We start from the raw sequence: 115,343 nt of genomic DNA, 5'->3' as shown, positions 1-115,343 counted from the left end.
CATCTTTTCGTGTTTGTTTGATAGGTGTTTCAAAATCACCTTCAATTAGTCTTTCAGTTGCTTGCTTTAACTTTTGCACAGGACGAATAATTGAGTACGTTGAAGCGATTACTAAGGAAATTGAGATGAACAATAATAATATCAATAATACAGCTAAGAAAGTTCTAAATTCACTAAACGTCTCACCAATATCTGGACGCATGAATACAGCTAATGATCCTTCTTTTGTTTTAAAATGCACACCAACTGTATTATCCGTCTCATTATCAAAGAATCCAGTCACAAATAATTCAAAGGGTTTATTTTTAATACCATGATAGTCTTTGTAGTTTAATACATTGTTAATTGCTTCTTTAGATAGCGTATCTTTTCTAAAGGGCTCACCATAAAACGTTTTATGACCTTTTTGATCAATCGTCATGATTTGATAGTTCATTTGTCCTAAATGTTTAAAGTATTTTTGAATATCTGCTGGTTCGGATTCTTGTTCATATTGTCTGGCTTCTTTAAGAGTCCTCATGATTTTAGCATCATTCGTAGCTTTCAAATTAAAATGGTAGTACACATTGGTTAATACAAAGCTTATTATTGCGCTAAATAAAATGACTGTAATGGAATAAATGGCAATTCTAGCATAGAGTGTTTTAAACATGGTTCTCCACCTTATAGCCTTGTCCTCTTACTGTTTCAATAGTAAGTGTGGCATTTAATTTTTTTAATCTTTGGCGTAGTCGCTTAATATGTACGTCAACAGTTCGCTCATCTCCTTCATAATCATATCCCCATATTTTTTCAATAATATGTTCGCGTGAAAAAATTTGTTTAGGATGGGAAACAAGCATATATAACAATTGAAACTCTTTATTTGGTAATGTCATCGTTTTATTATCGACTTGGAGCTCCATATATGACTGATTTAAAGTTATATTACCAATGGTCATTTCCGTATTTGTGTTGATATCATAACGACGTAATACAGCGCGAATCCTGAAAATGAGTTCTTTAACTTCAAAAGGTTTTGTTACATAATCATCTGTTCCACTTATAAATGCACGTTCTTTATCACTAAGTGCATCACGAGCAGTCAGCATAATTACGGGAATATCATAATCATTTTTTAATGTAGTACATAATTGAAAACCATCCATACCATCCATCATAATGTCCACAACTGCAATATCAATTGTTTGATGTTCCAATAATTGTAAAGCTGCTTCACCGCTTGATTGCGTGTATGCATTGATATGTTCAGATTGTAAATGATGAGCGACATAATTTAGGATTTGAGGATCGTCATCGACAACAAGACATTGCACCATAGTTATATGCTCCTTATCTTTTTCATTTATTATACATGTAAAATAATTTTGCGTAAAAAACCAATTGTTCATATTGAGTTCACATTTCAATCCTATACTAACTTTAAATTAGAAATAGGGAGAAGTGAATTAAAGTGAAATTAGCGATTAAAGAGATTATGTTTTATAAGTTTCGTTATATTTTAATCACTGTAATCATTATGTTATTAAGTATTATGGTGTTATTTATTAGCGGTCTAGCACAAGGACTAGGTAGGGAAAATATTTCTTTGTTTGAGCATTTTAATAATGATCAATATATTGTTCAAAAAATGAAAGAACCACAAATTGAAAAATCTCAACTTAATGCTGAACAACAACAGCAAATAAAAAATGTAATTCATCAAGAACCACTTAAAATGAATGTTCAAACATTGAAAATGTCAGATAAAGATCAAGATGTTATTACGATGAATGATGTTAAACAACAGCGTTTAAAATTAATAAAAGGGGAGTATCCGAAAAATGAACATGAAGTAGCTATTAACGATAAGTTAGCTGCTGATAACATTAGAGTCGGGGACAGAGTTCATTTTAAAAATAATTCAACAAGTTATAGAGTGTCAGGCATCTTAAGTGACACAATGTATGCACATAGTTCTATCGTGTTATTGAATAATCAAGGATTCAATGAAATGAACAAAGTAAGTACATCATTTTATCCAGTGAAAAATATGACAAAACAACAGCGTGATGATATTAACAAAATTAACGGTGTTCAAATTGTTGATGAAAATGATTTAACGAGCAACATTGCGAGTTACCAAGCAGAACAAGCACCGTTGAATATGATGATTGTTAGTTTGTTTGTCATTACAGCAATTGTTTTAAGTGCCTTTTTCTATGTCATGACGATTCAAAAGATTTCACAAATCGGTATTTTAAAAGCAATTGGTATTAAAACAAGACATTTACTAAGTGCCTTAGTTATACAAATTTTAACATTAACAATCATTGGTGTAGGTATCGCTGTAGGGATTATTGTAGGTCTATCATATATTATGCCTGTGACTATGCCGTTTTACTTAACTGCTCAAAATATTGTATTAATGGTAGGACTATTTATCGTAGTAGCCATCATAGGTGCGACATTATCATTTATCAAATTATTTAAAGTTGACCCTATAGAAGCAATCGGAGGTGCGGAATAATGACTTTGATAGTGAAAGATATTGTTAAAAATTTTGGAGAAGGTTTGTCAGAGACAAAAGTGTTGAAAGGCATTAATTTTGAGGTGAAGCAAGGAGAGTTTGTAATCTTAAATGGTGCTTCTGGTTCTGGTAAAACAACGTTACTTACAATTTTAGGTGGACTATTGAGTCAAACGAGTGGAGAAGTATTTTATAATGATGCACCATTATTTGATAAACAGCATCGACCAAGTGATTTAAGATTGAATGAAATTGGGTTTATCTTTCAATCATCACATTTAGTACCTTATTTAAAAGTAATTGAACAATTAACATTAGTAGGTCAAGAAGCAGGGATGTCTAAACAAGAAAGTCTAGCAAGAGCTACAGAGTTACTGCAAAATATTGGTTTAGGACATCGTTTGAATGTATATCCCCATCAATTATCTGGCGGAGAAAAACAACGTGTTGCGATTATGAGAGCATTTATGAATCATCCTAAAATTATTTTAGCTGATGAACCAACTGCAAGTCTTGACGCGGATAGAGCTACTGAAGTAGTAGAAATGATAAGTCGTCAAATTAAAGAACATCATATGGTCGGGATTATGATTACTCATGATAGAAGATTGTTTGAGTATGCAGATCGAGTTATTGAGTTAGAAGATGGGAAAATAACTGATTAGTTATATGAATCAAACTATAATTAACAATCAGACAAAGAATTTTTATTAAAATATCATTAATAGAATTTGATGTAGAAATTCGGCAAAGATATTTTGTAATTGCGAGAATTGATGACAAAGTAAAAAGGGCAATTCCTACCAGAATTATAGGTGGAAATTGCCTTTTTCATTTTAGGCTTTATGATACATATAATAATAACGGTTTTAAAATGTAGTAGCTATTAAGAATGATTGACGCAATGTTGGAAACAACATATAATGATAGTTTGCTTGTCGACTTATTGACTATATATAAATGCACAATAAAAACTTATGAACCAACTACTTGCACAAAAAAGTGTGAGTAATAATTTATATTGATACATGACACCTAGATAATCTTTAATAAGGGCATGTAAGAAAAAATGATACGGTGTATGACTACCGACGCCATCGACAGTTAGATTGAGTTTTTGAGCTAATCGTAGTGCTCGTAAGATATGGAATTGACTTGTTACACAAACGATTTTAACTTTCTTTTGGAAAAAATTTGTGATGATTTGTTTAGAATATAAAAAGTTTGTGTATGTATTTATTGAGTGGGATTCCATTAAAATATCTGCTTCATCTACGCCTTGAGCAATCAAATAGCGTTGCATAGCTAAGGCTTCGGGAATTGGCTCATCAGGTCCTTGACCGCCGGAAACTAATATTTTAGTTGGTGACGTTTGGTGTTGATAAATAGTAAGTGCACGATTTAAACGTGCGGCGAGCATAGGTGTTACAGATTCAGTAAAAATGCCAGCGCCTAACACAATAATGACATCAACTTCATTATCATAGGATCGATGACCATAAGATGCTGTCCAAACAAGATAACAGATAAATGTTAGTAATAAGGATATGCATAATATTGCAAGCCACATAGTGAAACCTTTTACAATAGGTTGTTGATTCGTGCTTATAAATAGAAGTGCTGATGTGTAGAGTACGAATTTATATGAAAAAGATAATAATTTTTTAATAAATAAGTGGCTAGAAGTATGAGAAAATAAGTATCTATGTTTGAATAGCATGATAATACTGACTATTAAAAATGTTACAAACATAGACCAGGGGAAAGTGTAGGTCATGATGCTATAGATGAGTGACAAAAATATGGCTATGACAACGGAAATGTAGCATGTTAAATTCAACGTTAACGTATTGTTAAAAAGTAACGGACAAATAACGCTGAGTATAAATATTGATAATAATAAATTCAATAACATACTAACACCTCGTTCTTAAGAAATATAACTATAAATTTAGATGATTTATTTCATTAAAGCAAGAAGAACGACGCTACATGTGAGTCTTACTTTGTTGTACTAAATATAAGCCGATATTTTTGTAAATTTTAGATGTGCGATACAATGATTGCTGAGGATACTTTATAAAAATAGTAATTAGGGAGAAATCATTATGGTAAAACATTTACAAGACCATATTCAATTTTTAGAGCAGTTTATAAATAACGTTAATGCATTAACTGCAAAAATGTTAAAAGATTTACAAAATGAATATGAAATTTCATTAGAGCAATCCAACGTACTAGGTATGTTGAATAAAGAGCCTTTGACAATTAGTGAAATCACGCAAAGACAGGGTGTAAATAAAGCAGCGGTAAGTAGACGCATTAAAAAGCTGATAGATGCAAAATTAGTTAAGTTAGATAAACCAAACTTAAACATAGATCAGCGATTAAAGTTCATAACGCTAACAGATAAGGGTAGAGCGTATTTGAAAGAACGTAATGCAATTATGACTGATATTGCGCAAGATATCACAAATGACTTAAAATCAGAAGACATTGAAAATGTCAGACAAGTATTAGAAGTCATCAATCATCGTATAAAAACATATAGCAATCATAAATAGATTTTTGAAGGTGTTCAAATATAAGACTAAATATGTATGTATTGAACGCCTTCTTTTTAGTTATAATTGAGAGAGTACTTTCATTAATAATGTAATAAGGTACAATTCTAAAGTAAAGTTAATCATTTCTTGAATTGTATTCTTGTGATAATATTTGTAAAATAATAATGGTAAAATAATAAAATAATTTTTGGAATATACATATAACAATTGAAGCGGAATGGAATTGAGGTGAAAATATGAAATCTTGCCCGAAATGTGGACGTCAAGTGAAAGAGGATGCAGAAATGTGTTCTCATTGTGGACATCAATTTGATCGTGGTCAAGCATTATATAGAAAGTCAACTGATGAAGACATGCAAACGAATAACATCAAGATTAGAAAAATGGTGCCGTGGGCAATTGGTTTCTTCATAATAATCTTAATCATTATATTGTTCTTTTTATTACGGAATTTTAATTCACCTGAAGCACAAACTAAAATTTTAGTAAATGCGATTGAAAATAATGATAAACAAAAAGTAGCAACCTTATTAAGTACTAAAGACAATAAAGTCGATTCTGAAGAGGCAAAAGTATATATACGGTATATCAAAGATGAAGTTGGTCTTAAACAATTTGTAACAGATCTTGAAAACACAGTGCATAAATTGAATAAAAGTAAGACAAGTGTTGCTTCTTATATTCAAACAAGATCAGGACAAAATATTTTACGCGTTAGTAAAAATGGCAGACGTTATATCTTCTTCGATAATATGAGCTTCACAGCGCCTACCAAACAACCAATTATAAAACCTAAAGAAAGAACTAAATATGAATTTAAAGCGGGTGGAAAGAAAAAGGTTGTTGTTGCTGAAGCAAATAAAGTTACACCGTTAGGTAACTTCATACCAGGTAATTATAGAATTGCTGCCATGAAAGCAACCGAAAATGGTGAGTTTCCAGGGCATTTAAAATTTGATTTCCGACAAAGTAATTCTGAAACCGTAGATGTTACAGAAGATTTTGAAGAAGCGAATATTTCAGTAACTTTAAAAGGTGACACAAAATTAAAAGATAGCTCTAAAAAAGTAACGATTAATGATAAAGAAATGGCATTTTCAAGTTCAAAAACATATGGACCATATCCTCAAAATAAAGATATTACCATTTCGGCTTCAGGTAAAGCGAAAGATAAGACATTCACAACACAAACTAAAACCATTAAAGCAAGTGATTTAAAATATAACACAGAAGTAACATTAAACTTCGACAGCGAAGATATTGATGATTATGTAGAAAAGAAAGAAAAAGAAGAAAATAGTTTGAAAAATAAATTGATTGAATTCTTTGCAGGATATTCTTTAGCAAATAATGCAGCGTTTAATCAATCTAACTTTGATTTTATATCATCATATATTAAAAAAGGATCTTCATATTATGATGATATAAAAAAGAGTTTATCTAAAGGAAGATTAATGACGATTAGTTCACCACAAATTTTGGATGCAGAGCAACATGGTGATAAAATTACTGCAACCGTTCGATTAGTAAATGAAAATGGTAAACAAGTAGATAAAGAATATGAACTTGAACAAGGTTCGCAAGATCGTTTGCAATTAATCAAGACATCAGATAAATAAAGTGCAGAACTTAAATAAGAGGCCTGTGTCTCATTGAATACAAACAACATCCTTTCAAAGTATTTACAATTAGTGTGAATTACTTCGAAAGGATTGTTTTTTTGTGAAATAATTTATAGAGAGCTGAGATTTATAACATTTTATACCTTTAATAAGTTGTAATGATGTTCATGAATCTTGCGACTAATGCTAATATATAAAAGAGCATATTTAAATATATTTTGGGATTGTTATATTTATGAAAAGAGCAATATAAAGGAGATAGTAATATGAATGATTTAAAGCATTTTAATAAGCGCTCACCTTTATTTATTATTATATTAGGATCGTTGACTGCCATTGGCGCTTTATCAATAGATATGTTTTTGCCTGGATTGCCAGATATAAGACATGACTTTCAAACTACGACATCAAATGCACAGTTAACATTATCTATGTTTATGATTGGCTTGGCATTTGGTAACTTATTTGCTGGTCCCATTTCGGATTCGACAGGACGCAGAAAGCCACTCATTATAGCGATGATTATATTTACTTTGGCGAGTTTAGGAATTGTTTTCGTTCATAATATTTGGATAATGATTATCTTAAGATTTATTCAAGGTGTGACGGGTGGAGCAGCGGCTGTTATTTCAAGAGCTATTGCTAGTGATATGTATAGTGGTAATGAACTAACTAAGTTTATGGCATTATTGATGCTTGTGAACGGTATTGCACCAGTCATTGCGCCGACTTTAGGAGGCATTATTTTAAATTATTCTATATGGCGAATGGTCTTTGTCATTTTAACTATTTTTGGTTTCGTCATGGTCATAGGTTCGTTATTAAAAGTACCTGAATCTTTAGCTGTGACAAGTCGTGAATCTCATGGCGGTCTGAAATCAATGTTTAAAAATTTCAAAGTACTATTGAAAACACCACGTTTTGTATTGCCAATGCTCATCCAAGGTATGACCTTTGTAATATTATTTACTTACATATCTGCGTCACCATTTATTATTCAAAAAATTTATGGCATGTCAGCCTTACAATTTAGCTGGATGTTTGCAGGTATAGGTATAACATTAATTATTTCTAGTCAGCTTACAGGTTTTTTGGTTGATTATATGAATCCTCAAAAATTAATGAGGGTAATGACGATGATTCAAATCATTGGGGTATTATTAGTCACATTGACTTTGCTTAATCATTGGAATTTTTGGATACTTGCAATCAGTTTTGTGATCTTAATTGCACCAGTGACAGGGGTTGCTACGCTTGGATTTACAATCGCTATGGATGAAAGCAGTAGTGGTCGAGGAAGTTCATCAAGTTTGTTGGGATTAGTTCAATTTTTATTTGGCGGTATTGCTTCTCCATTAGTAGGAATTAAGGGAGAAGAAAACCCTATGCCATATATTTTCATTATAGTAATTGCAGCTATGTTACTTATCATTTTACAAATATATAATATGAAAGTATTTAAAACAGATAAATCAACAATGTAGCGTTTGTATAATATTGAAAGACAAAATCAAAAAAGTGAATCATGTATTCGTATTATAAATACAACTTAATTAATAAAAAATGCCGAGATCTTATTTATGAGAATCTCGGCATTTTTGTAGTTAAAAGTGGAACTATGAAGTTCTATATATCGTGTCATATAGCTTATGTTGTATTGACTTGCATAATGGATTTTCTATTTATGGGTTTTGAAGTTTAATCGTATTAGCCAATAAAATAGTAGCGACTTCCTCAGGTGATTCTTGGCATCCACTTGAAAGCCAATTAATGAATACACCCGCTTGACCCCCAATGATGTATGTGACATAAAGCTGTTTATTCGTAACGGTTGTACTATAATCGCTAACAATTTGTTGATAATAATCTCTCGCTAAATTCACATAATCTATGAATAATGTTTTCATAGGATAAGTGACTAATATGTCCTTGAAAAATTGTTCGTTGCGTTTGATATATTTTGCAATAATAATGAAGAATTTATAAAGTTTAAGTTTGTCTTGTTTAATATTATCAAAATTATGATGCAGTGCACGGAGAAGAAAATGGAATTTTTCTTTATGCTTTGAATTGATGGTTTCCAATAAATCATATTTATCTTTATAGTAATCATAAAACGTAGAACGATTAATATTGCTGTACGCACAAATCATTTTAGTGGATATTTCTTGGAAAGGGTATTCAGCCATCAAATCAACAAGTGCATTTTGAATTTCTATTTTGGCTTGTCGTTTCATATTGTTACACCTTTGTGAATTTTAACCAACACTCTTATAAAAATTGTTGGTGTTTTTTTAGTTGTCATGTCTCTATAATAAATAAAGTGAATTTTAAAAGCAAATAGGAGGAAATGTTTCATGAAGAAGATGATATTAATTAATGTCATTACAGTTGTTGTGTTATTAGCAATTGGGATTGCTGGCTTTTATTTCTGGAATAAAACAACAAGCTATGTAACAACTGATAATGCAAAAGTAAATGGCGATCAAATTAAAATAGCAAGTCCTGCATCTGGACAAATTAAATCACTTAATGTTAAACAAGGTGACAAACTTGATAAAGGTGATAAAGTAGCAACTGTTACTGTACAAGGCCAAGATGGCGAAACAAAAGATATGGATCTTAAAATGCCTCAAAAAGGGACAATTGCTAAATTAGATGGTATGGAAGGTTCTATGGTGCAAGCTGGTAACCCAATCGCTTACGCATACAATTTAGATGATTTATATGTAACTGCAAATATTGACGAAAAAGATATTAAAGATGTTGAAGTAGGTAAAGATGTTGATGTGACTATTGACGGTCAAAAAGCTTCTATTAAAGGTAAAGTTGATAGTATTGGAAAAGCAACTGCTGCAAGCTTTTCATTAATGCCATCATCAAATAGTGATGGTAATTACACTAAAGTTTCTCAAGTAATACCTGTTAAAATTACTCTAGAATCAGAACCGTCTAAACAAGTTGTTCCTGGAATGAACGCTGAAGTAAAAATCCATAAAAATTAAGGGGGTCATTAAATGACTACGACCTTCATTATTAGCTACATTATTTTAGCGCTCATTATTGTTGGGGTTATCAATTTATTTTTAATAAGATCAAGAAAAAAAGTCAAACGCCAACAAAAGGAACAACAATTTACGACACGTCAATCAAATCAATCTAAATTTAAAGCTAGTGATTTAGACAAAACATCTAATCAATCGACTCAACGTATGACGCATAAAGAGATGCGCGTTGATAATCAAGATGATTATAAACAAGTTAGTCTAAACGGTCATTCAAAGGGGTCTGAGAAAGATCAAGAAGCATTCACTACTAATAATGATGATGAGGAAGCAGTTGCTGCTAAAAATCCTAATTCAGAAGAATTCAAAGTGAATGAAAAAATTAAAAAAGAACATAAAAACTTTATTTTTGGTGAAGGTGTTTCACGCGGTAAAATATTAGCAGCATTATTGTTCGGTATGTTTATTGCGATATTAAACCAAACATTATTAAATGTTGCTTTGCCAAAAATTAATACAGAGTTTAATATTTCTGCTTCAACAGGGCAATGGTTGATGACAGGATTTATGTTAGTAAATGGTATTTTAATACCAATAACGGCGTACCTATTTAATAAATACTCATATCGAAAATTATTTTTAGTTGCGTTAGTACTCTTTACAATTGGTTCATTAATCTGTGCGATTTCAATGAATTTCCCAATTATGATGGTTGGGCGTGTATTACAGGCCGTTGGTGCAGGTGTATTAATGCCATTAGGGTCTATTGTTATTATTACAATTTATCCACCTGAAAAACGTGGTGCTGCAATGGGGACAATGGGCATCGCAATGATTTTAGCACCAGCTATTGGTCCAACATTATCTGGTTATATCGTACAAAATTATCATTGGAATGTGATGTTTTACGGTATGTTCATTATCGGTATTATCGCAATTTTAGTTGGTTTTGTATGGTTTAAATTATATCAATATACTACAAATCCTAAAGCTGACATTCCAGGTATTATCTTCAGTACAATTGGTTTCGGCGCTTTGTTATATGGTTTCTCAGAAGCCGGAAACAAAGGTTGGGGTTCATTAGAGATAGAAACAATGTTTGCTATCGGTATTATCTTTATCATTCTATTCGTTATTAGAGAACTAAGAATGAAATCACCAATGCTGAATTTAGAAGTATTAAAATTCCCAACATTTACATTAACAACAATTATTAATATGGTTGTTATGTTAAGTTTATATGGCGGTATGATTTTATTACCAATGTATTTACAAAATTTACGTGGATTCTCAGCATTAGACTCTGGTTTGTTACTCTTACCAGGCTCTCTAGTTATGGGATTACTTGGACCATTTGCAGGTAAATTGTTAGATACTATTGGTTTAAAACCATTAGCTATCTTCGGTATAGCTGTAATGACTTATGCAACGTGGGAATTAACTAAATTAAATATGGATACACCATACATGACAATCATGGGTATCTATGTACTTCGTTCATTTGGTATGGCATTTATAATGATGCCAATGGTAACTGCAGCTATTAATGCGTTACCGGGACGACTTGCCTCTCATGGTAATGCTTTCTTAAATACGATGCGTCAATTAGCAGGCTCTATAGGTACAGCAATCTTAGTTACTGTTATGACAACACAAACAACACAACATTTATCAGCTTTTGGGGAAGAGTTAGATAAAACGAATCCGATGGTTCAAGATCATATGCGTGAATTAGCATCACAATATGGCGGACAAGAAGGCGCAATGAAAGTGTTACTACAATTTGTAAATAAACTAGCAACGGTTGAAGGGATTAATGATGCATTTATAGTTGCAACGATATTTAGCATCATCGCTTTAATTTTATGTTTATTTTTACAAAGTAATAAAAAAGCAAAAGCTACGGCTCAAAAGTTAGAAGCAAGCTCAAATAACAATCATGAATAAATTGAATTAAATTAATTGAAGTGTGACTAATCAAAAATTATGTTGTGGGGACATGATTTTTAAAGTATCGGTGCCAAATATGGTTATCGATACTTTTTTTATTTGTTGATTTGTAGAATGTTAGGTGAGTTATTAAATTAAAATTTGTCATTGACGTAGTAGGCCATTAATACAAAACCTAGCTCTCGTTTAACTTTATTTTTTCCTCGAACTGACATTCGAGTGAAACCCCAAATAGCCTTCATAAATCCAAAAACAGGTTCTACACCAATTTTTCTTTAACTATAGATTTTTTCGTTTCTGGTTCAGAAAGCTTTTGATTAATTTGGGCTTTAAAGTATTCCCAATTATAATTCTTCATAATTTTCTTATTGGATTTCGAATTTGGCTTCATGCATTGATTTCTCATAGAACATGCTGAACAGTCGTCACATTCATATAGTTTGAAGTCACGTTTAAAACCATATCTATCATTACAGTATGCATATCTTTTAAAACCTATTCTTTTGTTATTAGGACATATAAATTCATCATTAAGTTCGTCATATTTCCAATTTTGAGTGTTAAAAATGTCACTTTTAAACTTTCTAGTTTTATCTTTAATAAACATGCCATACGTAATAAGTGGTGTTTTATTAAAATCATCTATAATAGCCATATAGTTTTGCTCACTACCATAACCTGCATCAGCTACAATATACTCTGGTAAATAACCGAAGGTATTTTGAATCATTGTTAAAAATGGAATTATCATCAATAAGATTTTGCTTTAAACATTGACTATGGAACTGAATAAATAAAGATTCAATTAACGCATCAGTATTAGGATTCACTTTAAAACGATTAATAGTTTTATAAGAAGGTGTTTGATCTTGAGCTAACCACATCATTCGAATACTGTCATGAAGTAATTTCTCTATTCTACGACCAGAAAATACAGATTGAGTATATGCATATAAGATGATTTTTAACATCATTTTTGGATGATAGGATGTTGCACCACGATGATGTCTGAATTCATAGAATTCGCTATCAGGTATCGTTTCAACAATTTCATTAACATATCGCGAAATATCATTTTGAGGAATTCAAACAGAAGTTTCTATTGGTAGTGCAAGTTGAGTCGTATTATAATTTTTATACATAAAGCACCTCGTTAATTTAGTTTAGTGGTATTTATTAAATTATACGAAGGGGCCCAACACAGAAAATTCATGTTATTGAATTTTACATTTATGTGCAAGTTGGGCAAAGTGTCTTATTTTTTAAAAGTATTTCAAAGTAAAATTACATGTTAATACGTAGTATTAATGGCGAGACTCCTGAGGGAGCAGTGCCAGTCGAAGACCGAGGCTGAGACGGCACCCTAGGAAAGCGAAGCCATTCAATACGAAGTATTGTATAAATAGAGAACAGCAGTAAGATATTTTCTAATTGAAAATTATCTTACTGCTGTTTTTTTAGGGATTTATGTCCCAGCTTGTACTGTATATCATTATTTTAAACGGGCCATGCGATTACGGAAGAATAAGCTTATAACAAGTAAACCGATGCTACAACCTAGTAAAATGATACCGTTATGAATAGCGTCAGCTTCTGTAATCACTTGATCTGGTGGTACATTTAAATAATATTTTTTTAAAGCATCTGCAATTTCTTGTGCGAGAGCTTTAATAATATAACTGAAATACAATGTAATGACTAACATAATTGCTAACACTAAAATATTTACTACTTTTAGAACCGTGCGATTAAATACAATTGTCAGTATTGTTATGACTAGGCTAACGATACATAAAATAAAGAAACCGTTAAAAACTAAAATTAAGCGATCGATTCCTTGTTGTAAATCATTGATATTACCCAAGTTAATATTCAATTGATGCATTTTTCCAATTGTCTCGTTAAAATTTTTAATGCCATCAAAATTTACAGATTCTTTGGTGAAGACAATATTAAAAATAGGTTGTTTCCACATGCTGTATCCAGCGATTGCGGTTAATATAACAACAATGATTTGAATAATCATACTTACCAATGAACGTTTTTTCTTACCATATCGCTTACCGCGATGAATATTCGGTTGTTGAAATGTCTCATCAAATGGTTCTAATCGTTGATTTGGATTTGTCATGCAAGGCACCTCCGTATAAAGTTCTTTTCTTTACTTATCAATATGTCTAGTTGTCTGTTATAATGATGAAAAATCACTGTTCAATTGTAGTCTTAAATTTGAAAGTGAAAAAGAAAATATCTTCTACATTATATACTTTTTTTGGTAAAGAATGTAGGGGATAGACAATCATTGGATACATAAAATATATAAAGGTAGGTAAAGACATTGATTAGAAACCGTGTTATGAATAGCGTTGTGAATAAATATTTGCTTCACAATCGTTCTATTATGTTTAAAAATGATCAAGATGTTGAAAGATTTTTTTATAAACGAGAAATTGAAAATCGAAAAAAACATAAGCAACCATCGACATTAAATGTTAAAGCAAATTTAGAAAAATTATCTTTAGATGATATGCAGGTCTTTCGCTTTAATTTTAGACATCAAGTTGATAAAAAAATTCTATACATTCACGGTGGATTCAATGCATTACAACCATCACCGTTCCATTGGAGATTGTTGGATAAAATTACATTAAGTACTTTATATGAAGTAGTACTACCTATCTATCCAAAGACGCCAGAATATCACATTGAGGACACTTTCCAAGCAATACAACGTGTTTATGATCAATTGGTATCGGAAGTAGGTCATCAAAACATTGTAGTTATGGGTGATGGATCAGGTGGTGCACTAGCATTATCATTTGTACAATCACTGTTAGATGCGCATAAGCCATTACCTAATAAAGTGTATTTAATTTCACCAATTTTAGATGCTACATTATCTAATAAAGATATTTCTGAAACATTAATTGAGCAAGATGCAGTTTTAAGTCAATTTGGAGTTAATGAGATTATGAAAAAGTGGGCAAATGGCATTCCTCTAACAGATAAGCGTGTTTCACCTATAAATGGTACAATCGTTGGATTACCACCAGTTTATATGTTTGGTGGTGGCCGTGAAATCGCATATCCTGATATGAAATTGTTTGAACAAATGATGTTACAGCACCATCAATATATAGAGTTTTATGATTATCCTAAAATGGTTCACGATTTCCCTGTATATCCAATCCGTCAATCGCATAAAGCTATTAAACAAATTGCTAAATCGATAGACGAGGATGTAATCCAAAATAACCAATAATAAAAATGAAACCCAGTTATATTAAATTCAAGTTGGAAGATATTTAACTTGAAAGTATGACTGGGTTTTGTTGATTCTTAAATTGATAGAGATTTGATTTTGTTGTAATGATGATTTTATTTTGAATGAAAATCACCAATGAGCGTGTTTATATGCGTAATAATAAAGTATTGTCCTTTAAGTTGATAAAATTGATCTAAAAAACTATCAAATTGACGTGGAATATCATTCAATTCTGCAAAATTAAATGTTTCTTCATGATTGCGATGTGTGATTTTATTTTGGAATTTATCATAAAGTTCTAAGAATTGCTGATCTTCATACTGTTTCTCTACAATTGTCATGATATTATCAATGGCTTGTTTTTGCCCTTGGACATAAGCCATATGTGTGCCACGCTTAAGTAGCTGATTTGCTGGTCCATTAATGAACAAACCTTTTTGTGCATTTAGTTCTGTGAGCTCATATTTTACATCATCTAATAAATCTAATAATTCTATATGAATTTTTTGTTGTAACGCATCTGTCATCATAATGCTCCTTTATGTGGGATTGCTATTTTATGACCCAATTGTTTGGGCCAAGTGATAGTAGGTTGATTTTTATAGTACTGTTCGATTTGTGAAAAAAATGATTGTGGGAATGCGTCAGAACGACGTGTTTGTTGGTTTATTCCCATCATCATGACTTCATTTGTTGATGCTAGTGTATCATCTTCTTTAGTTAATGTTAAAAATAAATGCAAACGTTTATAATCATAGTCGTATATGTACAGCGTAACAGTAAATATATCGTCAAGAGATAATTCTGAAAGATAAGTTGTATGCTCTTCTAAGGTAAATAAAGTAAATTTTAAATGATCACGTTCTTCTAAGGACATGCCATGACTGTAGTTAAATAGATTAACAACATGACTGAAAATGATATTATAATTTGCATCATGCATATGGTTGTTGTGATCAATTAAATCAGTTGTTACAGTTTGGGTATGCGTAAAAAGTTGTTTGATAATAACCAGCTCCTTAGTGTCTATCATACTAAAATAAATTGTGACATACACGTTATTTAATTCGTGATAAAATAATAATGAATTCGTTGTTTAGGGGGAGTATGGATGGCTTTAACAATACGGTATCAAACAGCACATCAAACATTAAGAGTTGTTGATCGTGTAGAAGATGTACCAAAAGATGCAACAATCATTTGGTATGACTTTGATGTACCGAATGAAAAAGAAAATGAATGGTTTAAAGCACACTTTAATTTTAATGATTTAGAAGTGGATGATGCAATCAATGGCATGCCACGTGCTAAGTATAAATCTTACAAAGATTATCAGTATGTTGTATTTCATAGTATTATTGGTGCAGACTATTCACCAATCGCGTTAAATATTTTTATACAAGACAATATATTAGTTACATATCATCATCAAACGTTAGAATCATTAAACAAAGTTGTCTATAAATATATGAATACATTAGATCCAGAATTGGATTGTGCAGATATAGTTATTTTAATCTTAGATATGATGGTGGATAAATATTTCAACTTTGTATACTCACTCGAAGATAGTGTGTACAATTTTGAAGACCGTCATGTTGATGATCGATTCAATAAAATGGTCATGGATAGTGTATTTAAATTACGCTCTGACTTGATTAAAGTAAAACGTGTCTTGTTTCCTATGCAAGAACTTATTGATACAATGAAACAAAATGGCGACTTGATTATAGATGATAAACATTCGTTATATATACAGCACATCGATGATCACTTGATTAAACAACGTAATATCATTAGAACAGCACAAGAAATGACTAATGAGATTCGAGAGAATTTTGAGTCATACACTTCATTTAGAATGAATAATATTATGCAAGTATTAACATTAGTATCAGTTATTTTTTCACCATTAACATTCATTGCAGGAATTTATGGTATGAACTTTGTAAATATGCCAGCCTTGCGTTTACATTACGGTTACTATATTTGCTTAGCTGTAATGTTCGTCATAGCTGTTGTATTAGTAATCTTTTTCAAACGTAAAAAATGGTTTTAATTTAGAAATGATGAAAAGGTAGGTATGATCATGAGTGATTTTCAAAGAGAACAGAGAAAAAATGAGCACGTTGAAATAGCAATGGCACAATCTGATGCACTACATTCAGATTTTGATAAGATGCGCTTTGTACACCATTCAATTCCGTCAATCAATGTGGAAGATATCAATTTGACGTCACAAACACCTGATTTAACGATGGCATATCCGATATACATCAATGCAATGACGGGTGGTAGTGAGTGGACGAAAAATATCAATGAGAAATTAGCGGTTGTTGCGAGAGAAACTGGTTTGGCTATGGCAGTAGGATCTACTCATGCGGCATTAAGAAATCCACGCATGGCTGAAACATTTACAATAGCAAGAGAAACAAACCCAAATGGCACAATATTTAGTAATGTTGGTGCAGATGTGCCTGTAGATAAAGCGTTAGAAGCGGTAGAATTGCTAGAAGCACAAGCGTTACAGATTCATGTGAATTCGCCTCAAGAACTCGTCATGCCAGAAGGAAACCGCGAATTTGCGACTTGGCTAGATAATATAGCTGAGATTGTAGCACGTGTATCTGTTCCAGTTATAGTAAAAGAAGTTGGTTTTGGTATGAGTAAAGAGTTAATGCATGATCTACAACAAATTGGTGTTAAGTATGTTGATGTTAGTGGTAAAGGCGGTACTAATTTTGTAGATATTGAAAATGAACGTCGTGCTAATAAAGATATGGATTATTTATCTTCATGGGGACAATCTACAGTTGAATCATTACTTGAAACAACTGCTTACCAAGGTGAAATATCAGTATTAGCTAGCGGTGGTTTACGTACGCCACTTGACGCAATTAAAAGTTTAGCACTTGGTGCTAAAGCGGTAGGGATGTCACGTCCATTTTTAAATCAAGTTGAAAAGAATGGAATCACACATACAGTAGAGTATGTAGAATCGTTTATAGACCATATGAAAGCAATTATGACGATGTTAAATGCCAAAACCATAGATGATTTAACACAAAAACAGCTCGTGTTTAGTCCTGAATTAATGTCGTGGATTGAACAACGTGGTTTAAATATACATCGAGGATAGCACAAAAAAGAGGAGGCGAGCGCCTCCTCTTTTTATAATATTTAACTAAACCATTGAATGAATCCCATGATGACTATAACGCCAATTAAATCGATTAGGAATGCTCCTACTATAGGCACTACTAAATATGCTTTAGGGGAGTTACCATATTTTTTAGTAATAACATCTAAATTTGCCATGGCATTTGGTGTAGCTCCTAGTCCATGTCCAATAAAACCGCCAACCATAACTGCAGCGTCATAGTCTTTTCCTAAACCTCTAAATAAAATTAAGACAGCAAATAAAATCATAACGATTACTTGAACTAAAACGATAATAATAAGAGGTATAGCGAGTTTGTAAATTTCAGTAAGTTGAATGCTCATTAATGCAAGAGATAAGAAAATACCTAATGCGACATCACCAATTTGATTAGTGATTTTTAAATCAACAATATTAAAGTTGAAACTTTCGGAAATATTTCTAACAATAACAGCGACAAATAATGAGCCAACATAAATAGGAACATTAATACCAGTTTGATCTGTAAATAAATGACTAAAATAGCTTCCTACTGCCATACAGAAAACTACGATTGTAAATTGGATGAAGAATACTTCAGTTCCATTATATTTACTATGTAAATGTTCGTTATAAGTTACTTGGCTATAATCTTTAAATGTATCATCACTATGTTGTGGCTTTAGGTTATAACGTTTAATTAAAAACTTAACAACTGGTCCACCTATAAGACCACCGAATACAAGACCTAAAGTTGCAGCCGCAAGTGCCGCTGTTAATGCTGAATCTATACCAAGTTCTTGAATAGTTTTACCATAAGCAGCTGCATTGCCATGTCCACCTTCCATTGACATGGAACCGGCAGTTAATCCCAGTAAGGGCTTAATATTCAATACTTTAGCCAGTGATACACCAACTAAATTTTGGATGACAGAAATGATGGCACAAAACATAAAATAAAGCAGTAAAACTTTGCCACCAAGTTTGAACAATTTTAAAGATGCACCAAGTCCGATTGTAGTAAAGAATGCTAACATGAAGAAATCTTGAATGAATGAAGCATCTAATTTAATCTTAACCATGCCAAATGAATCTAAAGCCGCAACTAAAATAGCAAAGATTAAACCACCAATCACTGGTGCGGGTATACAAATACGTTTTAAAAAATTAACGTGATTAACGATAGCCTTACCAAGTAAGTAAAGTATACAGGCTAAACATAATGTTGTAATTGCATTTAGTTCTATCATTTTCAAATCCCCCTTGTTGAATATCCCTTGCCCTAAAGTTAAAGTGCTTGAAATTGTAAGCGCTATAAATGGGCACTTTTAACATTATACATGCAACAAATCAATATTTCTAGTTTTTGAAAACAATAGAATTAATATTAATGCATAGAAGTTTAATAATTATAAATGATTATATTTATATATTTTACAATTTAGAGCAAGTTCAAAAAGGTGAGATAAATCAAAAATATGATGGACAAAAAGAAAACAATCAACCCATCCGTATGCTGACGGCACGATTGATTGATTTATAAGGAGATAGATTTCATTTTCATGATAGTAATCAATGAAAGACGGCATTTACTTCCACGTATCTTCGGGAAACATACAATCTGATTTACGCATGCGAGACACAAATGGGTTTCCTTTTACTGTGTAACGTAATGCTTTATGAGTCCAGTCTCCCTTATTTGGAATACCAACTCGTGGACTAGCAACAATATCTTTGGGGTATTTACGATTCTTTGTATCAATAGATAATCTACAATCATTTAGCGTTGCACCGTCAATAGAACGTGGGATGTTAAATGCCTTAGTCCATTTTCCTGGGCCATTCGTTACCTCGTAGCCTTTCTTACCTCTGTTACGGAACATAGCGGATAAACCGTCTTCTGGTTCAATAGCACGGATGAGTACACCTTCTGGTATGCCTTCAGATTTAGTTACAAAATTAATGAGTAAATGTGTATGCATGACATGTGCATAAATTGTACCGCCACGCTTATATAGAGATGTCACTTTTGGTGTTACTTTACCACTAAAACCATGAGCTGCAAGATCATCAAATCCTAAGTATGCTTCCGTTTCCACGATGTAGCCTGTATAAGTTTGTGCCTCATCTTGATAAATTACTTTAACACCTAAAAGGTTTTTGGCAATTTTTCTCGTATCATTATTAACAAAATCCATATTATTCTCCTTGGCAATTATATGATTAATTTAAATAAAAATGAAAAACATATTTTTATTGTGGTAATTGTTTGTTAAACTAGTATTGTTAAGAATTATAAAAATATTAAGTATTTACTTTGATGCTGATATTAAAACAACAAATATAATGTCAAATTTCAATGTATCTAGTTAATCATAGTTTGTTATTAGTATAAATAACCTTGTATTTACTTTCAAATAGGGTAAAACAGAGATTGACACAATTAGTGAATTTGTTTTTTGAAATAGTGATATAAAAGACTCAGCTTTAACTATGTGCTTTGTGTATGTTGGAGGTTGTTGAAGAGAATTGGCTAGTTAATGAATCAAACACTTCATAACAGGAATAATGATTAAAAATATAAATATGATTAATGAAAGGGAGAAAACGCAATGGAACAATTACCTCAAGTAGGTTTTATGAAATCATTTGTATTATTTTGGAAAAATTATGTTAATTTTACGGGAAGATCAAGACGAAGTGAATATTGGTATATGACGCTGTGGCATTTAATATTTTTACTTCCTGCTTTCTTCGTGATGCTTATGGGAATAGTATTTGTGGGTATAGGTGAGGAAACAAATGCTGAAGTATTATCTATGTTTGGTGTGATGATATTAATACTTACAGTTATATATATGTTTGCCTATTTATTAGCAACGATTATTCCAAATTTGGCATTAAGCGTTCGAAGATTTCATGATATATCAAGAACAATGGTATTACCAATTATAATGTTTGCATATGGTATTGTATTCTCTATAGTAGTGCAGTGTATCGATTCATATTATGATAATGATTTAATGTATATGCCAATTGGAATTTTAATTTTGTTAGTACTTCTTTATCTTGTTTGTTTTGGACTTTCAGTTACAATGATAGTGTTCCTATGCTTTGACAGTAAGCCGGCAAATAAATATGGCGAAAGCCCAAAATACCCATCTACAATTAAAAAACAACCAGAAGTAGCTGGAACATTAGAAACACCGAAAACACCGGAAGAAACAGATAATCAATTTTAATGATATAAATATCTCAGCAGATTGTTGCTGGGATATTTTTTTGCAAATGAAGCATTAGAACAATGAAAAGAGTTTTCCAAACATTAATGACTCTAAATATGCCATGAAGTAAATATGAGTCATTTTCCAACCTTGAAAATTTAAAAAATATTGCATGTAAAGTGTATAGAAATGTTATATTAAGATAAATAGATATTATTTGAGGAGGCAAAAGATGGGACTTGTAATTGAACATGTTACAAAACGTTTTGGTAAGATGACGGCAGTAAATGATATTTCATTAGAGTTAGAATCAGGCAAAATGTTAGGCTTTCTAGGAAGAAATGGTGCAGGTAAAACAACGACATTTCGTATGATTTTAGGCTTAAGTGAACCAACAGAAGGACACATTACATATAATGGTAAAAAATTAGATAAAACGATGTATAATCGTATCGGTTATTTACCGGAAGAACGTGGCTTACATGCTAAAATGACAGTCGAAGATGAATTAAAATATTTAGCAACTTTGAAAGGGATGTCAAAGAAAGATATTCAAAGTCAAATGACTTATTGGCTTGACCGATTTGACATAACTGAAAATCGCAAAAAGCGTATCGATAGTTTGTCGAAAGGAAATCAACAAAAGATTCAACTTTTAGCAAGTATGTTACATAAACCAGAATTACTCATTTTAGATGAACCATTTAGTGGTTTAGATCCCGTCAATGTTGAACTGTTAAAAGAAGCAGTTAAAGATTTAAATGATTGGGGAAGTACGATTGTTTATAGTTCACATCGTATGGAACATGTTGAAGAATTATGTGATGACGTATGTATTTTAGATAAAGGTAAATTAATTGTGTCAGGTGATATTCAGCATGTACGTTCATCGAATGGATACCAAAAAGTTGTAATTGAATCAGAAGCACCTATACCAGATTTATCGCAAATAGATGGCATCATTCAAAGTGAAAGTATTAAGCAAGGCATACGTTTAACAATTGAAGATGAAGCGGTGGCAAAAAATATTTATCAAGTTGTAACACAACAAGGTTATGTTAAACGATTCCAAGTTGTAGAACCATCATTGCAAGATATATTCATTGCGAAAGTAGGTGGCAAGGATGAATAAGTTTTGGGCGACATTCAGTTTGACTTACATTAATAAAATTAAAGCAAAATCATTTATTATTTTTATGATTATCATTGCAGTATTAATGATTGGTCTTTCAAATATCGATAAGATTATAAATATGTTTGATGATGGACCAGATAAAATTGGTGTGGCAGCACCGAATGAACAAATTTATAACGCATTTAAGCAGCAGGGAAAAGCGTTTCAAAGTGATGCTAAATATACGAAAGTCTCTAAAGATGATGCTGAAAAACAAGTGAAAAATCATAAACTCGATAAAGCTTATGTAATCAATCTGAATAAAGATAACACATTGCAAGCGACCATTATAAGTGAGAAACGTGTAAGTAAAGAGGATACGCAAAAAGTGACTGCTTTATTAACAACAATTCAAACGAACTTTGTTGCTACAGAATTAAATATTAATAAGCAAGACTTACAAAAATTACAAGCACAAAGTAAAGTTAACAATAAAATTGTTTCTAAAGATGAAGTTGATAAAGTTTCTGAAGGACAAAAGATTTTTAACTATGCATTGGCATATGGCATTATCTTTTTAATGTTCTTTATTATTTTGAATTATGCATCTCAAATAGCAATGGAAATTGCTAGTGAGAAGACATCACGCGTGATTGAAATGATTATTACTAGTATTTCTCCAGTTCGGCATATCTTTGCTAAAATTTTAGGTGTGATTGCAGTCGCAGTGACTCAGATTATTTTAATTGTATTAATGGCAGTTATATGTATTTATGCATTTGATTTAAAAGACTTACTTAAAGGTTTTAACGTTGAAATGAATCAATTATCTTGGCAAATTATTATTGTCGGAATTATAAGTAGTATCGTTGGAATCATGGCGTTTGTCTTATTAGCAGCAATTCTTGGGTCATTGACATCTAGAATTGAAGACCTGAATCAATCTTTAATGCCAATGACATTAATAGGAATGATTGCATTTTATATTGCGTTATTTACAATTAATGATCCTGATGGGAAACTTGCTATAATCACTAGTTATATTCCATTCTTTGCGCCGTTTCAATTAGTTGTACGTGCCCAAACGTCAGCGCTTCAAATAAATGAAGTAATTATAAGTTCTTTAATCTCAATTGCAATGGTAGTAGTCTTATTGTGGATGGCAATTAAAACATATAAAGATTCAGTGCTGACATTTGAACGTGGACTATTCAAAACATTTAGACGTGTATTCAAACAATAAAAGATAGTAAGAGTGACACATATTTTTCGTATTATTCGATGATGTAAGCGTGTTACTCTTATTTTTTGTATTTATCTATAGAATAATGCCTAAAAAAGTGTACAATATGTATGTGAAAACGAACTTTTTAAATGGGAATGTGAAGTAATAATTTTTATTAATGAATAAAATACAATTGATTGAATGTCTTTTGGAACAACATGATGGAGTGATGTAATGTTATATCCGATTTTTATATTTTTATTAGCAGGAATATGTGAAATAGGTGGGGGATACCTTATTTGGCTGTGGCTTAGGGAAGGACAGTCATCACTGTTTGGTCTAATAGGTGGCGTGATTTTAATGTTATATGGCGTTATTGCAACATTTCAATCATATCCGACATTCGGTAGAGTCTATGCTGCATATGGTGGCGTGTTTATTATTATGAGTTTAATTTTCGCAATGATTGTTGATAAACAAATGCCAGATAAGTATGACATTATAGGTGCAATCATTTGTATTGTAGGTGTTTTAGTAATGTTGCTACCCAGCAGAGCTTAAACACGTGTGGTTAGAAGGGAGAAGTAAAAATGATAGTTGAAGTTGAACATCAAAGACATGGTGTAGATTTAATCAAAATTGATAATGATGAAACTAAAATTATTTTTACGAATTATGGAGCGAGAGTAGTATCTTGGAAATATCATGATAATAATATTGTTTTGGGGAATGTTGTTGAAGCAGATGAATTCTATCACAATAATCCATTTAAATTTGGTGCTTCAATTGGTAGATATAGCGGGAGAATTGACAATGCTAAATTCCAGTTGAATAGTAAAGAATATCATTTAGAGCAAAACAACGGCGTACATCATTTGCATGGTGGACGTCATGGTTTGGACAATAAGTTGTTTGATTATGAAATTAGAAATGAAATTGCTCAAATTAAAGTGATTTTTAAAACTGTGTTGAAATCAGCAGATGATCATTTCCCAGGTGATGTAAATGTAACGATTACACATATTTATGATGCCGATCATCAATGGTCTATTGAATATGAAGCAGTAGCTACAGAAGATACGTTATTTAGTCCAACAAATCATGTGTATTTTAATTTGAATAGAGATAATAATGTCGTTGATAATCATCGTATTTCTAGTAAGCAGTTGGATATGTATTTATTAGATAACAGAAACATTGTTACTGGTGAAGTTCTCGATTTACACGAGGTATTTGAACATAATAAAATCAAGTTAAGTGATATTTTTACGTCGCAACACCCACAACTAAGTGAACAGATGACAAATTTTGGTGGGTTAGATCATCCATTTACAGTTGGTGAACATAAGATGTTTGTTGAAAATCATGAATTTTCATTAGAAGTAGATACAGATATGCCACATGTTGTATTTTTTACTTTTAATCAACCTGATGAATGGGAAAGTTCATTTAATATTTATAAACCACACTCTGGCTTTACGTTGGAAACACAATTTTTACCAAATGATATTAATTTATATGGTGACACGGCCCCATCCATTTTAAAAGCTGGCGTAGTATTTAATTCGACAACTAGTTTCCGCATCCAAGAAAAAGTTGATAATGAATAAAAAGTGCTTGTTGGGTGTCTGATAGCTTCAATTGAAGTTTGAACTAGTCGTTTGCAACATAGTTATTTGAAGTCTAACGGCAGTGAAATTTTTAGGTGCGTTCATATAAATGGAATACTTTATATAGAAATAGGAATCAACGCAACGACATGGTGATATTTAAAATGGCAGCATTGCTAATGAACTATCATTTAATGTCGATGTTGATTCCTTTTTTTCATGTTTATTTGACTGTAAAACAATTTTATAACTAGTTATTTTAATGTTCTATCATACATTTTTTGAAGCTTTTCGCGGCGTGCAGGTGATAAATAAGGATTATTGAGCGCTTGTAAAAGTAGTGTTTCGTTTTGTCTGTCGTTATAGTATAAGTGATTCAGTTGTTTAATTGACATACGATGTTCAATTGGTGCCTCTTTAATTAAATGTAGTTGATCATTTGGTGCAACATAACCTTGCTTTAAGACACGAAAATAGAAGCCTGTTTTTCCAGAAGTAGACATGCGCTTCACTAAATCAGGGATATTATACTTTGCTTGTATTTTCCAACAAGGTTCTCGAATTTCGGAAACTTCGATGACTGCTTCTCCTAATTGGTATTGATTGCCGAAGAAAACATCAGCTTCGTCTAAATTTTCAAATGTTAAATTTTCTCCAAACATAGCATGTGTAGGTAATTCAATAATGTCATCAAGGTACATATTATAGTTATGCTTACTAAATCCACAAACAGCTTTATGAGGACCTCCATGGTCTTTATATGCTTGCTCATCACCTGCAAAACCTATTGTTGATAACCAAGTTCGTTCTTTAATTGCGGTTTTATCTAAAGCTGAGCGCATGGGTCTTTTAGTGCTATAGGGTAAATCTTGTATTTTCCCAGTCGATATTGCACGAATTGCTATCATGTCATTCTCCTTAGAGTAAAGTTTAAAATATATTGTACTATAAAATCTTTGTTTTTATACGAATGTTGATTGAATTGTTTTAAAAAATGTTAGAAATAAGGGTATGTTAATTTATACTGGTCATGTAAAATATTAATTGAATAGATTACAGAATTATGGGAGGCTACCCGCATGAAAGATGTCAAAGCACTTAAGTTGATGACGTTGGAAGATGTTTTAAGCCAAATCAATGGTGATATGGTACTTGGAATTGGTACAGGAAGTACGATGGAATTACTTTTGCCGAAAATAGCAGAACTAATTAAAAATCGAGGTTATAATATTACTGGTGTTTGTACTTCAAATAAAATTGCATTTTTAGCTAAAGAATTAGGTATTAAGATATGTGAAATTAATGATGTAGATCATATTGATTTAGCAATTGATGGCGCTGATGAAGTGGATCCGTCTTTAAATATTATTAAAGGTGGCGGTGGTGCTTTGTTTAGAGAAAAAGTTATCGATGAAATGGCGTCACGCTTTGTTGTTGTTGTTGATGAAACTAAAATAGTAAGATATTTAGGAGAAACTTTTAAGTTGCCAGTAGAAGTTGACAAATTTAATTGGTATCATATTTTGCGTAAAATTGAATCATATGCTGATATTAGAGTAGAACGTCGTGTAAATGAAGATGTCGCTTTTATAACAGATAATGGCAACTATATTTTAGACTGCCAACTTCCAGAAGGTATTGACCCATATCAATTCCATGAATATTTAATTCATCTGACTGGTGTATTTGAGACAGGTTATTTCTTAGATATGGCAGATCAAGTTATTGTAGGTACTCAAGATGGTGTAAAAATTTTAGAAAAATAATATATAAAAAGCGCTTGCTAGCATCTATTTTAGTGATGATTTAGCAAGCGCTTTGTTATTATTTGTTTGTGTCTGATGATTGTTCTTCAGTCTTTTCGATATGTTTTTCTGCATCGATTACAACTGATGAACGTCGATCATCTTTATAAGTTGAAGGTTCTTTCAATGATTGATTTTTATCATCATTTGCATTGTTTGTATCAACTTCAGTTTGGATATTTGGGTCTTGATCTGTAGATTCAGTTGCTTCTGGAACGATTACACTTTCCGCATCTTGAGTTGCTACAGATTGATTTTCTGACTGATCTACTTCTGATGTTGGATTATTCTCTTGATGCACATTTGCTTCTTCGTCTGATGTAGTTACATTATCGTGTTTAGCAATGCCAGCTGTTGTTGCAGTTACTGCACCCGCAGTTGCTGCTTTTTCTGCTTTGTGATCTTGAGTAGTAGCTTTGTCGTCTTTTGCGTCTTCTGATTCTGAGTCATCATTGACGTGGTCTAAATAATTATTAGGTTCAACTTCATCAAGACTTCGTTTCGTTGTTAAGTATGCAATGCCTCGGATAATTAAACTTAATCCAATATATGCTACCGCAACGATTGCTGTTGAAATTGCAATGACTTTGATTGAAAATAAATCGCCAATTTCTTCACTAAACAAGAAAACAAGTCCAAATGTCATAGAAGCATGGAATGTAGTTGCAATGTAAATTGTACGTCCTTTTGTAGCTCTTATTAATTCACCAAGTATCATTGAGAATGAAAACGTATATAGGAAATTATAGGCTGCAAATTCTGTACCATATGTTGTGTTTGCTGAGAAAACAGAATAAATTAAACCAACAACGATACTTGCAAAGAATGTGTTCATTTTCGTTTCAACAATATTTTGTAAGTATGAACGGAAACCAAATTCTACTACAAAGGCCATCAATATATGACCGATTAGTATATGTGTAATAGGCACCGATAAATCTGTTGACTGTAATAAGATAAAGCTATCAGCAAATGTATTAAAGCTATACATTCCAATAATCAAAATAATTAAAGGTAGAATTAAAGCTAATAAAATACGCTCAATAACTTTTAAACTTATTGTGAACTTTAAACCAGCAAGTTGAACTTTTTTATATTTGAAAACGAGTATACAAATGATTGCAGCAATCAAAGGTGCTAAATCAGTAACTTCAAATATAAAGTGTTTGACACCAATTCTAGACTGGAAATCTCTAAGCATAATGGATAGAGCCATTGTAATGACAAAGAAGACGAAAATCGTCATTGCCCATTGAAAACCAGAAATTTTATTGTTTTTCATTATATGTAACCTCCATTAGGTAACAAGCAAAATATCTTTTAGTAACAATTATACATATTACAAGCCAAGAGATAAATTGTCTATGTCAATATTAATGAAAATGTAATAGTCTTGACGTATTTTATTAATATTAATCGGGAAAGTATCCGTTAATGTGTGGAAAATAGGGGTAAAGATTATTTAGATAGGTAAATAAACATTTGAATTTGACTATGAATTGAATTCAAAATTTAAATTACGTTATACTTGAACTATTAAAATGCCACTTGAATAAGAGGGGGAAACGCTGTGTACAAGCTAGGTGAACCAAATTTATGGACTGGAAGATTAGATAGTGAATCAGACCCGAAAAAATTTAGACATTTTCAAACAGTAACGTTTCAAGATTTGTCAGTAGTGGAAAAAAAGACATCGCCATCTGGTGTAGGAATGTTAGGTTATGCCGTTGATGAAGGTGTTGCTTTGAATAAGGGGCGTATTGGTGCAAAAGAAGGACCGGATGCGATTAAACATGCATTTGCTGGATTGCCAGATTTGAATCAATGTGAAACTTTAGTCGATTATGGAAATGTTTATCATGATCACGACGCGCTCATTGATACACAAAAGGAATTTGCGACACTTGCAGCAAAATCAATTGTTAATCATAGGCAAACATTTTTATTAGGTGGTGGACATGATATTGCTTATGCACAATATTTAGCTACGCGTAAAGTTTATCCAACACAGTCAATCGGTGTGATTAATATTGATGCGCATTTTGATACTCGTGCTGAACAAGAATCAACATCTGGTACGAGTTTTAGACAAATTTTAGAAGAAGACGACAATACTGATTATTTAGTTCTTGGTATAGCTCAAGGTGGTAATACACAAAGTTTATTTGATTACGCTAAAGAGAAGAAGATTGATTATGTCTTTGCTGATGAATTATTAAATCATGTGTCGCCACCTATTAAAGATATGATTGAGCGTTTTGTGCATGAACATGACGTCATTATGTTTACAATTTGTATGGATGTCATTGATAGTGCATTTGCACCAGGGGTAAGTGCTCCGGCAGTGTTAGGTTTATACCCGCATACGGTCTTTGAATTGGCAAAACGAATTATTCCTAGTGAGAAGGTGAGTTCTATTAGTATTGCAGAAATGAATCCGACATATGATGCAGACAATAGAACTGCAAAGCTTGTTGCTAATTTAGTGCATCACTTTTTAAAATAATTAAAAATATTTATATGTGACGAAATTTGCATTGCAGTGCAGAATGTGAGGATTTCGTAATAGAAAGAAAATAATCATTATTATATTTGAAAAATTATAGCAGTAAGAAGACTCTTAAGTTGAAGTCATCTTACTGCTGATTTTTGTTGTTTGAAATAGCAAAAATAACAAACTGTATTGTTGAAAAGTTCTCTTATTATATAATAATTAATTAAAATTTTGACGGAATTCAAGAGGGCTTTTTATAATGACGACTTATTTGTAAAATGTCATATGTGGTTTAGCCTCTTTATAATAATTTAATCTGTTCTCAAGTGTGCCAGTATGTAATTCTAGCTTATGACCATCAGGGTCAGTAAAGTAAATTGATTGTCTATCTCTAATATCTCTAACTCTTCCTTCTAAAATATTCACGTTATTATCTTTTAACCTCTGATGCCAATAATTAAATTCGCTGTCATCTATAGTGAAAGCTATATGTGTATATGAAAAGTGAATTTCATTACGTGGTATATCTTTTTCTTCATTTAAAGCAATCCATAGGCCTGCAAGTTTAAAATAAGCAGTTTTTTTACCAGTCAATAGCAATTTCCCAAGTAAAACATCTTCATAAAAATGTATTGAATCGTTTAAATTTCTGACTGAAAAGCATATATGATTAATAGATTTTAACATCTGGTTCACTTCTTTCTTAGAATTTTTATAATAAATTATTTTTGTATCGATTTTAAAATGACGTCATTAATTTTTATATGATGATCTGCGCAACTGCATAAGAGGCTCTAATAACTTAAGTTAAAGAGCCTCTAAAAGGCCTCCTAAATATTCTTGGCACTGTTGAACGAAAGTATGGACTTGTTCGGAGTGTTTGCGCTTTTTATGGTAATTAATATATATTTTCCGTCCTAAATTAGGGCGGATTTTTTTGTATTCTAAATTAGAGGTGTTAAATGATTGGTAATAAAATCTTGGTATGATTGCGTAACCTAAGCCAAGATGAACAAATCCTACTGCTGATTCGAATCGATCTGTCTCTACAACGACATTTGGTCGAATATTTCTTCTGTTAAAATAATCATCTAAGTGTTTTCGTACTTGTGAATTTTTATTTGGCAAAATGAGTGGCAGGTCTTCAACATCAACCCAACTTTGATTATTGAATGTCTCTCTAGGTGCTAAAACAATATAAGACTCTTCATATAATGGAATTGATGTTATATCTTCATGGGTAACTTTTTCATTTGTTAAAGCCAAATGTATATCGAAGTTTAATAAACATTCAATAGATTGATATTTATCATGTATTTCATATAAGCGGTACTGTTGTTCTGGATAATCTGAGTGATGTTTGCGGATTAAATTAGCAATCCATTGATTGGTAGATTCTAGAGTTCCAATCTTAATTCTTGGTTCTGACGTAACGCTTAAATCGTACATTTTTTCCATTGTAGAACGATATTGTTGAACCAATTCGCTTGCATAGCGGTAAAATTGAATGCCTTTTTCAGTAATTTTGATATCTTTGGTTGACCGCGTAAATAAGTCATAACCTAAATCTGCTTCCATCTTTTTAATTGTTGCAGTTAAAGATGGTTGGCTAATATGTAAAAATTGAGCAGCTTTTGTAAAACTGTTGTATTTTACGATAGCTAAGAAGTATTCTAATTGAATAATTTTCATGTGATTATGCCCCTTTATTTATAGATTTAAGCTATGAATAATTAGTTTATTTATATTTGTTGGTTATATTTTAACATAATATAATGGATATTGAGGATAAATATGTAAGCGCTTTATTCTGATGAGCAAACTTCTAAAATGAACAGGAGCGAATTTTATGAGAAAAATTCAAGCAAAAAAAGGTTTGAGTATTGAATGTAAAGGTTGGGAACAAGAAGCAGTTCTTCGAATGTTATATAACAATTTAGATCCAGAAGTTGCTGAAAGACCTGAAGATTTAGTGGTTTATGGCGGCATTGGTAAAGCTGCACGTAACTGGGAATCATTTGAAGCAATTGAAAAAACGTTACGTGAACTAGAAGCTGATGAAACGATGTTAGTACAATCTGGGAAACCAGTTGCTGTATTTAAAACGCATGAAGAGGCACCGCGTGTGCTAATTTCAAACTCAGTATTAGTACCAGAATGGGCAAACTGGGATCACTTTAATGAATTAGATAAAAAGGGCTTAATCATGTATGGACAAATGACAGCTGGTAGTTGGATTTATATTGGTTCTCAAGGAATTGTGCAAGGTACTTATGAGACATTTGCAGAGTTAGGTAATCAACATTTTAATGGAGATTTAGCAGGTACAGTAACATTGACAGCTGGTTTAGGTGGTATGGGTGGTGCACAACCACTTGCAATTACAATGAATCATGGTGTTGCAATTTGTGTTGATGTTGATGAAACACGTGTTGATAAACGAATTGATACGAAGTACTGTGATGTTAAAACAGCAGATTTAGATGAAGCATTAAAATTAGCGCAAGAAGCGAAAGAACGTGGCGAAGGACTATCCATTGGATTGGTTGGCAATGCAGTAGATATTCATCAAGCGATTTTAGATAAAGGATTCAAAATTGATATTATTACAGACCAAACAAGTGCTCACGACCCATTAAATGGATATGTGCCACAAGGTTACTCTGTAGCAGAAGCGAAAGAATTACGTGAAAAAGACCCTAAAAAATACGTGGAACTTTCTCAAGCATCAATGGCAAAACATGTTGAATTAATGCTAGAATTCCAAAAACGAGGAGCTGTAGCATTTGATTATGGAAATAATATTCGTCAAGTGGCATACAATAATGGTGTAGAAAATGCTTTTGATTTCCCAGGATTTGTACCAGCTTACATTAGACCATTATTCTGTGAAGGTAAAGGGCCATTCCGATTTGCTGCGTTAAGTGGTGATCCAAAAGATATTGAACGTGCCGATGAAGAAATGCGTAAACTTTTCCCAGAAAATGAAAAACTATTAAGATGGTTAGATTTGGCTGAAGAAAAAATTGCATATCAAGGTCTACCATCTCGTATAGCTTGGTTAGGCTATGGTGAAAGAGCGAAAATGGGTTTAGCATTAAATAGACTTGTACGTGACGGTGAAATTTCAGCACCAATTGTTATTGGACGAGATCATTTGGATGCAGGGTCAGTTGCGAGTCCAAACCGTGAAACTGAAAGCATGAAAGATGGCAGTGATGCAGTTGGGGATTGGGCAGTATTGAATGCTTTAATCAACACAGCAGCAGGTGGTTCATGGATTTCATTCCATCATGGTGGTGGTGTTGGAATGGGTTATTCATTACATGCCGGTATGGTTGTTGTTGCTGATGGTACAGAACGTGCTGAAAGAAGGCTAGGACGTGTACTTACTACTGATCCAGGTATGGGTGTTGCTCGACATGTTGATGCAGGTTATGATATTGCGATTCAAACAGCTAAGGAAAAAGGTATTCATATTCCAATGATTGATGAAGCAGGTGATAAATAATGAATGATTTAATAATAAATCATATAGCAGAATTGGTTTTGCCAAAATCAACAGATAAACCATTGAAGGGTAAAGAATTAAATGATTTAAACGTTGTAAAAAATGGCACAGTTGTTATTAAAAATGGAAAGATTGTTTATGCGGGACCACATACAAATGACTATGATGCGACTGAAACGATTGATGCTAGTGGGAAGGTAGTGTCCCCAGCATTAGTAGATGCACATACACATTTAACATTTGGTGGTTCTAGAGAACATGAGATGTCATTAAAACGTCAAGGTAAGTCTTACTTGGAAATATTGGAAATGGGTGGCGGTATTTTATCAACAGTTAAAGCTACTAGAGAGACTTCTGAAGATGATTTATTTAAAAAAGCAGAGCATGACTTGCTAACTATGATTAAACACGGTGTGCTTGCAGTTGAAAGTAAGAGCGGTTATGGCTTAGATAAAGAAAATGAACTGAAACAATTGAAAGTTTCTAATCGCTTAGCAGAGAAATATAACTTAGATATGAAGCATACATTCTTAGGACCACATGCTGTACCAAAGGAAGCAGAGTCAAATGAAGCATTTTTAGAAGAGATGATTGACTTACTTCCAGAAGTAAAACAATATGCAGACTTTGCAGATATTTTTTGTGAAACAGGTGTGTTTACAATAGAGCAGTCAAAATACTATATGGACAAAGCGAAAGAAGCAGGCTTTAAAGTGAAAATCCATGCTGATGAAATTGATCCGTTAGGTGGATTAGAATTAGCTATTGATGAGCAAGCGATATCAGCTGATCACTTAGTAGCTTCGAGTGACATAGGTAAAGAAAAATTGCGGAACAGTGATACTGTAGCTGTCCTCTTACCTGCAACGACGTTCTATTTAGGTAAAGAAGATTACGCAGATGCAAGAGGCATGCTTGACAATAATGGTGCCATCGCACTAGCTACTGATTATAATCCAGGCAGCAGTGTAACGAATAACTTGCAACTTGTTATGGCCATTGCAGCATTAAAATTAAAGCTTTCACCTAGTGAAGTATGGAATGCTGTAACAGTCAATGCTGCTAAAGCAATAGACCTTGACGCGGGTACTATCAATAAAGGTGATAAGGCTAATTTAGTTATTTGGGATGCGCCAAACCATGAATATATTCCGTATCATTTTGGTATTAATCACGCTGAAAAAGTAATCAAAGACGGTAAAGTTATTGTAGATAACACGTTATCTTTTAAATCATAAATAAATATAAAGCTCTAAGCATTGATAAGATTTGATGTTTAGAGCTTTTTTGTGTTGTTTTTATAGTGATGCAAATTTAGAAATTGTAAGAATAATTTGACAATAATGATACGATGATAATAATAGTTGCATATTATAGGGAATTTTAAGTAAATAAAACTATCGCTTAATAATCAAACAAATGAAGACTATGATAAACATATATTTTTAATCATTAAGGGAGTGAATTGATGATGGGAGCTAATAATCGTGTTATTGAATGGCGAAGATACTTTCACCAACATCCAGAATTGTCGGAACAGGAGTTTAATACAACTCAAAAAATTAAGGATATTTTAACTGAACATCATATTACGGTGTTAGATTTACCGCTTAAAACTGGGCTTGTTGCTGAAATTGGTCAAGGTTCAAGTTGTGTAGCTATAAGAGCCGATATTGATGCACTGCCTATTCAAGAGCTGGTAAATCAAGACTTTAAATCTGAAAATGAAGGCGTTATGCATGCATGTGGTCATGACATTCATATGGCTAGTGTACTAGCGGCTGCTATTAAATTAAAAGACATTGAGGATGCACTTAATGGACGTGTTAAATTTATTTTTCAACCAGCTGAGGAATTAGGTTATGGTGCATTTAAAATTATTGAGACGCACGTATTAGATGATGTGCAAGCAGTCTTAGGATTTCATAATAATCCTTCACACCCTACAGATACATTTGCAATCAAAACTGGTGCGATTACATCAGCAGTTGATCGTTTTGAGTTTCATATTAAAGGTATTGGAGGTCATGCTGCTAAACCAGAACAATGTAATGATCCTGTTATTGTACTGGCCCAACTGATTAATAGTATTCAATCCATAGTTAGCAGAAATCTATCTGCATTTGATGAAGCAGTGGTAACAATCGGACAAGTATCTTGTGGTAATACTTGGAATGTTATTGCAGATCATGCATACGTACAAGGTACGGTACGTAGTTTTGATCCTGAGGTGCGTGAACTTATAGAACAACGATTACATGATATTGCGGATGGTCTAGGTAAAGCGTACAATATGACAATTAATTTAAATTATACAAAACTACCAGGTGCTGTTATTAATGATGAAACTTTAACACATAAAGCTATAGAAGTAGCGCAGCAGGTTGGATATAAAGTGGAAATGATGAATCAACCGTTGACAATCGGTGAAGATTTTTCAGGATATAGTAAATATTATCCAAGCGTCTTTGCTTTGATAGGTTCGAATAGTGAATACGATTTGCATCATCCTAAATATGACCCTGATGAAGTAATTTTAGAAAAAGTACCAGAATACTTCGTTGAATTTGTAAAAAGATTATTGTAACAGTAACTGTGATTCATTTGTGAAGGAGAAAGTGATTTTTAGTGAAAATGATGATTAACTTCTAGGCAAGGTTGGGTAATTAATAACTATTAACCAAATGAGGAGATGTTAAAAGATGGCAGCTCAAGATCCTAGAACAAAATTTAAAACAACAGATTACGAAAAGCAGGAACAAGAAGTACCGGGTTTACAATCTGAAATGACGCCAGCACCTGATTGTGGAGAAACATCATATCAAGGTCATCAACGTTTACAAGGTTATAAAATGTTAGTCACAGGTGGCGACTCAGCAATTGGACGGGCAGTAGCGATAGCTTATGCCAAAGAAGGTGCTGATGTAGCTATTAGTTATCTTCCGAGTGAAGAACAAGATGCGCAAGAAGTACGTCAAGTGATTGAAGAAAGTGGACAAAAAGCTGTGTTAATTCCTGGAGATTTAAGGGATGAACAATTTAATTATGAACTAGTAGAACAAGCATATAGAGAATTAGGTGGTTTAGATAATGTGACACTAGTCGCTGGACATCAGCAATACCATGATGATATTCAAGGTTTTACAACAGATGCATTTTCTGAAACATTTGAAACGAATGTCTATCCGGTATTTTGGACGATTCAAAAAGCACTAGAGTACTTAAAACCAGGTGCATCGATTACTACGACGTCATCTGTACAAGGTTATAATCCAAGTCCTATACTTCATGATTATGCCGCTTCAAAAGCAGCTATTATTTCATTAACGAAAAGCTTTTCAGAAGAACTTGGACCTAAAGGTATTAGAGTGAATTGTGTGGCGCCAGGGCCATTTTGGTCACCGTTACAAATTTCAGGGGGTCAGCCTCAAAGTAAAATACCTACATTTGGACAAAAAACACCACTAGGTCGTGCAGGTCAACCTGTCGAATTATCTGGTACGTATGTATTGTTAGCCTCAGAAGAATCAAGTTACACTACTGGTCAAGTGTTTGGTGTGACTGGTGGTGTGCAAATAGATTAGGTTTGTAATTGTAAAGGTATCATAGATAATGAAAACAGATGCAATTAATAATTGTAATTTTAAGTCGGTAAAGATATGGGTCTTTATCGACTTTTTTGATGTCCTATATATAGTATAGATTGTAATTTGAAAGTTAATGCTCGCTATAGGCTCTGCAGTAGAACTTGGAATTCAAAGGTGTTGATTGCAGTGTATAAAAGATTATAGGAAAAATGAAAGACTAAAACGAACAAAAAATGATAAGTTTTATATTAAATGTCAAAGTAGTAATATGTTACGATAATGTAAACGATATAGAGATACTATACTTAGATATGATGCTCACTTTAAATTTGATGAATCGAAAGTAAAGGGGTTGTTATTATGGTTTTAATAATATCTAGAGTTATATTATTTATGATTATAGCATTAGCCTTAGGAGTAATTACTGCTTTTCCTGAACAAAAATTACCATTATATATAGTATTCACATTATTTGTAGCAGTTGCGATTATTATGAATGTATGGTTTACCCATCAAAATATTAAAAAGAATATAATTAAGTTTAACAAATACGTCGCATACTTATTAGCCTTTGTCTCGGGATTACTATATGTTGGATTTGTAATTTATCCATTAACTATAGGGGGCTATGATGTTTTACCAACTATTATATTTGCAATAAGTATCGTATCGATTCAAATACTAGAAAGTGTATTGGGGATTAGTTTAAGAAATACGCATTTATTAAACAAACAGTTGAAAGTCATCTCCAAGCAACGTGTTCAGCAATTTAAAATTATATCGATAACATTAGTAAGTTTATCTATCATGCTTATTTTAATTGCATTAATGCTCAAATGGTGGCTCTTACTTGTGATTTGCATTATTATTTTAATTATTATTACAATCGGAATGATTGTATATGAAAAATTTTATACGACTTCTAATTAATTTATGATTGACGTACTAAGGATTATCTTGTAACGTAAACGTAAATAAGAATCACTTATCTAGAGAGGTGGAGGGACTGGCCCTATGAAGCCTCGGCAACATTTCGAATGTGCCAATTCCAGTAACCGTAAAGGTTTGAAGATAAGCAGGTAAAGTACATGAAAACCTCTTTCTTCATTTTGTGAGAAAGAGGTATTTTTAATTGGAAAGCAGGTAAAAAGGATGGAAGAACATAAAAAGAGCAATGCTTGGGCATTATTCCCCTTGTTATTATTTGTGGCGTTGTTTTTAGGCGTAGGTATTATCACTGGTGATTTTACTTCTATGCCTTTAAATGTTGCGATTACGATTACGGTTATCGTGGCATTATTAATGAATAGAAAAGAATCATTTGCTAAAAAAGTTGAAGTATTTACAAAAGGTGCGGGTCATTCAAATATTATTTTGATGATGTTAATTTTTATTTTAGCAGGTGCATTTTCAAATACAGCTGAAAAAATGGGCGGTGTAAAGTCGACTGTTAATTTAGGGCTATCACTCATCCCTGAAAATTTAATTATTGTAGGATTGTTTGTTATATGTATGTTTGTGTCGATATCTATGGGAACGTCAGTAGGTACAGTTGCTGCAATAGCACCTGTTGGTTATGGATTTGCACAAGCGACAGATGTACCAACTGCTTTGGCAATGGCAACTGTTGTTGGAGGTGCGATGTTCGGTGATAACCTATCAATGATTTCAGATACAACAATTGCTGCTGTGAGAACACAACATACAAAAATGAAAGATAAATTCAGAGTCAATTTTAAAATTGTATTGCCTGGAGCCATTTTAACAATTGTCATCTTGTATTTCTTAACAAATGGTATTTCTTTAAATCATGCCAAAAATTATGATTATGATTTAATTAAAGTTGTCCCTTACGTATTAGTATTAGTGCTAGCATTATTAGGTGTCAATGTGATTATTGTACTAATTGGTGGCACATTATTAGCTGGTATCATAGGCTTAATGGATGGTTCATTTGGATGGATGGGACTTTTAGATGCTATTTCAAAAGGGATCATAAGTATGGAAGACATTGCGATGATTGCGCTATTAATTGGTGGATTAGTTGGTATCATTCAACACAATGGTGGTATTCAATGGTTATTACAATTTGTTCGTTCAAAAGTAAAATCAAAACGTGGTGCTGAACTTGGTATTGCTAGTTTAGTAAGTGTAGCCGATATCGCTACCGCAAATAATACCATTTCAATTATCATGTCAGGACCATTAGCTAAAAATATTGCTGATGAATATGAAGTAGATCCAAGAAAATCTGCAAGTATTTTAGATATTTTTGGTGGCTGTTTCCAAGGGCTCTTGCCATATAGTCCACAAGTTATTTCTGCAGCAGGCGTTGCTGGAATCTCACCATTGATGTTGTTCCCTTATAGTATTTATCCAATTTTATTAGGCGTATGTGGTCTTGTAGCGATTATATTTAATTTTCCAAAATTAAAAAAGAATACTAGTCATGAAGTGAAACATTAATGCCTGACAACATATCGATGTAGCCAAGTAAGGTGGCTTGTTATACTAACAGATAAGGTTGTACTCACTGTATAATGCCAATCTTTTAAAATTGAAAATCATCTATGTTTGGAACTGAGCTAAAATGCGTTAAAATAAAAGTAAGAGCGAAAGTGGGTGGACAACAGTGGCAAAATTTAATGTAGAAAATGAACATGTCGAAGTCGAAATTGAAAAACTTTATAAATTTTCACCGGAATTAGTATACGAAGCTTGGACAAAGACAGATTTGTTAAAGCAATGGTTTATGACATCAGCAAGAACTAATAAAGAAATAGAAGCGGATGTTAAAGAGGGTGGAAAATATCGTATTGTTGATCAACAACGAAACGGTAAAGTGAATGTGATTGAAGGTATTTATGAATCGTTAGTAATGGATGAATATATAAAAATGACTATAGGTATGCCTGGGTTAAGTGAAGAGCAAGATATCATTGAAGTAGAGTTTTTCGAACGTGAAACAGGTGGTACGCAAATGTTGTTTTATTACCGTTCATTAGTTGAAAAAGAAAGACGATTTACTAATTTAGAGTATAAACAAAAGAAAAAAGAATATCATGATGCCATGGTGCATGGCTTCGAATTAATGTTCGATAAAATGTATCATGTAATTGAAACATCAACACAACAATAATATGACAAAAGGAAGTTATGATAGGCTCACAGCCATTAAATCATAACTTCCTTTTTTCTAATTTGAAATATCACCATGTTGCAAATATTCATTATATTTTCTAACAAGTGTTTCAAAGAATATGTGATAACTAATGAAACTAGAGTAATCAGTGCCATCAGTCAGATAGAATGTGTTGCTAGAAACATAAACATTGTAATTTGCTTTTTGAGCAAGCGTATTATCTTTCATTGTTGTAACTGAAATAAAGTATTTTTGTCTGAGTTGTAGTAAGTTTGTTACTTCTAACAATTCATGTGTTTCACCTGATAATGAAATTATAAAGAATAAATCATTCACGTCACTTTTATTCAAAATCATTTTAAGTTCGTGTTGATCATGCAGTACGATGACATGATTATGTAATGTTAATAAAATGCGTTGTGCTTCTGAAGCTACATTTAACTGTGCACGCCCAGTACCGAATAAATATATCGTTGATGCGAAACGCATTTTTTGAGCGATACATTGGTAATCGACACGTTCTAAATAGTTGAATGTACTATCAATTTCTTGCTTAAAACTATCAATAGAATTTGATGGAAGTTGATGTGTTTTGTTACTTTCGAATTTTAAGTAAGATTTAAAATCGCTATAACCATCAAATCCTAATTTACGAGTGAACCTGTGAATTGTAGCATTAGAGGCATGCGTGTATTGAGCTAGATCATGAATTTTCATATTTTTACATTCGTCAATATGTGTATTAATATAATGCGCAATTTGTAGATCATTATCATTAAGTTTGTCAAAGTTTCTATTAATGTGTTCATCTAAAAACATATGCAACCTCCTTAAAATTAATTGTAGGGTATATCAGTTTTACAGTGAATTTAAGATGATAATATTAAAAAATTGGAAAACAACTAAGCGGTTTGATGCGTATTGAAAGGACGAGTTCAACAATGATACTCAATTTAAAACTATAATGCGACGATATGTATAAGATTGTTTTATAAAAACATAAACAACTAGTATGTTTGTACTTATAACAGTCCTGATAACTAAACAACTAAGTATATGAGGTAAGTACAAGTGCTGTTCAACTAAGCGTAATAACCGGTCGTGAAAAAATTTTCACTATATGAAAAGATAATCTGATTATACAAAATACTTTCAAAATACGTCAATGTCGTTGTAGGTTTGTAAGCGTTTACTATATATTATATTTAAATAGTAAGTCATCTATTTATAAAAATATCTAAATAGATGCCATGTAAGGAAAGACGATTTGGAGGGAAAAGAAGATGAATGCGATAAAGCGTTTCGGTAGTGCAATGATTGTACCGGTATTAATGTTTGCTTTTTTTGGGATAGTACTTGGCTTTGCGACATTATTTAAAAATCCGACAATCATGGGGAGTTTAGCAGATCAGCATACGTTTTGGTTTAAATTTTGGTCAGTAATAGAATCTGGTGGTTGGGTTATTTTCACGCATATGGAAGTTGTATTTGTAGTAGGATTACCTCTTTCATTAGCTAAAAAAGCACCTGGTCATGCAGCACTTGCAGCATTGATGGGATACTTAATGTTTAATACATTTATTAACGCTATTTTAACGCAATGGCCACATACGTTTGGCGCAAATTTGGAAAAAGGTGTTGAAAATGTACCCGGATTAAAATCGATAGCAGGTATTGCTACTTTAGATACAAATATTCTTGGCGGTATTATTATTTCGGCAATTGTGACATGGATTCATAATAGATATTATAGTAAACGTCTTCCTGAAATGGTCGGCGTGTTCCAAGGCTTAACATTCGTTGTAACAATTTCATTCTTTGTTATGTTACCATTAGCAGCGATTACATGTGTTATTTGGCCAACAGTTCAACATGGTATTGGTTCAATGCAACACTTTATTATAGCTTCTGGATATATTGGTGTTTGGTTGTATCACTTCTTGGAACGTGTATTAATACCAACAGGGTTACATCACTTTATTTACGCACCAATTGAAGTTGGTCCAGTAGTAGTTAACCATGGTTTAAAAGCAGAGTGGTTACAACATTTAAATGAGTTTGCTAAGAGCAGCAAACCTTTAAAAGAACAATTTCCTTATGGATTTATGTTACAAGGTAATGGGAAAGTATTTGGTTGTTTAGGTATTGCTTTAGCAATGTATGCAACAACACCGAAAGAAAATCGCAAAAAAGTAGCGGCTTTACTTATTCCAGCTACATTAACAGCAGTCGTTGTTGGCATTACAGAACCGTTAGAATTTACATTTTTATTCATCGCACCATACCTATTTGTGTTACACGCAGTTTTAGCGGCATCTATGGATACATTAATGTATGCCTTTGGTGTTGTAGGTAATATGGGCGGTGGCTTATTAGACTTTATTTCAACAAACTGGTTACCATTAGGTAAAGAACATTGGGGTACTTATGTTGCTCAAGTTATTATTGGCTTAATCTTTGTAGCAATTTATTTCTTCTTATTCAGATTCCTAATTTTGAAATTTGATATTCCTTTACCTGGGCGTAAGAAAACGGAAGAAGAAGTTAAGTTATTCTCTAAACAAGATTATAAAAATAAAAAAGGTGAAGATTCAGCATCAAAACCTAAGTCTACAGGTAATGAATATGAAGATAAAGCTGTATATTATTTAGAAGGATTAGGTGGCAAAGAAAACATTAAAGATGTTACGAATTGTACAACTAGATTACGTCTAACGGTCTATGATGAGAATAAAGTAGCAGATACAGATTACTTTACACATCAACAAATGGCACACGGATTAGTGAAAAGTGGTAAGAGTATCCAAGTTGTTGTAGGTATGACTGTACCACAAGTACGTGAGGCATTTGAACAATTGGTTGAAGAACAATCATCAGACGAAAAATAATTCAAAAAAGACACATCGATATACGATAGCATTATAAATGATTATCGTATTGATGTGTCTTTTATTATGAAATGCGAACTTTACTTAATGATGAAGATCTGTAGTTTGCAGAGAGAATATCAATATTTCTAGTTGCAATCGTATGCAATATTTTGGCAAATATTTCTGGTGTACATATGATATGCGCATGTGATTTATTTAATGTATATGTAATATCTGTATGGTTTTGGAACATATTCATAATATCTATCACTTTATCTTTGATAAATGCATCTTGTAATCCATCGATACTAATATCGAAGCGTTTCGCAGATTGATATAAGTTGTCTGAATCAAGTAGTTCATTAATTTTCTTCGGTAATAACACTTGGTAAATACTATACTGATGAAAACTTAAAAATGAAATAAAATATGGTAACTGTTGTTTGGGTAAGCTGATTTCTAGTACAAATTGATTGAATTTCTTGTTTATAGAATATTGCAAGGCATCGCAAAATTGTACACTTTTGCATAATTTATTTAATTTTTTTCTAGTGGCGCGGTCATTCAAACCAGCGATGTTGATGATGTATGTTTCGAATTTATCAATTAACATGTGAGGACCTCCCGAGGAATACATAACTTTAAATACACTTTAAGTGTGTATAAAGGTGACTTAATTTTGTTCAAGTTGATTTTACCACGCTTTTTTTCTTTATTCACTAAGACTTTTGAATGAAGTTTAAATAATTTTTAAAACGTATCATAAAGTAAGTGTGGATTAGTTAAAATACTTATTTATCTCAATTTTCTGAAAAGTTATTGTAACGTTAAGCGTCTTATGGTAATATTTTTCAATATTATCAACTGGGGAGTGTTACTATTGTTTCAAAGATTAAGTGCATTTGCGACGAAAAGTTTCTTGGTATGGATGTTACTTGCAGCAATTATAGGTTTTATTTTTCCACAACATGTAGCAACATTAGGGAAATGGGTACCTTATTTACTTGGTATTGTTATGTTAGGTATGGGTTTAACGATTACGCCTAATGATTTCAAAATGGTATTTCAAACACCTAAGGCAGTCATTATAGGTGTCTTGTTACAATTTAGTATTATGCCAACACTAGCTTTTATTATAGCTAAGTCATTCCATTTACCGCCGGACATAGCTATAGGTGTGATATTAGTTGGTTGTTGTCCTGGAGGAACATCAAGTAATGTAATGAGTTATTTAGCGAAAGCCAATGTTGCGCTTTCTGTGTCGATTACAACTGTTTCTACATTACTAGCGCCCGTAGTTACGCCAGCATTAATATATTTATTTGCGAATGAGTGGTTAGAAGTATCTTTCTTGAGTATGTTATGGTCAGTTATTCAAGTAGTTTTAATTCCTATAACAATTGGTATTATATTACAACTTATCAATCGTCGAATTGCTGAAACAGCTTCTACGGCATTGCCAATTATATCGGTAATTGCTATATCTTTGATTTTAGCTATTGTAGTAGGAGGAAGTAAGCGTCAAATTTTGACGACGGGTTTATTAATTTTCATAGTAGTTATTTTACATAACGTGTTAGGTTACACAATCGGTTATTGGTTAGCGCGACTTTTAAAATTAGATAGACAAGATCAAAAAGCAGTTAGTATTGAAGTAGGTATGCAAAATTCTGGTTTGGCAGTATCATTAGCTACATTACATTTTAATCCGATAGCTGCTGTTCCTGGTGCTGTATTTAGCTTTGTACATAATATTACTGGTCCTATACTAGCTAAATATTGGTCGAAAAAAAGATAAAACGAGTTATAAAATGAAGTACTTATCAGACTATGTTAAGCTTTTAGAAAGAGAAAGAATAGAGGAGAAGACATATGTATAGAGCAGTCATATTTGATTTTGACGGAACCATAATAGATACCGAACAGCATTTGTTTAATGTCATTAATAAACACTTAGTCAATTATAACGTCAATCCGATTAGCATCGATTTTTATCGTGCATCTATTGGTGGAGCAGCTACTGATTTGCATGATTATTTAGTTAAGGCAATAGGTTCAGAAAATAAAGAGAAAATATACGAAGAGCATCATCGTACAAGTACGATGTTACCTATGATTGACACGATTAAATCTTTAATGGTGTTTTTAAAACAACGACATATACCTATGGCCATTGCAACAAGTAGTGTAAAAGCAGAGATTATGCCTACCTTTAAGGCACTTGGTTTGGATGATTGTATAGACGTTGTCGTTGGTAGGGAAGATGTTGAGCTCGTTAAACCTGATCCTGAGCTATATTTAACAGCGGTACAACAATTGAACTATATGCCTACTCAATGTTTGGCTATCGAAGATTCTGTAAATGGTGCAACAGCGGCAATTACAGCAGGATTAGACGTTATTGTTAATACAAATGAAATGACTAACGCACAGGACTTTACAACTGTTGAATACGTAGCGAAAGATTTAAACTATGATCAAATCGTTACACGTTTCTTTTCGAAATAGGAGGTCTAACATGGGATATATCATATTATTTTTTTTAGCAGGTCCAATTATTTTAGCGATTGGAAATTTAGTAATAGGGCCAATTTTTAATAAGCAGACACCGTTTCGAATACAAGTAAGGTCTTTCGTTGTTGGTTCAATGATATATATTATACTTGCAACAATAGGATATTTTTTACTTTTACAAGGTAAATTATAATAAAAAGCCACCATACCTAACATATATGGATATAAATGACGGTAAGCTTTTCAACAAATCAGCTAATCGTCTACCATATATTGAATAAGGTAAGGTGGTTTTATTATTACATATATTTTAATAATAACGTCACGATGATAAGTACAATTAAGATTATATCTATACCTACCATAATCGTTGCCCTTGTTGCATTACTGCCTTGTTCTTTCGCTGCTCTCATAGCGCGGTAATTTGGTACGAAACTAATGATTAGTAAAATTAGTACAATAACACCAATTAATGCAGTTGTCATGATGAGCGACCTCCTTTATTTTTTTCGATAAATTCCCAAAGAAAAGTAGCTATAACACTAATGATTAAACTAGAAATAACTCCGATTTGAACTGTTAAAAACTTAGTGCCAACAATGATACCGATAATTAAAGCAAAAGGTAAAATGGTTCCTAATTTGAATTTACGTTCAGGAGAATTAATGATTGTAAACACTGTGAGATATATGAGCATGAATACAACAGTTGCAACGATGCTTTTTCCGATTAAATAAGTAATATCTGGTTTCTGCATGCCGAAATAATTTATGATAAAAAATGCTACTGCAAAGATTAAAGATATTTTTATCGCACGAGGTAATATTTGTTTTAACATTTCAATGCTCCTTTTTAATATTATTCAAATTATATCATAATCACTTAGAATACTTGAAATTGTATGGTATTTAAAGGTTTGTGAGCAATTTGTTTAATTTTTTAGAAAAATCACAAAATAATTGTTTGCAAATGTAAAAAAGCCTGCTATAGTAGTTCTGTAAACGATTACATGGTATGCAAATATTAATGTACCAAAATCGGTAATTTATAGTATAATTACGACAATAAGTTTTTTTATGGATTTATTTAGTATCAATCAGAGATGGGGTAAGACGTTATGGAGAACAATGAACTACAAAGGGGATTGAGTGCCCGTCAAATTCAAATGATTGCACTTGGTGGTACGATTGGCGTGGGGCTTTTCATGGGTGCAACAAGTACAATTAAATGGACAGGACCATCTGTTATCCTTGCATATTTAATTGCGGGTATCTTTTTATTTTTAATCATGAGAGCAATGGGTGAAATGATTTATTTGAACCCAACAACAGGATCATTTGCTACGTTCGCAAGTGATTATATACATCCAGCAGCGGGCTATATGACAGCTTGGAGTAATATATTCCAATGGATTGTAGTTGGTATGAGTGAAGTTATTGCAGTAGGAGAATATATGAAGTTCTGGTATCCCGACTTACCAACATGGATACCGGGGGTTATCGCTATTTTATTATTAATGGCAGCGAATTTATTCTCAGTAAAAGCATTTGGCGAATTTGAATTTTGGTTTGCTTTAATTAAAGTTGTAACAATTATTTTAATGATCATTGCTGGTTTTGGTCTTATTTTCTTTGGTTTTGGAAATGGCGGTCATCCAGTTGGTATTTCTAATTTATGGACAAACGGTGGATTTATGCCGAATGGAATCGTTGGCTTCTTCTTCGCATTATCAATTGTTATAGGTTCTTACCAAGGTGTGGAATTAATTGGTATTTCAGCAGGGGAAACAAAAGACCCTCAACGAAATATTGTGAAAGCAGTAAATGGCGTAATTTGGAGAATTTTAATTTTCTATCTTGGTGCTATTTTTGTAATTGTTTCTGTATATCCATGGAACCAATTAGGCGATATCGGAAGTCCTTTTGTTGCTACTTTTGCGAAAATCGGTATTACATTTGCTGCAGCATTAATTAACTTTGTTGTGTTGACGGCAGCAATGTCTGGCTGTAACTCAGGTATTTTCAGTGCAAGTCGTATGATTTATACACTTGCGCATAAAGGTGAAATGCCTAAGATATTCACAAAAGTTATGAAAAACGGTGTGCCTATGTATACTGTTGTTGCAGTATCTCTTGGTATTTTAATTGGTGCTTTATTAAATGTAATTTTACCTTTATTTATCGATGGTGCTAGCAGTATTTTCGTATATGTATATAGTGCATCAATTTTACCAGGAATGATTCCTTGGTTTATGATTTTATTCAGTCACTTACGCTTTAGAAAGTTACATCCTGAAGAAGTGGAAGGACATCCATTCAAGATGCCTGGTGGCGCAGTGAGTAACTACTTAACTATATTATTTTTAATATTAGTATTAGTAGGTATGGTATTTAATGCAGAGACGAGAGTATCAGTGCTTATTGGTGCAATCTTCTTAACCGTAGTAACAATTTATTATTTCATTAGATATAATAAAAACAATGTAAAAGTTAAATAATATATTATGTACGCCCATACTATAACATGGTCGGTGTTTGCTGATTATAGCAAATAGACGCTGTTATGTTTGGGCGTATATTTTTATGCTCCGAAATACATTGTTAGCTTAATATTGGACGAAGATGATATTTATTATAGTGAAAATGATGTTTATAAATGAGAATGTAAACAATATTTTTAACACTGTGTAATTAAAATAGACATTGGTAGTAACTTATATTGTTGATTTACTATGGATCACAATCATTGATAATCTGGATTTTTAAAATAGTTAAAGAGACATTAAAAAAGCAATTGACATATGGTATGAAACCGTCAGTCAATTGCAATAATAATTTAATTAAAATATAACTCTAGCATGATGTCATCGATATAGTCTAAGTATATTAAAGTGTATATAAACTTTGATGAAACAAACATTGTTGCGTGATACATTTAAAGAAGTTATATAAGACTGTTAATGTTTAAAGTTTATATTCGATAAATGTTTGCGATAATTATCTAAGGCCATTTTAGATTGAGTAATAAAATCTAATGATGCATGATAATTAAGAGCTACATAACGATAATATAAAATATCAATCGTGAACATTTGAGCAAAAAGTGATGTTGTTGCGCCCATATGCATCTCATTTTCATCTGTTTTCCCATATGTTAAAACAATATTTGATGCCTGTGCTATAGGGTTATCCATGGTGCTAGTTATTGTGATAATTGGTATATGGTAGTCGTCAATGACTTTGACCATAGACTGCATTTCACTTTGTGTACCATTGTTAGTAATAAGAATGACACTGTCGTTAGAATTATGAGTTGCTAATAACGTTGCAAAAATATGCGTTTCTTGAACGAGTTGAATATTTAAACCTATTCTTGATAATTTTTGATAAAGGTCTGTAGCGACTACAAAAGAAGCACCAAACCCATAAATGAAAATCGTGTCAGAACGTTTTAAACAATGACAAATTTGATCGATTGTTTTATCGTTTAATTCGTTATTGGCATGATTAAGTGTACGAGTTGTGCGAGTATGGAGTTTGGTTCTTAACGACTCTGTACTTTCGTTATTTGCGAGTTCGACATTATAAATTGACGACGCTTTTGGTACATATTTTGAGATATTAATTTTTAAATCATGAAAACCACCATCAGTGATTTTTTTGCTAAATCGAATGACTGATGAGGTACTAATATCTAATAAGCTTGCTAAGTCTTGAGACCTCATTTTTATCACTTTTTGTGGTGAATTAAGGATAAAGCTAGCAATCTTTTTTTCATTTTTAGTCATGTATGGATACTGACTATCTATTTCTGTTAGTACGTTTGACATATTAATCACTCCACTTTAACGCAATATGTTTTATTAGCGTTGGCTTTTGTTGTTTAACGCGATGGTATTACAACTTGTAACGTAAGAGAATGAAAAATAAGCTGAATATGTTGTTTGTTTAATGATATTGAAAATTAAAACTGTAAAACTTTTTAAGATGTATAGATTAAAAAATAGCATACTCCCATGTGCAAATGATACAAATATATCACTATAAGACATAATGTATATTCCCAATTTATACATCATGTACTCATTTATTTAAGCCTAAGTAAAAATAGACATACAAGACCCAATCTATCACCTTAATCACTATAATTATATCGCGATTACCACATCTTTACAATTTGAAGAAACTTTTAAATTGTATAATTTATGTAATAAAGTGAATTTTAATAAATAACTTGTCTAAATGGCATTGAAGAAAAATAAGGTTGATATGTAAATTGAATTGAGGTTAATTCATTGCGGTGAGTGCATCATGAAGTTCTCTGTGATAAAAATTAAAATATTGAATTTTATTGCCATAATTGATTCTGTACATTGGTCGTTTAGTGAGAAGGTGTAATAGTTCATAATAGACAATTTGATTATAATTATGAATAGTAGTATGTGTAAGGTTTTGGTATTTCTTGAATTCATCATTTACGATTTGATTGAATTCATCGACAAGAGGCGCTACATTTATTGATGTCATGATTGTATTGTATTTAATCATTTCAACTCGCTGAATCAATTCTATAATTTGTTGTCTAATGTAATTATTTTCGTTTATCATATAAGGGTACCTCCAAAAATAAAAAATACGATAGTACAAGGGAAGGATACAACAGTGGATAATTTAAAAAAGAAATATAAGTTTAAAGATATAGCTTGGATAGACTTACTCATAATTCCAATTATAGGTGTATTATTTTTTGCACTAATATTTGCACTTTACACAACAATGAAGTCGTTTGGGGCTTTAATTAGTGATAGAGATATTATATTTATAGCGATTGTTGCACAAACTATCGCGTATAGCATTGGTATCATGGCGTTTTGTTTATTTCATTTGAAGGTGATAAGCTCAAGACTTCTCGCAGGTTTAATGTATATAAAAAAACATTGGCTTAGGTTATTAATAACATATATTATTGCAGTCATCTTAATTTATGCATATGAATTTATGACACAGTTTTTACCTAAACATTTGCAATATAGCGAAACAGCGAATGAGCTTGAACTAAATAAAATGTTTGAAGTGCCTTCATTTTTACCAGTAGCATTCTTATTAATAGTGATTGTAGGTCCAATAGTTGAAGAACTGGTTTTTAGACATATTTTAATAGGAGAATTAGGTAAGAAATTTAATTTTATAGTGATGAGTATTATTTCGGTGTTCTTATTTACACTTATTCATGTTACTGATGCGAAATCACCATTTGAATTTGGTCCATATCTAATTTTAGCTATTATTATGGTGGTTACTTATTTGAAATCAGGTAGAAACTTAGGTTCGACTATCGCATTACATATTGTAAATAATTTTGTGTCATTTATTATGACGGTCGTACAAATTTATGGTTAAGAAAGCCCCATTGATTCTGTTGCTTAAGAATCGATGGGGTTTAAAAATTGATGGTAGTTATCAATGGATATATCTCTTGTTTGAATTGTCTTGCCAAAAGAATATGAGATATCCACAATATTTGCAATCTCAAGTTCTGCTGTCATATCTGTTGCGATATCATAAATTACGGCGTGCCAGTGTCCACTTTTACATAGCAGCCCGATGAATATAACATTTTCGGCTTTGATTTTATCATCTACTTTATAATCTACTAACATCACATTACGCTCTGTACAGTAAATTAAAATATCAGAAAACAACATAGGTAACGTCATATGTTGTGTATCTTTAAACTTAATATAAAAATCCATACGTTTAAGAAGTTTTCTTAATCGTGTTTGTGGCAAGTTTAAACATTGTTTTATGATTGCGTTGATTTCACTTTTATATGGTAACGTCGAATACGACTGACTTTCATTTAGTACTAAAAATAAGGCTGATAATTGTGATTCAGATAAATTTAATGAAATTTTAGATTGTGCTTGTTGTATTTGGTAACCACCATTTTTTCCATAATGCGCATAAATTTTAACACCTTGATTTTCTAAATCGTCAATGTCACGTAAAATCGTACGCTTGGAAACGTTGCAATATTTAGCTAATTCTAATGCGGTCATTTTATTGTTTTGTTGAATTGCAGTAATAATTAAATTTTGCCTTTCAGCTTTATTCATGACAGCCACCTCCTTAAAGATGATATATTACACAAAGTATAACATAAGAGTGACAATGAGGACATTTTCATTAGCTTTTTTAAAAAAAGTTGTAAAAATTTGTAGAAAACGCTTACATTAAAGAAAAGATTGTGCTATTATATTATTTGTAACAGGGGGAGCGATTAAACAAAGGGGTAGAGCTATATAACAGATAGCTTTTAATCGTTCAAGTTACATCACAACATCTTCAATATTTATTACTTACTTTCCTTTCTATTTGTCGGCTAGCACGTGACTAGCCGATTTTTTTATGGAAATTAATATGAAAGAATTCATTTGTATATTTGATTCTTTTGATATAGGGTAATACTAAAATGATTATGATATAAGAAGTGGTGAACTAAATGACAGAAAAAACATTACAACAGATTGATAAATTAATTTGTAATTGGTTGCAACAATTAGATATTCTCATTCCACAATTGATAAGTGAAATGACTACAGAAACAAAACGCCATAGATTTGACTTAGTAACAAATGTCGATAAGCAAATTCAACAACAATTTCAAACTTTTTTATGTACACATTTTCCAGAACATGAGTTATTAGCAGAAGAAAAAAATAATGATATGATTACGAAAAGTATTAAAGATTTGTGGATTATGGACCCTGTCGATGGGACTGCAAATTTAGTGAAACAACAAGAAGATTATTGTATTATATTGGCCTACTTTGTTGAGGGAAAACCAATGTTATCTTATATATATGATTACCCTCATAAGCAACTGCATAAAGCGATTAGAGGAGTCGGTGCTTTTAGCAATAATTTGAAGTTGGAAGCGCCGGAACCTTTACCATTAAAAGATGCAATTGTTTCATTTAATGCGCAAGTTATGAATATGGAAACAGTACAAGACCTATTCAATGCGTCATTTAGTTATCGTCTAGTTGGAGCATGTGGATTAGATTCAATTCGTGTTGCAAAAGGGCAGTTTGGTGCGCATATTAATACAAACCCTAAACCTTGGGATATTGCTGCACAATTTTTGTTTGCGGAACTACTTAATTTAAAAATGACATCTTTAAATGGTGATAAGATTGATTATCTTAAAGGTGGACCGTTTATAATTAGTAACGTGGCATGCCATCAAAAGATACTAGAAATTTTAAATGCTAATGGTGGATATAAAAAACTAAGTAGTCGTGTTTGAAAATAGAAATAATAGCGAAAAATAGTAATACGTCTTCAGAAGTATAGTAAAAAAATAATTTTACTATATAATAAATAGGGAAAACAGATAAAGTATGTATGGAATAGTAAAGGAGTGGTGGGATTGAAGCGTTCAAATAAAAGTAAAATGAGCCTACCTAAGAAAATATTTTTATGGGTATTTGGTATTTTAGTCATTTTAGCGATTGTAGCAGTAGTTTATGTAGCTGCTAAAATTTTTATTACTGGTAATAAAATTCATAATCCGTTAGATCGTAACAAGTCAGAATTAAGAGATAAAAAGGTAAGTTTAAAAGATGGTGATCCATTTACAATTGCTTTATTCGGTGTCGATTCGGATGCTGATCGTAAGAAAAAGGGTGGCGGAGAGCGTAGTGATAGTATAATGATTTTATCTATCAACCCTAAAACGAAGAAAACTGAAATTGTTAGTATACCACGTGATACAAGAGCGGAAATTGTAGGGCGAGGTACAACGGAAAAAATCGCGCATGCATATGCATATGGTGGACCTAATATGGCTGTGAAATCACTTGAAAAGTTAATGAATGTACCAATTGACCATTATGCGACAATTGATATGGATGGTTTGCATAATATGATAGATAGCATCGGCGGTGTTGATGTAGTAAGTAATGATACATTCACTGTTGATGGTGTTCATTTTACAAAAGGTCAGCAAACACATGTGAATGGTGATCAAGCGTTAAAATTTATTAGAAGTCGTAAAGAAGAAGGAGCTGGTGGAGATTTTGGTCGTCAACAGCGTCAGCAAATTGTTTTAGAAGCGATGGCTAATAAAATTGCTAGTCCATCATCAATCACACACTTCAATAGTCTAATGAATGAAATTCAAAATAATGTTAAAACAGATTTAACGTTAGGTGATTTGAACACGATTAGAAGTAATTATAAAGATGCTAATGATACGATTAATAAACATCAATTAAGTGGTCAAGGTGGTATTCAAAGTGATGGATTGTATTACTTCATTCCAAGTGAACAATCTAAAGCTGAAAGTACGAAGTTATTAAAAGACAATTTAGAGTAGTCGTTTAGTGACAACATTTAACGTCATGTCTTTAATTGAATGATAGTATAGGTTGAATGTCTATCAATTTAATATAAAAATATTGCAGTAACCTGTAAGTGAAAAGAGCATACTTTTCATTTACAGGTTTTGTTGTATTTTAAATGATTAGAGTAAGTAATATGCAATTAGTCAATTATATAGCTGCATAATGTGATAATAGTTTGAATTGATGATTAGTTATAGTCATTACTGGCTACCATAAAGTTATATAGATTTAATTAATAATTTTCTGAAAAAAGGTATTGATAAGTGGTATGACTAATTTTGTAAATACAGTATCAAAGTAGTAGAGATGATAACAATTTTCAATTAAATGAATAGTGATTAAATTTCGCACTAATTATTTGTAATGCAAAAGTTTGCAAAAAAGCAAAATACAAAATTCTACTTAACAACTAGTGCATAAAGTAATACAATTAAGTTAATTCTATCTGAAAGATGTGGGGGCATTTTTAATATAGATGGGATTGTAGTAATACTTAATAAGTCATTTACGGAAAAATATATATATAGACGGGGTGAGTAATATGCAAGAACATTTGGTGGTTACACTTGATGGAAAAGATTATCTTGTAGAACCTGGTACGAATTTACTTGAGTTTATTAAATCACAAGATACATTTGTACCTTCAATTTGTTATAACGAATCGATGGGACCAATTCAAACATGTGATACATGTACTGTTGAAATTGACGGTAAAATTGAACGTTCATGTAGTACGGTGATTGATCGTCCAATGACTGTAAATACTGTGAACAATGATGTAAAAGATGCTCAAAAAGAAGCGCTTGACCGTATTTTAGAAAAGCATATGCTGTATTGTACAGTATGTGATTATAATAATGGTGATTGTGAAATCCACAACACAATGGATGCTTGGGGACTTCAACATCAAACATATGAGTATAAAGAAAAACCTTATGAAAAAGATTATGGACCATTTTACCGCTATGACCCAAATCAATGTATTCTATGTGGTCGTTGTGTAGAAGCATGTCAAGATATCGAAGTGAATGAAACAATTAGAATTGATTGGGATCGTGAACATCCACGTGTTATTTGGGATAATGATGTACCAATTAATGAATCTTCATGTGTATCTTGCGGGCAATGCGCAACGGTATGTCCATGTAACGCTATGATGGAAGTAAATATGGAAGGTAATGCAGGTTATATGACTGATACTGAACCTGGTTCTTTAGCAGCAATGATCGATTTAACTAAAAAAGCAGAACCTGGTTATGGACCATTATTTGCGATTTCAGATTCTGAAGCAGAAATGCGTAAAGAACGTATTAAGAAAACTAAAACAGTATGTACATATTGTGGTGTAGGCTGTTCATTTGAAGTTTGGACGAAAGATAGAGAAATTTTGAAAGTACAACCATCTCATGATTCTCCGGCAAATAAAATTGCGTCATGTGTTAAAGGGAAGTTTTCATGGGGACATATTAATTCAGATCAACGTTTAACAAAGCCATTAGTTAGAAAAAATGGTGAATTCCATGAAGTTGAGTGGGATGAGGCATTAAACGTGATTGCTGATAATTTCACATCAATTAAAGAAAAATATGGTCCAGATGCGTTGTCATTTATTTCTTCATCTAAAGCAACAAATGAAGAATCTTACTTAATGCAAAAATTAGCGCGACAAGTAATCGGTACAAATAACGTTGATAACTGTTCAAGATATTGCCAAGCGCCTGCAACAAAAGGTTTATTTAGAACTGTTGGACACGGTGGTGACTCTGGTAGTATTCAAGACTTAGAAAGAGCAGCAATGTCAGTGTTAATTGGTACAAATACTGCAGAAGCTCATCCGGTTATCGCATCACGCATGAAACGTGCGCAAAAATTATTTGGTCAAAAAATACATGTATTTGATATTAGAAAACATGAAATGGCAGAACGTGCGGATCGTTTTTATCAACCTAAACCAGGTACGGATTTAGCGTGGTTAAGTGCAGTAACTAAGTATATTATTGATCATGATTTACACGATAAAGCATTTATCGATGAGTGGGTAGATGATTTTGATGAATATTACAAATCATTAGAAACATTTACAATGGCTTTTGCTGAAGAAGCAACAGGTATTCCTGAATCAGAATTGATTAAATTTGCTGAAGAATGTGCTAAAGCTGAATCTGTTGTTATTTGTTGGGCAATGGGTATTACACAACAAGACATCGGTAGTGACTCAAGTACAGCAATTTCAAACTTATTACTAGTAACAGGTAATTATCGTCGTCCTGGTACAGGCGCATATCCATTGCGTGGACATAATAATGTTCAAGGATGTAGTGATATGGGAAGTATGCCTGATAAGATTACAGGTTACCAAAGTATTGAAGCGGATGATATTCGCGCTAAATTTGAAAAAGAGTACGGCGTTAAATTGAATCCAAAAGCTGGTAAAGATAATCATGAAATGGTAGAAGGTATACATGACGGAGAAGTACACTCATTGTACTTATATGGTGAAGATACAGGTATTGTAGATTCAAATATTAATTTTGTACAAGCTGCATTTGAAAAATTAGATTTCATGGTAGTACAAGATGAATTTTTAACATTCACAGCAACATACGCAGATGTTGTATTACCAGCAAGTCCTTCACTTGAAAAAGACGGTACTTTTACAAATACCGAACGTCGTATCCAACGTTTATACCAAGCATTAGAACCACTTGGTGATTCAAAACCTGACTGGAAAATCTTCCAAGCAATTGCTAATAGATTAGGGTTTGATTGGAATTACAAACATCCTAGTGAAATTATGGATGAAGTAGCACGCTTAACACCTTTATATGCGGGGGTAAGTTATGATCGCTTAGAAGGATTCAATAGTTTACAATGGCCAGTACAACCTGATGGCACTGATGAACCTATACTTTATTTAGAAGGATTCAATTTTGATAATGGTAAGGCGAAATTATTCCCATTAACATTTGATAACTTCTTTAAACAAGATGATGTTTATGATATTCATGTAAATAACGGAAGATTGTTAGAACACTTCCATGAAGGTAACATGACATATCAAACACCAATGATTAAATATAAAGTGCCACGTGCATTTGTTGAAATTTCTCCAGAGCTTGCTGAAGATAGAGGCATTCATGAAGGTGCAGAAGTTAAGTTGATTTCTGAAACAGGAGAAGCGGTATTACAAGTTCATGTGACAGATCGTGTTAAAGGTAAAGAAATCTATATTCCATTAAACAATGATGCGATGGAAAATGGCGATTTAGGAGCAATTAACTTATTAACTAATAGTGATGTTGATCAATACACGGATACACCATCTTACAAACGAACTAGTTGTCGTTTAGAAGTCATTACGAAACGTGGGAAATCACCATTAAATCCAAATAACTTCCGTGTAAACAAAAAACGTCACCCGCAGTACAGCGTACAAGTACAGAAAAAATGGGAACGTCCAGATTATGTTTTCCCAGGAAATCAGGTGGATAAATAATGGCTGAGAGAATATCATCTAAAATTAGACGCTTAGAAAAATCGGAAGAACAAATAAAATTAGAAAGCTTGAACGAAGTTACTGAAGCAATTGCTGCAAACAAAGATAGTATTTTAAAAGCAATTAAGCTCATTAAAACATTAGATGATGCAAAATTATTAGATGCTTTAAATGGAGCAATTCGAGGACGTCAAGTTATTATAAATAAATTTGCAGTTGAACTTAACAAAGATATTTATACAGGGTTATTATCCAATATGGCTTCAATGGTATTTTTATTAGGCGAACTGAATGTATCAGATTTAAGCGACTTCCTAAATAAAGTTAATAAAGGATTACACGTTGCGAATCAAGCGAGTCCAAATGCTAAGACAACTATAAGAAGTCTATTGGGCGTATTGAAAGATGACGACATGAACCGTAGTTTAACTTACATGCTTAATATGTTAAAAGGTATGTCTAGAGAAGAATAAAATCACAATGGAAAGTGTTTCTACATGCAAGTAGTGTAGGAGCACTTTTTTTATTTCAATAAAAATTGAAAAAGGTGCTTTTTATTGGAATAAATGAATAATATTGAAAAACAAAAAAATCACGTACTATTGTGAATCAATCATCGACAGGCCTATGAAAAATCATGTATTATTATGATTATGTAAGTTATTTAAATAAAAAGGGTGAGTGCATATTAATTCGAGAATGTTAAAAACGTCAGCTGTAATATCAAATGCCTTATTAGTCATAGGTTTAGTTTGTTTATTTATGATGAAATTAGTATTAGCTATTACTTTTTTTGCTGTTTCATTATCAATTAGTCTAGTTGTCTTTAATATGATGTTCAGAGATAGAACGACGATGAAAGTAATCGTTAACGCTTCTTTTTTAATCGTAATATTAGCGATTGTTGTGGCATATTTTTTATTGTCTAAGTAAGAAAATGAGGTTTTGTCTATATGAAGAAGAAATTCAAGTTACGTATATCAACGCTACTATTAATGATCATTTTGGTTGTATTTGCTGTGTTACTTATTGTGAATGAAACAAGGTTGTTTAAAAATGATGTAAATTATTCGTTTGATCAAGCTGTATCGATGCAACAAGGGAAAGGCATCATTCAGACTAAAGAAGACCATGGTAAATTTGTTAAAGCAAATAATAATGAAATTGCTAAAGCAATGACCATTTCACATAAAGATAGTGATATGAAATACATGGATATCACAGAAAGAGTGCCAATGTCAGAATCTGAAGTTAATCATCTTTTAAAAGGTAAAGGTATTTTAGAAAATCGAGGGAAAGTTTTTCTAGAAGCCCAAGATAAATATGAGGTTAATGTCATATATCTTGTGAGTCATGCATTAGTTGAAACTGGTAATGGCAAATCAGAATTAGCACAAGGCATTAAAGATGGTAAGAAACGCTATTACAACTTCTTTGGTATAGGAGCTTTTGATAGTAGTGCTGTTCGCAGTGGGAAAAGTTATGCGGAAAAGGAACAATGGACATCTCCAGATAAGGCGATTCTTGGTGGAGCTAAGTTCATTCGTAATGAATACTTTGAAAATAATCAATTGAATTTATATCAAATGCGTTGGAATCCAGAAAATCCAGCACAACATCAATATGCGAGTGATATTTATTGGCCAGATAAAATTGCAAAATTAATGGACAAGTCATATAAAGAGTTTGGTATAAAGAAAGATGAAATTAGACAAACATATTATAAATAAGACATCGACGTTCAAAGGAGCTGGAACAATTTATTGTTTTAAGCTCCTTTAGCGTATTTTAATGGGAATATTGAACATTCGTGAAGATGATTTAAATTTTAAAACGATAGATTAAATTTGTATAGATACGTAAACACATTTATAGGAATAAGGAACGTACGTTAATGTCGTTTTTGATAAAATTGATTTTGATAGCTGTTACATCATTTTTATTGCTAAAATTAGACAAAATAAATCTTACAACAATATATAAGTTGATAAGTAGGGTCATTTTTAAACAATAGCGCATGTGATAAAATAGAAAAGAATGAAAAATATAGAGGTGACAATATGAAGATAGCAATTATAGGTGCAGGCATCGGTGGATTAACAGCAGCTGCATTATTACAAGAGCAAGGTCATACTATTAAAGTCTTTGAAAAAAATGACTCTATTGATGAAATAGGTGCTGGGATAGGTATTGGAGATAATGTGCTTAAAAAGCTAGGTAATCATGATTTAGCAAAAGGCATTAAAAATGCAGGACAAATCTTATCAACGATGACAATATTAGATGACAAAGATCGTCCATTATCTACAGTTAAATTAAAAAGTAATACATTAAATGTGACTTTACCTCGTCAAACACTAATTGAAATTATAAAATCATATGTTAAAGATGATGCAATTTTCACAAAACATGAGGTTACTCACATCGATAATGATACAGATAAAGTAACGATACATTTTGCTAATCAAGAAAGTGAAGCATTTGATTTGTGTATTGGGGCTGATGGAATTCATTCTAAAGTAAGACAATCTGTAAATACTGATAGTAAGATATTATATCAAGGTTATACATGTTTTAGAGGATTAGTCGATGATATCGATTTGAAACATCCCGACTGTGCAAAAGAATATTGGGGTAGAAAAGGTAGAGTAGGTATTGTTCCATTATTAAATAATCAAGCATATTGGTTTATTACTATTAATACTAAGGAAAATAATCATAAATATAGTGCATTTGGAAAACCGCATTTACAAGCCTACTTTAATCATTATCCAAACGAAGTTAGAGAAGTGTTAGACAAGCAAAGTGAGACTGGTATTTTGTTGCATAATATTTACGATTTAAAACCATTAAAATCTTTTGTTTATGGACGTACCATTTTATTAGGGGATGCGGCCCATGCAACGACTCCTAATATGGGGCAAGGTGCTGGCCAGGCAATGGAAGATGCTATCGTATTAGTGAATTGTTTTAATTCATATGATTTTGAAAAGGCATTACAACGTTATGATAAATTACGAGTTAAGCATACTACTAAAGTAATTAAGCGCTCTAGAAAAATTGGCAAAATTGCCCAATATAGAAACCGATTAATTGTAGCAATAAGAAACCGTATCATGAAAATGATGCCGAATGCACTAGCGGCAAGTCAGACTAAATTTTTATATAAATCAAAAGAAAAATAAAATAACTATACGAAAAACCCCGTATGTTGTAGTGAATTTACAACATACGGGGTGAGTTTTTGTTTGATTTAATAAGTAATAATTAAATGTTTAGTTTACCACGAATTGTGGCTTTTCACCTTGAGCTGCGCTAATAGCGGCGTTAGCAACTATTTTTGACATCATATCGCGAGCTTCAAATGTAGCATTACCAATATGTGGTGTAAGTACTACATTTTTAAGTGATTTTAAGTCATCCGTAATTTCTGGTTCGAATTCGTATACATCAAGTGCAGCACCTTCAATTTCATTATGTTTCAAAGCTTGAACAAGTGCAGCCTCATGCACGATTGGACCTCGTGATGCATTAATTAAATATGCTGTTGGCTTCATCATTTTAAATTGTTCTGTATCAATTAGATGATGTAATTTAGGATTATAAGCAGCATTTATTGTGATAAAGTCTGCATTTTTTAATAATGTATCTAAATCTACGTATTTAGCACCAATCTCACGTTCTTTTTCTTCTTTACGATGAGGGCCAGTATATAAGACGTCCATGTCAAATGCTCTGGCGCGGCGTGCAACGGCGCTACCAATTTCGCCTAAACCGATAATACCGATTGTTTTACCAGATACTTCGCGCCCTCTGAAAAATAAAGGTGCCCATCCGTCAAAACCAGTTGTACGTGATAACTCATCACCTTCAACAATGCGTCTAGCAACAGCAAGAACTAAGCCAATTGTTAAATCAGCAGTTGCATTTGTTGAAGCCTTTGGTGTATTTGTAACATCTATATTTTTTTCACGTGCATATTCAATATCAATATTATTAAAACCTGCACCATAGTTGGCGATGATTTTTAAGTCTTTACCAGCATCGATAACATCTTTATCGACGTTTGTTGATAATAAACTGATTAAAGCAGTCGCACCTTGTACACCTTTAACTAAAGTGTCTTTATCGACTAACCCTTTACCTTCATACATTTCGACTTCAAAATGTTCTTGTAAAAGTTTTAAACCTACTTCTGGTATGGCACCAGCAACATAAACTTTTTCCATAAAGCTCACTCCTTTTAATCTAGTATAGTAGAAGATTAGACTGTATACAACTATGTCGTGATTTGTTGCATATCAACGGTGTAAGCGTGTACTTTTAATAGTGGGGTAGGGGAAGTAATGAATATATTTAACAATGTTAAAAAGTACGATGAATTAATTGTGAATATAAAAAAGAGCTTATCCTAAACAGGAAAGCTCGATAGTTATCGATAACATATTTACCGGACAAAATATCCAAGTGATATGTACCAAAATACTCTTTAAATATGAATGTAGTTGTAGTTACCAGCTTCACTAGCTGAAATAGTTCTTGAACTTACTGAGAATGGACCACCACTATAGTTCATTTCTGAAATTGTTACTGAACCATCACTGTTAACACTTTCAACATATGCAACATGACCAAATGGTCCTTCAGATGATTGTAGAATAGCCCCTTTAGAAGGTGTATGGTTTACTGTGAATCCAGCACTTTGAGCAGCTGAAGCCCAGTTGTTAGCATTGCCCCAAGTAGAACCGATTTCACCGCCTACTTTATCATATACATACCAAGTACATTGACCAGCTGTATATAAGTTACCTGCATGTGAAATTGATGAAGTTGTAGTTGTAGTTGTTGTAGTAGTTGTTGTTTGAGTCGTGTTGTAATTATAGTTGTAGTTATTATAATTTGTATAATTTTCAGCAGCATCTGCATGATGTGCGTGACCTACTAATGCTGTACCGATACCTGCTGTTAATGTAGTTGCTGTTACTAATTTTTTCATGAATAAAGTCCTCCAAAGTTCTATATCTTTTTTTATAAATAAAACGTAGCGACTGTTTTATTCTCACATCTCGATTGATGACAATAGTTACTTTAACAAAATTAATCACGTTTGTGGGGAATGTTATTGTTTTGTAAAAGAATAAAAAAACTTTGACTAATTTTGTAATAAAAATTAGCCAAAGTTACAATGAGATTAACAGGAAATTAATAGGAAATGTTTATTTGTAATATGTTTAAATAAAACGAATAGTTAAAGGTATGATATATTCTTCACCATTATAAGATTTTACGCATGCAATTATTGTGAAAACAAAAGATAATATTGAGTATGCGAATATTGATAAAATACCAATAAACATAATGATGAAACCTATAATTGTAATGAAATTTATATCGGTAGCAATTAGGAAAACACCTATTAAAGTGATAACGACTAAAACGATAGACCAAATAATATATGAAATCATAAAGTTAAGATAATTTTTTCCAGCACGATTAACTAACTTCGATTCATCTTTTTTTAATAACCATATAATTAGTGGTCCAATTATAGTTGTGAATAAACTTAATAAATAGATAAGCATCGCCATAATATTCTCATCATTCGATTTGCGGTTTGGTTGATGAGTTGTTGCATCGTTCATTTCTGTTGTCATGATAGACACTCCTTTTAAAGTTGTAATATTATCTTTAACTATAACAAAATATAATCAAAATAAACATGTTTATTAAACAATTATTAAATTTAAAAATAAGTGGTAGACGTTGGCGTTTAAATAGGTTAATTTAAGGTTATATATACTTAACATTTATAATGATGCGTAATGAATTCGCATCTTTTTTATATTGTCTTACGTATAATGTATTTTTATTTTTAAACAAAGAAAGATAGAAAGAGGGTTGTTTATGAAAATAGCAATTGTAGGATCAGGAAATGGCGCGGTTACGGCAGCAGTTGACATGGTAGACAAAGGTCATGAAGTTAAATTATATTGTCGTAATCAATCAATAAATAAATTTCAAAACGCAATCGACAAAGGTGGATTTGATTTTCATAATGAAGGCGAAGAACGTTTCGTAGAATTCACTGATATTAGTGATGATATGGAATATGTACTAAAAGATGCTGAGATTGTTCAGGTTATTATCCCGTCTTCATACATAGAATATTATGCTGATGTAATGGCAGAGCATGTGACGAATAATCAGTTGATATTCTTCAACATGGCTGCAGCAATGGGATCAATTCGTTTTATGAACGTTTTGGAAGACAGACACATTGATACTAAACCTCAATTGGCTGAAGCTAATACATTAACGTATGGCACACGTGTGGACTTTGAGAATGCAACAGTTGATTTATCATTAAACGTACGTCGTATCTTCTTTTCAACGTATGACAGAAGTTGCCTAAATGATTGTTATGATAAAGTTTCAAGTATTTATGACTATTTAGTTAAAGAAGAAAGTTTAATTAAGACAAATCTTGAAAATGGTAATCCAGAAGTACATCCAGGACCAACTTTATTAAATGTGGGCCGTATTGATTATGCGGGTGAGTTTGCATTATATAAAGAAGGTATAACAAAACACACGGTAAGATTATTACATGCAATTGAGTTAGAAAGATTGAATTTAGGGCGTAGATTAGGATTTGAATTATCTACTGCGAAAGAATCACGTATAGAGCGTGGTTATTTAGAACGTGATAAAGAAGATGAACCATTGAACCGATTATTCAATACAAGCCCAGTATTTTCACAAATTCCTGGACCAAATCATGTAGAAAGCAGATATTTAACTGAGGATATTGCATATGGTTTAGTATTATGGTCAAGTTTAGGTAAGGTTATTGATGTGCCGACACCAAATATTGATGCTGTCATTGTTATTGCATCAACAATTCTAGAACGAGATTTCTTTGAAGAAGGATTAACTGTTGAAACAATTGGTTTGGATAAACTAGATTTAGATAAATATTTAAAATAAATGTTAGTTTAAATATAAAAAGCAAATAGAAATGTACTAATAGAAAGTAAATTGAAGAAAAGTGGTTTTGCATCAATAAACAAAGGGGACGATATATGATGACAAGACAACCAACCTTTTTAGAATCAATTTCAACAATAGTAGTTATGGTTATTGTAGTAGTAACTGGATTTGTGTTTTTTGACATTCCAATTCAAGTGTTATTAATCATTGCTTCAGCTTATGCCGCATGGATTGCTAAACGTGTAGGATTGACATGGCAAGATTTGGAAAAAGGCATTGCAGAACGACTGAATACTGCAATGCCTGCCATTTTCATTATTTTAGCAGTCGGTATCATTGTAGGGAGTTGGATGTTTTCTGGAACAGTTCCTGCTTTAATTTATTATGGCTTAGATTTATTGAATCCAAGCTATTTTTTAATATCTGCATTTTTTATAAGTGCTATTACATCTGTAGCTACTGGTACAGCTTGGGGATCAGCATCTACTGCTGGAATAGCATTAATCTCAATAGGAAATCAACTAGGTATAACACCTGGAATGGCAGCAGGATCAATTATTGCTGGTGCGGTATTTGGTGATAAAATGTCACCATTATCTGACACGACCAATTTAGCAGCACTTGTTACAAAAGTTAATATCTTTAAACATATACATTCAATGATGTGGACGACAATTCCAGCATCCGTAATAGGAATAATTGTATGGTTTATTGTTGGTTTTCAATTTAATGGTCATTCAAATGATAAGCAAATTAAATCTTTGCTAACAGAACTCGCGCAAATATATCAAATAAATATTTGGGTATGGTTACCATTAATTGTAATAATTATTTGTTTAGTATTAAAAATTTCAACAGTGCCTGCTATGTTGATTTCAAGTTTGTCTGCAATTATAGTGGGCACATTTAATCATCATTTTAAAATGGTAGATGGATTCAAAGCGACATTTAGCGGATTTAATGAATCAATGATACATCAATCACACGTTTCATCAAGCGTGAAAAGCCTGTTAGAACAGGGCGGAATGATGAGTATGACGCAAATATTAGTAACGATATTTTGTGGATATGCATTTGCAGGTATTGTTGAAAAAGCGGGGTGTCTTGATGTTTTATTAGACACAGTTTCTAAAAGTATTCATTCTGTGGGCAGTCTAGTTTGTATGACGGTTATCTGTTGTTTAGGACTTGTATTTGCTGCAGGTGTTGCATCAATTGTAATTATTATGGTTGGTGTTTTAATGAAAGAATTATTTGAGAAATATCATGTGTCTCGAACGATTCTATCAAGAACACTTGAAGACTCAAGTACGATGGTATTACCACTTATTCCATGGGGAACTTCAGGAATATACTATGCAAGTCAACTACATGTCTCGGTTGGACAATTTTTCATTTGGTCGATTCCTTGTTATTTATGTGCAATCATCGCAATCATTTATGGTTTTACTGGTATTGGAATTAAAAAGTCATCGAATACACGTTTAACTTAATGTGATTGTGGAATATATATAATATGTTGAAACATTAATCTTATGTATAATTGTAGCGGTTATATTTTGAGAAGGTTTTAACTTGAAGAAATATCCTCTTTACATATTATTAATGTGTTTTGTAGCGGAATACGTTGATAAATGTAATGTAAGTTTATGGTCATTTTAAAATGACAAAGGTAATTGAGAATTTGAAGGCAAGTATAATTGTTAGTACTTTAACTGAAAATGTATCAATGTATAGCCAAGTTGGCATATCTTTTCGAGGTATGTCAATGGCTGTATGTTGTTTTATAGCTTTATGCTAATTAAACGGAATGACGTTAAGTTTTATATAACTTTTCATCATTCCTTTTTTTGTTTCTAAAATAATAAAGTGATAGATAAATGATTAATTTCAAATAAAAAAATCCAACAAGATGATTGAAATCTTGTTGGATTATAATAGGTTCATTACAAATTAGTGAATGAAGTTGTATGATGAAGCTTGGCTAGCTGAGATTGTACGTGAAGTTACAACACCTGGGCCATAGCCATAGTTCATTTCTGAAACTCTTACTGAACCATTGCTGTTTACACTTTCAACGTATGCAACGTGACCGTATGCACCTTGAGTTGTTTGCATGATTGCACCAGCTTTTGGTGTGTTGTTTACTGTGTAACCAGCTCTTGCAGCTGCATTAGCCCAGTTACTTGCATTGCCCCAAGTAGAACCGATTTTACCGCCTACACGATCAAATACGTAGTATGTACATTGACCAGTAGTGTATAAGTTACGTCCTGAAGTATAACCACTTGAGATTGAACGACCATTTGATGATGGAGCCATTGTAGTAGTTACTTGAACGTTGTTACTTGAAGTGCTGTAGCTAGCACCTAAACCACCAGTACGGTAGCTGTTTGTATTGTAACTATTGTAGTTATTATAGTTATATGATTGATAGCTGTTTGAATAGTTATTGTAACGATTGTAGTTATTGTTGCTATAACTATTGTAATTATTGTAGCTATAGTTATTGTAACCATTGTTGTAGTAATAGCTGTAGTAGCCATTATCTTGATTTAATTGACTTGGATGCCAGTTACCTTTCCATGTGTAATGGTAGTTACCTTGTGCATCAATAGTATAAGTATAGCTGTATGATGTTGGATCATTTGGATTATAACCATAGTTATCTTGCTCAGAAGCGTGAGCTTGATTTCCTGATGCAATTGCGATTGTAGCGAATCCTGCAGTTGCGATAGTAGCTGTAGCGATTTTCTTCATTGTAAAAATATCCTCCTAAAAATTTTAAAACTAAATATTTTCGTACTGTCCGTGTGACAAATTAATTTAAAAGTTATCTCTCGTTATTAAACGACAAGAAAGACTATAACAGAAAATAGCGTCCTTGTGTGCTTTGTTAACGTTTTGTAATTTTTTGCTAATATCTTGACACAATAGAATTGTAAAAGTATAAGAAATTGCATTTTGCAAAACTTATAACTACGGCATTCTTTATAAATACAGAATGTTGCGAAAATAAGCACGTTACATAAATGTAATATTACTGAAAATTCAAAATGTATATTTATTGCATAATGACGGACTTTTAATCAGAAAATGCATAAAAATATGACACGAACGATCAAGTTTTTAGTAATATCAAAAGCTTTGTGATTTTGATGAAAATGTATATATTATGGATAAAATATCCTATTTTAGCACAAAAAAATGTTTTAATAAAAATGTTATTTGATATAATTGATTTATGTTTTGTTACTGCTAATAACGTTTTGGCGATATAATTGTTAGTGAATATTAGATGTTGACAATTGATTTGATAAAGATAAAAAGGGGTAAATCAATATATTTGTATATGTGAGGATGTAAGATGACAGATAATTTTTCACTACATATTTTAAAGAATATGAAAGTGGGTAATGCAAAAGAAGCAAATTTAAAGATTGTATATTGGTTACAAGGCACAGGTGTAATTACTATTAATTTACAACGCTATGAAGTTAGAGCAAATGATGTCACCATTATAATGTTGAATGATTTATATCAGATTGAAAGTCATGAAGAAAGTGTTTGTTGCGTTGTTGAAATTAGTGCAAAGACATATTTAAGATTTATGAGTACGAATTGCAGAGTTAGAGGACAATTATTATCAAATGATATAGGAGGGACCTTTAGAATTTTGCTAAAGTACTTAATTCATAATCAAGTAGAACAGCAAGTAAACATAACGAATGATAAGCTTATTAGTTATATATGTGTGGAATTAATGTCTCTCAATACAAATGATGACAGACGTCATATAGTGGCTGAGGAAGTCCATGAGTATTTAACACACAATCATCATAAAAAGATTAATAGAAAAGATGTTATAAATCATGTAAATATTACAAGTAAAGCTTTAAGTGAAATGTTTAAAGTGACACCTTACAGTAATTTTGTTCAATATTTAAATCATATTAGACTAGAGCATTGTCTAATAGATATTTTAACTTCAATGAAACCGATAGAAGAAATAGCCAGTAATCATGGTTTTAATCACTACTCTCGTTTTATACACCTCTTTAAAGAAACATATGGTGACACTCCAAAATTAATTAGGAAAACATATAGACCAACATCTCATTCAATTAACCACTCCCAAATAGTTGATATTGATGAAAGCATAATCAAATTAATTGATGAATCTATAAATGATATGACTAAAGTAAAAGAGATACAGGTGCCTTGGGAACCAATCGATAATCCTAAAAATTATAAACCTAAAAACATCTATATTAAAGGAAATAGTTTTTACTGGATTGATTATTATATGATTGAACAAATGATTCTAAGGTTAAGGGTTAATCCTGAAAATTTGTATATCATCTTAACTATTGATGTTTCAAAAGATGAATTATCAACTGAACAAATCAAATTATTATTGCAAAAATTTATAAATTATAGTGTCAATGTCGTTTTTAAAATTAAACACGAATATGATGAGTTATTAACGAGTTCAGAAAGAGCTAGATTAGAAATACTTGTAGCAACTATTTTTAATATGACATTTGAAAGAAATAGATCAAAAATTGCATTTATAATTTATGATTTGAAAGTGAGAGCTATACAAAAGGTTAAAAAGTTAATTAGCAATTATATTCAAGAATTTGAGTTGATTTATATTCTTGATCAAAATGAAGTTGATACACAATATGATGTCGTAATTGATTTCTTAATAGATAGATTTGTTGTGACTCTAGGCCAATTCGAGCAAATATCGGTATCTAGTTCCAAGCTGATTTGTGATTTTGATTTTATTAATAGAAACACATATTCAAAAGAGATTATAACTTTATCGGATATAAGGTTGATGTCTCAACTTATGGAAAACTATTCAAATTACAATGGTCTTTGTATACAAATGTCTATGGTTTATGAAGTAATCAATGAGATTAGTTTGACAAAGTTATCCATGCTAATATTTATCATTAATATACTAAATCAATTACGAGGGGTGGTTATTTATCAAAATGACACGATGATTGTAACGAAATTTAAACATGAAATTCAGTGTGTCATTTGTTTCCCTGCCGCATTGTTAAATGAGAAATCAGGCTCCACACGTATAATTTGTAAGGGTCTTAAACAATTTAGCCATGCTGAAACTAAGCAAATTGTTTTGAGTATAGATAAAGATAAGCATACTTCCGAGAATGGTGTATTTGTGAATGATATTATGCAACAACACAAGTTTTGGAAAGCTAATTTTATAGAAAAAAATATTTATGATCATTCATTAATGGTCTCAAGCAATAGTATTGTTCATTTGAAATATCATCTTGAGATATAGGCATGGTTTAAGAGAGGTTTTAAAAATGTCTAAATTCAAAGTTAAACGTTTAACTGCACATATACTAATGTTAAAAGTCATTAATGACATGCTGAAGTATTCATTTCATCTTACATTAACTCAAGTGAAATTGCTTAATCTGTTAGTCAAATCTGATGACCTTAAAGCAAAAGTACCGTCAATTGATTGCTTGTTAAAATTGAATGAAATTGAATCTAAAATAGCTTTATTTCAAATGTTAAGTTATTTAAATAACCATCAATGGCTATCTAAACAAAGAGATCAACGAGATCAGCGTAAACTGAAAATTGCTTTAAATAAAAACCATATGAACAAAATAGAATATATGAATAATGAAGTAAATGATTATATTGAACGCTATTTTGCGCAATACACACTTCAAACTACTAGTGATTATGTTAACTATTTATTAAGATGCAAGGATTTGTTAGAGAGGTTAAAGTGTTATCTGAATATATGCCAGTTAACATTAGAAGAATTGTATGTCTTGGGGATATTATACTTACATCAAGGTCAATTAACAGTTAAAGAATTACAAGTAGAATTTCATCATCCCATTTTTAGCATCAGTCCAATTTTAAAAAATTTAATTATAAAACAATTGGTTCAAAAAGAACGTTGTGAATTAGATGAAAGGCGAGTCATAATAATAATTAAACGAGAACAGTTTTCTAAAGTCACTAAGCTTATTCATGCATGTTATAATTATCTCGAAAAGGGAATACAAGACAAGGAAAAATAGTGTTAAGTTTGTATTCTATTGGTCTGCGAGGCATAGTTTGCAGATTTAAATGGGAGGGATAATATGATTTTAGATAATGTGAATCCAAATGATTTATTTCCGACAGAGAAAAAGGGACCTTCAGTGCTAGGAATAATTGAATATCAAGTTCATGGAAATAATGAATTTGAAGGTGCATTTATTGCTACGAATGAACGTTTAATTATGAATGTAGATATGAACGGGCAATTTTATTATAGAAGCATTAGCTATAATGAAGTAGAAGCAATAGATTATGATGGACAGGCAATAACTTTTAAATTTAATATTGGTAAAGTACCTATGTATGATATTAAAAGTGACAATGTTGAATCATTTGTTGAATATGTAAAACAACATATGATAGTATAGTATCAATGTATGTAGGTTGATATGAAGAGTTCGAATCGTAACCCATCGCATTAAATGGCATGCGTTATGATTTAAAGCTCTTCTTTTTTTATATTTTAAATACTTAGTGAACAAGCTATCAATTAAATATGAAAAATATCAAATCAAACTCGTTGCTATTTAAGTGCATTTTAAAACTTTAAATATCAAATAAGATACAAAATATTCAGACTAATAATTTTGAATTTGACAAAATATCTTAAACGTCAAATTATTATAAGAAATAAATGTATAAATCCATATTCTAGTAATAAAAATATTGAATTTTTATACTTATTTGTTTAGAATAAACTTTATAACATAGTTGGATAGAGTTTCGATTTAATAAATACATGTGAACCTTGCTACAACAAGATGTGCATCAGAGGAGTGGTTTAATAATGAGTAAAATTAATGACATTAATGATTTAGTCAACGCAACATTTCAAGTTAAGAAGTTTTTCAGAGATACAAAGAAAAAATACAATTTGAACTATGAAGAGATTTATATTTTAAATCATATTTTAAAAAGTGAGTCTAACGAAATTTCTTCTAAAGAGATTGCTAAATGTTCAGAGTTCAAGCCTTACTATTTAACTAAAGCTTTGCAAAAGCTTAAAGATTTAAAATTATTATCTAAGAAAAGAAGTTTACACGACGAAAGAACAGTAATCGTTTTTGTTACAGATACACAAAAAGCAAATATTCAAAAATTGATTTCAGAATTAGAAGAATACATTAAAAATTAAATCAAGGTTAATTGCGTTTAATAGCATTGAACGATAATGATTTATTAAAACGAAAGTCATTTATTCAGCATTGGGACATAACATTAACTTAAAATTTAAATATTGAAGATGCTTTAATTAAAGTTAAAGACTAGCAATACCTTATTTCATCACGGTAAGAGTGGAAAAAGGTACACTAGTCTTTTTTATTTTAATATTTTCTTAGAAAATCAAGTTTGCGATCGTAAATATTTTCTGCTATATAGCCTTGAATTGCACCTAGTAATTTCTCAATGACTTGGGTACGGTGAGCTAAAATTCTAACTGCAAAACCGTGTGTAGGTAATTGAGATACTGCGATACGACATTCGAATGTAGAAGCTAAAGGTTGAATAGTTTCATACACTTTGTCAATTAACTTTTGGTTCACTTCACTATGAATAAAATATGCTGAGCCATAATGAGAATAGTGTTCCATATAACCTAAATCATTAATTGATTGTTTGTTTGGATCTAGTAAAAGATTGTCATATGTGACAAGTTCATGATCAACATATATTTCATTAATTAAGTGCATATAGCGGTATTTAAAAGGCTCACCATTTTTTGAATAACCTGGTGTTAAAATATCGGTATAAAATAATGAACTTGAACTATTAAGGTTGAAAGTATTGTGTTGGTAAAATTTAGCATTTTCATATGCGATAATTGGATCAGCTACATACTCTAAATATGCGTCATCTTTCAATGTAAATGTTTGATACTGTTCAACATGATCGGTAGGCGTTTTATATATTTTTGTAGCACCTTGCGACGTTAATGTCACTTTTGCATTATCTTCGACATTAATATTCATACGGTAGCGATCTCCATCTAAATAACCACCACCTACGTTAACGATATAAAATGTAGGAATAGGTGATTGATTTAGATAGACTGGACGTATCACTTTAAGTGCTTTTTCGAAGAAGATATCTCGTGATACGGATCTATTACCATCAAAAAACACTGTTATATCAAGCTGTCCAGTCCACTGTTGTTCGTCCATTATGATAAACCTTTAAGCAGTGTGTCGCGTTCAATCCATTCAATAACCGCATCCAAGCCTTCATCAGTTTTTAAGTTAGTGAAGGCAAATGGGCGATTACCACGGAACACTTTAGTATCTTTAGCCATTTGTTCAAGTGATGCACCAACATAAGGTGCTAAATCAGTTTTATTAATGACGAAGAAATCAGATTTAATCATACCTTGTCCACCTTTACGTGGAATCTTTTCACCTTGAGCTACGTCTATAATATAAATTGAAAAATCAACAAGCTCAGGACTGAATGTTGCTGCTAAGTTATCACCGCCAGATTCTATGAATATTAATTCAATGTCATCATGACGTTCCAATAGTTCATCAATTGCTGCGAAGTTCATAGAAGCATCTTCACGAATAGCTGTATGAGGACAACCACCTGTTTCAACACCAATAATACGATCCTCTGGCAAAACACCAGTGTTAACTAATATTTTTTCGTCTTCTTTAGTATAAATATCATTTGTAATAACACCGATACTCATTTCTTTTGAAAGACGTCTTACTACTTTTTCAATTAATTGTGTTTTACCTGCGCCAACAGGTCCACCAATGCCAATTTTAATCGGATTTGCCACAATTATAACCTCCTATGATATGAAAATTCTAACATTGACGTTTTCATGCGCCATTTGATTTAGTTCTAAACCAGGCGCTGTCATGCCGAAATCAGACTCTTTTAATTCGAAAATATGTTTTCTCGTAGCTTCAATATAAGGAATCATATGAGTAACCACTTGCTGGCCAGCAGTTTGTCCAAGTGGGATGGCACGAACAGCATTTTGAGTTAAACTTGAAACATTTTGATATAAGTAATAATCAATAATTGTTTCAATATCTACACCTAAGTGGTGTCCTAACATTGTAAAACATATTGCTGGGTTTAACTTTGCATGTTTCTCTTTCATTTGTTGGTGATACCAAGTTATCCATTCGCTATCATATAGTTCTAATGCTAGTTTAACCATACGCGTACCCATCTGTTTTGCACCAACACGCGTTTCTTTAGGTAAATTTTGAACAAATAATAGTTTGTCTATTTTTAATACTTTTTGCGCGTCATTATTTTCTAACGCATCATAAACTAATCGCATTGCTAAACCATCAGAATAGGTGAGTTGTTCTGTTAAAAACATTTTTAGCCATGCAATAAAAGTTTGATCATCATGAATCACATTTCTTTGAATATATGTTTCAAGACCAAATGAATGACTAAATGCACCTGTTGGAAACTGGGAATCACAGAACTGAAATAATCTTAAATGCTTATGATCAATCATGAGAATGTCCTATATGTCTAAAGGCTTTATTAACTTTACGATCCTCATGAACATATGGAATACCTAGATTTTTTAATAAATCTTCTACTAAATAATCGTATTGTACTAACATTTCAGTTTCTGTAAATTGCGCAGGTAAATGGCGATTTCCTAGTTGATGCGCAATATCACCCATTTCTTGTAGTGTTCGTGGTTGAATGACTAAAACATCTTCTGAATTTACATCAACAATAATCATATTATGATCATCAGCATATAAAATATCTCCGTATTGCAAGTCGATTGGTTGTTTTAAACGGATACCAATTTCATTGCCATGATCTGTAACGACTCTTTGAATACGTTTAACGAGATCTGAGTTTTCAAGATAGACTTTTTCAACATGCTTTTGCTTTTCTGAATCTGATAAATTGGCGATATTGCCTTGAATTTCTTCTATAATCATTTTATGTTCCTCCTAGAATAAGAAGTATCTTTGAGTTAATGGTAACTCTGTTGCTGCTTGACTTGTAATTTTTTCACCATCTACATATACTTCGTATGTTTGTGGATCAACATCTAAATTAGGGGTAGCACTGTTATTTTTCATGTCTGCTTTAGATAATTGTCTAATATTTTTAACAGGGCGCACCATGCGTTTTAAGTTTAATGCACGATTAATACCATTTTCATAAGCAGTTTTAGATACGAATGTCATAGATGTACTTGTAAGGTTGCCACCATATTGACCATACATTTTACGATATTTCTGTGGTTCAGATGTAGGGATAGAACCATTAGCATCACCATTAACAGCTGAATTAATTAAACCGCCTTTAACAACTAATTCAGGTTTAACGCCGAAGAAAATTGGATCCCATAAAACGATGTCAGCGAGTTTGCCTGGCTCAATAGAACCTACATATTCAGAAATACCATGTGTAATAGCTGGGTTAATTGTATATTTAGCAATATAACGTTTAATTCGATTATTATCATTATGTTCAAAGTCACCATCTAATGGGCCACGTTGTTCTTTCATACGGTGTGCTACTTGCCATGTTCTAGTAATAACTTCACCTACACGTCCCATTGCTTGTGAGTCGGAACTAATCATACTAAATACACCCATATCTTGAAGTACATCTTCTGCTGCGATTGTTTCTTTACGAATACGTGAGTCAGCAAATGCAATATCTTCAGGAATAGCAGCATTTAAATGGTGAGTAATCATAACCATATCTAAATGCTCATCTACTGTATTTTGCGTATATGGCAATGTTGGATTCGTAGATGAAGGTAATATATTTGAAAAAGCTGCTGATTTAATTAAATCTGGGGCATGTCCGCCGCCAGCACCTTCAGTATGGTACATGTGTAGTACACGATCTTTTACTGCTGCCATCGTATCTTCCATAAAGCCAGCTTCATTTAAAGTATCTGCATGTAAAGCAATTTGAACATCAAATTCATCAGCAACATCTAAAGCACGGCTTAAAGCTGATGGTGTTGCACCCCAGTCTTCATGTACTTTTAAACCAATTGCACCTGCATTGATTTGTTCGATAAGTGCAGTTGGGTTAGTTGCTTGTCCTTTACCAGTAAAACCAACATTGATAGGCAAACCTTCTGCAGCTTCTAACATTCTATGGATATGCCAAGGACCAGGCGTTACGGTTGTAGCTTTAGATCCTTCAGAAGCACCAGTTCCGCCACCAATATGCGTTGTAATACCGCTTTCAAGTGCTACTTCTGCTTGTTCAGGATTAATAAAATGAACGTGTGTATCTATACCACCAGCAGTTACGATTTTACCTTCTGCTGCAATAACATCTGTAGTAGAGCCAATAATAATGTCGACATTATCCATTATATCTGGGTTGCCGGCATTACCGATGGCAAAGATATAACCGTTTTTAATACCTATATCTGCTTTTACAACTTTATCGTAATCGATAATAACGGCATTAGAAATAACTAGGTCTGCTACATTAACATCATCACGTGTTACACGAGGATTTTGAGCCATACCGTCACGGATAGATTTACCACCACCGAAAGTAGCTTCTTCACCGTATACTGCGTAATCCTTTTCAATTTGAGCAAATAAGTTTGTATCGCCTAATCGAATGGAATCTCCTACAGTTGGACCATATAAACTCGTATATTGATTTTGAGTCATTTTAAAGCTCATGATCTTTTTCCTCCTTTTTTATTCACGTTTTCTTCACCTTCATCACCAAATACACCCGCATATTTATCGTTTTCCTCTGTTGGACGATAAACACGTGATTCATCGATAGGGCCGTTGACCATACCACGGAAACCATAAATATTACGTTTACCAGCATACTCAACTAGTTGAACTTCTTTTTTATCTCCAGGTTCAAAACGAACAGCTGCACCAGCAGGAATATCTAAATGTTTGCCGTATGCCATCTCACGTTCGAAATCTAACGCTGCATTTGCTTCGTAGAAATGAAAATGCGAACCAACTTGAATTGGACGATCTCCTGTGTTTTTTACTTCGATAATAGTTTCAGGATGGTGTTTATTAATCTCTATTTCTGTACTTTTAGTAATAATTTCTCCAGGTATCATTTGACTTCCTCCTTTAAACAATAGGGTGATGCACTGTAATTAACTTTGTACCATCGGGGAATGTAGCCTCGATTTCTATATCTGTAATCATGTGTTCTACACCATCCATGACGTCTTCTTTGTTTAAAATTTGTCTACCGTAACTCATTAACTCAGCAACAGTTTTGCCGTCTCTTGCGCCTTCTAATAATTCATCACTGATTAAGGCTAATGCTTCAGGATGATTAAGTTTTAAACCTCTTGCTTTACGACGACGTGCAACTTCTGCTGCAACAACAATCATTAATTTGTCTTGCTCTCGTTGTGTAAAATGCAAATTAAAACCCCCACTTTCATATAAGATAGAAATTACAAAATTCATCTTAATCCTAATTGTTGTGATAAACAAGTAATATACAACTATAAATGTGTAAAACGGAAATTATATTTTTGGCATACCCTTGTTAAAACTAAATAATTAAGTATGATTCAAATGGTGGAATATATTTATTTTAAAAAGAAAAGAGTTTTTAATATAACTTTTTGTAGAATGGTAGTATATTTAAAAGTAAACATTCAAGGAAAAGGTGGATATTTTGAAGATGATAGACGTTCTTTTAAAAAACATATCTCAGGTGGTGTTATTAAATAATAAGTGGACGGGCTTGTTTATTTTAATTGGTTTGTTTGTTGCTGATTGGACAGTTGGTTTAGCAGGAATAATTGGTAGTCTCATAGCTTATGTTTTTGCACGTTATATAAATTATAGTAAAGAAGAAATTAATGACGGTTTAGCAGGGTTTAACCCAGTATTAACTGCTGTTGCATTAACAATATTTTTGGATAAATCGACATTAGATGTTGTTATAACGTTTGTAGCGACTTTATTAACATTACCTGTAGCTGCTGCAGTTAGAGAATTTTTAAGACCATATAAAATACCGATGTTAACCATGCCGTTTGTCATTGTAACGTGGTTTACGATTTTGTTGTCAGGGCAAGTGAAATATGTCGAAACACCATTAAAGTTAATTCCGGAAAATATTGAAGATATCAAATTTAATCATAATAGCGATCAAATACATTTTGTTCAGTCATTGTTTGAAGGATTTAGTCAAGTATTCGTTGAAGCGAGTGTGCTTGGTGGCATATTCATTTTAATAGGAATTTTGATAGCTTCTAGAAAAGCGGCGCTATTAGCAATTGTAGCGAGTTTATTAAGTTTTATCATGGTGGCACTTTTAGGTGGAAATTATGATGATATAAACCAAGGTTTGTTTGGTTATAATTTTGTATTGATGGCTATCGCGTTGGGCTATACATTCAAAACAGTGATTAATCCATATATAGCGACGTTTTTAGGGACATTATTAACAGTTGTAGTGCAATTAGGGACGGCTACATTGCTTGAACCATTTGGTTTACCGGCATTAACTTTACCGTTTATTATTGGGACTTGGATAATGCTGTTTGCAGGAATTCGAAGAAGAAAAGAAGATGTTGCGTAGTTAAATTAATAGTAATATGTTTGAAAATGCATCATAAATCATGTACTTCGCTATATGGTTTATGATGCATTTATTTTTAAATTCAAAATGAAGTTTTAAGTCGTTTATTTAATTTTGAATTTTAAAGTTCACAGCACGTTCCTTTTTATTTTGAAAGTCGAGTGTTAAACTAGGAATAAATGATTAATATTACGTATCGTGTGGGGTGACGAAGATGAATGATATGGAAAATTCCTTTTTGATTACGAGTGAAATTCAAAAGAAATGGATTAAAAAATTTAAATCGATTGAAGATACATTCAAAGCAAGGGCTAACCATAATGACAATCATAGTGAGTTTCCTTATAGCAATATTGAATGGTTAATTAAAGAAGGATACGGGAAATTGACTTTGCCAAAAAAATATGGTGGTGAAGGAGCCACTGTGGAAGATATGGTTATACTGCAATCATTTTTAGGAGAACTGGATGGCGCTACAGCATTATCAATAGGTTGGCATGTCAGTGTGATAGGACAAATTTATGAGCAACAATTATGGTCTCAAGAAATGTTGAATCAGTTTGCAGATGAAATCAAAAAAGGAGCATTAGTAAATAGAGCAGTCAGTGAAGCGGAGATGGGTAGCCCGACTAGAGGTGGTAGACCAAGCACAAATGCTGTAAAAGTTGACGATGGTTATCTATTAAATGGTGTGAAAACTTATACATCGATGAGTAAAGTGCTAACGCACATTATTGTTGGTGCATATATAGAAGAATTAGGAACTGTTGGATTTTTCTTAGTAGATAGAGATACACCAGGTGTTGAAATTGCTGACAACTGGAATGTAATCGGTATGCGAGCAACAGAAAGTCATGACCTAATTTTAAATGATGTAAAAGTATCGTTAAATCATTTGGTTGAAACAGAACGAAGTAAAGCTCCTAATGGTTGGATTTTGCATATACCAAGTTGTTATTTAGGAATTGCTCAAGCTGCGAGAAATTATGCAGTAAATTTTGCTTTGCAACATAGTCCAAACAGTATTGAAGGTACAATTGCAACATTGCCAACTGTACAACAAAATTTAGGTAAGATGGAAACTTTATTGCTATCTGCTAGACAATTTTTATGGAGCACTGCAAAAGGCTATCAACAATTTAAAGATGATAGCCAAATTAGAAATGCAACAAGTGCGAGTAAAGTTATGGTAATGAATCAAGGTCTTGAAGTGGTTGATATTGCAATGCGAATTGTCGGGGCTAAAAGTTTAGAAATGGGCCGCCCTTTACAACGTTACTATCGTGATATGCGCGCTGGATTACACAATCCACCTATGGAAGATGCGGCGTATACTAATATTGCTAAAAGTATTACAAATACATTTTAATATTGAAAAGATGAATCAATTATTGAATGAACTTAGTATAAAGTTCAATATAAGGATTCATCTTTTTTTATAAAATTGAATCGTTTAAGTAGGAGATTTTGTAAAATTTTTTGCAAAATTTAAAAATTAAATATTGATAGCTATTGTAAATGAATATGTAATCTTGTATAATTTTGTAGTAATTGATAATCATTTTCAATAGCATTCAATAGGAGGAAATTATGAAAAAACTATTATTACCATTAATAATTGTGGTTTTAGTATTAGCAGCGTGTGGGAACCAAGGAGATAAAAATAACAAAGCTGAAACTAAATCTTACAAAATGGACGATGGCAAATCGGTAGATATACCAAAGAACCCTAAACGTATAGCGGTTGTAGCACCAACATATGCAGGTGGACTTAAGAAATTAGGTGCAAATATTGTAGCAGTAAATCAACAAGTTGATCAAAGCAAAGTATTGAAAGATAAGTTTAAAGGTGTTACAAAAATTGGCGATGGCGATGTAGAAAAAGTTGCTAAAGAAAAGCCAGATTTAATTATTGTGTATTCAACAGATAAAGATATTAAAAAATATCAAAAAGTAGCGCCTACTGTAGTTGTTGACTATAACAAGCACAAATACCTTGAACAACAAGAAATGTTAGGGAAAATTGTTGGTAAAGAAGACAAAGTAAAAGCTTGGAAGAAAGAATGGGAAGACACAACAGCTAAAGACGGTAAGGAAATTAAAAAAGCAATCGGACAAGATGCAACAGTATCATTGTTTGATGAATTCGATAAAAAACTTTACACATACGGCGACAACTGGGGTCGTGGTGGAGAAGTGTTATATCAAGCATTTGGTTTAAAAATGCAACCTGAACAACAAAAGCTAACAGCTAAAGCTGGTTGGGCTGAAGTGAAACAAGAAGAGATCGAAAAATATGCTGGTGATTATATTGTAAGTACTAGTGAAGGGAAACCAACACCTGGATACGAATCTACTAACATGTGGAAGAATTTGAAAGCAACTAAAGAAGGACACATTGTAAAAGTAGATGCAGGCACTTATTGGTATAATGACCCTTATACTTTAGATTTCATGAGAAAAGACTTGAAAGAAAAATTAATTAAAGCTTCTAAATAATGAAGCTTTATGATTAAGTGGAATGAGAGTTTAGCACAAATCAATTTTTGATATTGTGTTAGGCTCTTTTTTATTTAGGAATAATCCATCATCATCTTTAAAATACGATGGAGTTAGAACATAAAAATAATCAATCACAATGGTATAATTTGTTAAATAAGGAATGAAGATGCTTTAATTTGAATCGCAACATAAGGTTGGATTTTAACATGAGGGGGTATTTTAAATGACTAAGAAAGTCTATTTTAATCATGATGGTGGCGTAGATGATTTAATATCATTATTTTTATTATTACAAATGGAGAATATAGAATTAGTTGGTGTAAGCACAATTGGGGCAGATTGTTATTTAGAGCCATCTGTTAGCGCATCTATAAAAATTATTAATCGATTTTCAAATGAAAGCATAAAAGTTGCCCCATCATATGAAAGAGGGAAAAATCCATTTCCAAAAGAATGGCGAATGCATGCCTTTTTTATGGATGCATTACCGATTCTAAATGAGCCAGTTAATCAGACAACTTCAAAAATAAGTGACAAAGAAGCATATGAAGATATCATTCACGTTTTAAATGAGCAAACCGAAAACGTCATATTATTATTTACAGGACCACTTACAGACTTAGCTAAAGCATTACAAGAAGATGCTTCTATTAAAAAGCGTATTGAACGCTTAGTTTGGATGGGTGGAACATTTTTACCTAAAGGAAATGTTGAAGAACCTGAACATGACGGTACTGCAGAATGGAACGCATTTTGGGATCCCGAAGCGGTTAAAATTGTATTTGATAGTGATATAAAAATTGATATGGTTGCGTTAGAAAGTACAAATCAAGTACCGTTAACATTAGATGTTAGACAAAGATGGGCAAATGAGCGTCAATATCCAGGTGTAGATTTCTTAGGCGTAAGTTATGCAGCAGTACCACCATTGACACACTTCATTACGAATTCTACATACTTTTTATGGGATGTTTTAACGACTGCGTATATAGGAAAGTCTGATCTCGTTTATTCAGTTGAGAAAACAATAGATGTAATGAGTCATGGTCCAAGTCAAGGAAAGACATATGAATGTGCGAATGGTCGAAAAGTAAATGTTATTGATAGTGTTGATAACGAAGCATTTTTCGATTATATTACAACACTAGCTAAAAAAGTGGATTAACTTGTGTGTGCAATAATTATTATTTTAATGAGTATAGAACTATTCATTGTAAACTTTTTATTTTATAAAGTTTACAATGATGCTATAATTATTTCCATGAAATATGAAAGGAAGTAAATTATGACAACAAAACAATTAGTATATACAGCCTTAATGACGGCAATAATAGCCATTTTAGGGTTGGTTCCGGTAATACCTTTACCATTTTCAGCAGTACCAATTGTCTTGCAAAATATTGGAATTTTCTTGGCAGGTATAATTTTAGGACGTAAATACGGCACATTAAGTGTTATCGTCTTCTTATTACTAGTCGTTGCAGGTTTACCGTTACTATCGGGTGGTCGTGGTGGTATCGGCGTATTCGCAGGCCCATCTGCCGGATTTTTATTATTATATCCAGTTGTAGCATTTATGATTGGTGCGGTACGCGATAGATTCATCAATGAAATCAACTTTTGGGTATTATTTGCAGGCGTTTTTGCCTTTGGTGTCATCGGTTTAGATATTATTGGAACTTTGATTATGGGGATGATTATAAATATACCTTTTACTAAGGCAATATCAATTTCAATTGCATACTTGCCGGGGGATATTTTAAAAGCAATTATCGCTAGTTTGATTGGTGCAGCTCTTTTAAATCACTCAAAATTCCGTCAAATTATGGGATTGAAATAATTGCAATTAAGATTCACAAGTAGGTTGATTTTATTATAGTATGGAGTGAAAGGAGTGCGTGATAATGAACACGATAAATATGTCGAATATACACTGTGATGGTAGTATTCTGGAAAATAATGATGAGCAAACGATTTATTTAACGCCTTCTTCTCCATATCAATATACAAATAATACATGGATATACAAAAAGACGCCTACGCAAGATCAATGGTTACTAGATTTAAAACGGCAACATCAATTACATACTGAGCAAGGTTCAAATCATTATTCTTTTCATTTCCCAGAAAATGAATTATTAGATCCATCTTGGATGGCTATGTTTAAAAAGATGAACTTTCAATTAGGCATTATGGAATTATATGCGATAGAAAGTGATCAACTCGCTAAATTACCACGTAATAGTGAAATTAAAATTGTAATTGTTGATGAAACAAATATTGATGATTATTTAAAAGTCTCGTATCAATTTAGTTTACCTTTCGGAGCAGACTATGCAGATGCGCATGAAAAAATGGTGAAAGCACATTATCAAGATGATGACATAAAGAGAATGGTTGCTTATATAAGTGATGAACCTATTGGTGTTGTAGACGTTATTGAAAGTGATAATTATATTGAAATAGATGCATTTGGTGTTTTAGAATCATATAGAAATCAAGGGATTGGTTCAACGATACAATCTTTGATAGGTGAATATGCAATGTCTAGAAACCGTAAACCGATTATATTAGTAGCTGATGGTGAAGATACAGCTAAAGATATGTATGTGAAACAAGGATATACTTATCAATCGTTTTGCTATCAAATATTAAAAGAAGATATATAAGTAAAATAAGCTTGTAAGTAAATTGCTTAATAAGTAAACATATAGTAATGCGTAATAAACATTAATTTTTAAAAAGAGCAGGAAACGAATTTCAATTTATGAAATCGAGTTACTGCTCTTCTTTATGTTTATAGACAGGTGTAGATAGAATTTGTGCTGAATAGTAAAGTTCGATAATGAAATGTAAAGACTTGTAAATGGGTATTTCAATATTTGGTCTCAACTATATGTTTAAAAAACTAAAAGATTTATATAATTAAATTGATTTTAGGCAAAAGATTGTACATTAATATTATTAATTATAATAAGTTTACGTAAAATATTAGTGTGTTTTAAACAATTAACTTTTGAAAGTGATATTCTTTTTGTGTAAGTTGCTTTTATTACTTAATTCAGGAGGTAATTTCATTGAAAAAGACTTTTGTAACATCATTATCAGTTTTAATCTTAGCTTCTGGGGTGGTAGCTCCTATTTCAAATGCAAGTGAAAAAGTAAATCCGACAAGTGCAAACGAATTACAGAAGAATATTGACTATGATGAAATTGCAAGACAGGCTGCAAAAGAAAATGGTGCAAATGTAGAAGTTGAAAAAGAAGGCAAAGCGACACTTACATTAAAAGCTGCTAAAGCACTTTTGCAGAAAAATAAAGATAAAATTAATGGAGCGATCAAGTCTGCCATTAATAAGTTACCTCTTAGTAGTGAACAAAAGAAAAAATGGGCTGCAGCAATTACAATTGATGGTTTTTTGAAATACTTAAATAGTGTTACCAATTTCACAGGCAGTATTGAAGATGCTGCGCAAGACTGGCTAAAGAGTATTGGTGTTCCTGGATGGTTGGCACAAGTAATTGTTAAAACAATATCATTCTTCCTTGTTTAAAAAGTAATAAAATTTGATGAGGTTTTAACAATACAAAAGATAAAGAGCGGTATGGTGATTTCAAATGAAAAATCATCATACCGCTTTTACAGTTGTGTATATTAACTAAGGTAACTGCGCATAAACAGTTAACAAGTAGGAATTGAAAGATATGTTGAATTTTTATATGAAATTAAGCTTAATTTACTTATTTTTCAGATTCAACTATGCGCTCGGGATGGCTATAAATATTAAAACCACCATTTCGTATAAATCCAACAGCAGTAATATTTAAATCGTTTGCTAAAGTTACCGCAAGCGTTGTTGGTGCCGATTTGGATAAGATAACACCTACGCCGATTTTCGCAGCTTTAATTAAAATTTCAGATGAAATTCGACCACTAAAAATTAATACTTTATCTCGAACAGTAATATGTCGCTGAATACAAAACCCATAAAGTTTATCGAGGGCATTATGTCTACCAATATCTTGTCGATGTTCAAAAAAAGAAAGCCCATCACTAATAGCAGCATTATGTAGACCGCCTGTTTCTTGGAAAATATGGCTAGCACTTTGAAGACGAGTCATCATATTAATAATTTGTTGAGGGGTTAAAGTGATTTTAGACATCGAAGTTTTGGCAATAGCAGCATCATTTTGAAAGTAAAATTCGCGACTCTTCCCACAGCAAGATGCAATCATACGCTTCGTTGAATATTGAAAACGATCTCCTAAATCTTTAGTTAGTTCAACATGTGCAAACCCTTTACTGTCATCTATCATTATCGATTTTAACTCAGCTCTTTTTAAAATCGCGCCCTCGGATGCTAAAAAACCAATAACAAGTTCTTCAAGATTTGTTGGACTACAAATGACTGTGGCAAATTCTTCGCCGTTAACCATAATTGTAAGCGGGAATTCTGTCACATATTGATCCGTGGTTTCAAATAACTTTCCATCTTCATATCTGACAATTGGTTGATCTAAAGATACATCTTTGTTCATTATCTAACCCCTTTATATAGCTTGCTCTTCATTTTAAATCAATTTGCTTAATATTTTAACATATTTGCTTATGTCACAATTTTTTCGAAATCAAAATAATAGAAAACAATTATTGTGTTATGCAAAGAAATGACTTTATTTAATTGTTGTTCGTGCTGTAACAAAGAACTATAGAGATTTTTGGTAAGTATTTGTATGTTCGTTTAAAATAAATTCATCTTTTCAAAAAAATGAGTAGGTGTATAATGGGAGTGTAATTATCATTAAAAATGGGGGTATCACACGATGAAAATGAAACATATTGTAGCTATTATCATGACATTATGTCTAGTATTAGCAGGATGTTCAAATTCAAATGAAAGTAAAGATAGTAAGAAAGAGTCTGCGGATAATGGCAAAAAGCAAGAAATTCAAATTGCGGCAGCTGCGAGTTTAACTGATGTAACAAAAAAATTGGAATCAGAGTTTAAGAAAGAACATAAAAATGCTGATATTAAATTTAACTATGGTGGATCAGGGGCATTAAGAAAGCAAATCGAATCAGGGGCACCAGTTGACGTCTTCATGTCTGCAAATACAAAAGATGTTGATGCATTAAAAGATAAAAATAAAGCGCATGATACATATAAATATGCGAAAAACACATTAGTGTTAATCGGAGATAAAGATTCGAACTATAAATCTGTTAAAGATTTAAAAGGTAATGACAAACTAGCTTTAGGTGAAGTGAAAACTGTACCAGCTGGTAAATACGCTAAACAATATTTAGATAATAATAATTTATTTAAAGACGTTGAAAACAAAATTGTATATGCGAAAGATGTAAAACAAGTATTAAACTACGTAGAAAAAGGTAATGCGAAACAAGGTTTTGTATATAAAACGGATTTATATAAACAAAACAAAAAAATTGATACTGTAAAAGAGATTCAAGATATTCAATTGAAGAAACCAATTACGTATGAAGCAGGTGCGACATCAGATAATAAATTAGCAAAAGAATGGATGGAATTCTTAAAATCTGATAAAGCTAAAGAAATTCTTAAAGAATATCACTTTGCTGCGTAAGGAGTTGTAATCCATGCCTGACTTAACACCTTTCTGGATATCAATACGAGTTGCTGTTATTAGTACGATAATTGTAACAATTTTAGGCATATTCATATCAAAATGGTTGTATCGTCGCAAAGGTTCATGGGTTAAAGTATTGGAAAGCTTTTTGATATTACCTATTGTTTTACCGCCAACGGTATTAGGTTTTATTCTATTAATCATTTTTTCGCCAAGGGGACCAATTGGTCAATTCTTTGCGAATGTACTACATTTACCCGTAGTGTTTACTTTGACAGGTGCTGTAATTGCATCTGTCATTGTTAGTTTTCCTTTAATGTATCAACATACAGTGCAAGGTTTTAGAGGTATAGATGCTAAAATGATTAATACAGCAAGAACTATGGGGGCAAGTGAAACAAAAATTTTTCTTAAATTAATTTTACCTTTAGCAAAACGTTCTATTTTAGCAGGTGTTATGATGAGTTTTGCACGCGCATTAGGTGAATTCGGGGCTACTTTAATGGTTGCTGGATATATTCCAAATAAAACGAACACGCTACCTTTAGAAATTTATTTCTTAGTTGAGCAAGGTCGTGAAAATGAAGCTTGGTTATGGGTATTAGTACTAGTTGCATTCTCTATTGTAGTCATTTCAACTATCAATTTATTGAATAGAGATAAATACAAGGAGGTCGACTAGATGCTTAAAATTAATTTAAAATATCAATTAAAAGATACTTTAATCCACATAAATATAGATGACGTTGAACCTAAAATATATGCAGTACGTGGCCCGTCTGGTATCGGCAAAACAACTGTTTTAAATATGATTGCAGGTTTACGAAAAGCAGATGAAGCAATTATTGAAGTGAATGGGCGAATGCTTACAGATACTGAAAATAATATTAATGTTAAAATACAACAACGTCATATTGGTTATCTTTTTCAAGATTATCAACTATTTCCGAATATGACTGTTTATAAAAATATCACATTTATGGCTGAACCTTCAGAGCATATTAATCAGTTAATGAAAACATTAAATATCAATCATTTAATCGATCAATATCCAATGACATTATCTGGTGGGGAAGCACAACGCGTAGCACTTGCACGAGCGCTCAGTACCAAGCCAGATTTAATTTTATTAGATGAACCATTTTCTAGCTTGGATGATGTTACAAAAGATGAGAGTATAACATTAGTTAAACGTATTTTTAAAGAATGGCATATACCAATTATCTTTGTGACACATTCTAATTATGAAGCGGAACAGATGGCGCATGAAATTATCACAATTGGGTAATCATTAAAGTGTGTATTAAGAAAGAGTTTAAAACGTTTTAAACATGATAGAAGAGAATGATTCTATCGTCATTTTAAATATGTTTTAGGCTCTTTTTTGGGCGCAAATTTTGAGCGAAATTGACGCGCGTCATATAATGAAAGTAATGACAAAAAGAAAGGATAACTGAATGTGAGCCGAGAACGTTATTCAAGACAAATTTTATTTAAACAAATTGGTGAAAAGGGTCAAGAAAAAATTAATCATAAACATGCATTAATAGTAGGTATGGGGGCTTTAGGCACACATGTAGCAGAAGGTCTTACGAGATCAGGTATTGCTAAATTAACAATCGTTGATAGAGATTATATTGAATTTAGTAATTTACAAAGGCAAACGCTATTTACAGAAGATGATGCACTGAAAATGATGCCCAAAGTTGTTGCTGCCAAAAAGCATCTGTTAGCTATTCGGAGTGATATTGAAGTTGAAGATTTTATTACACATGTTGATTATTACTTTTTAGAGTCACATGGACAGCGTGTTGACGTTATTATTGATGCAACAGATAATTTTGAAACGCGCCAATTAATTAATGATTTTGCATATAAACATCGTATTCCTTGGATTTATGGTGGTGTAGTACAAAGTACATACACAGAAGCGACATTTATTCCTGGAGAAACGCCATGTTTCAATTGTTTAGTACCTCAATTACCGGCATTAAATTTAACATGTGACACAGTCGGCGTTATTCAACCTGCAGTGACGATGACAACGAGCTTACAGTTGAGAGATGCGATGAAAATACTTACGGAGCAACCGATTGAAACTAAAATAACTTACGGGGATATTTGGGATGGTAGTCATTATTCATTTGGTTTCAGTAAAATGCAACGTGCAAACTGTACAACTTGTGGTGATGCACCGAATTATCCGTATTTAAATAAAAATGAGCAATATTATGCAACATTATGTGGTAGAGATACTGTTCAATATGAAAATGCTGCAATTACACAAGAGATGCTCATTCAATTTTTAAATGAACAACAATTAAATTATCGAAGTAATACGTATATGATAATGTTTGAATTTAAAGGGCATCGTATTGTCGCATTTGATGGTGGAAGGTTTTTAATTCATGGTATGACGCGAACATCAGATGCAGCGCATTTAATGAATTTATTATTTGGTTAATTAAATAAAAGGAGTGATTTGTAATGGGTGAACATAAAAACGTTGATTTAAATCGTACTGTTAAAGCAGCAGTTTTGACAGTATCTGATACGAGAGATTTCACTACAGATAAAGGTGGTCGATGTGTACGTGAACTATTGCAAGAAGCGCAGGTTGAAGTGACAGATGCACATTATAAAATAGTAAAAGATGACATAACAGCAATTACAACACAAATTAAACAGTGGTTAGATGAAGATATAGATGTCATTATTACAACTGGTGGAACAGGTATTGCACAAAGGGATGTAACAATTGAAGCAGTAAAACCAATGCTTACTAAAGAAATAGAAGGATTTGGAGAGTTATTTAGATATTTAAGCTATGCAGAGGATGTAGGTACCCGTGCCTTATTATCTCGAGCTATTGCAGGTACAGTTAATGATAAATTGATTTTCTCGGTGCCAGGGTCAACGGGTGCAGTTAAATTGGCATTAGAAAAGCTCATTAAACCAGAATTAAATCATCTGATTCATGAGCTAACAAAATAATTGGTTACTTATTTGACAATCGGTGATAGTCTCCAGATTTACCGCCAGATTTACTTTCAAGATATGTTTCGCCAATAATCATTCCTTTATCGACTGCTTTTGTCATGTCGTAAATGGTTAATGCGGTAGCAGAAGCTGCAGTTAAAGCTTCCATTTCAACACCAGTTTTGCCAGTAGTTGAGACTGTTGTTTGTATATTTAATGTATAGTTTGGTGCATGTGTTTCATCCCATTGAAAATAAATATCTATGCCAGTCAATGGCAAAGGATGACACATAGGTATAATTGTTGATGTATTTTTAGCTGCCATAATACCAGCAATTTGTGCAGTATTTAATACGTTACCTTTGGCAGTGGTATTTGTTGTTATTTGATTGTAAATAGTTTCATTTACAGTAATACTTGAATGAGCGATAGCAGTTCTTTTTGTAATATTTTTGTCAGAAACGTCGACCATTTTTGCATGACCTTGTTGATTAATATGAGTAAATTCAGTCATTTTACCCCTCCTAATGCATCCAGTATATCATGAAAAAATAAAAGTTTTGGAGATGATTTTTAATGGTAGTAGAAAAAAGAAACCCAATTCCGGTTAAAGAAGCAATACAACGAATCGTTAAGCAACAAATTACGATGCCATCACAAAAGGTTTTACTTGAAAATAGTTTAGGTCATATTTTAGCTGAAGATATAGTTGCTACATACGATATTCCTAGATTTGATAAATCACCTTACGATGGTTTCGCCATACGTAGCGTAGATTCACAAGGTGCAAGTGGTCAACATCGTATTGAATTTAAAGTGATTGATCATATTGGTGCTGGATCAGTTTCCAATAAAGTTGTAGGTGAGCATGAGGCAGTAAGAATTATGACAGGGGCACAAATTCCAGAAGGTGCAGATGCAGTCGTTATGTTTGAACAAACTATCGAACTTGAAGATACTTTTACAATCCGAAAACCTTTTACTAAAAATGAAAATATTTCTTTGAAAGGCGAGGAGACAACAACTGGAGATATTGTGCTGAAAAAAGGGCAAGTGATTAATCCAGGTGCCATAGCGGTGTTAGCAACGTATGGTTATACTGAAGTTCAAGTTATTAAACAACCAAGCGTTGCTGTTATTGCAACAGGAAGTGAATTATTAGATGTTAGTGACCCATTAGAAGATGGGAAGATTCGTAATTCTAATGGACCTATGATCCATGCTTTAGCTGAAAAATTAGGTCTTGAAGTAGGAATATATAAAACGCAAGAAGATGATTTAGAAAGTGGTATTCAAATTGTTAAAGAGGCTATGCGTAATCATGATATCGTGATTACAACTGGTGGTGTTTCTGTAGGAGACTTTGATTATCTACCAGAAATTTATAAAGCGGTAAATGCTGAAGTACTATTTAATAAAGTTGCAATGCGTCCTGGTAGTGTTACAACAGTGGCATTTGCAAATGGCAAATATTTATTTGGATTATCTGGGAATCCATCAGCATGTTTCACTGGATTTGAACTATTTGTCAAACCAGCTGTGAAACATATGTGTGGTGCACTAGAAGTCTTTCCGCAAGTAGTTAAAGCAACTTTAATGGAAGATTTTTCGAAAGCTAATCCATTTACTCGTTTTATTCGTGCAAAGGCCACTTTAACTAGTGCCGGTGCAACTGTAGTGCCTTCGGGATTTAATAAATCAGGTGCAGTTGTTGCGATTGCACATGCAAACTGTATGATAATGCTACCTGGTGGTTCACGTGGTTTCAAAGCTGGTCATACTGTCGATGTGATATTGACAGAATCAGAAGCTGCTGAAGAGGAACTTCATTTATGATTTTGCAAATCATAGGTTATAAAAATGCTGGAAAGACAACACTGATGTCACATGCAGTATCTTTTCTAAAATCACAAGGTTATAAAGTTGCTACGATTAAACATCATGGTCATTATGATGAAGATATTCAATTACAACATACTGATGTAGATCATATGAAACATTTTGAAGCAGGAGCAGATCAAAGTATTGTGCATGGTCTAGAATTTCAACAAACTGTTACACGAGTTGAAAAACAAAATCTTACTCAAATTATTGAAAAATCTGTTACAATTGACACCAATATCATTTTAGTTGAAGGTTTCAAAAATGCAGTTTTTGACAAAGTGGTTGTCTATCAAAATGAGCAAGATTTAGAGGAATTAAGACAATTATCAAATATATGCTATAGCATTAACGTCAGGGAGACCGATGATTTTACGTTATTTGATAATTGGCTATTAAATAAAGTGAAAAATGATTGTGACGCACAATTTAAATAGAGGATTGAAATGAATGAAACAATTTGAAATCGTGACTGATCCGATAGAAACAGCACCATACCGAGATTTCACTATTAATGAATATCAAGGAGCTGTAGTTGTTTTTACAGGTCATGTACGAGAGTGGACTAAGGGAGTTAAAACGGAATATCTCGAATATGAAGCATATGTTCCGATGGCTGAAAAGAAATTAGCACAAATCGGGGATGAAATAAATGAAAAATGGCCTGGGACGATTACGAGCATTGTGCATAGAATAGGACCATTACAAATTTCTGATGTTGCAGTATTAATTGCCGTATCGTCGCCACATCGTAAAGATGCGTACAGAGCAAATGAATACGCTATCGAACGAATTAAAGAAATCGTTCCAATTTGGAAAAAAGAAATTTGGGAAGATGGTTCTGAATGGCAAGGTCATCAAAAAGGTAATTATGAGGAAGCGAAGAGGGAGGAATAATAGAAATGAAGGTACTTTACTTCGCAGAAATTAAAGAAATTTTAAAAAAGGGACAAGAAGATATTGTGCTTGAAAAAGCGGTAACTGTGCAGCAATTTGAAAGTTTCTTATTTGAACGTTATCCACAAATAAATAATAAAAAATTTCAAGTTGCTGTAAATGAGGAATTTGTACAAAAATCAGATTTCATAAATCCGAATGATACCGTTGCACTAATTCCACCAGTTAGTGGGGGGTAAAATTATATGAAAGCAATTATTCTTGCAGGTGGTCATTCTAAACGTTTTGGTAAACCGAAAGCATTCGCACAATTGAACGGCGACCCTTTTTATAGAAAAATAATTAAGACGTTGGATTCAACAAATATGTTTAATGAAATTATTATTAGTACAAATGCGCAATTGTCAACGCAATTTGATTATCCGAATGTCGTTATTGATGATGTCGAACATCAAGATAAAGGTCCTTTATCAGGTATTTATACAATTATGAAACAACACCCTGAAGAGGAGTTGTTTTTTGTTGTTTCTGTCGATACGCCTATGATTACCGGTAAAGCTGTTAGTAGTTTGTATCAATTTTTAGTATCACACCTTATCGAAGATCATTTGGATGTGGCAGCTTTTAAAGAAGATGGACGATTTATACCAACCATTGCCTTCTATAGTCCAAATGCATTAGATGCTATAACTAGAGCTTTAAACTCAGACGATTATAGTTTTAAAAATGTATACCGTGAGTTATCTACAGACTGTTTAGACGTGAATGATGTAGATGCACCAACGTATTGGTATAGGAATATAAATTATCAACAAGATTTGGACACATTAATAAAAATATTGTAAGTAGTTAGGGGGTCCGGAAATGGTAGAACAAATTAAAGATAAACTAGGACGTCCAATCCGTGACTTACGGTTATCTGTGACAGATCGTTGTAATTTTAGATGTGATTACTGTATGCCTAAAGAAGTATTTGGGGATGACTTTATATTTTTACCTAAAAATGAATTGTTAACTTTTGATGAGATGACGAGAATTGCTAAAATTTATTCGGAATTAGGCGTGAAAAAACTTCGGATTACTGGTGGTGAACCATTAATGCGAAGAGATTTAGATCAACTCATTGCAAAATTAACTCAAATTGAAGGTATTGAAGATATAGGGTTAACAACAAATGGTTTATTATTAAAAAAACATGGTCAAAAATTATATGCTGCTGGACTTCGTAGAATTAATGTCAGCCTAGATGCTATAGATGATACGTTGTTTCAATCAATTAATAATCGAAATATTAAAGCTACAACGATATTGGAACAAATCGATTATGCAAAATCTATAGGTTTCAATGTTAAAGTTAATGTTGTTATACAAAAAGGAATTAATGATGGTCAAATTATACCAATGCTCAACTATTTTAAACAAAAGCACATTGAAATTCGATTTATAGAATTTATGGATGTCGGTAATGATAATGGGTGGAATTTTAATAAGGTAGTAACAAAAGATGAAATGCTTACAATGATTGAACAGAATTTTGAAATAGAAGCTGTTGAACCTAAATACTTTGGTGAAGTTGCAAAATATTATCGTCACAAGGACAATGGTGTTAAATTTGGATTGATTACAAGCGTGTCCCAATCATTTTGTTCGTCATGTACACGTGCAAGATTATCATCAGATGGAAAATTTTACGGGTGCTTATTCTCAACTGTCGATGGATTTAATGTTAAGTCGTTTATTCGCTCTGGCGTAACTGATGAAGAATTAAAAGAGCAGTTCAAAGCGTTATGGCATGTGCGAGATGATCGTTATTCAGATGAGAGAACGGCACAAACAGTTGCCAATCGTCAACGTAAAAAAATCAATATGAATTATATTGGTGGTTAATTGATTTAATGTTGCATTGACTAAAAATAATTTTTTGTTTATCAATCTTATTTTTTAGAAAATAGACATCACGTAAATATTATAAGTATGATAATTTCTGTGAAATGAAGTGACGCTTTTCTATTATTTTAGCCACTATTTTGGTTAATATGCTATGATGTGTTTTTGAATTAAAGTTAAGTTCGCAAATGATTTTTTATGAAGTGACAAAATTATCAACTTATTGCCTATGAGTTTTAATTTTATAGATAACAAAGTCCCTACCTAAAATAGCGATCATATCTATACCAAATTATATAGAGATGATCGTTTTTACGTTTGATTAAAGAATATAGCTAACGCTGTAGAAATTTAAAAATATATACGAACAACATGTGTGGTATTGTCAAAATTAGCACCAAAACATTAAGTTGTAAAATATCATATTTAAGTATAAAATTTGTCGATTAAATAACGAGTTGTCCAAAAGATATAAATCTAAACAAGATATAGACATCAATTTAATATTTGTAATAGATAAAATGCTAAGTTTGATATATAATTAATTTAAGTAATTGTATTATAATATGAATTACAAACATCTAAGAAGAAACATAGGAGGCATCATATTATGAGTAATAAGGTTCAACGTTTTATAGAAGCAGAAAGAGAGTTAAGTCAGTTAAAGCACTGGTTGAAATCAACACACAAGATTTCTATTGAAGAGTTTGTAGTACTTTTTAAAGTGTATGAAGCTGAAAAGATTAGTGGTAAGGAATTAAGAGATACATTACATTTCGAAATGTTATGGGATACAAGTAAAATTGATGTGATTATCCGTAAAATCTACAAAAAAGAACTTATTTCTAAACTGCGTTCTGAAACGGATGAAAGACAAGTATTCTATTTCTATAGTGCGCCACAAAAGAAAGTACTAGACAAAATTAAAAAAGAAATAGAAGTATTAAGCGTTACAAATTAATATAATAAAAGCATGCTAATCAGTTCATCGTATCAATGTCTTGGGGACAGACAATGATGTAATTTGATTAGCATGCTTTTTTATACAAAGCTATTAGTGTGAAGGATTATGTGTAACATGACGTCCATGAACAAAGAAATAAACAACCATGGTAATAATAGCTAAAACTGCCATAAAACCAAATATTTGACTATGTGAAAACATATGGCTAAATAATCCTAGAAACGATGGACCAAAGCCGACACCAGCATCAAGCCCTACATAAAACGTTGATGTAGCAATGCCGTATTTAATTGGTGGTGAGACTTTAATAGCAATTGACTGCATAGCAGATGATAAATTTCCGTAACCTAAACCAAGACATGCACCAGCAATTAATATAAGCCAGCTTTGATGGCTTATAATTAAGCATACAAAAGACAAGAAGAGCATAATAAATGCTGGATATACGATCACATTTTCATTTTTATCATCCATCAATCTGCCGGCAATTGGTCTAGTAACTAATGACGCAATCGCGTAACAAATGAAGAAATAACTTGCTGCCGTTACGAGTTGACGCTCGATAGCAAATGCTTGTAAATAAGTTAAGATTGATGCGTAAGTCACACCGATTAAGAGCATGACAATGGCCACAGGAATGGCTTCTTTAGCAATAAATTGATGAATGCTAAATGTACGCTTTTCTATCATATTATGATTTGTCTTACTTTCAGACATATCGAAATCAACTTTTATAAATAATGAGATGATTAATCCTAGTACACCTAATGCTGCGCAAATAATGAAAAGTAAATTGATACTATATTTTGTGATAAGCAACATTCCAAGAAATGGTCCAATCGCTGTACCTAAAACTAAACTAAGTGAAAATAAACTGATGCCTTCACTTTTTCTATTTACAGGTGTGACATAAGCAGCAATAGTACCTGTTGCCGTAGTTACAATAGCAGTGGCAATACCGTTAATAAGACGAACGAATATTAAAAATGCTAAAGAACCGTCAACAAAATAAAGTAATTGAGTCAGGATTAAAGCAACCAAACCAATGGATAATAAACGTTTTGGACCAATTTGATTGACGAATTTACCAGTACCAAAACGACCTATTAAAGAACCAACAATGAATAATCCAACTACTAGACCGGCTAGAGAATCAGAGGCATGAAATGTTTGTTTACTGTATCCTGCTATAACTACTAGTAATAAATACATACATAAATAAACAATAAAATTAACGATAAAATTAATGGTAAAACTTTTGGTGAAAATTGGTGCTTTATTTGATGATTGATCCATCATCGTTTGCCTCCTTTAAAAGTGTTTCATGAATTTGATTCATTATATTAACTATTGCTGTCATTTGATCAGTTGAAATATCAGTTTTATCAACAATAGTTTGTTGAAGTATTTGTACATCGTTACAAACTGCCTCATAAAGTTTAGTTCCTTTAGACGTTAAACTTAAAAACTTTTGGCGTTTATCTTCTAAACTGTTTTCCACTATAATTAATTCATTTTCAATTAGGACTTTTAATGTTTTTCTTGCTGTTGGTTTTTCAATCGCACGTCGATGTGAAATATCAATGAGTGTGGTTGGTTGGTGTTTTGCGATATCACGTAAGATTAACCATTGACCATAATATATATTGTGTTTATCTAATATCGGTTCAGCTAATTTTAAGTAAGGTCTATAAACTGAAATAAAACTATTAAAAAATTCGTGTGCTAACATAGTGACATCTCCTAATCTTAATTAGTTAGCTTGGCTAACTATTTTAGAACATTAGTAATTATAAAACGAAGATAAATGGAAAGCAATATATAATTATTAAGAGCATAAAATTTTATACTTTGTTAAAATAAGCGTAATTACATGTAAATGGGGGATACCATGGTATTAAAATTTGATCATATTATTCATTATATTGACCAGTTGAATCATTTTAATTTTCCAGGAGACGTTATAAAGTTGCATTCAGGTGGGCATCATAATAAATTTGGAACATTTAATAAATTAGGTTACATTAATGAAAATTATATTGAACTATTGGATGTAGAAAATAATGAAAAGTTAAAGAAAATGGCGAAAACGATAGAAGGCGATGTTGCTTTTGCTACTCAAATTGTTCAAGAAAAATATGAACAAGGTTTTAAAAATATTTGCATTCGTACAGATGATATAAAAGCAGTGAAGAATAGATTACAAAGTGAACAAGTTGAAGTTGTAGGGCCAATTCAAATGGAAAGAGATACACATAAAGATGGCAAAGTGAAGTGGCAATTACTTTATATCATGAAACAAGATGATAACGATATCAAGCCACCATTTTTTATTCAATGGGAAGAAAGTGATTCAATGCGAACTGAAAAATTGGAAAAATATTATCAAACACAATTTTCTGTTGAAACAATTATTATGAAAAGTACAAATCGATCACAAACAGTTGCAAATTGGTTGAAATGGTATGACATGGACATTGTGGAGGAAAGTGAAAATTATACAGATTTGATTTTAAAAAATGATGATATTTATTTTAGAATTGAAGATGGTAAAGTTTCAAAATATCATACTATGATTATTAAAGATGCACAGGCAACTTCACCATATTCAATTTTTATAAGAGGTGCTATATATCGATTCGAACCATTAGTATAGATATACGTACGTGCTATGTGCAAGTATGGCCATATGGATGATGGCAAGTATGATAGATAAAATAGTCAACATATTGTTTAAACGTGATGACTTAATTAATATGAAAAAGACTGATAATATAAATGTGAAAAAGATTAGTATGACACGTAAACTAAAGTAATTTACTGTTAGCGGTTGGCTAAGTGTCATGATAATTGCGACGATGTTCATTATTATAAATAAACTTAAAATAATTGTTCTCATTTAAAACACCTCTTAATTAGATTATTGATATTATAACAAGGGTATTCGTATATGAACATTAAAGTGTTTGTACTATATTAAGATTTGAATTTGAGAATAGTGTAGGCTATTGACGAAAATAGTATTCAACTACAATGATTTTGATGAATGTGAAGGCAGTAATTTTTAAATACAGAAAAGACAAGGCAGTGAAAAGGCACTTCGTTAAAAGTTATAATTATATATAACAAAGTGGCTTTAGATGCATATTTTTTATCGACGTATAGCACGAGCATTAAAAAAAGAATTGTCGATTTTATATGTATGCTCTGAATCGACACTGTTAGATACAAACTGTATAATTATATGTATTGTTAAATAGAAGGAGATATCATAAATCATGGAAAAGATGCATATCACTAATCAAGAACATGACGCATTTGTTAAATCTCATCCCAATGGAGATTTACTACAATTAACGAAATGGGCAGAAACAAAACAATTAACTGGATGGTACGCAAGAAGAATCGCTGTAGGTCGTGACGGTGAGGTTCAAGGGGTTGCTCAGTTATTATTTAAAAAGGTTCCTAGATTACCTTTTACGTTATGTTATATTTCACGTGGTTTTGTTGTTGATTATAGTAATAAAGAAGCGCTGAATGCGTTGTTAGAAAGTGCAAAAGAAATCGCTAAGGCTGAGAAAGCATATGCAATTAAAATCGATCCCGATGTTGAAGTTGATAAAGGTACAGATGCATTACAAAATCTGAAAGCACTAGGGTTTAAACATAAAGGGTTTAAAGAAGGTTTATCGAAAGACTATATTCAACCACGTATGACTATGATTACACCGATTGATAAAACAGATGATGAATTATTAAATAGTTTTGAACGTCGTAATCGCTCAAAAGTGAGACTTGCTTTGAAGCGTGGCACTACGGTAGAACGTTCTAATAGAGAAGGATTAAAGACTTTTGCCGAATTAATGAAAATTACTGGAGAACGTGATGGTTTTTTAACACGTGATATTAGTTATTTTGAAAATATTTATGATGCATTACATGAAGATGGGGATGCTGAACTATTTTTAGTGAAATTAGATCCGAAAGAAAATATAGCTAAGGTAAATCAAGAATTAAACGAACTTAATGCGGAAATTGCTAAATGGCAACAGAAGAAAGAAACATCTGAGAAACAAGCTAAAAAAGCACAAAACATGATTAATGATGCTAAAAATAAAATTGCTAAAAATGAAGACTTGAAACGTGATTTGGAAGCATTAGAACGTGAACATCCGGATGGTATTTATCTTTCTGGTGCGTTACTAATGTTTGCTGGTGCGAAATCATATTATTTATATGGTGCGTCTTCTAATGAATTTAGAGATTTCTTACCAAATCATCATATGCAGTATACGATGATGAAATATGCGCGTGATCATGGTGCGACAACGTATGATTTCGGTGGTACAGATAATGATCCAGATAAAGATTCTGAACATTATGGCTTGTGGGCATTTAAAAAAGTGTGGGGAACATACTTAAGTGAAAAAGTTGGTGAGTTCGATTATGTACTAAATCAACCGCTGTATCAACTAATTGAACAAGTTAAACCACGCTTGACGAAAGCTAAAATCAAGATATCACGTAAATTGAAACGTAAATAAATCAAAGACACAAATCTGAACGCTTATATGATTAGTACTTGCGTTCAGATTTTTTTACACAGTATAGAATGGTTGGGCAAAATTTTTTAAAAATAGTAAAAAGGGGGCAGGTACAGTGATAAAAAAATTACTACAATTTTCTTTAGGAAATAAGTTTGCTATTTTTTTAATGGTTGTTTTAGTTGTGTTAGGTGGCTTTTATGCGAGCGCTAAATTGAAATTAGAGTTATTGCCAGATGTTCAAAATCCTGTTATATCAGTTACAACGACAATGCCAGGAGCAACACCGCAAAGTACACAAGATGAAATTAGCAGTAAAATCGATAATCAAGTTAGATCTTTGGCATATGTAAAAGATGTTAAAACTCAATCGATACAAAATGCATCGATTGTGACAGTTGAATATGACAATAATACAGATATGGATAAAGCAGAAGAACAACTAAAAAAAGAAATTGATAAAATTAAATTTAAAGACGAAGTTGGTCAACCTGAATTAAGACGTAATTCAATGGATGCTTTCCCAGTTTTAGCTTATTCGTTTTCAAATAAAGATAATGATTTGAAAAAAGTAACGAAAGTATTGAATGAACAGTTAATACCCAAATTACAAACGGTAGATGGTGTTCAAAATGCACAATTGAATGGTCAGACGAATCGTGAGATTACGCTTAAATTTAAGCAAGATGAACTTGAAAAATATGGATTAACTGCGGATGATGTTGAAAATTATTTGAAAACAGCGACTAGAACTACTCCCCTTGGATTATTCCAATTTGGTGATAAAGATAAATCGATTGTCGTAGACGGACAATACCAATCTGTTGATGCTTTTAAAAATATTAATATCCCACTAACGCTGGCAAGTGGACAAGGTCAAACGCAATCTCAAAGTGATAATACTCAAAATTCAGCTATGTCAGATGTTAATAAAGCATCTTCACAACAAACGTCGAAATCGGCCGAGTCAAATAATATAAGTGGTATGCCGACAGCGAAATTAAAAGACTTAGCAGACATCACAGTTGGCGATGTACGTTCATCTATTTCTAAAACAAATGGTAAGGATGCAGTTAATTTGCAAATTACTAAAGCTCAAGATGCAAATACTGTTCAAGTGGCCAAGGATGTTCAACATAAAATTGATACATTTATTGAAGAAAATAAAGGTTTGAATGTAACTAAAACAATGGATACTGCTAAACCTGTCGAAAAATCACTATACACGATGGTTGAAAAAGCAGCATTAGGTACAATTGTAGCAATAATAGTTATTCTATTATTCTTAAGAAACATTCGTACAACATTAATTTCAATTATATCCATTCCACTATCTTTACTAATGGCGCTTATTGCGTTGAAATTAAGTAATGTTTCTTTGAATATATTAACATTAGGGGCGTTAACGGTAGCTATTGGTCGTGTTATAGATGATTCAATTGTCGTGGTTGAGAATATTTATCGACGCTTAACAGACCCAGAGGAAAAATTAAAAGGTGAAAATCTTATTATCAGTGCTACAACAGAAGTGTTTAAACCGATTATGTCATCAACACTTGTGACAATTATCGTCTTTTTACCGCTAGTGTTTGTTTCTGGTTCGGTAGGTGAAATGTTTAGACCCTTTGCATTAGCAATTGCATTTAGTTTATTAGCATCTTTATTAGTTTCAATCACTTTAGTTCCTGCATTGGCATCGACACTATTTAAAAAAGGTGTTAGACGTCGAAATAAACCACATGAAGAAGGTTTAGGTGTTGTGAGTACAACGTATAAAAAGGTTTTGAAATGGTCTTTAAATCACAAATGGATTGTTATTATTTTAAGTACTTTGATTTTAATTCTAACAATTGTATTTGGCGGTCCTAAACTTGGAACCAGCTTTATTTCAGCTGGAGATGATAAATTTTTAGCAATTACGTACACACCAAAGCCAGGTGAAACTGAACAATCTGTATTAAATCATGCGAAAGATGTCGAAAAATATTTAAAACAGAAAAAGCATGTGAAAACCATTCAATATTCAGTGGGTGGAAGCAGTCCAGTTGATCCAACTGGCAGCACAAATAGTATGGCAATTATGGTTGAATACGATAATGACACACCCAACTTTGATGTAGAAGCAGATAAAGTTATTAAGCATGTAGATGGTTTTAAACACCCTGGAGAATGGAAAAACCAAGATTTGGGAACAGGTGCAGGCAATAAATCTGTAGAAGTTACGGTAAAAGGCCCATCTACAGATGCAATTAAATCTACTGTACAACGCATTGAACAAGAAATGAAACGAGTTAAAGGACTAGCGAATGTTAAATCGGATTTATCCCAAACATATGATCAATTTGAAATTAAAGTGGATCAGAATAAAGCAGCAGAGAATGGCATTTCTGCAAGTCAACTTGCAATGCATTTAAATGAAAACTTACCAGAGAAAACAGTGACTACTGTTAAGGAAAATGGTAAATCCATCGATGTTAAAGTGAAGCAAAATAAGAAAACAGACTGGTCAGAAGATAAGTTGAATAATATTACTTTGAAAAAGCCAACTGGAGGCACAATTAAATTAGGCGATATTGCTACTTTAGTAAAAACAACAACACCAAGTAAATTGACACAAGAGCAAGGGGATTATGCAACAACAGTATCAGCTAAAGTAACAAATAAAGATGTGGGTGGTACAACACGACAAGTGATGTCTAAGATAAACAATATAGATAAGCCGAATAATGTAAAAGTAAATATTGGTGGTGCCTCAGATGATATTAATAATGCGATGACGCAATTGGCATTTGCAATGTTAGCAGCTATCATCATAGTGTATCTGATTTTAGTAATTACATTTAAAGGTGGATTAGCACCATTCACGATTTTATTCTCATTACCATTTACAGTTATTGGTGTGATTATTGCACTTTTAATCACTGGAGAAACGATATCAGTACCAAGTTTGATAGGTATGTTAATGTTAATAGGTATTGTAGTAACGAATGCAATTGTATTAATAGATCGTGTTATCAATAATGAGCAGCGAGGCATGGAGATGAAAGACGCTTTAATTGAAGCGGGTGGCACTAGAATAAGACCGATCTTAATGACTGCAATAGCAACAATAGGTGCGTTAGTTCCGCTATTGTTCGGTCAAGATAGCTCAATCCTTATATCAAAAGGTCTAGCAGCTACAGTTATCGGCGGTTTAATTTCATCTACATTGTTAACGTTAGTGGTTGTACCAGTGATTTATGAAATCTTATTTACTTTGAAAAATCGAATTACTAAACGATAGATAATAAGAAAGCCATCAAAGCGGTCATGAAGTTGACTGCTTTGATGGCTTTTTCGATAACATTCTTAAAAATCTGATATTAAAGTGTGAAGTTATTAATCTGAACATCTTTATCGTCGTTGTTCATGTTAGATTTATAATCAGACACTGAACTAAAAGTTGAAATCATGTTGTCGCATGTTTGATTTTTTTAATTAGAATAATACGATGGTTAAGATAAAGTATATAACAAAGATAAATAGAGACATTAAATTTAAAATATTAACACCTTTTAAATCTTTTTTTAGCATTTTAAATCCTGTTACTTCAACATTACCAACTAGTAATAGTAAGACAATAAAGACCCACCAATTTTCTTTCGGGAAGCTCATCGTCGTTAATGCTAAGACGAATAATAGCAAAACACCCATAATGATTCTCAAAATACGTGTAAATACAACTTCCATTTTAAAAATACTAATAAAACTAACAATTAAATAAAGTATTGCTAGTAAAATCAGATAAAATTGCATATGATAACTTCCTCTCCGTTTCAAAGGTTACATGTAATATAGTATTTATCATAGAAAACTTATGCGTATAGCTTGATGACAACTGCTGTTTAGTGTTTGCTATGATTACAAATAGAAATCTCGAGATTATATTTCAATTCGTAAAAATGCATAGCAAAACAGTATTAACTAAAAGTAAGTTGTTAATTGTCCATCTTAGCTCGAACGTTTCTAATTTCATTTTCAATTTCTTTAAGTTGACGAACAAGTGCTGACGTATCTAGATTAAGTGATTCTTGCTTTTCTAAATCGCCTTGAAGTCGAATATAATCATGTTTAAGTTCGGCTAATTGACTTTCTAAAGACATACTACGACACTCCTTTGAAATATAATTAAGTGCATTTATTGTTGATTATAGCATGAAATAGTGGACTACTAAAACATCTGTGAAATATGTTAAAGTATTAAATTATGAAGGTTATTGAAAGAAGGGGTAACATTGACCGAACAATTTACAATGATTATTTTATTAATTGCGCTAGGATACTTTTTGAAGCGGATTAATTATATTAAGGCAACAGATAGTCAAGTCATTGCCACATTGGTGCTTAATGTTACACTTCCATCTTTAGTTATTGTTAATTTAAACAGTGCAGAATTAAAATTGTCATTCTCAATTTTGCCGATTTTGATGATAGTTTACGGTATTGTAGCGAAAATCATTGCTATTTGGTTTTTTAGAAAATATGACAATCAAATGCGTGGATCAGTAGGGATGATGACAGGTGCTATGAATATCGGATTGTTTGCTTATCCTTTGATAGAAGCGATATGGCCTAAAACAGGACTTGTATATTTTGGTATGGCTGATATTGGTGGTGCTTTTGTGATGTTTGGAATTACTTACTTTGTAGGTAGTTACTTTAGTGAAGGTAGTAATCAATTTGATTTTAAATTTTTAGCGAAAAAATTATTGCAGTCTGTACCATTGGTTACTTATATCATCATGTTTATTTTGAATTTAAATCATATTCAATTGCCGCACGTAGCGATAGATTTTTTTAATATACTTTCACACGCAAACATGCCCCTGTCTATGATTTTGCTAGGTGTTATGCTGAATTTTACGCTTGAACGTAAATACATACCTGCAACGATTAAATATTTGTGTTTGCATTATGGACTGGCATTGATTGCAGGTGGCTTGGTTCACGTTTTATTACCTGTATCTGATGATATGATTAAGACAACATTGCTTATTACATGGATGTTCCCTGTTGGCGTTGCAATCATTTCGTATGGTATCCAATTTAAATATCGAACACTCCCATTTATCGGTATGGCGACAAATTTAACAATCATTATTAGTATTATTATTTTATATGTGTATCAAGCTGTGTTTATTTAGGTTGTAATTTTGAAAATAAAACTGCAATGTTTTTGTATAAATTGAGCCCCCATACTACAACGTGCGTATGTTTGTAGTATGGGGGCTTTCATGATATGTGATTTATTTTTATAATCAACTAAATTGACAATGATTAATAGATAGAGTTGTTTGTCCTACAATCATTCTAACTACACGACGTATTGAATCAAACGCGTTTATAATTTAGTAAAAGTTCTCATTCTCATTGAATGTTGAAAATACCATTAACTTATAAAAGATAATTTGAATCGGCATATAGCCATATTGTAAATTGCATATTTCCTGGGTTATATACAAGAAATGATATTGCTTTAAAATGTCACTAAATAAGTTAGTTTTTAATGAAAACGAGTGCACTTTTCCAACTCAGTAAGCAATTATAAAAATCATATATCTAGATGCTTTTATTTCAAATTACCAAGTATAATCGCGGCAATGACAATAATTATGATACCTGCCCATATACCTTTCATCTGACGACGATCTTTTCTTTCTCCTAAAATGAAAATACCACCAAGTGTAGAAACGATGACAAGTAATTGTGATAATGAGAAACTTGTCGCTACACCAACTTTAGGTTGTGAATAGAACATAAACAAGTTACCAATACCCCAAATGATACCTGGTAAAAGATTAAGCGCTGTTGATCTAAGTGAAGTTTTATGGTTCATTGATAAGATAAATCCACCAATTGCCATACCAACAGATTGGAAGAATAATGCATCTGTGCCACCAACCCCGAAAATATCACCAAGCACAACGAATCCGACATAACCAACTGTAGAAATAATCAAAATACCCATTGCTTTTTTAAATTCTGGATTATCAGATTGACGTTCATTTTTAGCTTTAAGTGAAGTAAGAGCGACACCAGTAACTAATAAAATCATGGCAATTAAACCAAAGATAATTTGAGTCATCGTACTCCATTCACCTAAAAAGATAACGCTGAATAATGTTGTACCAACTAACTGCATACCTGTTGATACAGGCATAGTATTAGATACACCAATTAAACTGATTGATTTAAGCTGATTTGCTTGTCCGAATGCCCACAATGCACCAGAAATAAGACCGACAATAATGACAGTAGGGTTATCGAATTTTGCGTAACCAGTTATAAGTAAAGCCAACCCAACAATAAGGGCACCTAGCGTAGTACCGCGAATTTGGTTGTATGGTCCGCCACCGACGAACACATTAATAAGAACAACGCTTCCCCAGAATAAAGCTGGTAAAAGGGCTATTAAGAAATCAAAAAATTGCAAGACTACTCACTCTCCTATGCTATTTATACAAGTGCTCCCCTTAATTGACACTTGCATGTTATTGTAAAGCATTCTGTGCTATTAGTAAAAAACAACTACTTAAAGTTTTCAATGTTTACAAAAAGTAGAAAAACCCACAATACACTTTCATAGCATACTGTGGGAACCATTTTAAAAATATTATTCGGGAATCGACTGATTTTTAACGTTGCGTGATTCGAATTTGAATTTGATGTATTCATAGTTAATATGGAATCCTAAACCATTGAAACGTTCAATGAGTTTGTTGTTTTTATTACGTATTTTAAAATAAACTTTTCTAATGTCATAATTATCGAAAGCGTATTGTAAGGCATAGGCTAGTAATTCGAAAGCAATACCTTTTAGGCGATAGTCAACATGAGAACTAAAATACTTAATTTCAGCGATAGACTGTTGTGTATCAATTTCGAGATATAAGTAACCTTTTAGCAGACCTTCACTAACAAACAAAAATAAATGATGGGTTTCATCTAAACTATCAACAATTTCTTGTGGATGTTGTGCTTGGTATTTAAATGTATTTGTATGTAACTTACTAAATGCTCGGTAAAAGCCTTTATGATAGGGAATAATATTCGGTTGATGCATATCGTCTTCTAAGCTTTTTCGAGCTTCAATGTAATAATCAGTGAAATTATAACTTGCCTGAATAGATTTCATTAAATGTTTGTATTGTTGTATACCTTCTTCGAATGAAAAATTAAAGATTGCGTCCTCAGGTTGTTTTGATGTCATTGCTGCAAATAAAGATTCGAATGTATCCGTTGATAAGACGTAGTTATCAGCAATAAAAGGACCTATTACTTTAAATTTATCTTTATCATATGTGAACGATAGAATAATCGCTTTAATTGAGTCGTTTTCTTGAAGTGCAAACACACCAGGAGATTCAATTGCGTCTGCTATTAACACATCAATTTCTTTGTACTGTTGAGGAAGTTTATATAAATATGATGCTGATTCATAATTAGAATGTTCAATGAACGATTTTATTTGTGTAATATCATATAACTGAACAATGCCCATGTCATGACCTCCGTACTTTTTATTACCTTAATTATATAATATTTCAACTGAAATGAAAGTTAATAGTGATATTAACATGTTACAATACATTTAACACATCATTTGCAATCAGTAATTTTAAAATATTGATTAAAGTGAACGGATAAAATGCGCTCGATTAATTTAGAACGCATGAGAAAGGATAAATTATGAAATCGTTAATATTAGCTGAAAAGCCATCAGTGGCAAGAGATATTGCTGATGCACTACAAATAAATCAAAAACGAAATGGTTATTTTGAAAATAATCAATATATTGTTACTTGGGCATTAGGTCATCTTGTTACAAATGCAACGCCTGAGCAATATGATAAGCATTTAAAAGAATGGCGTTTAGAGGACTTGCCGATTATACCTAAATATATGAAAACTGTTGTTATCGGTAAAACGAGTAAACAGTTTAAAACAGTTAAAGCGTTAATACTAGATAATAAAGTGAAAGACATTATTATTGCTACAGATGCTGGCCGAGAAGGTGAATTAGTTGCTCGACTTATTTTAGATAAAGTTGGCAATAAGAAACCACTAAGACGTTTATGGATTAGCTCAGTTACTAAAAAAGCAATCCAACAAGGCTTTAAAAACTTAAAAGATGGGCGTCAATTTGATGATTTATATCATGCAGCATTAGCGAGAAGTGAAGCTGACTGGATTGTGGGGATTAATGCGACACGTGCACTGACAACGAAATATGACGCACAGCTTTCGTTGGGCCGCGTTCAAACGCCAACAATTCAATTAGTGTATACACGCCAACAAGAGATTAATTCTTTCAAACCACAGAAATATTATTCGTTATCATTAAGTGTTAATGGATTTGATTTTCAATTAGAATCGAAAGAACGTTTTACAGATAAGGGCACTTTAGAAAAGATCGTCGATAAACTGAAAAATGAATCAGGGAACATAACGTCAGTTGTTACAAAGCATAAGAAATCATATCCGCAACAATTATATAATCTAACGGATTTGCAACAAGATATGTATAGACGTTATAAAATTGGTCCTAAAGAAACTTTAAATACGCTTCAAAACTTATATGAAAGACATAAGGTAGTAACATACCCAAGAACGGATTCTAATTATTTAACGACTGACATGGTGGATACAATGAAAGAACGTATCCAAGCAACAATGTCTACAGATTATAAAAACTATGCACGCCAATTGTTGTCGAAATCATTTTCGTCTAAAATGTCGATATTTAATAATCAAAAAGTATCAGATCATCACGCAATAATTCCGACAGAAGTTAGACCGATGATATCAGATTTGAGTAATAGAGAAGCTAAACTATACGAAATGATTGTAGAACGATTTTTAGAAGCGTTAATGCCGCCACATGAATACGATACTATTACTGTGATATTGAAAATAGCAGGATATACATTCGTACTAAAAGAAAATGTAACAACAGCACTAGGATTTAAAGCATTGCGACAAGGTGATTCAGTTACCGAAAAGAAACAACCATTTGTTGAAGGTACTAATGTGTCTATTAAGAAAGCTCAAATTAAAGAGCATGAAACAACATCACCCGAATATTTCAATGAAGGCTCTTTATTAAAAGCAATGGAAAATCCGCAGAACTTTATTCAATTGAAAGATAAAAAATATGCACAGACATTAAAGCAAACAGGTGGAATTGGAACTGTTGCAACAAGAGCAGATATTATCGATAAGTTATTTAATATGAATGCCATCGAATCAAGAGACGGTAAAATTAAAGTAACGTCGAAAGGTAAACAAATTTTAGAATTAGCACCAGAAGAATTAACATCACCACTTTTGACGGCACAGTGGGAAGAAAAGCTATTGTTAATTGAGCGTGGTAAATATCAATCGAAAAAATTCATCAATGAAATGAAAGATTTTACGAAAGATGTTGTAAACGGAATAAAAAATAGCGAACAAAAATATAAGCATGATAATTTAACGACAACTGAATGTCCAACATGTGGGAAATTTATGATTAAAGTTAAAACTAAAAACGGGCAAATGCTAGTTTGTCAAGATCCGTCGTGTAAGACGAAGAAGAATGTCCAACGCAAAACGAATGCAAGATGTCCAAACTGTAAGAAAAAACTAACACTTTTTGGGAGAGGTAAAGAAGCAGTTTATCGTTGTGTGTGTGGTCATTCTGAAACGCAAGCACATATGGATCAACGTATGAAGAATAAGACTTCTGGTAAAGTATCACGTAAAGAAATGAAGAAATACATGAACCAAGATGAAGGATTGGATAATAATCCGTTTAAAGATGCATTGAAAAACTTAAAATTGTAGGGAAAATCGAACGAAGTTAGATCAGAAAAATGAAAAGTTCGCTTTTAGTATTGTTTTTTATCAAGAATGATATTAAACTATTAAAGTATTTTAAAAAAAGGAGCATCCATTCGTGAAAAACTATTTCCAGTTCGATAAATATGGAACAAACTTTAAAAGAGAAATTCTAGGCGGTATTACGACTTTCTTATCAATGGCTTATATTTTAGCAGTTAACCCACAAGTTCTAAGCTTAGCTGGCGTTAAAGGTGTATCTGACAGCATGAAAATGGATCAAGGTGCTATTTTCGTAGCGACAGCTTTAGCGGCATTTGTCGGTTCGCTGTTTATGGGATTAATAGCTAAATATCCAATTGCGTTAGCACCAGGTATGGGATTGAATGCATTCTTTGCATTTACAGTTGTGTTAACGATGGGTATTCCTTGGCAAGTTGGTTTGACGGGCGTACTATTCTCAGGAATATTCTTTGCAATATTAACCGTCACAGGGTTTAGAGAAGTTATTATTAATGCGATACCATATCAAATGAAGATGGCTGTTTCGGCAGGTATTGGATTATTCATTACCTTTGTTGGTCTACAAAGTTCAGGTATTATAGTCAAAAATGAATCTACTTTAGTAACATTGGGACATTTGACAGATGCACCAGTGCTGTTAGCTATTTTCGGGATAGTTATTACTGTGATTTTATATGCTATTAAATTACCAGGTTCTATCTTTATCGGTATGATTATCACGGCAATCGTAGGTATGTTTACAGGATTGATTCAAATGCCGAATGGTATTGTTGGTAAAATCCCTAGTATTGAGCCGACTTTTGGTGCCGCATTTGAAGCATTTAAAGATCCAAGTCAATTATTTACGATACAATTTTTAATTGTAATATTAACGTTCTTATTTATTGATTTCTTTGACACTGCAGGTACATTAGTAGCCGTAGCTACTCAAGCGGGTATTATGAAAGATAATAAGTTACCAAGAGCTGGACGTGCTTTGTTCTCAGATTCTTTGGCTACAATTGTAGGATCGATTTTTGGAACAACTACTACAACTTCTTATATCGAGTCAACATCAGGTGTAGCAGTAGGTGCTAGAACCGGCTTTGCTAGTATAGTAACGGGTTGTTGTTTCCTATTGGCTCTATTCTTTAGCCCATTAATTGCAGTTGTAACGAGTGCAGTAACAACACCAGCGTTGGTAGTTGTAGGTGTATTGATGGCTGCAAACTTTGCTGAAATAAACTGGAAAAGTTTTGAAGTGGCAGTACCAGCTTTCATTACAATTATTATGATGCCTTTATCATATTCAATTGCTACTGGTATTGCATGTGGATTTATTTTCTATCCAATTACAATGCTTATTTCTAAAAAACATAAAGAAGTACATCCAATAATGTACGTTTTAATGGTGTTATTCATTCTTTACTTTATATTCGTTCATGGCTAAATCATGACAAAATAAAACGACTTCCCAAATTACTGGGGAGTCGTTTTTATTCTGTGTTAACAAACATATTTACTAAGCGCTAGTACAAAAAATTGATATAGTGATTAATAGGTATCAATACACGGTTGCACTGTATATAAAGAAGCATTTATGCAAAATAGTTGGACGCGTTTCTTCTATATTATATACAGCAATTTAAGCTTTAAATGAAATTGTTACTCTTTATGCCCATCCTTGTATTGTGTATAAATAACACGTGCGTTTTTATTAGGTATATATGTTGGTGCTGATAGAACTACTGCCACAAATAAAATCATTAGGAAAAATAAAACCCAATGAATTAATATGCCTAAGAAAGGGATAATTGCTAAAAAGCTACCTGCAAGACCTATTAAAGGAATAATAACAATAGGTCTAATAGCGTTTTGTCTATTTACTAATAATATAATAGTAAGAATTAAATAAAGTAACGCATTAAATGTTAATGGTTGCCATCCAAAACTCAAAATAAAGGCTGCACCTAAAAATGGTATCCCATAGAAAAACTCGCATAATATTAAAAAGATACCTATAATCGCTAAAGTTAATTTTGGTCCATTCTTCATATTCTTTCACCACCATCCTTATGTCTAATTATATAGAATAATTTTCAATGATAATAATAAAATGATTCAAGATAGCATTTTACAACAAAAGAAGAAATAAAAAATATCCCGAAAATAGTTGAACTGGCTTTGTATATAAAGTAAAATATAAAAGTATGTGTTAGACAGATAGAAAAATTATGTGAAAAGCCTTGATTTATCGATGTTTTTCGTGTAACATAACTAACGTTGGACTTTAAGAAAAGCGATGAAGCGAAAGGTTACTGACACACCCGGCCGCTTTGCCATGGCGCTGTGTAAGATAGTTTTCGTGGAGAAGTCTATCACTAAATGTAGACGAATAAGGAGGGAAAATTATGGCAAAACAAAAAATCAGAATCAGATTAAAAGCTTATGATCACCGCGTGATTGATCAATCAGCTGAGAAGATTGTAGAAACAGCGAAACGTTCTGGTGCAGATGTTTCTGGACCAATTCCGTTACCAACTGAGAAATCAGTATACACAATCATCCGTGCCGTGCATAAGTATAAAGATTCACGTGAACAATTCGAACAACGTACACACAAACGTTTAATCGATATTGTAAACCCAACACCAAAAACAGTTGACGCTTTAATGGGCTTAAACTTACCATCTGGTGTAGACATCGAAATCAAATTATAATAGACAATTTTAGGAGGTGGACTTTCGATGACCAAAGGAATCTTAGGAAGAAAAATTGGGATGACACAAGTATTCGGAGAAAACGGTGAATTAATCCCTGTAACAGTAGTAGAAGCTAAAGAAAATGTTGTATTACAAAAGAAAACTGTTGAAGTTGATGGATACAACGCAATCCAAGTTGGATTTGAAGACAAAAAAGCATACAAAAAAGATGCAAAATCTAATAAATATGCTAATAAACCAGCTGAAGGTCACGCTAAAAAAGCTGACGCAGCACCTAAGCGCTTCATTCGTGAATTCCGCAATGTAGACGTGGATGCTTACGAAGTAGGTCAAGAAGTCTCAGTAGATACTTTTGTAGCTGGCGACGTAATTGACGTAACAGGCGTATCAAAAGGTAAAGGTTTCCAAGGTGCAATTAAACGCCACGGACAATCTCGTGGACCTATGTCACACGGTTCTCATTTCCACAGAGCACCAGGTTCTGTAGGTATGGCTTCAGATGCTTCAAGAGTATTTAAAGGCCAAAAAATGCCAGGACGTATGGGTGGAAACACAGTAACTGTTCAAAACTTAGAAGTAGTTCAAGTTGACACAGAAAACAAAGTTATCTTAGTAAAAGGTAACGTACCTGGACCTAAAAAAGGTTTAGTAGAAATCAGAACTTCAATCAAAAAAGGTAATAAATAATAAGAAGTGAAAGGAGGAAATGCATAATGGCTAATTATGATGTTTTAAAATTAGACGGAACTAAATCAGGTTCAATCGAATTAAGCGATGCAGTATTCGGTATTGAGCCAAATAATAGCGTTCTTTTCGAAGCTATTCATTTACAACGTGCTTCATTACGTCAAGGTACACATGCTGTTAAGAATCGTTCAGCAGTAAGTGGTGGCGGACGTAAACCATGGAAGCAAAAAGGAACAGGTCGTGCTCGTCAAGGTACAATCCGTGCTCCACAATGGCGTGGTGGTGGTATCGTATTCGGACCAACTCCAAGAAGTTATGCATACAAAATGCCAAAGAAAATGCGTCGTTTAGCTTTACGCTCAGCATTATCTTTCAAAGTTCAAGAGAACGGCTTAACTGTAGTTGACGCATTCAACTTTGAAGCTCCAAAAACTAAAGAATTCAAAAATGTATTAACTACATTAGAACAACCTAAAAAAGTATTAGTAGTTACTGAAAACGAAGATGTAAATGTTGAATTATCAGCACGTAACATCCCTGGTGTTCAAGTAACAACTGCTCAAGGTTTAAATGTATTAGATATCACTAATGCTGACAGCTTAGTAATCACTGAAGCTGCTGCTAAAAAAGTTGAGGAGGTGCTCGGATAATGGAAGCAAGAGATATTCTTAAGCGCCCCGTAATCACTGAGAAATCTTCTGAAGCAATGGCTGAAGACAAATACACTTTCGACGTTGACACTCGTGTTAACAAAACACAAGTGAAAATGGCAGTTGAAGAAATCTTCAACGTAAAAGTTGCAAGTGTTAATATCATGAATTACAAACCTAAGAAAAAACGTATGGGCCGTTACCAAGGCTATACAAACAAAAGAAGAAAAGCGATTGTAAAACTTAAAGAAGGTTCAATCGACTTATTTAACTAATAAACCAATTACCATTAAGGAGGTAAGCGACAATGGCTATTAAAAAGTATAAGCCAATAACAAATGGTCGTCGTAATATGACTTCGTTAGATTTCGCTGAAATCACGAAAACTACACCTGAAAAGTCATTATTAAAACCGCTACCGAAAAAAGCGGGACGTAACAACCAAGGTAAATTGACTGTAAGACACCATGGTGGTGGACACAAACGTCAATACCGTGTTATCGATTTCAAACGTAACAAAGATGGTATCAATGCTAAAGTTGATTCTATTCAATATGATCCAAACCGTTCAGCAAACATTGCATTAGTTGTATATGCAGACGGTGAAAAACGATATATCATTGCTCCTAAAGGATTAGAAGTAGGTCAAATCGTTGAAAGTGGTGCAGAAGCTGACATCAAAGTTGGTAACGCATTACCATTACAAAACATTCCAGTTGGTACAGTAGTACACAACATCGAGCTTAAACCTGGAAAAGGTGGACAAATTGCTCGTTCAGCTGGTGCAAGTGCTCAAGTACTTGGTAAAGAAGGTAAATACGTATTAATCAGATTAAGATCTGGTGAAGTTCGTATGATCTTATCTACTTGCCGTGCAACAATCGGTCAAGTTGGTAACCTACAACACGAATTAGTAAACGTTGGTAAAGCCGGACGTTCAAGATGGAAAGGTATCCGTCCTACAGTTCGTGGTTCTGTAATGAACCCTAACGATCACCCACACGGTGGTGGTGAAGGTCGTGCTCCTATCGGTAGACCATCTCCAATGTCACCATGGGGTAAACCTACGCTTGGTAAGAAAACTCGTCGTGGTAAAAAATCATCAGACAAACTTATCGTTCGTGGACGTAAGAAAAAATAATATAATCAACTTATTTGGGTGTGCGGCTTAAAGCTGCACGCACATAATAAGAAGGGAGGCGCCCAAATGGCTCGTAGTATTAAAAAAGGACCTTTCGTCGATGAGCATTTAATGAAAAAAGTTGAAGCTCAAGAAGGAAGCGAAAAGAAACAAGTAATCAAAACATGGTCACGTCGTTCTACAATTTTCCCTAATTTCATCGGACATACTTTTGCAGTATACGACGGACGTAAACACGTACCTGTATATGTAACTGAAGATATGGTAGGTCATAAATTAGGTGAGTTTGCTCCTACTCGTACATTCAAAGGACACGTTGCAGACGACAAGAAAACAAGAAGATAACATTTATTAAGTAGAGGAGGACATCCTAATGGAAGCAAAAGCGGTTGCTAGAACAATAAGAATCGCACCTCGTAAAGTAAGATTAGTTCTTGACTTAATCAGAGGTAAAAATGCTGCTGAAGCTATTGCAATTTTAAAATTAACAAACAAAGCTTCATCACCAGTAATTGAAAAAGTATTAATGTCCGCTTTAGCTAATGCTGAACATAACTATGACATGAACACAGATGAATTAGTTGTTAAAGAAGCATATGCTAACGAAGGACCAACATTAAAACGTTTCCGTCCACGTGCGCAAGGTCGTGCAAGTGCGATTAACAAACGTACAAGCCACATTACAATCGTCGTAAGTGACGGTAAAGAAGAAGCTAAAGAAGCTTAATTAACTTTTAAGGAGGGAATACTGTGGGTCAAAAAATTAATCCAATCGGACTTCGTGTTGGTATTATCCGTGATTGGGAAGCTAAATGGTACGCTGAAAAAGACTTCGCTTCACTTTTACACGAAGATTTAAAAATCCGTAAATTTATTGATAATGAATTAAAAGAAGCATCAGTATCTCACGTAGAGATTGAACGTGCTGCAAACCGTATCAACATTGCAATTCATACTGGTAAACCTGGTATGGTAATTGGTAAAGGCGGTTCAGAAATCGAAAAATTACGCAACAAATTAAATGCGTTAACTGATAAAAAAGTACACATCAACGTAATTGAAATCAAAAAAGTTGATCTTGATGCTCGTTTAGTAGCAGAAAATATCGCACGTCAATTAGAAAACCGTGCTTCATTCCGTCGTGTACAAAAACAAGCAATTACTAGAGCTATGAAACTTGGTGCTAAAGGTATCAAAACTCAAGTATCTGGTCGTTTAGGCGGAGCTGATATCGCTCGTGCTGAACAATATTCAGAAGGAACTGTTCCACTTCATACATTACGTGCTGACATCGATTATGCACATGCTGAAGCTG

118 protein-coding genes, 3 pseudogenes and 1 riboswitch (2 of these 122 cut by a window edge) are annotated in these 115,343 nt (G+C 32.3%); of the genes and pseudogenes, 78 read left to right on the top strand and 43 right to left on the bottom strand.

Annotated elements, in window-relative coordinates; genetic code table 11:
• Together SAMSHR1132_RS11630 and SAMSHR1132_RS11625 are read right to left on the bottom strand one after the other, a co-directional pair.
• Positions 1 to 652, bottom strand: partial view of a HAMP domain-containing sensor histidine kinase gene (locus tag SAMSHR1132_RS11630; protein WP_000477320.1) — the beginning only. The gene continues 722 nt to the left of window position 1, outside the view; the window shows 652 of its 1,374 coding nt (coding positions 1-652); the start codon lies at positions 650 to 652; its stop codon lies beyond the left edge, outside the window.
• Positions 645 to 1,319 (bottom strand): response regulator transcription factor, encoded by a 675-nt coding sequence (locus SAMSHR1132_RS11625; RefSeq protein WP_000249490.1) that lies wholly within the window; start codon positions 1,317 to 1,319, stop codon positions 645 to 647. Before SAMSHR1132_RS11625 ends, SAMSHR1132_RS11630 begins: the two co-directional genes overlap by 8 nt.
• Positions 1,320 to 1,453: 134 nt before the next feature.
• On the opposite strand from SAMSHR1132_RS11625, the gene SAMSHR1132_RS11620 reads away from it, so the two are divergent.
• Positions 1,454 to 2,509: an ABC transporter permease gene (locus SAMSHR1132_RS11620; protein WP_000761410.1), complete on the top strand. Its 1,056-nt coding sequence runs from the start codon at positions 1,454 to 1,456 to the stop codon at positions 2,507 to 2,509.
• Positions 2,509 to 3,174 carry an ABC transporter ATP-binding protein gene (locus SAMSHR1132_RS11615; protein WP_000172695.1) on the top strand — a complete coding sequence of 222 codons (666 nt, stop codon included), beginning with the start codon at positions 2,509 to 2,511 and terminating at the stop codon, positions 3,172 to 3,174. Before SAMSHR1132_RS11620 ends, SAMSHR1132_RS11615 begins: the two co-directional genes overlap by 1 nt.
• 278 nt (positions 3,175 to 3,452) lie before the next feature.
• Here the strand turns inward: SAMSHR1132_RS11615 and SAMSHR1132_RS11610 are convergent, their stop codons facing one another.
• On the bottom strand, positions 3,453 to 4,424 hold the full coding sequence (locus SAMSHR1132_RS11610) for a YdcF family protein (protein WP_014373898.1): 972 nt from the start codon (positions 4,422 to 4,424) through the stop codon (positions 3,453 to 3,455).
• Between the two features lie 193 nt (positions 4,425 to 4,617).
• Between SAMSHR1132_RS11610 and SAMSHR1132_RS11605 the strand changes: the two genes are divergently transcribed.
• The 4 genes and pseudogenes from SAMSHR1132_RS11605 to SAMSHR1132_RS11585 all read left to right on the top strand — a co-directional run bounded on the left by SAMSHR1132_RS11605 (position 4,618) and on the right by SAMSHR1132_RS11585 (position 8,182).
• On the top strand, positions 4,618 to 5,073 hold the full coding sequence (locus tag SAMSHR1132_RS11605; protein WP_000238541.1) for a MarR family winged helix-turn-helix transcriptional regulator: 456 nt from the start codon (positions 4,618 to 4,620) through the stop codon (positions 5,071 to 5,073).
• A gap of 239 nt (positions 5,074 to 5,312) precedes the next feature.
• Positions 5,313 to 6,695 (top strand): glycopeptide resistance protein TcaA, encoded by a 1,383-nt coding sequence (tcaA, locus tag SAMSHR1132_RS11595; protein ID WP_000833820.1) that lies wholly within the window; start codon positions 5,313 to 5,315, stop codon positions 6,693 to 6,695.
• Between the two features lie 32 nt (positions 6,696 to 6,727).
• A pseudogene (locus tag SAMSHR1132_RS11590) lies at positions 6,728 to 6,857 on the top strand (hypothetical protein).
• 107 nt (positions 6,858 to 6,964) lie between these two features.
• On the top strand, positions 6,965 to 8,182 hold the full coding sequence (locus SAMSHR1132_RS11585) for a multidrug effflux MFS transporter (protein ID WP_000998850.1): 1,218 nt from the start codon (positions 6,965 to 6,967) through the stop codon (positions 8,180 to 8,182).
• 198 nt (positions 8,183 to 8,380) lie between these two features.
• On the opposite strand, the gene SAMSHR1132_RS11580 is transcribed toward SAMSHR1132_RS11585, so the two are convergent.
• Complete coding sequence (locus SAMSHR1132_RS11580; protein WP_000828575.1) at positions 8,381 to 8,935, bottom strand: TetR/AcrR family transcriptional regulator; 555 nt, start codon at positions 8,933 to 8,935, stop codon at positions 8,381 to 8,383.
• 120 nt (positions 8,936 to 9,055) lie between these two features.
• Here SAMSHR1132_RS11580 and SAMSHR1132_RS11575 point away from each other — a divergent pair, with 120 nt between their 5' ends.
• Together SAMSHR1132_RS11575 and SAMSHR1132_RS11570 are read left to right on the top strand one after the other, a co-directional pair.
• Positions 9,056 to 9,703, top strand: coding sequence for an HlyD family secretion protein (locus tag SAMSHR1132_RS11575; protein ID WP_000738250.1), 648 nt, complete (start codon positions 9,056 to 9,058; stop codon positions 9,701 to 9,703).
• Positions 9,704 to 9,715: 12 nt separating this feature from the next.
• Complete coding sequence (locus tag SAMSHR1132_RS11570) at positions 9,716 to 11,650, top strand: DHA2 family efflux MFS transporter permease subunit (RefSeq protein WP_000213888.1); 1,935 nt, start codon at positions 9,716 to 9,718, stop codon at positions 11,648 to 11,650.
• A 161-nt stretch (positions 11,651 to 11,811) separates the two neighbouring features.
• On the opposite strand, the pseudogene SAMSHR1132_RS14370 reads toward SAMSHR1132_RS11570, so the two are convergent.
• Positions 11,812 to 12,738: pseudogene (locus SAMSHR1132_RS14370) on the bottom strand (transposase); the annotation flags it as partial.
• A 407-nt stretch (positions 12,739 to 13,145) separates the two neighbouring features.
• Positions 13,146 to 13,784, bottom strand: coding sequence for a hypothetical protein (locus tag SAMSHR1132_RS11560; protein WP_000184230.1), 639 nt, complete (start codon positions 13,782 to 13,784; stop codon positions 13,146 to 13,148).
• A 207-nt stretch (positions 13,785 to 13,991) separates the two neighbouring features.
• Here SAMSHR1132_RS11560 and SAMSHR1132_RS11555 point away from each other — a divergent pair, with 207 nt between their 5' ends.
• Positions 13,992 to 14,915: an alpha/beta hydrolase fold domain-containing protein gene (locus tag SAMSHR1132_RS11555; protein ID WP_000620872.1), complete on the top strand. Its 924-nt coding sequence runs from the start codon at positions 13,992 to 13,994 to the stop codon at positions 14,913 to 14,915.
• Between the two features lie 116 nt (positions 14,916 to 15,031).
• Here SAMSHR1132_RS11555 and SAMSHR1132_RS11550 read toward each other — a convergent pair whose 3' ends face one another.
• Together SAMSHR1132_RS11550 and SAMSHR1132_RS11545 are read right to left on the bottom strand one after the other, a co-directional pair.
• A complete protein-coding gene (locus tag SAMSHR1132_RS11550) occupies positions 15,032 to 15,445 on the bottom strand; it encodes a hypothetical protein (RefSeq protein WP_000128661.1) in 414 nt (137 codons plus the stop codon).
• Positions 15,445 to 15,933, bottom strand: a complete 489-nt coding sequence (locus SAMSHR1132_RS11545; protein WP_072324264.1) for a thioesterase family protein — start codon at positions 15,931 to 15,933, stop codon at positions 15,445 to 15,447. The genes SAMSHR1132_RS11550 and SAMSHR1132_RS11545 overlap by 1 nt, the downstream gene beginning before the upstream one ends.
• 96 nt (positions 15,934 to 16,029) lie before the next feature.
• Between SAMSHR1132_RS11545 and corA the strand changes: the two genes are divergently transcribed.
• The gene (corA, locus tag SAMSHR1132_RS11540; RefSeq protein ID WP_001229241.1) at positions 16,030 to 16,977 is read left to right on the top strand and encodes a magnesium/cobalt transporter CorA; all 948 of its coding nucleotides are present in this window, start codon (positions 16,030 to 16,032) and stop codon (positions 16,975 to 16,977) included.
• A gap of 30 nt (positions 16,978 to 17,007) precedes the next feature.
• Positions 17,008 to 18,057, top strand: a complete 1,050-nt coding sequence (fni, locus tag SAMSHR1132_RS11535; protein WP_001279371.1) for a type 2 isopentenyl-diphosphate Delta-isomerase — start codon at positions 17,008 to 17,010, stop codon at positions 18,055 to 18,057.
• A 41-nt stretch (positions 18,058 to 18,098) separates the two neighbouring features.
• On the opposite strand, the gene gltS is transcribed toward fni, so the two are convergent.
• Positions 18,099 to 19,307 (bottom strand): sodium/glutamate symporter, encoded by a 1,209-nt coding sequence (gene gltS / locus SAMSHR1132_RS11530; RefSeq protein ID WP_000571587.1) that lies wholly within the window; start codon positions 19,305 to 19,307, stop codon positions 18,099 to 18,101.
• A gap of 116 nt (positions 19,308 to 19,423) precedes the next feature.
• On the opposite strand from gltS, the gene SAMSHR1132_RS14150 reads away from it, so the two are divergent.
• Positions 19,424 to 19,600 carry a hypothetical protein gene (locus tag SAMSHR1132_RS14150; protein WP_160149170.1) on the top strand — a complete coding sequence of 59 codons (177 nt, stop codon included), beginning with the start codon at positions 19,424 to 19,426 and terminating at the stop codon, positions 19,598 to 19,600.
• A 46-nt stretch (positions 19,601 to 19,646) separates the two neighbouring features.
• Here SAMSHR1132_RS14150 and SAMSHR1132_RS11525 read toward each other — a convergent pair whose 3' ends face one another.
• The gene (locus tag SAMSHR1132_RS11525) at positions 19,647 to 20,255 is read right to left on the bottom strand and encodes a DNA-3-methyladenine glycosylase (protein WP_000348286.1); all 609 of its coding nucleotides are present in this window, start codon (positions 20,253 to 20,255) and stop codon (positions 19,647 to 19,649) included.
• A gap of 414 nt (positions 20,256 to 20,669) precedes the next feature.
• On the opposite strand from SAMSHR1132_RS11525, the gene SAMSHR1132_RS11520 reads away from it, so the two are divergent.
• From SAMSHR1132_RS11520 to SAMSHR1132_RS11500, 5 genes are all read left to right on the top strand, one after another.
• The gene (locus tag SAMSHR1132_RS11520) at positions 20,670 to 21,299 is read left to right on the top strand and encodes a DUF805 domain-containing protein (protein ID WP_000436834.1); all 630 of its coding nucleotides are present in this window, start codon (positions 20,670 to 20,672) and stop codon (positions 21,297 to 21,299) included.
• Positions 21,300 to 21,513: 214 nt separating this feature from the next.
• Positions 21,514 to 22,413: an ABC transporter ATP-binding protein gene (locus SAMSHR1132_RS11515; protein WP_000524824.1), complete on the top strand. Its 900-nt coding sequence runs from the start codon at positions 21,514 to 21,516 to the stop codon at positions 22,411 to 22,413.
• Positions 22,406 to 23,638, top strand: a complete 1,233-nt coding sequence (locus tag SAMSHR1132_RS11510; RefSeq protein WP_001032307.1) for an ABC transporter permease — start codon at positions 22,406 to 22,408, stop codon at positions 23,636 to 23,638. Before SAMSHR1132_RS11515 ends, SAMSHR1132_RS11510 begins: the two co-directional genes overlap by 8 nt.
• 216 nt (positions 23,639 to 23,854) lie before the next feature.
• Entirely contained in the window at positions 23,855 to 24,181 is a 327-nt protein-coding gene (locus SAMSHR1132_RS11505; RefSeq protein ID WP_000966699.1) for a YnfA family protein, read from the top strand.
• 29 nt (positions 24,182 to 24,210) lie between these two features.
• Positions 24,211 to 25,230, top strand: coding sequence for an aldose epimerase family protein (locus SAMSHR1132_RS11500; protein WP_000634674.1), 1,020 nt, complete (start codon positions 24,211 to 24,213; stop codon positions 25,228 to 25,230).
• A 254-nt stretch (positions 25,231 to 25,484) separates the two neighbouring features.
• Here the strand turns inward: SAMSHR1132_RS11500 and SAMSHR1132_RS11495 are convergent, their stop codons facing one another.
• A complete protein-coding gene (locus SAMSHR1132_RS11495) occupies positions 25,485 to 26,138 on the bottom strand; it encodes an MOSC domain-containing protein (RefSeq protein WP_000560516.1) in 654 nt (217 codons plus the stop codon).
• Positions 26,139 to 26,309: 171 nt separating this feature from the next.
• Here SAMSHR1132_RS11495 and SAMSHR1132_RS11490 point away from each other — a divergent pair, with 171 nt between their 5' ends.
• Positions 26,310 to 26,996, top strand: a complete 687-nt coding sequence (locus SAMSHR1132_RS11490; RefSeq protein WP_000655860.1) for a ribose 5-phosphate isomerase A — start codon at positions 26,310 to 26,312, stop codon at positions 26,994 to 26,996.
• 58 nt (positions 26,997 to 27,054) lie between these two features.
• On the opposite strand, the gene SAMSHR1132_RS11485 is transcribed toward SAMSHR1132_RS11490, so the two are convergent.
• A complete protein-coding gene (locus SAMSHR1132_RS11485) occupies positions 27,055 to 28,317 on the bottom strand; it encodes a CPBP family intramembrane glutamic endopeptidase (protein WP_000794459.1) in 1,263 nt (420 codons plus the stop codon).
• 288 nt (positions 28,318 to 28,605) lie between these two features.
• Here SAMSHR1132_RS11485 and hutG point away from each other — a divergent pair, with 288 nt between their 5' ends.
• Positions 28,606 to 29,541, top strand: coding sequence for a formimidoylglutamase (gene hutG / locus SAMSHR1132_RS11480; protein WP_000277253.1), 936 nt, complete (start codon positions 28,606 to 28,608; stop codon positions 29,539 to 29,541).
• 255 nt (positions 29,542 to 29,796) lie between these two features.
• Here hutG and fosB read toward each other — a convergent pair whose 3' ends face one another.
• On the bottom strand, positions 29,797 to 30,216 hold the full coding sequence (fosB, locus tag SAMSHR1132_RS11475) for a FosB/FosD family fosfomycin resistance bacillithiol transferase (protein ID WP_000920234.1): 420 nt from the start codon (positions 30,214 to 30,216) through the stop codon (positions 29,797 to 29,799).
• Between the two features lie 120 nt (positions 30,217 to 30,336).
• Positions 30,337 to 31,221 (bottom strand): LysR family transcriptional regulator, encoded by an 885-nt coding sequence (locus SAMSHR1132_RS11470; protein ID WP_000691848.1) that lies wholly within the window; start codon positions 31,219 to 31,221, stop codon positions 30,337 to 30,339.
• A 157-nt stretch (positions 31,222 to 31,378) separates the two neighbouring features.
• Between SAMSHR1132_RS11470 and hutU the strand changes: the two genes are divergently transcribed.
• From hutU to SAMSHR1132_RS11435, 7 genes are all read left to right on the top strand, one after another.
• Entirely contained in the window at positions 31,379 to 33,040 is a 1,662-nt protein-coding gene (gene hutU / locus SAMSHR1132_RS11465) for a urocanate hydratase (RefSeq protein WP_001226831.1), read from the top strand.
• Positions 33,040 to 34,278 (top strand): imidazolonepropionase, encoded by a 1,239-nt coding sequence (gene hutI / locus SAMSHR1132_RS11460; RefSeq protein WP_000998773.1) that lies wholly within the window; start codon positions 33,040 to 33,042, stop codon positions 34,276 to 34,278. Before hutU ends, hutI begins: the two co-directional genes overlap by 1 nt.
• 233 nt (positions 34,279 to 34,511) lie before the next feature.
• Positions 34,512 to 35,627: an amidohydrolase gene (locus SAMSHR1132_RS11455; protein ID WP_000501179.1), complete on the top strand. Its 1,116-nt coding sequence runs from the start codon at positions 34,512 to 34,514 to the stop codon at positions 35,625 to 35,627.
• Between the two features lie 115 nt (positions 35,628 to 35,742).
• The gene (locus SAMSHR1132_RS11450; RefSeq protein WP_000730051.1) at positions 35,743 to 36,624 is read left to right on the top strand and encodes an SDR family oxidoreductase; all 882 of its coding nucleotides are present in this window, start codon (positions 35,743 to 35,745) and stop codon (positions 36,622 to 36,624) included.
• 363 nt (positions 36,625 to 36,987) lie between these two features.
• Positions 36,988 to 37,557: a hypothetical protein gene (locus SAMSHR1132_RS11445; RefSeq protein WP_000242964.1), complete on the top strand. Its 570-nt coding sequence runs from the start codon at positions 36,988 to 36,990 to the stop codon at positions 37,555 to 37,557.
• Positions 37,558 to 37,609: 52 nt separating this feature from the next.
• A riboswitch (SAM riboswitch) is annotated at positions 37,610 to 37,705 on the top strand.
• 74 nt (positions 37,706 to 37,779) lie between these two features.
• Positions 37,780 to 39,093: a Na+/H+ antiporter NhaC family protein gene (locus tag SAMSHR1132_RS11440; RefSeq protein ID WP_000390980.1), complete on the top strand. Its 1,314-nt coding sequence runs from the start codon at positions 37,780 to 37,782 to the stop codon at positions 39,091 to 39,093.
• Between the two features lie 166 nt (positions 39,094 to 39,259).
• Positions 39,260 to 39,766, top strand: a complete 507-nt coding sequence (locus SAMSHR1132_RS11435) for an SRPBCC family protein (protein WP_001051560.1) — start codon at positions 39,260 to 39,262, stop codon at positions 39,764 to 39,766.
• 57 nt (positions 39,767 to 39,823) lie between these two features.
• Here SAMSHR1132_RS11435 and SAMSHR1132_RS11430 read toward each other — a convergent pair whose 3' ends face one another.
• On the bottom strand, positions 39,824 to 40,588 hold the full coding sequence (locus SAMSHR1132_RS11430) for a MurR/RpiR family transcriptional regulator (protein WP_000477998.1): 765 nt from the start codon (positions 40,586 to 40,588) through the stop codon (positions 39,824 to 39,826).
• A 464-nt stretch (positions 40,589 to 41,052) separates the two neighbouring features.
• Here SAMSHR1132_RS11430 and SAMSHR1132_RS11425 point away from each other — a divergent pair, with 464 nt between their 5' ends.
• Complete coding sequence (locus tag SAMSHR1132_RS11425; RefSeq protein WP_000991508.1) at positions 41,053 to 42,657, top strand: alpha-glucoside-specific PTS transporter subunit IIBC; 1,605 nt, start codon at positions 41,053 to 41,055, stop codon at positions 42,655 to 42,657.
• Between the two features lie 64 nt (positions 42,658 to 42,721).
• Here the strand turns inward: SAMSHR1132_RS11425 and SAMSHR1132_RS11420 are convergent, their stop codons facing one another.
• Complete coding sequence (locus SAMSHR1132_RS11420; protein ID WP_000904060.1) at positions 42,722 to 43,252, bottom strand: hypothetical protein; 531 nt, start codon at positions 43,250 to 43,252, stop codon at positions 42,722 to 42,724.
• A gap of 267 nt (positions 43,253 to 43,519) precedes the next feature.
• Between SAMSHR1132_RS11420 and SAMSHR1132_RS11415 the strand changes: the two genes are divergently transcribed.
• The 3 genes from SAMSHR1132_RS11415 (at position 43,520) to SAMSHR1132_RS11405 (ending at position 45,346) form a co-directional block, all read left to right on the top strand.
• Positions 43,520 to 44,437, top strand: coding sequence for a bile acid:sodium symporter family protein (locus SAMSHR1132_RS11415; protein ID WP_000487753.1), 918 nt, complete (start codon positions 43,520 to 43,522; stop codon positions 44,435 to 44,437).
• 74 nt (positions 44,438 to 44,511) lie between these two features.
• Entirely contained in the window at positions 44,512 to 45,147 is a 636-nt protein-coding gene (locus tag SAMSHR1132_RS11410) for an HAD family hydrolase (protein ID WP_000285457.1), read from the top strand.
• Between the two features lie 10 nt (positions 45,148 to 45,157).
• Positions 45,158 to 45,346, top strand: a complete 189-nt coding sequence (locus tag SAMSHR1132_RS11405; protein ID WP_000540548.1) for a hypothetical protein — start codon at positions 45,158 to 45,160, stop codon at positions 45,344 to 45,346.
• A gap of 106 nt (positions 45,347 to 45,452) precedes the next feature.
• Here SAMSHR1132_RS11405 and SAMSHR1132_RS11400 read toward each other — a convergent pair whose 3' ends face one another.
• Both SAMSHR1132_RS11400 and SAMSHR1132_RS11395 read right to left on the bottom strand, forming a co-directional pair.
• Positions 45,453 to 45,638: a hypothetical protein gene (locus SAMSHR1132_RS11400; RefSeq protein WP_000205309.1), complete on the bottom strand. Its 186-nt coding sequence runs from the start codon at positions 45,636 to 45,638 to the stop codon at positions 45,453 to 45,455.
• Positions 45,635 to 45,991, bottom strand: a complete 357-nt coding sequence (locus SAMSHR1132_RS11395) for a hypothetical protein (protein WP_000917666.1) — start codon at positions 45,989 to 45,991, stop codon at positions 45,635 to 45,637. The genes SAMSHR1132_RS11400 and SAMSHR1132_RS11395 overlap by 4 nt, the downstream gene beginning before the upstream one ends.
• A 279-nt stretch (positions 45,992 to 46,270) precedes the next feature.
• Between SAMSHR1132_RS11395 and SAMSHR1132_RS11390 the strand changes: the two genes are divergently transcribed.
• Positions 46,271 to 47,650, top strand: a complete 1,380-nt coding sequence (locus SAMSHR1132_RS11390; RefSeq protein ID WP_000429679.1) for an amino acid permease — start codon at positions 46,271 to 46,273, stop codon at positions 47,648 to 47,650.
• Between the two features lie 459 nt (positions 47,651 to 48,109).
• Here SAMSHR1132_RS11390 and rpiRc read toward each other — a convergent pair whose 3' ends face one another.
• The gene (rpiRc, locus tag SAMSHR1132_RS11385) at positions 48,110 to 48,982 is read right to left on the bottom strand and encodes a pentose phosphate pathway transcriptional regulator RpiRC (RefSeq protein WP_000073198.1); all 873 of its coding nucleotides are present in this window, start codon (positions 48,980 to 48,982) and stop codon (positions 48,110 to 48,112) included.
• A 457-nt stretch (positions 48,983 to 49,439) separates the two neighbouring features.
• Positions 49,440 to 49,760 carry a hypothetical protein gene (locus SAMSHR1132_RS11380; protein ID WP_000606646.1) on the bottom strand — a complete coding sequence of 107 codons (321 nt, stop codon included), beginning with the start codon at positions 49,758 to 49,760 and terminating at the stop codon, positions 49,440 to 49,442.
• 54 nt (positions 49,761 to 49,814) lie between these two features.
• On the opposite strand from SAMSHR1132_RS11380, the gene SAMSHR1132_RS11375 reads away from it, so the two are divergent.
• Positions 49,815 to 50,552, top strand: coding sequence for a CPBP family intramembrane glutamic endopeptidase (locus tag SAMSHR1132_RS11375; protein WP_000369349.1), 738 nt, complete (start codon positions 49,815 to 49,817; stop codon positions 50,550 to 50,552).
• A 23-nt stretch (positions 50,553 to 50,575) separates the two neighbouring features.
• Here SAMSHR1132_RS11375 and SAMSHR1132_RS11370 read toward each other — a convergent pair whose 3' ends face one another.
• Positions 50,576 to 51,268, bottom strand: coding sequence for a helix-turn-helix transcriptional regulator (locus SAMSHR1132_RS11370; protein ID WP_001030129.1), 693 nt, complete (start codon positions 51,266 to 51,268; stop codon positions 50,576 to 50,578).
• 386 nt (positions 51,269 to 51,654) lie between these two features.
• Here SAMSHR1132_RS11370 and SAMSHR1132_RS11365 point away from each other — a divergent pair, with 386 nt between their 5' ends.
• The 7 genes from SAMSHR1132_RS11365 (at position 51,655) to SAMSHR1132_RS11335 (ending at position 60,241) form a co-directional block, all read left to right on the top strand.
• A complete protein-coding gene (locus tag SAMSHR1132_RS11365) occupies positions 51,655 to 52,461 on the top strand; it encodes an inositol monophosphatase family protein (RefSeq protein WP_000137065.1) in 807 nt (268 codons plus the stop codon).
• A 123-nt stretch (positions 52,462 to 52,584) separates the two neighbouring features.
• Positions 52,585 to 53,532, top strand: a complete 948-nt coding sequence (locus tag SAMSHR1132_RS11360; RefSeq protein ID WP_000830946.1) for an LCP family glycopolymer transferase — start codon at positions 52,585 to 52,587, stop codon at positions 53,530 to 53,532.
• Positions 53,533 to 54,101: 569 nt separating this feature from the next.
• Positions 54,102 to 57,056, top strand: a complete 2,955-nt coding sequence (fdhF, locus tag SAMSHR1132_RS11355) for a formate dehydrogenase subunit alpha (protein WP_001155257.1) — start codon at positions 54,102 to 54,104, stop codon at positions 57,054 to 57,056.
• Complete coding sequence (locus SAMSHR1132_RS11350) at positions 57,056 to 57,529, top strand: DUF1641 domain-containing protein (protein ID WP_000840811.1); 474 nt, start codon at positions 57,056 to 57,058, stop codon at positions 57,527 to 57,529. Before fdhF ends, SAMSHR1132_RS11350 begins: the two co-directional genes overlap by 1 nt.
• Before the next feature lie 226 nt (positions 57,530 to 57,755).
• Positions 57,756 to 57,989 carry a hypothetical protein gene (locus SAMSHR1132_RS11345; protein ID WP_000921245.1) on the top strand — a complete coding sequence of 78 codons (234 nt, stop codon included), beginning with the start codon at positions 57,756 to 57,758 and terminating at the stop codon, positions 57,987 to 57,989.
• Between the two features lie 20 nt (positions 57,990 to 58,009).
• Positions 58,010 to 58,786 carry an N-acetylglucosaminidase gene (locus SAMSHR1132_RS11340; protein WP_000726238.1) on the top strand — a complete coding sequence of 259 codons (777 nt, stop codon included), beginning with the start codon at positions 58,010 to 58,012 and terminating at the stop codon, positions 58,784 to 58,786.
• 330 nt (positions 58,787 to 59,116) lie between these two features.
• The gene (locus SAMSHR1132_RS11335; RefSeq protein ID WP_000684137.1) at positions 59,117 to 60,241 is read left to right on the top strand and encodes an FAD-dependent monooxygenase; all 1,125 of its coding nucleotides are present in this window, start codon (positions 59,117 to 59,119) and stop codon (positions 60,239 to 60,241) included.
• Between the two features lie 90 nt (positions 60,242 to 60,331).
• Here the strand turns inward: SAMSHR1132_RS11335 and SAMSHR1132_RS11330 are convergent, their stop codons facing one another.
• The 3 genes from SAMSHR1132_RS11330 to SAMSHR1132_RS11320 all read right to left on the bottom strand — a co-directional run bounded on the left by SAMSHR1132_RS11330 (position 60,332) and on the right by SAMSHR1132_RS11320 (position 62,710).
• Positions 60,332 to 61,285, bottom strand: a complete 954-nt coding sequence (locus SAMSHR1132_RS11330) for a 2-hydroxyacid dehydrogenase family protein (RefSeq protein WP_000417023.1) — start codon at positions 61,283 to 61,285, stop codon at positions 60,332 to 60,334.
• A 260-nt stretch (positions 61,286 to 61,545) separates the two neighbouring features.
• Positions 61,546 to 62,052: a CHAP domain-containing protein gene (locus tag SAMSHR1132_RS11325; protein ID WP_000737696.1), complete on the bottom strand. Its 507-nt coding sequence runs from the start codon at positions 62,050 to 62,052 to the stop codon at positions 61,546 to 61,548.
• 235 nt (positions 62,053 to 62,287) lie between these two features.
• On the bottom strand, positions 62,288 to 62,710 hold the full coding sequence (locus tag SAMSHR1132_RS11320; RefSeq protein ID WP_000206096.1) for a DUF4870 domain-containing protein: 423 nt from the start codon (positions 62,708 to 62,710) through the stop codon (positions 62,288 to 62,290).
• 250 nt (positions 62,711 to 62,960) lie between these two features.
• Between SAMSHR1132_RS11320 and SAMSHR1132_RS11315 the strand changes: the two genes are divergently transcribed.
• Together SAMSHR1132_RS11315 and nhaC are read left to right on the top strand one after the other, a co-directional pair.
• Entirely contained in the window at positions 62,961 to 64,043 is a 1,083-nt protein-coding gene (locus tag SAMSHR1132_RS11315; RefSeq protein WP_000684562.1) for an NAD/NADP-dependent octopine/nopaline dehydrogenase family protein, read from the top strand.
• A 95-nt stretch (positions 64,044 to 64,138) separates the two neighbouring features.
• Entirely contained in the window at positions 64,139 to 65,539 is a 1,401-nt protein-coding gene (nhaC, locus tag SAMSHR1132_RS11310) for a Na+/H+ antiporter NhaC (protein ID WP_000989028.1), read from the top strand.
• A gap of 460 nt (positions 65,540 to 65,999) precedes the next feature.
• Here nhaC and SAMSHR1132_RS11305 read toward each other — a convergent pair whose 3' ends face one another.
• Positions 66,000 to 66,806: a CHAP domain-containing protein gene (locus SAMSHR1132_RS11305; protein ID WP_000717374.1), complete on the bottom strand. Its 807-nt coding sequence runs from the start codon at positions 66,804 to 66,806 to the stop codon at positions 66,000 to 66,002.
• Between the two features lie 607 nt (positions 66,807 to 67,413).
• Between SAMSHR1132_RS11305 and SAMSHR1132_RS11300 the strand changes: the two genes are divergently transcribed.
• From SAMSHR1132_RS11300 to sarR, 4 genes are all read left to right on the top strand, one after another.
• Complete coding sequence (locus SAMSHR1132_RS11300) at positions 67,414 to 69,372, top strand: helix-turn-helix transcriptional regulator (RefSeq protein ID WP_000131478.1); 1,959 nt, start codon at positions 67,414 to 67,416, stop codon at positions 69,370 to 69,372.
• A 25-nt stretch (positions 69,373 to 69,397) separates the two neighbouring features.
• Complete coding sequence (locus SAMSHR1132_RS11295; protein WP_000032839.1) at positions 69,398 to 70,135, top strand: transcriptional regulator, SarA/Rot family; 738 nt, start codon at positions 69,398 to 69,400, stop codon at positions 70,133 to 70,135.
• A 63-nt stretch (positions 70,136 to 70,198) separates the two neighbouring features.
• A complete protein-coding gene (locus SAMSHR1132_RS11290) occupies positions 70,199 to 70,525 on the top strand; it encodes a PH domain-containing protein (protein WP_000599585.1) in 327 nt (108 codons plus the stop codon).
• A gap of 419 nt (positions 70,526 to 70,944) precedes the next feature.
• Positions 70,945 to 71,292, top strand: a complete 348-nt coding sequence (sarR, locus tag SAMSHR1132_RS11280) for an HTH-type transcriptional regulator SarR (RefSeq protein WP_000036077.1) — start codon at positions 70,945 to 70,947, stop codon at positions 71,290 to 71,292.
• Between the two features lie 190 nt (positions 71,293 to 71,482).
• On the opposite strand, the gene SAMSHR1132_RS11275 is transcribed toward sarR, so the two are convergent.
• From SAMSHR1132_RS11275 to SAMSHR1132_RS11245, 7 genes are read right to left on the bottom strand one after another with little or no spacing between them, the layout of a single operon-like run.
• Positions 71,483 to 72,319: an urease accessory protein UreD gene (locus SAMSHR1132_RS11275; protein ID WP_000344341.1), complete on the bottom strand. Its 837-nt coding sequence runs from the start codon at positions 72,317 to 72,319 to the stop codon at positions 71,483 to 71,485.
• A complete protein-coding gene (ureG, locus tag SAMSHR1132_RS11270; RefSeq protein WP_000002978.1) occupies positions 72,319 to 72,933 on the bottom strand; it encodes an urease accessory protein UreG in 615 nt (204 codons plus the stop codon). Before ureG ends, SAMSHR1132_RS11275 begins: the two co-directional genes overlap by 1 nt.
• Before the next feature lie 12 nt (positions 72,934 to 72,945).
• Positions 72,946 to 73,635: an urease accessory protein UreF gene (locus tag SAMSHR1132_RS11265; protein ID WP_000565242.1), complete on the bottom strand. Its 690-nt coding sequence runs from the start codon at positions 73,633 to 73,635 to the stop codon at positions 72,946 to 72,948.
• Positions 73,628 to 74,080, bottom strand: coding sequence for an urease accessory protein UreE (gene ureE / locus SAMSHR1132_RS11260; protein ID WP_000582695.1), 453 nt, complete (start codon positions 74,078 to 74,080; stop codon positions 73,628 to 73,630). The genes SAMSHR1132_RS11265 and ureE overlap by 8 nt, the downstream gene beginning before the upstream one ends.
• 12 nt (positions 74,081 to 74,092) lie before the next feature.
• On the bottom strand, positions 74,093 to 75,808 hold the full coding sequence (ureC, locus tag SAMSHR1132_RS11255) for an urease subunit alpha (RefSeq protein WP_000008682.1): 1,716 nt from the start codon (positions 75,806 to 75,808) through the stop codon (positions 74,093 to 74,095).
• Complete coding sequence (locus SAMSHR1132_RS11250; protein ID WP_000612120.1) at positions 75,805 to 76,215, bottom strand: urease subunit beta; 411 nt, start codon at positions 76,213 to 76,215, stop codon at positions 75,805 to 75,807. Before SAMSHR1132_RS11250 ends, ureC begins: the two co-directional genes overlap by 4 nt.
• Before the next feature lie 13 nt (positions 76,216 to 76,228).
• Positions 76,229 to 76,531, bottom strand: coding sequence for an urease subunit gamma (locus SAMSHR1132_RS11245; RefSeq protein ID WP_000545928.1), 303 nt, complete (start codon positions 76,529 to 76,531; stop codon positions 76,229 to 76,231).
• Between the two features lie 298 nt (positions 76,532 to 76,829).
• On the opposite strand from SAMSHR1132_RS11245, the gene yut reads away from it, so the two are divergent.
• From yut to SAMSHR1132_RS13595, 7 genes are all read left to right on the top strand, one after another.
• Positions 76,830 to 77,702 carry an urea transporter gene (yut, locus tag SAMSHR1132_RS11240; protein ID WP_231845225.1) on the top strand — a complete coding sequence of 291 codons (873 nt, stop codon included), beginning with the start codon at positions 76,830 to 76,832 and terminating at the stop codon, positions 77,700 to 77,702.
• A gap of 214 nt (positions 77,703 to 77,916) precedes the next feature.
• Positions 77,917 to 79,071, top strand: coding sequence for an acyl-CoA dehydrogenase family protein (locus tag SAMSHR1132_RS11235; protein WP_000999217.1), 1,155 nt, complete (start codon positions 77,917 to 77,919; stop codon positions 79,069 to 79,071).
• 221 nt (positions 79,072 to 79,292) lie between these two features.
• The gene (locus tag SAMSHR1132_RS11230) at positions 79,293 to 80,201 is read left to right on the top strand and encodes an ABC transporter substrate-binding protein (protein WP_000735045.1); all 909 of its coding nucleotides are present in this window, start codon (positions 79,293 to 79,295) and stop codon (positions 80,199 to 80,201) included.
• A gap of 226 nt (positions 80,202 to 80,427) precedes the next feature.
• Positions 80,428 to 81,369, top strand: a complete 942-nt coding sequence (locus SAMSHR1132_RS11225) for a nucleoside hydrolase (RefSeq protein WP_000163400.1) — start codon at positions 80,428 to 80,430, stop codon at positions 81,367 to 81,369.
• Between the two features lie 120 nt (positions 81,370 to 81,489).
• A complete protein-coding gene (locus SAMSHR1132_RS11220) occupies positions 81,490 to 82,044 on the top strand; it encodes a biotin transporter BioY (RefSeq protein ID WP_000208732.1) in 555 nt (184 codons plus the stop codon).
• A 64-nt stretch (positions 82,045 to 82,108) separates the two neighbouring features.
• Positions 82,109 to 82,873 (top strand): GNAT family N-acetyltransferase, encoded by a 765-nt coding sequence (locus tag SAMSHR1132_RS11215; protein ID WP_001092368.1) that lies wholly within the window; start codon positions 82,109 to 82,111, stop codon positions 82,871 to 82,873.
• 408 nt (positions 82,874 to 83,281) lie between these two features.
• Complete coding sequence (locus tag SAMSHR1132_RS13595; RefSeq protein ID WP_000750714.1) at positions 83,282 to 83,758, top strand: hypothetical protein; 477 nt, start codon at positions 83,282 to 83,284, stop codon at positions 83,756 to 83,758.
• A gap of 187 nt (positions 83,759 to 83,945) precedes the next feature.
• On the opposite strand, the gene fdhD is transcribed toward SAMSHR1132_RS13595, so the two are convergent.
• Positions 83,946 to 84,743 carry a formate dehydrogenase accessory sulfurtransferase FdhD gene (fdhD, locus tag SAMSHR1132_RS11205; protein WP_001030815.1) on the bottom strand — a complete coding sequence of 266 codons (798 nt, stop codon included), beginning with the start codon at positions 84,741 to 84,743 and terminating at the stop codon, positions 83,946 to 83,948.
• Between the two features lie 285 nt (positions 84,744 to 85,028).
• Between fdhD and modA the strand changes: the two genes are divergently transcribed.
• From modA to SAMSHR1132_RS11180, 5 genes are all read left to right on the top strand, one after another.
• On the top strand, positions 85,029 to 85,811 hold the full coding sequence (gene modA / locus SAMSHR1132_RS11200) for a molybdate ABC transporter substrate-binding protein (protein WP_000782335.1): 783 nt from the start codon (positions 85,029 to 85,031) through the stop codon (positions 85,809 to 85,811).
• Positions 85,812 to 85,824: 13 nt separating this feature from the next.
• On the top strand, positions 85,825 to 86,496 hold the full coding sequence (gene modB, locus SAMSHR1132_RS11195; RefSeq protein ID WP_001113085.1) for a molybdate ABC transporter permease subunit: 672 nt from the start codon (positions 85,825 to 85,827) through the stop codon (positions 86,494 to 86,496).
• Complete coding sequence (locus SAMSHR1132_RS11190) at positions 86,497 to 87,102, top strand: ATP-binding cassette domain-containing protein (RefSeq protein WP_000913005.1); 606 nt, start codon at positions 86,497 to 86,499, stop codon at positions 87,100 to 87,102.
• Between the two features lie 171 nt (positions 87,103 to 87,273).
• Positions 87,274 to 88,278, top strand: coding sequence for a ThiF family adenylyltransferase (locus SAMSHR1132_RS11185; protein WP_000085834.1), 1,005 nt, complete (start codon positions 87,274 to 87,276; stop codon positions 88,276 to 88,278).
• Positions 88,279 to 88,301: 23 nt separating this feature from the next.
• Positions 88,302 to 88,808, top strand: coding sequence for a MogA/MoaB family molybdenum cofactor biosynthesis protein (locus SAMSHR1132_RS11180; RefSeq protein WP_000503800.1), 507 nt, complete (start codon positions 88,302 to 88,304; stop codon positions 88,806 to 88,808).
• A gap of 4 nt (positions 88,809 to 88,812) precedes the next feature.
• On the opposite strand, the gene moaC is transcribed toward SAMSHR1132_RS11180, so the two are convergent.
• On the bottom strand, positions 88,813 to 89,307 hold the full coding sequence (gene moaC, locus SAMSHR1132_RS11175) for a cyclic pyranopterin monophosphate synthase MoaC (protein ID WP_000134524.1): 495 nt from the start codon (positions 89,305 to 89,307) through the stop codon (positions 88,813 to 88,815).
• A gap of 62 nt (positions 89,308 to 89,369) precedes the next feature.
• Here moaC and SAMSHR1132_RS11170 point away from each other — a divergent pair, with 62 nt between their 5' ends.
• Genes SAMSHR1132_RS11170 through moaA form a run of 6 tightly spaced genes read left to right on the top strand, consistent with a single transcriptional unit; the run spans position 89,370 to position 93,458 of the window.
• On the top strand, positions 89,370 to 90,629 hold the full coding sequence (locus tag SAMSHR1132_RS11170; RefSeq protein ID WP_000259712.1) for a molybdopterin molybdotransferase MoeA: 1,260 nt from the start codon (positions 89,370 to 89,372) through the stop codon (positions 90,627 to 90,629).
• Positions 90,626 to 91,111 (top strand): molybdopterin-guanine dinucleotide biosynthesis protein B, encoded by a 486-nt coding sequence (gene mobB, locus SAMSHR1132_RS11165; RefSeq protein WP_000602918.1) that lies wholly within the window; start codon positions 90,626 to 90,628, stop codon positions 91,109 to 91,111. Before SAMSHR1132_RS11170 ends, mobB begins: the two co-directional genes overlap by 4 nt.
• 13 nt (positions 91,112 to 91,124) lie before the next feature.
• The gene (locus SAMSHR1132_RS11160) at positions 91,125 to 91,571 is read left to right on the top strand and encodes a molybdenum cofactor biosynthesis protein MoaE (RefSeq protein WP_000808496.1); all 447 of its coding nucleotides are present in this window, start codon (positions 91,125 to 91,127) and stop codon (positions 91,569 to 91,571) included.
• A 5-nt stretch (positions 91,572 to 91,576) separates the two neighbouring features.
• Positions 91,577 to 91,810, top strand: a complete 234-nt coding sequence (gene moaD, locus SAMSHR1132_RS11155) for a molybdopterin converting factor subunit 1 (protein ID WP_000866975.1) — start codon at positions 91,577 to 91,579, stop codon at positions 91,808 to 91,810.
• Between the two features lie 6 nt (positions 91,811 to 91,816).
• Positions 91,817 to 92,416 carry a molybdenum cofactor guanylyltransferase MobA gene (mobA, locus tag SAMSHR1132_RS11150; RefSeq protein WP_000643980.1) on the top strand — a complete coding sequence of 200 codons (600 nt, stop codon included), beginning with the start codon at positions 91,817 to 91,819 and terminating at the stop codon, positions 92,414 to 92,416.
• A 19-nt stretch (positions 92,417 to 92,435) separates the two neighbouring features.
• Entirely contained in the window at positions 92,436 to 93,458 is a 1,023-nt protein-coding gene (gene moaA, locus SAMSHR1132_RS11145; protein ID WP_000230170.1) for a GTP 3',8-cyclase MoaA, read from the top strand.
• Positions 93,459 to 93,858: 400 nt separating this feature from the next.
• Here moaA and SAMSHR1132_RS14475 read toward each other — a convergent pair.
• Positions 93,859 to 93,943, bottom strand: a pseudogene (locus SAMSHR1132_RS14475) (hypothetical protein); the annotation flags it as partial.
• A gap of 125 nt (positions 93,944 to 94,068) precedes the next feature.
• On the opposite strand from SAMSHR1132_RS14475, the gene sarV reads away from it, so the two are divergent.
• Positions 94,069 to 94,419 (top strand): HTH-type transcriptional regulator SarV, encoded by a 351-nt coding sequence (gene sarV, locus SAMSHR1132_RS11135; RefSeq protein ID WP_000066894.1) that lies wholly within the window; start codon positions 94,069 to 94,071, stop codon positions 94,417 to 94,419.
• A gap of 93 nt (positions 94,420 to 94,512) precedes the next feature.
• On the opposite strand, the gene SAMSHR1132_RS11130 is transcribed toward sarV, so the two are convergent.
• Positions 94,513 to 95,718 (bottom strand): MFS transporter, encoded by a 1,206-nt coding sequence (locus tag SAMSHR1132_RS11130; protein WP_000372820.1) that lies wholly within the window; start codon positions 95,716 to 95,718, stop codon positions 94,513 to 94,515.
• Positions 95,699 to 96,154, bottom strand: a complete 456-nt coding sequence (locus SAMSHR1132_RS11125) for a MarR family winged helix-turn-helix transcriptional regulator (protein WP_000879529.1) — start codon at positions 96,152 to 96,154, stop codon at positions 95,699 to 95,701. The genes SAMSHR1132_RS11130 and SAMSHR1132_RS11125 overlap by 20 nt, the downstream gene beginning before the upstream one ends.
• A gap of 159 nt (positions 96,155 to 96,313) precedes the next feature.
• Here SAMSHR1132_RS11125 and SAMSHR1132_RS11120 point away from each other — a divergent pair, with 159 nt between their 5' ends.
• Complete coding sequence (locus SAMSHR1132_RS11120) at positions 96,314 to 97,078, top strand: VOC family protein (RefSeq protein WP_000243155.1); 765 nt, start codon at positions 96,314 to 96,316, stop codon at positions 97,076 to 97,078.
• Here the strand turns inward: SAMSHR1132_RS11120 and SAMSHR1132_RS11115 are convergent.
• Positions 97,070 to 97,321 (bottom strand): hypothetical protein, encoded by a 252-nt coding sequence (locus SAMSHR1132_RS11115; RefSeq protein ID WP_014373889.1) that lies wholly within the window; start codon positions 97,319 to 97,321, stop codon positions 97,070 to 97,072. The genes SAMSHR1132_RS11120 and SAMSHR1132_RS11115 overlap by 9 nt on opposite strands.
• 379 nt (positions 97,322 to 97,700) lie before the next feature.
• Here SAMSHR1132_RS11115 and femX point away from each other — a divergent pair, with 379 nt between their 5' ends.
• Together femX and SAMSHR1132_RS11105 are read left to right on the top strand one after the other, a co-directional pair.
• Positions 97,701 to 98,966 carry a lipid II:glycine glycyltransferase gene (gene femX / locus SAMSHR1132_RS11110; RefSeq protein WP_000413872.1) on the top strand — a complete coding sequence of 422 codons (1,266 nt, stop codon included), beginning with the start codon at positions 97,701 to 97,703 and terminating at the stop codon, positions 98,964 to 98,966.
• Between the two features lie 115 nt (positions 98,967 to 99,081).
• Complete coding sequence (locus tag SAMSHR1132_RS11105) at positions 99,082 to 102,249, top strand: efflux RND transporter permease subunit (RefSeq protein ID WP_000592288.1); 3,168 nt, start codon at positions 99,082 to 99,084, stop codon at positions 102,247 to 102,249.
• Positions 102,250 to 102,443: 194 nt separating this feature from the next.
• Here SAMSHR1132_RS11105 and mspA read toward each other — a convergent pair whose 3' ends face one another.
• The gene (mspA, locus tag SAMSHR1132_RS11100; protein ID WP_001161085.1) at positions 102,444 to 102,761 is read right to left on the bottom strand and encodes a membrane stabilizing protein MspA; all 318 of its coding nucleotides are present in this window, start codon (positions 102,759 to 102,761) and stop codon (positions 102,444 to 102,446) included.
• A 182-nt stretch (positions 102,762 to 102,943) separates the two neighbouring features.
• The gene (locus tag SAMSHR1132_RS11095) at positions 102,944 to 103,108 is read right to left on the bottom strand and encodes an SE1832 family protein (protein WP_000051321.1); all 165 of its coding nucleotides are present in this window, start codon (positions 103,106 to 103,108) and stop codon (positions 102,944 to 102,946) included.
• A 132-nt stretch (positions 103,109 to 103,240) separates the two neighbouring features.
• On the opposite strand from SAMSHR1132_RS11095, the gene SAMSHR1132_RS11090 reads away from it, so the two are divergent.
• Positions 103,241 to 104,149, top strand: a complete 909-nt coding sequence (locus tag SAMSHR1132_RS11090) for an AEC family transporter (protein ID WP_000139199.1) — start codon at positions 103,241 to 103,243, stop codon at positions 104,147 to 104,149.
• 425 nt (positions 104,150 to 104,574) lie between these two features.
• Here SAMSHR1132_RS11090 and SAMSHR1132_RS11085 read toward each other — a convergent pair whose 3' ends face one another.
• Together SAMSHR1132_RS11085 and SAMSHR1132_RS11080 are read right to left on the bottom strand one after the other, a co-directional pair.
• Positions 104,575 to 105,438: a GRP family sugar transporter gene (locus tag SAMSHR1132_RS11085; protein WP_001159304.1), complete on the bottom strand. Its 864-nt coding sequence runs from the start codon at positions 105,436 to 105,438 to the stop codon at positions 104,575 to 104,577.
• A 180-nt stretch (positions 105,439 to 105,618) separates the two neighbouring features.
• Entirely contained in the window at positions 105,619 to 106,506 is an 888-nt protein-coding gene (locus tag SAMSHR1132_RS11080) for a GNAT family N-acetyltransferase (protein ID WP_000513424.1), read from the bottom strand.
• A gap of 188 nt (positions 106,507 to 106,694) precedes the next feature.
• Between SAMSHR1132_RS11080 and SAMSHR1132_RS11075 the strand changes: the two genes are divergently transcribed.
• Complete coding sequence (locus tag SAMSHR1132_RS11075; protein ID WP_000838476.1) at positions 106,695 to 108,830, top strand: DNA topoisomerase III; 2,136 nt, start codon at positions 106,695 to 106,697, stop codon at positions 108,828 to 108,830.
• Between the two features lie 112 nt (positions 108,831 to 108,942).
• Positions 108,943 to 110,277 carry a 6-thioguanine permease StgP gene (stgP, locus tag SAMSHR1132_RS11070; RefSeq protein ID WP_000800693.1) on the top strand — a complete coding sequence of 445 codons (1,335 nt, stop codon included), beginning with the start codon at positions 108,943 to 108,945 and terminating at the stop codon, positions 110,275 to 110,277.
• A 215-nt stretch (positions 110,278 to 110,492) separates the two neighbouring features.
• Here the strand turns inward: stgP and SAMSHR1132_RS11065 are convergent, their stop codons facing one another.
• A complete protein-coding gene (locus tag SAMSHR1132_RS11065) occupies positions 110,493 to 110,882 on the bottom strand; it encodes a hypothetical protein (RefSeq protein WP_000788449.1) in 390 nt (129 codons plus the stop codon).
• 356 nt (positions 110,883 to 111,238) lie between these two features.
• Between SAMSHR1132_RS11065 and rpsJ the strand changes: the two genes are divergently transcribed.
• From rpsJ to rpsC, 8 genes are all read left to right on the top strand, one after another.
• Entirely contained in the window at positions 111,239 to 111,547 is a 309-nt protein-coding gene (gene rpsJ, locus SAMSHR1132_RS11060; RefSeq protein ID WP_001118667.1) for a 30S ribosomal protein S10, read from the top strand.
• A gap of 27 nt (positions 111,548 to 111,574) precedes the next feature.
• Positions 111,575 to 112,237: a 50S ribosomal protein L3 gene (gene rplC, locus SAMSHR1132_RS11055; RefSeq protein WP_000160212.1), complete on the top strand. Its 663-nt coding sequence runs from the start codon at positions 111,575 to 111,577 to the stop codon at positions 112,235 to 112,237.
• A gap of 26 nt (positions 112,238 to 112,263) precedes the next feature.
• Entirely contained in the window at positions 112,264 to 112,887 is a 624-nt protein-coding gene (rplD, locus tag SAMSHR1132_RS11050; RefSeq protein WP_000024823.1) for a 50S ribosomal protein L4, read from the top strand.
• A complete protein-coding gene (gene rplW, locus SAMSHR1132_RS11045) occupies positions 112,887 to 113,162 on the top strand; it encodes a 50S ribosomal protein L23 (protein WP_000388081.1) in 276 nt (91 codons plus the stop codon). Before rplD ends, rplW begins: the two co-directional genes overlap by 1 nt.
• 32 nt (positions 113,163 to 113,194) lie before the next feature.
• A complete protein-coding gene (gene rplB / locus SAMSHR1132_RS11040) occupies positions 113,195 to 114,028 on the top strand; it encodes a 50S ribosomal protein L2 (protein ID WP_000985472.1) in 834 nt (277 codons plus the stop codon).
• Positions 114,029 to 114,094: 66 nt separating this feature from the next.
• Positions 114,095 to 114,373 carry a 30S ribosomal protein S19 gene (rpsS, locus tag SAMSHR1132_RS11035; protein ID WP_000124353.1) on the top strand — a complete coding sequence of 93 codons (279 nt, stop codon included), beginning with the start codon at positions 114,095 to 114,097 and terminating at the stop codon, positions 114,371 to 114,373.
• A 28-nt stretch (positions 114,374 to 114,401) separates the two neighbouring features.
• Positions 114,402 to 114,755: a 50S ribosomal protein L22 gene (gene rplV / locus SAMSHR1132_RS11030; protein ID WP_000387527.1), complete on the top strand. Its 354-nt coding sequence runs from the start codon at positions 114,402 to 114,404 to the stop codon at positions 114,753 to 114,755.
• A gap of 23 nt (positions 114,756 to 114,778) precedes the next feature.
• Positions 114,779 to 115,343 carry the 5' portion of a 30S ribosomal protein S3 gene (gene rpsC, locus SAMSHR1132_RS11025; RefSeq protein WP_000529877.1) on the top strand. Its footprint extends 89 nt past the window's final position, so only the first 565 of its 654 coding nucleotides appear in the window; it begins with the start codon at positions 114,779 to 114,781; its stop codon lies off the right edge, out of view.

The organism is Staphylococcus argenteus, assembly GCF_000236925.1.
Classification (GTDB): domain Bacteria; phylum Bacillota; class Bacilli; order Staphylococcales; family Staphylococcaceae; genus Staphylococcus; species Staphylococcus argenteus.
This window is presented reverse-complemented; position numbering and strand designations above follow the sequence as displayed.

Coding starts and splice junctions, on each gene's coding strand:
- SAMSHR1132_RS11625 (WP_000249490.1), bottom strand. CDS start 1,319: ATGGTGCAATGTCTTGTTGTCGATGACGATCCTCAAATCCTAAATTAT.
- SAMSHR1132_RS11615 (WP_000172695.1), top strand. CDS start 2,509: ATGACTTTGATAGTGAAAGATATTGTTAAAAATTTTGGAGAAGGTTTG.
- SAMSHR1132_RS11610 (WP_014373898.1), bottom strand. CDS start 4,424: ATGTTATTGAATTTATTATTATCAATATTTATACTCAGCGTTATTTGT.
- SAMSHR1132_RS11605 (WP_000238541.1), top strand. CDS start 4,618: ATGGTAAAACATTTACAAGACCATATTCAATTTTTAGAGCAGTTTATA.
- tcaA (WP_000833820.1), top strand. CDS start 5,313: ATGAAATCTTGCCCGAAATGTGGACGTCAAGTGAAAGAGGATGCAGAA.
- SAMSHR1132_RS11585 (WP_000998850.1), top strand. CDS start 6,965: ATGAATGATTTAAAGCATTTTAATAAGCGCTCACCTTTATTTATTATT.
- SAMSHR1132_RS11580 (WP_000828575.1), bottom strand. CDS start 8,935: ATGAAACGACAAGCCAAAATAGAAATTCAAAATGCACTTGTTGATTTG.
- SAMSHR1132_RS11575 (WP_000738250.1), top strand. CDS start 9,056: ATGAAGAAGATGATATTAATTAATGTCATTACAGTTGTTGTGTTATTA.
- SAMSHR1132_RS11570 (WP_000213888.1), top strand. CDS start 9,716: ATGACTACGACCTTCATTATTAGCTACATTATTTTAGCGCTCATTATT.
- SAMSHR1132_RS11560 (WP_000184230.1), bottom strand. CDS start 13,784: ATGACAAATCCAAATCAACGATTAGAACCATTTGATGAGACATTTCAA.
- SAMSHR1132_RS11550 (WP_000128661.1), bottom strand. CDS start 15,445: ATGACAGATGCGTTACAACAAAAAATTCATATAGAATTATTAGATTTA.
- corA (WP_001229241.1), top strand. CDS start 16,030: ATGGCTTTAACAATACGGTATCAAACAGCACATCAAACATTAAGAGTT.
- fni (WP_001279371.1), top strand. CDS start 17,008: ATGAGTGATTTTCAAAGAGAACAGAGAAAAAATGAGCACGTTGAAATA.
- gltS (WP_000571587.1), bottom strand. CDS start 19,307: ATGATAGAACTAAATGCAATTACAACATTATGTTTAGCCTGTATACTT.
- SAMSHR1132_RS11525 (WP_000348286.1), bottom strand. CDS start 20,255: ATGGATTTTGTTAATAATGATACGAGAAAAATTGCCAAAAACCTTTTA.
- SAMSHR1132_RS11520 (WP_000436834.1), top strand. CDS start 20,670: ATGGAACAATTACCTCAAGTAGGTTTTATGAAATCATTTGTATTATTT.
- SAMSHR1132_RS11515 (WP_000524824.1), top strand. CDS start 21,514: ATGGGACTTGTAATTGAACATGTTACAAAACGTTTTGGTAAGATGACG.
- SAMSHR1132_RS11510 (WP_001032307.1), top strand. CDS start 22,406: ATGAATAAGTTTTGGGCGACATTCAGTTTGACTTACATTAATAAAATT.
- SAMSHR1132_RS11505 (WP_000966699.1), top strand. CDS start 23,855: ATGTTATATCCGATTTTTATATTTTTATTAGCAGGAATATGTGAAATA.
- SAMSHR1132_RS11500 (WP_000634674.1), top strand. CDS start 24,211: ATGATAGTTGAAGTTGAACATCAAAGACATGGTGTAGATTTAATCAAA.
- SAMSHR1132_RS11495 (WP_000560516.1), bottom strand. CDS start 26,138: ATGATAGCAATTCGTGCAATATCGACTGGGAAAATACAAGATTTACCC.
- SAMSHR1132_RS11490 (WP_000655860.1), top strand. CDS start 26,310: ATGAAAGATGTCAAAGCACTTAAGTTGATGACGTTGGAAGATGTTTTA.
- SAMSHR1132_RS11485 (WP_000794459.1), bottom strand. CDS start 28,317: ATGAAAAACAATAAAATTTCTGGTTTTCAATGGGCAATGACGATTTTC.
- fosB (WP_000920234.1), bottom strand. CDS start 30,216: ATGTTAAAATCTATTAATCATATATGCTTTTCAGTCAGAAATTTAAAC.
- SAMSHR1132_RS11470 (WP_000691848.1), bottom strand. CDS start 31,221: ATGAAAATTATTCAATTAGAATACTTCTTAGCTATCGTAAAATACAAC.
- hutU (WP_001226831.1), top strand. CDS start 31,379: ATGAGAAAAATTCAAGCAAAAAAAGGTTTGAGTATTGAATGTAAAGGT.
- hutI (WP_000998773.1), top strand. CDS start 33,040: ATGAATGATTTAATAATAAATCATATAGCAGAATTGGTTTTGCCAAAA.
- SAMSHR1132_RS11455 (WP_000501179.1), top strand. CDS start 34,512: ATGGGAGCTAATAATCGTGTTATTGAATGGCGAAGATACTTTCACCAA.
- SAMSHR1132_RS11450 (WP_000730051.1), top strand. CDS start 35,743: ATGGCAGCTCAAGATCCTAGAACAAAATTTAAAACAACAGATTACGAA.
- SAMSHR1132_RS11445 (WP_000242964.1), top strand. CDS start 36,988: ATGGTTTTAATAATATCTAGAGTTATATTATTTATGATTATAGCATTA.
- SAMSHR1132_RS11440 (WP_000390980.1), top strand. CDS start 37,780: ATGGAAGAACATAAAAAGAGCAATGCTTGGGCATTATTCCCCTTGTTA.
- SAMSHR1132_RS11430 (WP_000477998.1), bottom strand. CDS start 40,588: ATGTTTTTAGATGAACACATTAATAGAAACTTTGACAAACTTAATGAT.
- SAMSHR1132_RS11425 (WP_000991508.1), top strand. CDS start 41,053: ATGAATGCGATAAAGCGTTTCGGTAGTGCAATGATTGTACCGGTATTA.
- SAMSHR1132_RS11420 (WP_000904060.1), bottom strand. CDS start 43,252: ATGTTAATTGATAAATTCGAAACATACATCATCAACATCGCTGGTTTG.
- SAMSHR1132_RS11410 (WP_000285457.1), top strand. CDS start 44,512: ATGTATAGAGCAGTCATATTTGATTTTGACGGAACCATAATAGATACC.
- SAMSHR1132_RS11405 (WP_000540548.1), top strand. CDS start 45,158: ATGGGATATATCATATTATTTTTTTTAGCAGGTCCAATTATTTTAGCG.
- SAMSHR1132_RS11400 (WP_000205309.1), bottom strand. CDS start 45,638: ATGACAACTGCATTAATTGGTGTTATTGTACTAATTTTACTAATCATT.
- SAMSHR1132_RS11395 (WP_000917666.1), bottom strand. CDS start 45,991: ATGTTAAAACAAATATTACCTCGTGCGATAAAAATATCTTTAATCTTT.
- SAMSHR1132_RS11390 (WP_000429679.1), top strand. CDS start 46,271: ATGGAGAACAATGAACTACAAAGGGGATTGAGTGCCCGTCAAATTCAA.
- rpiRc (WP_000073198.1), bottom strand. CDS start 48,982: ATGTCAAACGTACTAACAGAAATAGATAGTCAGTATCCATACATGACT.
- SAMSHR1132_RS11380 (WP_000606646.1), bottom strand. CDS start 49,760: ATGATAAACGAAAATAATTACATTAGACAACAAATTATAGAATTGATT.
- SAMSHR1132_RS11370 (WP_001030129.1), bottom strand. CDS start 51,268: ATGAATAAAGCTGAAAGGCAAAATTTAATTATTACTGCAATTCAACAA.
- SAMSHR1132_RS11365 (WP_000137065.1), top strand. CDS start 51,655: ATGACAGAAAAAACATTACAACAGATTGATAAATTAATTTGTAATTGG.
- fdhF (WP_001155257.1), top strand. CDS start 54,102: ATGCAAGAACATTTGGTGGTTACACTTGATGGAAAAGATTATCTTGTA.
- SAMSHR1132_RS11350 (WP_000840811.1), top strand. CDS start 57,056: ATGGCTGAGAGAATATCATCTAAAATTAGACGCTTAGAAAAATCGGAA.
- SAMSHR1132_RS11345 (WP_000921245.1), top strand. CDS start 57,756: ATGTTAAAAACGTCAGCTGTAATATCAAATGCCTTATTAGTCATAGGT.
- SAMSHR1132_RS11340 (WP_000726238.1), top strand. CDS start 58,010: ATGAAGAAGAAATTCAAGTTACGTATATCAACGCTACTATTAATGATC.
- SAMSHR1132_RS11335 (WP_000684137.1), top strand. CDS start 59,117: ATGAAGATAGCAATTATAGGTGCAGGCATCGGTGGATTAACAGCAGCT.
- SAMSHR1132_RS11330 (WP_000417023.1), bottom strand. CDS start 61,285: ATGGAAAAAGTTTATGTTGCTGGTGCCATACCAGAAGTAGGTTTAAAA.
- SAMSHR1132_RS11325 (WP_000737696.1), bottom strand. CDS start 62,052: ATGAAAAAATTAGTAACAGCAACTACATTAACAGCAGGTATCGGTACA.
- SAMSHR1132_RS11320 (WP_000206096.1), bottom strand. CDS start 62,710: ATGACAACAGAAATGAACGATGCAACAACTCATCAACCAAACCGCAAA.
- SAMSHR1132_RS11315 (WP_000684562.1), top strand. CDS start 62,961: ATGAAAATAGCAATTGTAGGATCAGGAAATGGCGCGGTTACGGCAGCA.
- nhaC (WP_000989028.1), top strand. CDS start 64,139: ATGATGACAAGACAACCAACCTTTTTAGAATCAATTTCAACAATAGTA.
- SAMSHR1132_RS11305 (WP_000717374.1), bottom strand. CDS start 66,806: ATGAAGAAAATCGCTACAGCTACTATCGCAACTGCAGGATTCGCTACA.
- SAMSHR1132_RS11300 (WP_000131478.1), top strand. CDS start 67,414: ATGACAGATAATTTTTCACTACATATTTTAAAGAATATGAAAGTGGGT.
- SAMSHR1132_RS11295 (WP_000032839.1), top strand. CDS start 69,398: ATGTCTAAATTCAAAGTTAAACGTTTAACTGCACATATACTAATGTTA.
- SAMSHR1132_RS11290 (WP_000599585.1), top strand. CDS start 70,199: ATGATTTTAGATAATGTGAATCCAAATGATTTATTTCCGACAGAGAAA.
- sarR (WP_000036077.1), top strand. CDS start 70,945: ATGAGTAAAATTAATGACATTAATGATTTAGTCAACGCAACATTTCAA.
- SAMSHR1132_RS11275 (WP_000344341.1), bottom strand. CDS start 72,319: ATGGACGAACAACAGTGGACTGGACAGCTTGATATAACAGTGTTTTTT.
- SAMSHR1132_RS11265 (WP_000565242.1), bottom strand. CDS start 73,635: ATGATTGATCATAAGCATTTAAGATTATTTCAGTTCTGTGATTCCCAG.
- ureE (WP_000582695.1), bottom strand. CDS start 74,080: ATGATTATAGAAGAAATTCAAGGCAATATCGCCAATTTATCAGATTCA.
- ureC (WP_000008682.1), bottom strand. CDS start 75,808: ATGAGCTTTAAAATGACTCAAAATCAATATACGAGTTTATATGGTCCA.
- SAMSHR1132_RS11250 (WP_000612120.1), bottom strand. CDS start 76,215: ATGATACCTGGAGAAATTATTACTAAAAGTACAGAAATAGAGATTAAT.
- SAMSHR1132_RS11235 (WP_000999217.1), top strand. CDS start 77,917: ATGAATGATATGGAAAATTCCTTTTTGATTACGAGTGAAATTCAAAAG.
- SAMSHR1132_RS11230 (WP_000735045.1), top strand. CDS start 79,293: ATGAAAAAACTATTATTACCATTAATAATTGTGGTTTTAGTATTAGCA.
- SAMSHR1132_RS11225 (WP_000163400.1), top strand. CDS start 80,428: ATGACTAAGAAAGTCTATTTTAATCATGATGGTGGCGTAGATGATTTA.
- SAMSHR1132_RS11220 (WP_000208732.1), top strand. CDS start 81,490: ATGACAACAAAACAATTAGTATATACAGCCTTAATGACGGCAATAATA.
- SAMSHR1132_RS11215 (WP_001092368.1), top strand. CDS start 82,109: ATGAACACGATAAATATGTCGAATATACACTGTGATGGTAGTATTCTG.
- fdhD (WP_001030815.1), bottom strand. CDS start 84,743: ATGAACAAAGATGTATCTTTAGATCAACCAATTGTCAGATATGAAGAT.
- modA (WP_000782335.1), top strand. CDS start 85,029: ATGAAAATGAAACATATTGTAGCTATTATCATGACATTATGTCTAGTA.
- modB (WP_001113085.1), top strand. CDS start 85,825: ATGCCTGACTTAACACCTTTCTGGATATCAATACGAGTTGCTGTTATT.
- SAMSHR1132_RS11190 (WP_000913005.1), top strand. CDS start 86,497: ATGCTTAAAATTAATTTAAAATATCAATTAAAAGATACTTTAATCCAC.
- SAMSHR1132_RS11180 (WP_000503800.1), top strand. CDS start 88,302: ATGGGTGAACATAAAAACGTTGATTTAAATCGTACTGTTAAAGCAGCA.
- moaC (WP_000134524.1), bottom strand. CDS start 89,307: ATGACTGAATTTACTCATATTAATCAACAAGGTCATGCAAAAATGGTC.
- SAMSHR1132_RS11170 (WP_000259712.1), top strand. CDS start 89,370: ATGGTAGTAGAAAAAAGAAACCCAATTCCGGTTAAAGAAGCAATACAA.
- mobB (WP_000602918.1), top strand. CDS start 90,626: ATGATTTTGCAAATCATAGGTTATAAAAATGCTGGAAAGACAACACTG.
- SAMSHR1132_RS11160 (WP_000808496.1), top strand. CDS start 91,125: ATGAAACAATTTGAAATCGTGACTGATCCGATAGAAACAGCACCATAC.
- moaD (WP_000866975.1), top strand. CDS start 91,577: ATGAAGGTACTTTACTTCGCAGAAATTAAAGAAATTTTAAAAAAGGGA.
- mobA (WP_000643980.1), top strand. CDS start 91,817: ATGAAAGCAATTATTCTTGCAGGTGGTCATTCTAAACGTTTTGGTAAA.
- moaA (WP_000230170.1), top strand. CDS start 92,436: ATGGTAGAACAAATTAAAGATAAACTAGGACGTCCAATCCGTGACTTA.
- sarV (WP_000066894.1), top strand. CDS start 94,069: ATGAGTAATAAGGTTCAACGTTTTATAGAAGCAGAAAGAGAGTTAAGT.
- SAMSHR1132_RS11130 (WP_000372820.1), bottom strand. CDS start 95,718: ATGGATCAATCATCAAATAAAGCACCAATTTTCACCAAAAGTTTTACC.
- SAMSHR1132_RS11125 (WP_000879529.1), bottom strand. CDS start 96,154: ATGTTAGCACACGAATTTTTTAATAGTTTTATTTCAGTTTATAGACCT.
- SAMSHR1132_RS11120 (WP_000243155.1), top strand. CDS start 96,314: ATGGTATTAAAATTTGATCATATTATTCATTATATTGACCAGTTGAAT.
- SAMSHR1132_RS11115 (WP_014373889.1), bottom strand. CDS start 97,321: ATGAGAACAATTATTTTAAGTTTATTTATAATAATGAACATCGTCGCA.
- femX (WP_000413872.1), top strand. CDS start 97,701: ATGGAAAAGATGCATATCACTAATCAAGAACATGACGCATTTGTTAAA.
- mspA (WP_001161085.1), bottom strand. CDS start 102,761: ATGCAATTTTATCTGATTTTACTAGCAATACTTTATTTAATTGTTAGT.
- SAMSHR1132_RS11095 (WP_000051321.1), bottom strand. CDS start 103,108: ATGTCTTTAGAAAGTCAATTAGCCGAACTTAAACATGATTATATTCGA.
- SAMSHR1132_RS11080 (WP_000513424.1), bottom strand. CDS start 106,506: ATGGGCATTGTTCAGTTATATGATATTACACAAATAAAATCGTTCATT.
- SAMSHR1132_RS11075 (WP_000838476.1), top strand. CDS start 106,695: ATGAAATCGTTAATATTAGCTGAAAAGCCATCAGTGGCAAGAGATATT.
- SAMSHR1132_RS11065 (WP_000788449.1), bottom strand. CDS start 110,882: ATGAAGAATGGACCAAAATTAACTTTAGCGATTATAGGTATCTTTTTA.
- rpsJ (WP_001118667.1), top strand. CDS start 111,239: ATGGCAAAACAAAAAATCAGAATCAGATTAAAAGCTTATGATCACCGC.
- rplC (WP_000160212.1), top strand. CDS start 111,575: ATGACCAAAGGAATCTTAGGAAGAAAAATTGGGATGACACAAGTATTC.
- rplD (WP_000024823.1), top strand. CDS start 112,264: ATGGCTAATTATGATGTTTTAAAATTAGACGGAACTAAATCAGGTTCA.
- rplW (WP_000388081.1), top strand. CDS start 112,887: ATGGAAGCAAGAGATATTCTTAAGCGCCCCGTAATCACTGAGAAATCT.
- rplB (WP_000985472.1), top strand. CDS start 113,195: ATGGCTATTAAAAAGTATAAGCCAATAACAAATGGTCGTCGTAATATG.
- rpsS (WP_000124353.1), top strand. CDS start 114,095: ATGGCTCGTAGTATTAAAAAAGGACCTTTCGTCGATGAGCATTTAATG.
- rplV (WP_000387527.1), top strand. CDS start 114,402: ATGGAAGCAAAAGCGGTTGCTAGAACAATAAGAATCGCACCTCGTAAA.